The sequence below is a fragment of the Stieleria neptunia genome (assembly GCF_007754155.1).
Classification (GTDB): Bacteria; Planctomycetota; Planctomycetia; order Pirellulales; family Pirellulaceae; genus Stieleria; species Stieleria neptunia.
Genome location: NZ_CP037423.1, coordinates 8,880,123 through 8,995,465, shown reverse-complemented (window position 1 = coordinate 8,995,465; position 115,343 = coordinate 8,880,123). Strand labels below are relative to the sequence as shown.

87 protein-coding genes (1 of these 87 only partly in view) are annotated in these 115,343 nt (G+C 60.1%); 53 read left to right on the top strand and 34 right to left on the bottom strand.

Annotated features, from left to right (window positions below; translation table 11 throughout):
• Together Enr13x_RS31385 and Enr13x_RS31380 are read right to left on the bottom strand one after the other, a co-directional pair.
• On the bottom strand, window positions 1–641 hold the 5' portion of the coding sequence (locus Enr13x_RS31385; RefSeq protein WP_145390873.1) for an NAD-dependent epimerase/dehydratase family protein. It extends 274 nt beyond the left edge of the window; the window shows 641 of its 915 coding nt (coding positions 1–641); it begins with the start codon at window positions 639–641; the stop codon falls past the left edge of the window.
• 176 nt (window positions 642–817) lie between these two features.
• A complete protein-coding gene (locus Enr13x_RS31380; protein WP_095740877.1) occupies window positions 818–1,012 on the bottom strand; it encodes a Flp family type IVb pilin in 195 nt (64 codons plus the stop codon).
• 254 nt (window positions 1,013–1,266) lie between these two features.
• On the opposite strand from Enr13x_RS31380, the gene Enr13x_RS31375 reads away from it, so the two are divergent.
• From Enr13x_RS31375 to Enr13x_RS31365, 3 genes are read left to right on the top strand one after another with little or no spacing between them, the layout of a single operon-like run.
• On the top strand, window positions 1,267–3,033 hold the full coding sequence (locus Enr13x_RS31375; protein WP_145390872.1) for an ABC-2 transporter permease: 1,767 nt from the start codon (window positions 1,267–1,269) through the stop codon (window positions 3,031–3,033).
• Window positions 3,034–4,326, top strand: a complete 1,293-nt coding sequence (locus Enr13x_RS31370) for a CNNM domain-containing protein (protein WP_231743887.1) — start codon at window positions 3,034–3,036, stop codon at window positions 4,324–4,326.
• On the top strand, window positions 4,323–5,267 hold the full coding sequence (locus Enr13x_RS31365) for a CNNM domain-containing protein (protein WP_231743886.1): 945 nt from the start codon (window positions 4,323–4,325) through the stop codon (window positions 5,265–5,267). The genes Enr13x_RS31370 and Enr13x_RS31365 overlap by 4 nt, the downstream gene beginning before the upstream one ends.
• Window positions 5,268–5,324: 57 nt before the next feature.
• On the opposite strand, the gene Enr13x_RS31360 is transcribed toward Enr13x_RS31365, so the two are convergent.
• On the bottom strand, window positions 5,325–5,648 hold the full coding sequence (locus Enr13x_RS31360) for a hypothetical protein (protein WP_231743885.1): 324 nt from the start codon (window positions 5,646–5,648) through the stop codon (window positions 5,325–5,327).
• A gap of 278 nt (window positions 5,649–5,926) precedes the next feature.
• Window positions 5,927–7,045: a tetratricopeptide repeat protein gene (locus Enr13x_RS31355; RefSeq protein ID WP_145390871.1), complete on the bottom strand. Its 1,119-nt coding sequence runs from the start codon at window positions 7,043–7,045 to the stop codon at window positions 5,927–5,929.
• Between the two features lie 157 nt (window positions 7,046–7,202).
• Between Enr13x_RS31355 and Enr13x_RS31350 the strand changes: the two genes are divergently transcribed.
• Window positions 7,203–7,637 (top strand): hypothetical protein, encoded by a 435-nt coding sequence (locus Enr13x_RS31350; protein WP_145390870.1) that lies wholly within the window; start codon window positions 7,203–7,205, stop codon window positions 7,635–7,637.
• Window positions 7,638–7,791: 154 nt separating this feature from the next.
• Here the strand turns inward: Enr13x_RS31350 and Enr13x_RS31345 are convergent, their stop codons facing one another.
• Window positions 7,792–8,340, bottom strand: a complete 549-nt coding sequence (locus Enr13x_RS31345; RefSeq protein ID WP_095740872.1) for a Fur family transcriptional regulator — start codon at window positions 8,338–8,340, stop codon at window positions 7,792–7,794.
• Window positions 8,341–8,546: 206 nt separating this feature from the next.
• Window positions 8,547–8,867, bottom strand: coding sequence for a flagellar biosynthesis anti-sigma factor FlgM (locus Enr13x_RS31340; RefSeq protein ID WP_145390869.1), 321 nt, complete (start codon window positions 8,865–8,867; stop codon window positions 8,547–8,549).
• A gap of 663 nt (window positions 8,868–9,530) precedes the next feature.
• Between Enr13x_RS31340 and Enr13x_RS31335 the strand changes: the two genes are divergently transcribed.
• The 3 genes from Enr13x_RS31335 (at window position 9,531) to Enr13x_RS31325 (ending at window position 11,028) form a co-directional block, all read left to right on the top strand.
• Window positions 9,531–9,740 carry an addiction module protein gene (locus tag Enr13x_RS31335; protein WP_145390868.1) on the top strand — a complete coding sequence of 70 codons (210 nt, stop codon included), beginning with the start codon at window positions 9,531–9,533 and terminating at the stop codon, window positions 9,738–9,740.
• A gap of 191 nt (window positions 9,741–9,931) precedes the next feature.
• Window positions 9,932–10,330 (top strand): hypothetical protein, encoded by a 399-nt coding sequence (locus Enr13x_RS31330; RefSeq protein ID WP_145390867.1) that lies wholly within the window; start codon window positions 9,932–9,934, stop codon window positions 10,328–10,330.
• A gap of 191 nt (window positions 10,331–10,521) precedes the next feature.
• On the top strand, window positions 10,522–11,028 hold the full coding sequence (locus Enr13x_RS31325) for a lactoylglutathione lyase family protein (protein ID WP_145390866.1): 507 nt from the start codon (window positions 10,522–10,524) through the stop codon (window positions 11,026–11,028).
• 298 nt (window positions 11,029–11,326) lie between these two features.
• Here Enr13x_RS31325 and Enr13x_RS31320 read toward each other — a convergent pair whose 3' ends face one another.
• Window positions 11,327–13,471, bottom strand: coding sequence for a fused MFS/spermidine synthase (locus tag Enr13x_RS31320; protein ID WP_145390865.1), 2,145 nt, complete (start codon window positions 13,469–13,471; stop codon window positions 11,327–11,329).
• Window positions 13,472–13,655: 184 nt separating this feature from the next.
• Between Enr13x_RS31320 and Enr13x_RS31315 the strand changes: the two genes are divergently transcribed.
• On the top strand, window positions 13,656–14,573 hold the full coding sequence (locus Enr13x_RS31315) for a cation diffusion facilitator family transporter (RefSeq protein ID WP_197455482.1): 918 nt from the start codon (window positions 13,656–13,658) through the stop codon (window positions 14,571–14,573).
• A gap of 266 nt (window positions 14,574–14,839) precedes the next feature.
• On the opposite strand, the gene Enr13x_RS31310 is transcribed toward Enr13x_RS31315, so the two are convergent.
• Window positions 14,840–16,675, bottom strand: coding sequence for a TIGR03960 family B12-binding radical SAM protein (locus tag Enr13x_RS31310; protein ID WP_145390863.1), 1,836 nt, complete (start codon window positions 16,673–16,675; stop codon window positions 14,840–14,842).
• 118 nt (window positions 16,676–16,793) lie between these two features.
• Here Enr13x_RS31310 and Enr13x_RS31305 point away from each other — a divergent pair, with 118 nt between their 5' ends.
• Window positions 16,794–17,114, top strand: coding sequence for a Rieske (2Fe-2S) protein (locus tag Enr13x_RS31305; RefSeq protein ID WP_145390862.1), 321 nt, complete (start codon window positions 16,794–16,796; stop codon window positions 17,112–17,114).
• A 537-nt stretch (window positions 17,115–17,651) separates the two neighbouring features.
• On the opposite strand, the gene Enr13x_RS31300 is transcribed toward Enr13x_RS31305, so the two are convergent.
• From Enr13x_RS31300 to trpB, 3 genes are all read right to left on the bottom strand, one after another.
• On the bottom strand, window positions 17,652–18,353 hold the full coding sequence (locus Enr13x_RS31300; protein WP_145390861.1) for a metal-dependent hydrolase: 702 nt from the start codon (window positions 18,351–18,353) through the stop codon (window positions 17,652–17,654).
• Entirely contained in the window at window positions 18,350–18,658 is a 309-nt protein-coding gene (locus tag Enr13x_RS31295) for a hypothetical protein (protein ID WP_145390860.1), read from the bottom strand. Before Enr13x_RS31295 ends, Enr13x_RS31300 begins: the two co-directional genes overlap by 4 nt.
• A 197-nt stretch (window positions 18,659–18,855) precedes the next feature.
• Window positions 18,856–20,079, bottom strand: coding sequence for a tryptophan synthase subunit beta (gene trpB, locus Enr13x_RS31290; RefSeq protein ID WP_145390859.1), 1,224 nt, complete (start codon window positions 20,077–20,079; stop codon window positions 18,856–18,858).
• 90 nt (window positions 20,080–20,169) lie between these two features.
• On the opposite strand from trpB, the gene Enr13x_RS31285 reads away from it, so the two are divergent.
• The 3 genes from Enr13x_RS31285 to Enr13x_RS31275 all read left to right on the top strand — a co-directional run bounded on the left by Enr13x_RS31285 (window position 20,170) and on the right by Enr13x_RS31275 (window position 23,192).
• Window positions 20,170–21,081 (top strand): DUF429 domain-containing protein, encoded by a 912-nt coding sequence (locus Enr13x_RS31285; RefSeq protein ID WP_145390858.1) that lies wholly within the window; start codon window positions 20,170–20,172, stop codon window positions 21,079–21,081.
• A 107-nt stretch (window positions 21,082–21,188) separates the two neighbouring features.
• Complete coding sequence (mutM, locus tag Enr13x_RS31280; RefSeq protein ID WP_145392790.1) at window positions 21,189–22,088, top strand: bifunctional DNA-formamidopyrimidine glycosylase/DNA-(apurinic or apyrimidinic site) lyase; 900 nt, start codon at window positions 21,189–21,191, stop codon at window positions 22,086–22,088.
• Window positions 22,089–22,133: 45 nt separating this feature from the next.
• Window positions 22,134–23,192: a prenyltransferase/squalene oxidase repeat-containing protein gene (locus tag Enr13x_RS31275; RefSeq protein ID WP_145392789.1), complete on the top strand. Its 1,059-nt coding sequence runs from the start codon at window positions 22,134–22,136 to the stop codon at window positions 23,190–23,192.
• Window positions 23,193–23,328: 136 nt separating this feature from the next.
• Here the strand turns inward: Enr13x_RS31275 and Enr13x_RS31270 are convergent, their stop codons facing one another.
• From Enr13x_RS31270 to Enr13x_RS31260, 3 genes are all read right to left on the bottom strand, one after another.
• Window positions 23,329–24,375 (bottom strand): fatty acid desaturase family protein, encoded by a 1,047-nt coding sequence (locus tag Enr13x_RS31270; RefSeq protein ID WP_197455481.1) that lies wholly within the window; start codon window positions 24,373–24,375, stop codon window positions 23,329–23,331.
• 231 nt (window positions 24,376–24,606) lie between these two features.
• Entirely contained in the window at window positions 24,607–26,553 is a 1,947-nt protein-coding gene (locus Enr13x_RS31265) for an ABC transporter ATP-binding protein (RefSeq protein WP_145390856.1), read from the bottom strand.
• 339 nt (window positions 26,554–26,892) lie between these two features.
• Entirely contained in the window at window positions 26,893–29,010 is a 2,118-nt protein-coding gene (locus Enr13x_RS31260) for a hypothetical protein (RefSeq protein ID WP_145390855.1), read from the bottom strand.
• Window positions 29,011–29,288: 278 nt separating this feature from the next.
• On the opposite strand from Enr13x_RS31260, the gene Enr13x_RS31255 reads away from it, so the two are divergent.
• Window positions 29,289–30,182: a cysteine peptidase family C39 domain-containing protein gene (locus Enr13x_RS31255; protein ID WP_145390854.1), complete on the top strand. Its 894-nt coding sequence runs from the start codon at window positions 29,289–29,291 to the stop codon at window positions 30,180–30,182.
• Window positions 30,140–32,947 carry a CRTAC1 family protein gene (locus Enr13x_RS31250; RefSeq protein WP_145390853.1) on the top strand — a complete coding sequence of 936 codons (2,808 nt, stop codon included), beginning with the start codon at window positions 30,140–30,142 and terminating at the stop codon, window positions 32,945–32,947. Before Enr13x_RS31255 ends, Enr13x_RS31250 begins: the two co-directional genes overlap by 43 nt.
• A 388-nt stretch (window positions 32,948–33,335) precedes the next feature.
• On the opposite strand, the gene Enr13x_RS31245 is transcribed toward Enr13x_RS31250, so the two are convergent.
• Both Enr13x_RS31245 and Enr13x_RS31240 read right to left on the bottom strand, forming a co-directional pair.
• The gene (locus Enr13x_RS31245; RefSeq protein ID WP_145390852.1) at window positions 33,336–34,580 is read right to left on the bottom strand and encodes a lysophospholipid acyltransferase family protein; all 1,245 of its coding nucleotides are present in this window, start codon (window positions 34,578–34,580) and stop codon (window positions 33,336–33,338) included.
• 128 nt (window positions 34,581–34,708) lie between these two features.
• Complete coding sequence (locus tag Enr13x_RS31240; RefSeq protein ID WP_145390851.1) at window positions 34,709–36,277, bottom strand: serine/threonine protein kinase; 1,569 nt, start codon at window positions 36,275–36,277, stop codon at window positions 34,709–34,711.
• A gap of 555 nt (window positions 36,278–36,832) precedes the next feature.
• Between Enr13x_RS31240 and Enr13x_RS31235 the strand changes: the two genes are divergently transcribed.
• From Enr13x_RS31235 to Enr13x_RS31200, 8 genes are all read left to right on the top strand, one after another.
• A complete protein-coding gene (locus tag Enr13x_RS31235; RefSeq protein ID WP_145390850.1) occupies window positions 36,833–37,537 on the top strand; it encodes a TIGR04282 family arsenosugar biosynthesis glycosyltransferase in 705 nt (234 codons plus the stop codon).
• Window positions 37,534–38,718, top strand: coding sequence for an NAD(P)/FAD-dependent oxidoreductase (locus Enr13x_RS31230; protein WP_145390849.1), 1,185 nt, complete (start codon window positions 37,534–37,536; stop codon window positions 38,716–38,718). Before Enr13x_RS31235 ends, Enr13x_RS31230 begins: the two co-directional genes overlap by 4 nt.
• A 52-nt stretch (window positions 38,719–38,770) precedes the next feature.
• Window positions 38,771–39,448, top strand: coding sequence for a transposase (locus Enr13x_RS31225; protein WP_145390848.1), 678 nt, complete (start codon window positions 38,771–38,773; stop codon window positions 39,446–39,448).
• Between the two features lie 29 nt (window positions 39,449–39,477).
• The gene (locus Enr13x_RS31220; protein ID WP_145390847.1) at window positions 39,478–40,200 is read left to right on the top strand and encodes a hypothetical protein; all 723 of its coding nucleotides are present in this window, start codon (window positions 39,478–39,480) and stop codon (window positions 40,198–40,200) included.
• A 115-nt stretch (window positions 40,201–40,315) separates the two neighbouring features.
• Window positions 40,316–40,975 carry a FliO/MopB family protein gene (locus Enr13x_RS31215; protein ID WP_197455480.1) on the top strand — a complete coding sequence of 220 codons (660 nt, stop codon included), beginning with the start codon at window positions 40,316–40,318 and terminating at the stop codon, window positions 40,973–40,975.
• Window positions 40,972–42,399 (top strand): sodium/glutamate symporter, encoded by a 1,428-nt coding sequence (locus Enr13x_RS31210; RefSeq protein ID WP_145390845.1) that lies wholly within the window; start codon window positions 40,972–40,974, stop codon window positions 42,397–42,399. Before Enr13x_RS31215 ends, Enr13x_RS31210 begins: the two co-directional genes overlap by 4 nt.
• Before the next feature lie 304 nt (window positions 42,400–42,703).
• Window positions 42,704–43,513 carry an ABC transporter permease gene (locus Enr13x_RS31205; protein WP_145392788.1) on the top strand — a complete coding sequence of 270 codons (810 nt, stop codon included), beginning with the start codon at window positions 42,704–42,706 and terminating at the stop codon, window positions 43,511–43,513.
• A gap of 5 nt (window positions 43,514–43,518) precedes the next feature.
• The gene (locus tag Enr13x_RS31200) at window positions 43,519–44,376 is read left to right on the top strand and encodes an ABC transporter permease (RefSeq protein WP_145390844.1); all 858 of its coding nucleotides are present in this window, start codon (window positions 43,519–43,521) and stop codon (window positions 44,374–44,376) included.
• Between the two features lie 65 nt (window positions 44,377–44,441).
• Here the strand turns inward: Enr13x_RS31200 and Enr13x_RS31195 are convergent, their stop codons facing one another.
• Window positions 44,442–44,981 carry a Uma2 family endonuclease gene (locus Enr13x_RS31195; RefSeq protein WP_197455478.1) on the bottom strand — a complete coding sequence of 180 codons (540 nt, stop codon included), beginning with the start codon at window positions 44,979–44,981 and terminating at the stop codon, window positions 44,442–44,444.
• A 171-nt stretch (window positions 44,982–45,152) separates the two neighbouring features.
• On the opposite strand from Enr13x_RS31195, the gene cysC reads away from it, so the two are divergent.
• The 3 genes from cysC (at window position 45,153) to Enr13x_RS31180 (ending at window position 49,086) form a co-directional block, all read left to right on the top strand.
• Window positions 45,153–45,818 carry an adenylyl-sulfate kinase gene (gene cysC / locus Enr13x_RS31190; RefSeq protein WP_145390842.1) on the top strand — a complete coding sequence of 222 codons (666 nt, stop codon included), beginning with the start codon at window positions 45,153–45,155 and terminating at the stop codon, window positions 45,816–45,818.
• Window positions 45,819–46,148: 330 nt separating this feature from the next.
• Window positions 46,149–46,418 carry a 30S ribosomal protein S15 gene (rpsO, locus tag Enr13x_RS31185; protein WP_145390841.1) on the top strand — a complete coding sequence of 90 codons (270 nt, stop codon included), beginning with the start codon at window positions 46,149–46,151 and terminating at the stop codon, window positions 46,416–46,418.
• A 391-nt stretch (window positions 46,419–46,809) separates the two neighbouring features.
• Window positions 46,810–49,086, top strand: coding sequence for a polyribonucleotide nucleotidyltransferase (locus Enr13x_RS31180; protein WP_145390840.1), 2,277 nt, complete (start codon window positions 46,810–46,812; stop codon window positions 49,084–49,086).
• A gap of 305 nt (window positions 49,087–49,391) precedes the next feature.
• Here the strand turns inward: Enr13x_RS31180 and Enr13x_RS31175 are convergent, their stop codons facing one another.
• Together Enr13x_RS31175 and Enr13x_RS31170 are read right to left on the bottom strand one after the other, a co-directional pair.
• Entirely contained in the window at window positions 49,392–50,360 is a 969-nt protein-coding gene (locus Enr13x_RS31175; RefSeq protein ID WP_145390839.1) for an esterase/lipase family protein, read from the bottom strand.
• Window positions 50,361–50,690: 330 nt separating this feature from the next.
• On the bottom strand, window positions 50,691–54,422 hold the full coding sequence (locus tag Enr13x_RS31170; RefSeq protein ID WP_145390838.1) for a COG1361 family protein: 3,732 nt from the start codon (window positions 54,420–54,422) through the stop codon (window positions 50,691–50,693).
• Window positions 54,423–54,675: 253 nt separating this feature from the next.
• Between Enr13x_RS31170 and Enr13x_RS31165 the strand changes: the two genes are divergently transcribed.
• The 3 genes from Enr13x_RS31165 to Enr13x_RS31160 all read left to right on the top strand — a co-directional run bounded on the left by Enr13x_RS31165 (window position 54,676) and on the right by Enr13x_RS31160 (window position 56,699).
• Window positions 54,676–55,776: a lactonase family protein gene (locus Enr13x_RS31165; protein WP_231743884.1), complete on the top strand. Its 1,101-nt coding sequence runs from the start codon at window positions 54,676–54,678 to the stop codon at window positions 55,774–55,776.
• 582 nt (window positions 55,777–56,358) lie between these two features.
• Complete coding sequence (locus tag Enr13x_RS39495; protein ID WP_261344159.1) at window positions 56,359–56,484, top strand: hypothetical protein; 126 nt, start codon at window positions 56,359–56,361, stop codon at window positions 56,482–56,484.
• Window positions 56,481–56,699: a hypothetical protein gene (locus tag Enr13x_RS31160; protein WP_145390836.1), complete on the top strand. Its 219-nt coding sequence runs from the start codon at window positions 56,481–56,483 to the stop codon at window positions 56,697–56,699. The genes Enr13x_RS39495 and Enr13x_RS31160 overlap by 4 nt, the downstream gene beginning before the upstream one ends.
• 400 nt (window positions 56,700–57,099) lie before the next feature.
• Here Enr13x_RS31160 and Enr13x_RS31155 read toward each other — a convergent pair whose 3' ends face one another.
• The gene (locus Enr13x_RS31155; RefSeq protein ID WP_145390835.1) at window positions 57,100–57,942 is read right to left on the bottom strand and encodes a hypothetical protein; all 843 of its coding nucleotides are present in this window, start codon (window positions 57,940–57,942) and stop codon (window positions 57,100–57,102) included.
• Window positions 57,943–59,533: 1,591 nt separating this feature from the next.
• Between Enr13x_RS31155 and Enr13x_RS31150 the strand changes: the two genes are divergently transcribed.
• Window positions 59,534–60,493, top strand: a complete 960-nt coding sequence (locus Enr13x_RS31150; protein WP_145390834.1) for a hypothetical protein — start codon at window positions 59,534–59,536, stop codon at window positions 60,491–60,493.
• An 84-nt stretch (window positions 60,494–60,577) separates the two neighbouring features.
• On the opposite strand, the gene Enr13x_RS31145 is transcribed toward Enr13x_RS31150, so the two are convergent.
• The 3 genes from Enr13x_RS31145 to Enr13x_RS31135 all read right to left on the bottom strand — a co-directional run bounded on the left by Enr13x_RS31145 (window position 60,578) and on the right by Enr13x_RS31135 (window position 65,967).
• Window positions 60,578–61,624 carry a metallophosphoesterase family protein gene (locus Enr13x_RS31145; RefSeq protein WP_197455477.1) on the bottom strand — a complete coding sequence of 349 codons (1,047 nt, stop codon included), beginning with the start codon at window positions 61,622–61,624 and terminating at the stop codon, window positions 60,578–60,580.
• Window positions 61,625–61,809: 185 nt separating this feature from the next.
• Window positions 61,810–63,528 (bottom strand): DNA polymerase/3'-5' exonuclease PolX, encoded by a 1,719-nt coding sequence (gene polX, locus Enr13x_RS31140; RefSeq protein WP_145390832.1) that lies wholly within the window; start codon window positions 63,526–63,528, stop codon window positions 61,810–61,812.
• A 486-nt stretch (window positions 63,529–64,014) separates the two neighbouring features.
• Window positions 64,015–65,967, bottom strand: a complete 1,953-nt coding sequence (locus Enr13x_RS31135) for a hypothetical protein (RefSeq protein ID WP_145390831.1) — start codon at window positions 65,965–65,967, stop codon at window positions 64,015–64,017.
• Between the two features lie 718 nt (window positions 65,968–66,685).
• On the opposite strand from Enr13x_RS31135, the gene groL (Enr13x_RS31130) reads away from it, so the two are divergent.
• The 18 genes from groL (Enr13x_RS31130) to Enr13x_RS31045 all read left to right on the top strand — a co-directional run bounded on the left by groL (Enr13x_RS31130) (window position 66,686) and on the right by Enr13x_RS31045 (window position 92,797).
• Entirely contained in the window at window positions 66,686–68,410 is a 1,725-nt protein-coding gene (gene groL / locus Enr13x_RS31130; RefSeq protein WP_145390830.1) for a chaperonin GroEL, read from the top strand.
• 198 nt (window positions 68,411–68,608) lie between these two features.
• Entirely contained in the window at window positions 68,609–68,905 is a 297-nt protein-coding gene (gene groES / locus Enr13x_RS31125; protein WP_145219683.1) for a co-chaperone GroES, read from the top strand.
• Between the two features lie 129 nt (window positions 68,906–69,034).
• Complete coding sequence (gene groL / locus Enr13x_RS31120; RefSeq protein ID WP_145390829.1) at window positions 69,035–70,654, top strand: chaperonin GroEL; 1,620 nt, start codon at window positions 69,035–69,037, stop codon at window positions 70,652–70,654.
• A gap of 129 nt (window positions 70,655–70,783) precedes the next feature.
• Window positions 70,784–71,908, top strand: a complete 1,125-nt coding sequence (gene dnaJ / locus Enr13x_RS31115; RefSeq protein WP_145392787.1) for a molecular chaperone DnaJ — start codon at window positions 70,784–70,786, stop codon at window positions 71,906–71,908.
• Window positions 71,909–71,947: 39 nt separating this feature from the next.
• On the top strand, window positions 71,948–72,532 hold the full coding sequence (gene grpE / locus Enr13x_RS31110; RefSeq protein ID WP_145390828.1) for a nucleotide exchange factor GrpE: 585 nt from the start codon (window positions 71,948–71,950) through the stop codon (window positions 72,530–72,532).
• A 147-nt stretch (window positions 72,533–72,679) separates the two neighbouring features.
• Entirely contained in the window at window positions 72,680–72,976 is a 297-nt protein-coding gene (locus Enr13x_RS31105) for an FmdB family zinc ribbon protein (RefSeq protein ID WP_145390827.1), read from the top strand.
• 34 nt (window positions 72,977–73,010) lie between these two features.
• On the top strand, window positions 73,011–73,574 hold the full coding sequence (locus tag Enr13x_RS31100) for an isochorismatase family protein (protein ID WP_145390826.1): 564 nt from the start codon (window positions 73,011–73,013) through the stop codon (window positions 73,572–73,574).
• Window positions 73,575–74,602: 1,028 nt separating this feature from the next.
• Window positions 74,603–77,665 (top strand): tetratricopeptide repeat protein, encoded by a 3,063-nt coding sequence (locus Enr13x_RS31095; RefSeq protein WP_145390825.1) that lies wholly within the window; start codon window positions 74,603–74,605, stop codon window positions 77,663–77,665.
• The gene (locus Enr13x_RS31090; RefSeq protein ID WP_145390824.1) at window positions 77,637–79,526 is read left to right on the top strand and encodes a CRTAC1 family protein; all 1,890 of its coding nucleotides are present in this window, start codon (window positions 77,637–77,639) and stop codon (window positions 79,524–79,526) included. The genes Enr13x_RS31095 and Enr13x_RS31090 overlap by 29 nt, the downstream gene beginning before the upstream one ends.
• A gap of 317 nt (window positions 79,527–79,843) precedes the next feature.
• Window positions 79,844–81,046 carry a TIGR03032 family protein gene (locus Enr13x_RS31085; RefSeq protein WP_197455476.1) on the top strand — a complete coding sequence of 401 codons (1,203 nt, stop codon included), beginning with the start codon at window positions 79,844–79,846 and terminating at the stop codon, window positions 81,044–81,046.
• 237 nt (window positions 81,047–81,283) lie between these two features.
• Complete coding sequence (locus tag Enr13x_RS31080; protein WP_145390823.1) at window positions 81,284–85,420, top strand: ELWxxDGT repeat protein; 4,137 nt, start codon at window positions 81,284–81,286, stop codon at window positions 85,418–85,420.
• A 175-nt stretch (window positions 85,421–85,595) separates the two neighbouring features.
• On the top strand, window positions 85,596–86,081 hold the full coding sequence (locus Enr13x_RS31075; RefSeq protein WP_145390822.1) for a hypothetical protein: 486 nt from the start codon (window positions 85,596–85,598) through the stop codon (window positions 86,079–86,081).
• 348 nt (window positions 86,082–86,429) lie between these two features.
• Entirely contained in the window at window positions 86,430–87,107 is a 678-nt protein-coding gene (locus tag Enr13x_RS31070) for a hypothetical protein (protein WP_145390821.1), read from the top strand.
• A gap of 12 nt (window positions 87,108–87,119) precedes the next feature.
• Entirely contained in the window at window positions 87,120–87,965 is an 846-nt protein-coding gene (locus Enr13x_RS31065) for a sugar phosphate isomerase/epimerase family protein (protein WP_145390820.1), read from the top strand.
• Window positions 87,962–88,354, top strand: a complete 393-nt coding sequence (locus Enr13x_RS31060) for a histidine kinase (RefSeq protein WP_231743883.1) — start codon at window positions 87,962–87,964, stop codon at window positions 88,352–88,354. Before Enr13x_RS31065 ends, Enr13x_RS31060 begins: the two co-directional genes overlap by 4 nt.
• 92 nt (window positions 88,355–88,446) lie before the next feature.
• Window positions 88,447–89,220, top strand: coding sequence for a PIG-L deacetylase family protein (locus Enr13x_RS31055; protein ID WP_145390819.1), 774 nt, complete (start codon window positions 88,447–88,449; stop codon window positions 89,218–89,220).
• Window positions 89,217–90,179, top strand: coding sequence for a glycerophosphodiester phosphodiesterase (glpQ, locus tag Enr13x_RS31050; RefSeq protein WP_145390818.1), 963 nt, complete (start codon window positions 89,217–89,219; stop codon window positions 90,177–90,179). The genes Enr13x_RS31055 and glpQ overlap by 4 nt, the downstream gene beginning before the upstream one ends.
• Before the next feature lie 305 nt (window positions 90,180–90,484).
• Window positions 90,485–92,797, top strand: a complete 2,313-nt coding sequence (locus Enr13x_RS31045; protein WP_197455475.1) for an esterase-like activity of phytase family protein — start codon at window positions 90,485–90,487, stop codon at window positions 92,795–92,797.
• A 75-nt stretch (window positions 92,798–92,872) separates the two neighbouring features.
• On the opposite strand, the gene Enr13x_RS31040 is transcribed toward Enr13x_RS31045, so the two are convergent.
• Both Enr13x_RS31040 and Enr13x_RS31035 read right to left on the bottom strand, forming a co-directional pair.
• Complete coding sequence (locus tag Enr13x_RS31040; RefSeq protein WP_197455474.1) at window positions 92,873–95,119, bottom strand: HlyD family efflux transporter periplasmic adaptor subunit; 2,247 nt, start codon at window positions 95,117–95,119, stop codon at window positions 92,873–92,875.
• A 10-nt stretch (window positions 95,120–95,129) separates the two neighbouring features.
• The gene (locus Enr13x_RS31035) at window positions 95,130–97,346 is read right to left on the bottom strand and encodes an efflux RND transporter periplasmic adaptor subunit (protein ID WP_145390815.1); all 2,217 of its coding nucleotides are present in this window, start codon (window positions 97,344–97,346) and stop codon (window positions 95,130–95,132) included.
• Between the two features lie 351 nt (window positions 97,347–97,697).
• On the opposite strand from Enr13x_RS31035, the gene Enr13x_RS31030 reads away from it, so the two are divergent.
• The 3 genes from Enr13x_RS31030 to Enr13x_RS38410 all read left to right on the top strand — a co-directional run bounded on the left by Enr13x_RS31030 (window position 97,698) and on the right by Enr13x_RS38410 (window position 100,945).
• Window positions 97,698–98,306, top strand: coding sequence for an RNA polymerase sigma factor (locus Enr13x_RS31030; protein WP_145390814.1), 609 nt, complete (start codon window positions 97,698–97,700; stop codon window positions 98,304–98,306).
• Window positions 98,303–100,684 carry a WD40 repeat domain-containing serine/threonine protein kinase gene (locus tag Enr13x_RS31025; protein ID WP_145390813.1) on the top strand — a complete coding sequence of 794 codons (2,382 nt, stop codon included), beginning with the start codon at window positions 98,303–98,305 and terminating at the stop codon, window positions 100,682–100,684. The genes Enr13x_RS31030 and Enr13x_RS31025 overlap by 4 nt, the downstream gene beginning before the upstream one ends.
• Before the next feature lie 84 nt (window positions 100,685–100,768).
• Entirely contained in the window at window positions 100,769–100,945 is a 177-nt protein-coding gene (locus Enr13x_RS38410; RefSeq protein WP_197455473.1) for a hypothetical protein, read from the top strand.
• Window positions 100,946–101,077: 132 nt separating this feature from the next.
• Here the strand turns inward: Enr13x_RS38410 and Enr13x_RS31020 are convergent, their stop codons facing one another.
• Genes Enr13x_RS31020 through Enr13x_RS31010 form a run of 3 tightly spaced genes read right to left on the bottom strand, consistent with a single transcriptional unit; the run spans window position 101,078 to window position 104,119 of the window.
• The gene (locus Enr13x_RS31020) at window positions 101,078–102,784 is read right to left on the bottom strand and encodes a hypothetical protein (RefSeq protein WP_145390812.1); all 1,707 of its coding nucleotides are present in this window, start codon (window positions 102,782–102,784) and stop codon (window positions 101,078–101,080) included.
• Window positions 102,777–103,730, bottom strand: a complete 954-nt coding sequence (locus tag Enr13x_RS31015; RefSeq protein WP_145390811.1) for an ABC transporter ATP-binding protein — start codon at window positions 103,728–103,730, stop codon at window positions 102,777–102,779. The genes Enr13x_RS31020 and Enr13x_RS31015 overlap by 8 nt, the downstream gene beginning before the upstream one ends.
• On the bottom strand, window positions 103,727–104,119 hold the full coding sequence (locus tag Enr13x_RS31010) for a GntR family transcriptional regulator (RefSeq protein WP_145390810.1): 393 nt from the start codon (window positions 104,117–104,119) through the stop codon (window positions 103,727–103,729). The genes Enr13x_RS31015 and Enr13x_RS31010 overlap by 4 nt, the downstream gene beginning before the upstream one ends.
• Window positions 104,120–104,712: 593 nt before the next feature.
• Between Enr13x_RS31010 and Enr13x_RS31005 the strand changes: the two genes are divergently transcribed.
• Window positions 104,713–105,387: a DUF3467 domain-containing protein gene (locus Enr13x_RS31005; protein ID WP_145390809.1), complete on the top strand. Its 675-nt coding sequence runs from the start codon at window positions 104,713–104,715 to the stop codon at window positions 105,385–105,387.
• A 6-nt stretch (window positions 105,388–105,393) separates the two neighbouring features.
• A complete protein-coding gene (locus Enr13x_RS31000) occupies window positions 105,394–106,077 on the top strand; it encodes a Maf family protein (protein ID WP_145390808.1) in 684 nt (227 codons plus the stop codon).
• A 72-nt stretch (window positions 106,078–106,149) separates the two neighbouring features.
• On the opposite strand, the gene Enr13x_RS39195 is transcribed toward Enr13x_RS31000, so the two are convergent.
• Entirely contained in the window at window positions 106,150–106,335 is a 186-nt protein-coding gene (locus tag Enr13x_RS39195; protein WP_145390807.1) for a hypothetical protein, read from the bottom strand.
• On the opposite strand from Enr13x_RS39195, the gene Enr13x_RS30990 reads away from it, so the two are divergent.
• The gene (locus tag Enr13x_RS30990; RefSeq protein ID WP_145390806.1) at window positions 106,328–107,230 is read left to right on the top strand and encodes a DUF1573 domain-containing protein; all 903 of its coding nucleotides are present in this window, start codon (window positions 106,328–106,330) and stop codon (window positions 107,228–107,230) included. The two genes, Enr13x_RS39195 and Enr13x_RS30990, sit on opposite strands and share 8 nt — an antisense overlap.
• A gap of 21 nt (window positions 107,231–107,251) precedes the next feature.
• Here Enr13x_RS30990 and Enr13x_RS30985 read toward each other — a convergent pair whose 3' ends face one another.
• The 5 genes from Enr13x_RS30985 to Enr13x_RS30970 all read right to left on the bottom strand — a co-directional run bounded on the left by Enr13x_RS30985 (window position 107,252) and on the right by Enr13x_RS30970 (window position 114,651).
• Entirely contained in the window at window positions 107,252–108,013 is a 762-nt protein-coding gene (locus Enr13x_RS30985) for a hypothetical protein (protein ID WP_145390805.1), read from the bottom strand.
• A gap of 884 nt (window positions 108,014–108,897) precedes the next feature.
• On the bottom strand, window positions 108,898–109,965 hold the full coding sequence (gene pheA / locus Enr13x_RS30980) for a prephenate dehydratase (RefSeq protein ID WP_145390804.1): 1,068 nt from the start codon (window positions 109,963–109,965) through the stop codon (window positions 108,898–108,900).
• Between the two features lie 321 nt (window positions 109,966–110,286).
• Window positions 110,287–111,540, bottom strand: a complete 1,254-nt coding sequence (locus tag Enr13x_RS30975; RefSeq protein WP_197455472.1) for a lactate racemase domain-containing protein — start codon at window positions 111,538–111,540, stop codon at window positions 110,287–110,289.
• Window positions 111,537–113,270 (bottom strand): leucine-rich repeat domain-containing protein, encoded by a 1,734-nt coding sequence (locus tag Enr13x_RS38405; RefSeq protein ID WP_197455471.1) that lies wholly within the window; start codon window positions 113,268–113,270, stop codon window positions 111,537–111,539. The genes Enr13x_RS30975 and Enr13x_RS38405 overlap by 4 nt, the downstream gene beginning before the upstream one ends.
• A gap of 385 nt (window positions 113,271–113,655) precedes the next feature.
• On the bottom strand, window positions 113,656–114,651 hold the full coding sequence (locus tag Enr13x_RS30970) for an IS110 family RNA-guided transposase (protein WP_145385181.1): 996 nt from the start codon (window positions 114,649–114,651) through the stop codon (window positions 113,656–113,658).
• Between the last annotated feature and the right edge of the window lie 692 nt (window positions 114,652–115,343).

Below are 115,343 nucleotides of genomic sequence, written 5' to 3'. Positions count from 1 at the left end.
GCTTTGGCGATGTCGTCGGCGTGGACGGCTTTGCTGCCGCCGTTGGCCTGGACGTCGTTTCCGGCGCAGACCTGGGCAACCAGGTCGAACCAGCGTGAGTCTTGAGCGGGGTCGGCAAGGCCATAAATCGATGGCGGGCGGACGGTGGCGGCGAGCAGTTTTCCGCTGGCGCCGTAGTGGTGTACCAGGGTTTCGACCGATGCCTTGTAGGCCCCGTACAGCGTCGACGGCAGCAAGGGGTGGGTTTCATCAAGCGGGCGGTCCGGCAGCACGGTGTCGTGGACGGTGCCCGAGGACACGAAAATGAATCGTTTGACGCCGGCCCGCTCGGCGGCGTCGAGTAATTGCAGCGATCCGGTCGCGTTGCGCTGCCAGTACTCGAGCGGGTCGTCGCCGCTGTCCATGAACGAGTCTCCACCGCGAAACAGCCCGGCGTGGACGACGGCATCGACCGATTCGACCAGTTGTTCGGCGTGGTTCAGGACGCCGAGTTCCCCTTGGACCCAGCTGGTGGGGTGGGGTTCAGGTTCGGTTGCCGGTGGGGTGCGGTACCACGCCGTGATCGTGTGGCCGTCGTTGAGAAGCCGGCGGATCAGGTAGCGACCCAGAAATCCGGTGGCGCCGGTGAGAGCGATGCGCATGAGAGAGTGCCTGTGACGAAGGGGGATCGGGCGATCAATCGCTCGATCGCAACATGCTATCGCAACATGCAACCGCGCAGCAAACAACCGCCTCGAGCGCGTGCGGCGGATCCATTCCGGCCGCCGGCGGGGGCGGTTGGTCGTGGTGAAGGCTGGGAGGAGAGGGGGCGTGGAGCTTAGTTGCCCATGGCGCCGGAAATCGCGGCTCCAGAGGCGTCGAAGCTTTTTTGGGTTTCAGTGGTCAGGGTGGCGACCGAGCCGACGCAGACGGCGATGATCAGGGCGAGCATCACGGCGTATTCAACTGCCGTTGTGCCCTCCTCATCCCGCCACAGCGACTGGCGCTCGGGGAGTGGGTCTTGGTTGGTCATGGTGGGGATATATCTTTTTGGTTGGTTTTCTCGGGGAAAAGGCACAGCCAAGGAAACATAGGCCAGGAATCTGCGTAATCACTTCGAATACGCACAGTTTTTCAGTGCCTGACCGGCATGGCTGGGTTCAAGCGGTAGGGATTGGAGCGTCATTTCGGATTCCCCGGCGTCGAGGACGCTTTGGGATCGCACGTTGTCATCGGCTTGTCCGCGTTTTACCCTGGTGCCAGTTCCGTCCTCCCACTCAAGCTCAAATGATCGGTCCAGTATTCAATCGCGAGGCGACCGTGGTTCCCAAGCGTCCCAAGACGTATCTGGCCCGCGGTTTGTACCTGATCGCGCTGTTCGGGCTGCTTTGCACCGGGTACCTGGTGCTGGACGGATCGCGGTCGTTGGCGACGGTGTCCGATTCGGCACGTTTCGGCGGCTGGATGTTTTTGCTGCTCGCCCCGCTCCAGTTGTTGGTGCTCTCCAGTCTGGCGGCGGTGGGATCGGCGGCCAGCGTGGCTCAGGAAAAAGACCGTCGGACGCTGTTGTTGTTGCTGATGACGCGGCTGAGTGGATTTGAGGTCGTCGTCGGCAAGCTGGCCGCGACGTTGCTCGGGCCGCTGGCGATGTTGCTTGCCGCGTTGCCCCTGTTCCTGGTGCTGCCGCTGTTGGGCGGCGTTTCGCCCGGACAGGTGTTCTCGGTCTTTCTGGTGACCGCGGCGACCGTGGTCTTTGCCGGTTCGGTCGGCACCGTGGTCGGGCTCTGGCGTGAGAAGACGTTCCAGGCGATCGCGTTGACGGTGTTGATCTTGCTGATGTTGTTGGGGGCCGGCGAGATCGCGATCGCGTCCTTGACGCTGCCGGAGGTGCTGGTGTTGGCCCTCAGCCCCGTGCGTGCGTTGGGCGCCGCGGCGTCGCCGCTGGGAAGCCTGTCGCCGCAGACGTCGCTGGGGGTCTGGTTGTTCACGGCCGCCACGCTCGTGGCGGCCGTCGTTGTGTTGGCCGTCGGAGTCGCCCGCGTGCGTGTTTGGAACCCGTCCCGCGAAGTGCGACTGAAGGCACCCGAGCCGGAGACGAGCGAAGAGATGGAAACCCGGCAGGCGCCGAGCAGCTGGAAAGTCCGGGCGCCGCGGCAGGTTTGGAAGAACCCGATCCTCTGGCGCGAGGTCCGCACGTGGGCCTATGGTCGCAAAGTCGTTGTGATTCGGTTTGCGTTCGGATTGCTGTTTCTGCTGGGGGCGGCGGTGATTTATGGTCAGATGCAAAACGGGACCGCGTATGAGCCGGCGGCCCGGATCGGTCGCGCGTTGCCGGCGGCGACGTTGCCCGTCGCCGCGATCGGCGTGGTCAGTTTGGTGTTGATCAATGCGTTGGCCGTCAACGCGGTCACCGGAGAGCGTGACGGTTTGGCGCTGGATCTGTTGTTGGTCACGGATTTAAGTCCCCGCGAATTTGTGTTCGGCAAGTTGTTGGGGGTGCTGTATGTCGGCAAGGAGATGATTCTGTTGCCGCTGGCGTTGTTGCTGTTTCTGGCCGCCAACGGAGTGATGACGTATGAAAACATGGTCTACGCGATGTTGGGTGCGGCGATCTTGTACGTGTTCGTCAGCATGCTGGGGATTCACGCCGGGCTCAACTATGTGGCCGGTCGGACGGCGACGCTGGCGAGTTTAGGGACGGTCTTTTTTCTCTGCGTCGGGATCGCCATCTGCATGACGATCATGGTCAGTTTTCGGGGCGCGTTTCAGCTGCAACTGGCGCCGTTTTTGGTCATGATTCTCGGCGGCGGTGCCGCGTTGTTCGCGTCACTGGGCTGGCGGAATCCCTCTTCGGCGATCTTCCTGGCCTCGTTCACGCTTCCCTTGATCACGTTTTATTCGATCACTCAGTTCCTGTTGCAAACCGACCACCTGTTCGTGTTCTTTTCGATGGCGGTGGGCTACGGGTTTACGATTGCGGCGTTGATGATCCCCGCTCTCAGCGAATTTGATGTGTCGCTCGAACGCGATCGAGGGGCCGAGGGAAATGGCTGATTGAGCGAGCTGTTGCAGTACGTCGGCTGGTTGGTGCCGATGGCGGTTTTGATTCTGCTGAGTGCATTGTTCAGCGGCAGCGAAGCGGCCCTGTTCTCGTTGACCTTGCGACAGCGCCGGCAACTGCGTCGCAGTGGCGTCGGCGGCCGGATCGCCGATCGGATGCTCAGCGATTCAGACAAGTTGCTGTCGGCGATTCTGTTTTGGAATCTGCTGATCAACATGACCTACTTCGCGATCGCTTCGATCGTCGCCAGTCGACTCGATGGCTCCGAGGATGCCGGGGCAAGCGTGGCGCTGTTGTTCACGTCGGCGAGTTTGTTGGCGATCATTTTTTTCAGCGAGATGTTGCCCAAGAGTCTGGCGTTGTTGGCCCCGATGCAGACGTCGGTGTTGATCGCGCCGCCGTTGGGTTTGGCGGTCCGGCTGGTCAGTCCGTTGCTGCCGATCATCAAGACCTCGAACCTGTTGGCCAGTCGATTGCTTTGGCCGTCGTTTCAGCCCGAAAATGAAATCGACTTGGCGGACATCGAGCGCGCCGTGGAACTGGGCACCGACGACGCCGCGCTGCTGGCGCGGGAGCGTTTGGCGCTGCAGAATTTGGTCGCCATCGCGGAAACGCGGGCGAGTGAGTTGATGCGTCCCCGCAGCCGTTTGCACTTGGTCGAATCCCCGATCAAAGCAGAAACCTTGTTCGCCCAATCACCGCCGGGCGGCTACGCGATCATCACCGATGAATCCGGCGAGACGATGATCGGTGCCCTGGGAGTCCGAATGTTGCGGCCGAGCCAGATCGATCATTTCGAAGACCTGGTGGAACCGGTGATCTATGTCCCCTGGTCCGCTCGTGTGGCGCGTGTCTTGGATCTGTTGAATGAGAATGATCTGAGCGTCGCGATCGTGGTCGACGAATACGGCGATGGGATCGGAGCGCTGTCGATCGACCGGATTTTTCGGCGGATGCTCGCGCCCGAGCATGACCAATTCGAAGAAGACACGGATTCGGCCGCGATCGAGCAGTTGGAGCCCGATTTGTATCGTGTCGCCGGCGGCATCTCGCTGCGTCAGTTGGCCAAGCAACTGGCCGTCACCATCCCCGACGAATCGGTGGCCACGGTCGCCGGGTTCATCCAACGGCACAATGAACGCTTGCCGCGTCTGGGTGATCAAGCCATGCTGGAAGACTATCTGTTGACGGTCGTCGAAGACCAGGAAGGGGCGTTGCGAATCGAAGTCCGGCGGCAATCGGGATCGGGTGCAACGCCTTCACAAGACGAACGGGATTACCGATGATCTTCTTCGCCATCGTGCTGTTCTTGTTCGGTCTCGTCTTGAGCGCGTTTTTCAGCGGCAGCGAAACCGGAATGTATCGCGTCTCTCGAACCCGGTTGGTGCTCGACGGCTTGGACGGTTCACGCAGCGCCCGGGCGCTGATTTGGGTCTTGAATCGACCCGTGTTGTTCGTCGCGACGGCACTGGTCGGAAACAACTTGGCAAACTTTCTGACCAGTTTCGCCATCGTCCTGGCCGTCATCGCACTCTTCGGCGACTCCTCTGCGGCCGAACTGATCGGACCGATCCTGATGACGCCGGTCGTTTTTGTGTTCGGAGAACTGCTGCCCAAGCATTGGTTCTTTCAAGCCCCGTACCGGCTTTTGACACTGGTGCGACCGGTGTTGTTGTTGGCCACAGTGCTGTTCCTGCCGGTGTCGATTCTGTTGGGCGTGCTGGCCGCCGCGCTGGGGGCGTTGACCGGCCAGACGCCGTTTCGAATCTCCGTCGCGATGGCACGCGGCGAGCTGACGCAATTGTTCCGCGCGGGGGAAGAAGCGGGCATCCTGCACTCGGGCCAGCGTTCACTGGCCGGCCAACTGTTCGACGTGGGGAACGAACTGGCCGTCTCGTTCGCCGTCCCGCTGGAACGATTGGCCACGGTCGAGTTGCCGATCGACAAGGTCGCCACCGCCGCGGCGGCCCGTCGTCAGAACCATCCGATCGTGTTGGTCCAACAGAAAAAGAAAATCGTCGGTTACCTCCGGTACTCCGAGTTGGCGACCGGCAAAGCCCAGGTGGAAATCCGACCGGTGATCCGAGTCAGCCAGTCCGAACGTCACCTGACGACGTTGCTGAAGTTGTATGACGTCGCCAGCGAAGTCGCGCTGTTATGCGACGACAACGATGAGGTCCGCTCCGTCGTCACCCGACGTCAGCTGCTGCAACCGATGAACAAGTAACAAAGTGGGGGAAGCATCGTGCTTGCCGTGTCGAAGCACCCGTTGTCTGCTCACCCGCTAGGACTTGGTGTAACCGAGGCTGGTGATCACCAACAGCATTTCGTCACAGGTGATGTAGCGGCGATGATGCTGCAGTTTGTACTGGTCGATCGCCAGTGCCAACTCGCGTCCGGCGTCGGACAGTCCGTCGTGTGAGCTGCCGAACTGTCGTCTCTCGGATCCCGCCTGTGACGCACCTTCGCGACGTCGATCGACAAACCCACCGGACTCGTTGCCTTGTGATCGGTCCTGACCGGTGCCCTGCCCCGTCACTCCCGGTGCGATGGGTGAAGTAGCGAAATCACTCGATGGCGTTGCGTTGGCGGCATTGAATAGCGACATGAAGAGCTCTCGTTCAAAAAAGGACTGTGGACGGATTGGGGTTTTGGATTCCGTTGAATGTCCGTAACGACGGAATCGGCGACGTTGCCGTGTGGTCGAATTCACCCTGTCCCGCGCAGTTCGTCACTCAACCGTAGTTCATTCGCGGGGGTGACGCGTCCAAAGAGCCCAAAAAACGTCCCGTCCGATCCAGGGGAAAACCCGTTCCTGCGCGTTAGGTTCCAATTACGGGCGTCGCTGTGGCGCGGCGAACCGGACAACCGTCACAATCGGTCGTCTCAGCGCCGCGTCTCGTCATCGGATTGCTGCGCCGCCAGCTGTTCCGGTGACATCAGGTACGCGTTCCAGCCGCTCGTTTCGACCAGTTGCGGATCGAGTTCGAACGCACGGGCGATCGATCGGCTGGCCTGGTCGGGACGTCCCTTTTCGAGTTCGATCGCCGCGAGTTGCAGGTGTGGTTCGGCGCGTCGCGGGTCGCTTTCGGCGGCCTTGGCAAAGTGCTTGGCGGCCAGTTCGGGGCGATTCAGATTCCGCATCGCGATTCCCCGCAGCATGTGCACCCGGGTCGGCGCGGCGGACTCGTCGCCGACCGGATCGAGCTGGTCCAGCGTTGCCAGGATGCGATCGTACTGATTGCCGTTGAGATACAGCTCGGCGACATGCAACTTGGCGTCGATATAATCCGGCTGCAAGGCGAGTGCGCGATGGTAGGCCGCCAACGCCTCCTCTTCGTTCCCTTTCTGACGCAGACAATCGCCGCGGAGGGTCCAGATTTCGGCGGAGTTGCGTTCGGAGGCCAACGCGATTTCACTTTGCGTCACCGCTTTTTCGAGCTGCCCTTCCTGCAGGTACATCTCGCCGAGTCGGCCGACCAAACGCGGGTCGCCCGCACTCAACGCGACCGCCTTTTCCATGTGCTCGATCGCCGAAACCCGTTGCCCCCGATTCCAATAGGTTTCTGCCAGACCGCGATGCGCCCGATCGTCTTTGTCCGACAGGGCCAGGGCTTCGCCGAACAATTGTTCGGCGTCGGTCCACTTGCCGACCCTCATTTTCTGCAGCCCCTGGCGTGACAGCTTTCGCGCGGCGATCGATTGTCGGCTTTCGCCAATCCCATGGATCGCACGGCAGCCTGCGGTGCAACACAGCCATGACAGCAACACCACGGCGACCGGCAACGCTGTGAAGCATTTTTTTCCGGTGTTTCGTAAGTTGTTAGCGGCAGGGCGCGAGCCCTCCGGTTCCGCATCTTTGCCAAAACACCGGAGGGCTCTCGCCCTGCCGCCAAAAAATGCGTCACCGCGTTGGCCGACCCGCACACGCTGGCGGGTGCCGGTGTCGCGCGGCGGCGCCGCGAGGGTCGGGTTGGGGCGGTGGATCGAACGCACGCGTGTCACCGGACAAGGCTGGGTGGAAAAGGTCGACGTCGGGGGATACCGTGACGGCGGATGTTTTTTTGGGACTTCGACGCATTGACAGGAACCACAAATACCAGCGAAATGCGTTGCACTGCAATTGCGCCTTTTACAGCCCCCTGATTTGCCCGCCAATTTGATGCCTGCTCAATTTGATTCTTTCGGACTTCGTTTTCTCTACCCCGACAACTGGACCGTCGCGGACCGTGCCGAAGAGGAAGGGGACCAGGGGGCGACGTTGGATTTCCCGGGGGGAGGGTTTTTCTCGATCGAACGGACCAAGGCCGACGAGGTCCCGGGTTTGATCGAGCAAATCGTCGCGGCGATCGCGGCCGATTACGAAGACCTGGAACGCGAAGATGTCGCCTTGGACGTGCTGCCGGCCGAGACGCCGGTGACGGACCTGCGGTTCTACTACTTGGATCTTTTGATCATCAGCCGGATCGTGATCTTGCGGCCCGACGGGGACCCCACCGGCGAGGACGTGTTGATGGTTCAGATGCAGGCCGAGAGTCGAGATTTTGACAAGAACGAGGCCGTGTTCGCCGCGATCCTAAAACAGATCGCACCCTAGTGCTTTGTCGAGGATTAATAGTGGGGTAAGCTTCCAGCTTGCCGTCTGGTTTCACACGTGAAACGCAAGCTGGAAGCTTACGCCACCTTCTTCCTGCCCCCCCCTTTCCGTGGACAATCGGAAAAATTAGCTGCAACGCAGCACTCGTCTTCGGCTAGACGAGGTCCTGTTTGCGTTTCTTGCGTCGCCGCCGCGAGCACTCACGGCACACGCCGCTGATGATCATCCGGTGGGATTCGACGCGAAAACCGTGCAAGGCGGCCATTTGGTCACGAATTTCGACCAGTTCGTCGCTTTGAAATTCCAGCAATTTTCGGCACCGTGTGCAGTACAGGTGGTCGTGCTGGGGGTAGCCGTAATCGTGGTCGTAGACGGTGCGGCCGTCGAGTTGAAAACTGTTGAGCAGCCCGGCGTCGACACATTCACGCAAGGTGCGGTAGACGGTCGCGGTACTGACATAGTTCGCTTCCCCCCGCCGTGGCAGCCGTTCGATCAACTCTTCGGCGTCGAAATGCTCGTGCTGGCTGAACACCTGGTCGATCAAGAATTTACGCTGGCTGGTTTGCCGCAGCCCGCGCGACTGCAGGTACTCGCTGAACCGTTCTTGGGGCGAAAGCGAAACCTCCAACGGCTCGACCTTCGTCGCAACCGTTTCGGAATTCGAGTTCGCCGTTTCGGAGGTCGAGTCCGACAATTCAGCCATGGTGCGTGTCAGAGAGAACGTAGCATCAGCCCGTCAGCGCGGGGCGAGCACCCTCTCGAAACGCTGTGTCGACGAGTCCGGTCATCTAGAAGTCTACACGACCGGTCAATGGCTGTCTTCGCCGGCGCGACCCGGACCGCTGCGGAATCTCAGCCGTCGGCGACGCGGTGCGTCACGATGCGGAGCGGTATCAAGCCGTCAGGGCGTCAACCCAACAGGTCCAAAAATCGATCCAGTGCCGCGTCCATCCGTTCGGGCGAGTCATAGGAACCGTCGGCGATTTGCCGCCGCAGTTCGGCGACCCGTTCAAATCGGATGCCTTCGCCGGCGACCGACGCGTTGCCTTCGACGCGATTGGCCGAGGTGGCCGCCTGGCTAAGATCGAGCTGGTCGACCGGGCCGGCCGACGCCGGCGACGAGGCTTGGTCGAGCTTGGAGGCACCCGAGCCGCGATCGACTTGCGAGGTGGACTGGACGTTGGAAGCGGATTGCGTGGTGGAAACCCGATAGGGACCGTAAATCTGCATTTGAGCGATGCTCCGGAGACAAAATGGACTACCCAATCACTGACAACCGACCGGAGAAATCGATCAGTTGATAGCAATGAGGGGATTTGGGCGACGTAGGCCGGACCGGACCGATGGGGCAACCCCCACCGATGTTTAGTCATTTCCGCATCGACCGTCAGCGCCGCGATCCGTGTCCCAGGATGCAATCCGTACAGCTTTGAAGAGACTTTTGCTAAGCGCGAGCAGCGGAAACAGTTATAGGTTTCGGCGCGCCGATCCGCGTCAGTTGAGTCCATTCGTGAACTTTTTGGGGCCAACCCGAGACACTGGCAGCGACGTTAGCAAAGCGGCCGGGGGAATTGCAAGTCGATTCTGACCAAGCGTTGCGGGAGACCCGTTTTCGGACGCCACCCAGCTCGACTTCGCTTGGGTCTGAGAAACTGGCACCGTCTGGCAGGATCCGTTCAAATCAGGTCCTGTGACCGGCACACCCGAGGGGTGACAACGTTCTGACGCCCGATGGATCCCCGTTCCTCCGCATGCGCGGATTGATTGCAATGCGTTCGCCGGCTGAATGAATGCGGCTCATGCGGCCGGGTTGGTTTCTCCGTATTCGAATTCTGTTTTCGTATTTTCCTGGCTGAGGGTATATCAGGAATACCCTCTAAAACGGATCGTTCTATGTCGCTTCAAGAATCACTTCGTGCACTCGCGCCCGATCAAAAACTCGCGATCGTTACCCAGCTTTGGGATGACTTGGCGGCATCAGCGACCTTGACATTGCCCGAAGACGAACTGGCGGAGATGACCCGCAGGCGCGAAGAACTGCTTTTGAACCCAGAAATCGCGATGGACGCCGACGAGGTTTGGCGACGGGTTGATGGCGACTGAACGCTACCATCTGATTCAACTGAGCGGCGAAGTCGGGCGTTTTGAAGTGGATGATGAACCGTCACCGCCGGATGATCGGTTGGCGTGCTGCCAAGCTTACATCGTGATGTTCGCCCGCCGTATAATCCGTTTTGCTGTATGTGATATTCGTCGCGCATCTCTTTCCTTCGTCAACTTTGGGACGTCCCCTCATGTTCAAGTACGTATGTTTAGGCACGCTTCTGTGCGCACTAACATTTGGCGTTGCATCATCAATTGGGCAGACGCCCCAAGAGACCAAGCCTTCAGGCGATGACCGCATCGTCGCGCTTGAGAAGGAGCTTTCTGCTCTCACGGAAAGAATGAAGGAATTGGAGCGTGCGGCAGGACCTCAAGACAAGCAAAAATCGTTCGCGTATTTCTTCACCAACCACGACGTCATCGCGATCCAGCCGAAACTTGAGCGGCTACTCACACGGTCCGTTAATCTCGGGTTGTCGATCGGCGTTGACGCGCGTTCCAATCGCATCGTCGCCACGGGGACTGAGATCCAACTTTCGCAGCTTACGCTACTCGTCACTCTGATTGACGAAGGCATGATTCAGCCTTAAAAGTGACTGGCAATAGGGCATCGCCGGTGGCGTCGGTCGTTGGGCTTCATCGAATTGCTTTTCGCTTCGACGGTTGATTTGCGGTCGCGTTGGAGCGGCGTGACGTGATTCGCTCTAATGGACAGTGCGTGCCGTTGCATCTGAAGACTAACGGCTGCTTCACCAACCCGGCCCTCTTTTGAAAGCCTGTCATGACCTATCCCCGCACGTTTTCTCACATCGGCATTTCGGTCACGGATCTGGATCAAGCCGTCGAGTTCTACACCAAAACATTGGGATGGTATGTGATCATGCCCCCGACGGAAATTGTCTCCGATGACTCCGCGATTGGAGTGATGTGTGACGATGTGTTCGGGCAGGGTTGGGGGCGGTTCCGAATCGCTCACTTGGCCACCGGTGACCGGGTCGGCATCGAACTGTTCGAGTTTGAGAATGCCCAGAAGCCGGACAACAACTTTGAATACTGGAAGACCGGCGTGTTTCACTTTTGCGTCCAGGACCCTGATGTGGAGGGCCTGGCGAAGAAGATCGTCGAAAATGGCGGGAAGCAGCGGATGCCCGTCCGCGAGTACTATCCCGACGAAAAGCCTTACCGGATGGTTTACTGTGAAGACCCGTTCGGAAACATCATCGAAATCTATTCTCACAGCTATGAACTGACCTATTCGGCCGGTGCATACCAAGGCGGTTCGGACTGAAGCCGCGGGGCTGTGGCCGGGGGATTGCAATCGTGCGAACGGAGGGGCGTGATGCGATGCGCGATCCCAGTGCCGATTACTTTGGCGTGAAAGACCGGAGGGCTTGCGCGTCTGCCGCTAACAAAAACGCGTTGCTAAGTGTTTAAGCGGCATCTCGCTCGACCCTCCCCTCGCTGCGCTCGACCCTCCCTGCCAGGGAGGGTGACTTTAAAAAACGGCTCGCGCCTCGCTGCCAGGGAGGGGGAGTTTCAGAACTGCTCGACCCTCCCAGCCGGGGACGGTGACTTGGCTTGATCCGTTATTGCCAGAGTCTCAGCACGCTGACCAGGTTGTGATGTTGGTCGGTCCAGAGGGGCGCGTCACGCAGTTGGTCGGCGGTCGCTGTCGTGGCGGCGGCCAGCGCGGGGGCTTGGAAGATCGCGTGTCCCGGCTGGGCGATGATCATCCAGGTCGAGTGGGTCGTCCCGATCGAGTCGTCTCCGATGCCTTCGAGCATGCGACTTTCCAGCTCCGCGTCGCGGCTGAGGTTGTGAACCAGCGGTGAAAGTTCCAGGTGGTTGTTGGACGTGTGCACGGCCAACACCCCGCCTTTGGCCAATCGGTTTTTGTACAGCGCCATCGACTCGCGCGTCAGCAGGTGGGCGGGAATTGCGTCGCTGCTGAAGGCGTCGAGGACGAGCAGGTCAAACTTGGCGTCGGGCATCCGCTCCAGCACCAGCCGGCCGTCTCCGAGGTGGCGTGTCATCCGGGACGGACAGTCTTTCATGAAGGTGAAGTATCGATCGGCGATGTCGATGACCGCCGGGTTGATTTCGATCAGATCGAAATGGTCCGTCGGGCGCCCGTAGGTGGTCAGCACGCCGCAACCGAGTCCGACGATACCGATCCGCAGCGAAGGATGTTGTTGCTGCAGTTCTTTGATGACGTGGCCGACTCCGCTTTCGTATCCGTAATAGGTGGTCGGTTGAGATTGATTCGGAGCGTAACGTTGCATCCCATGGAGGGTGCTGCCGTGGACCAGGCAGGTGCCGAGCGGTTTTTCACGGACTTTCAGCACGCCGAAGAAGTTGCGCTGCGATGCGATGGTTCGATTGTTGGAAACAAACGCCATGGTCAAGATGGGCGCGATCATCAACACGATCGCACCGTACTTCAATCGCGCCGCGGCGGCCCAGTCGTATTCGGTGCGATTCCAGGTCTTGCAGGCGAAGAACAACAGGAACGTCAGCGCGGTAACCAGGGCGACAAAGAACGGCAGTTCGGCGTGATTGTTCAATAGCAGCGGGCAGATGATCGCAACGATCACACCACCGAGTGCGCCTCCGGCCGACAGCATCGCGTAATACTTCGTCAATTTATCGGTTCCCGGTTTCAGCCGGGCGACTTCGCCGTGGCATAGCAGGCATGCGCCGAACAGCATCAGCATGTAGCAGGAGGCTTCGGCGATCAACTGGATGCTGCCCGGCAACAGTGTCTTGCCTTGGATCAGTGCCAGCGCGGCCAGCGTGACCGCGGCGATCGGCTTGGGACGGTACCACTGTGGCGAATCAAAGCAAACGATGAAGCTGGCCAGATACAGGCTGAGTGGAAGCACCCACAGAAACGGCACGACGGCGATGTCTTGGCAAACGTGGTTGGTGACCACTAGCAGCATCACCGAGGCGAGCGCGGGCAGCGCGATCCATGCTGCTTGGATGTTGGCGGAAATCGGAGTCGAAGGGAGTGCCGGCGTGGGAGAGTCGTTCGATGGGCTTGTTTGAGATGGACGGATCGAGTCGTCGTTGATGCGGAACAAGCTGATCGCGACGTAACCTTGGACGAGCGCGAACAGGCAGAACAGCAGCGACCACATGCTGGATTGTGTCGAGACCGAAAGCACCGGTTCAAACAGGAACGGATAGCTGAGCAGCGCGAACAGCGATCCCGCGTTGGACAGGGCGTACAGCCGGTAGACGCGTTCACTGTTGTCGTGAAAGCTGAGCCAGGCTTGGACGAGCGGTCCGGTGCTGGAGAGAACAAAGTACGGCAATCCGACGTGACTGGCCAGCATCCACAACAGGTACAGCGTCGGCGTCTCGCTGCCGGTCGGCTTCCACGCATCGGAGGGTTCGATGGGCAACGCCAGTGCCGCGGCGCTCAGCAGCAGCAAGTGAATCACGGCCTGGGCGAACGGATTGCAGTACGTACGGAGCACGTGGGCATACAGATAGCCGCCGAACAACAAGAGCTGGAAAAACAGCATGCACGTCGTCCAGACCGCCGGGGTGCCGCCGAACCAGGGCAGCACGCACTTGCTGATGATCGGTTGGACTTGAAAGACCAGGAACGCGCCGAGCAGGATCGTTGCGGCGAACCAGATCATCGACCGCCCGTGCGCCGAACCGGTGCCGGCAGATTCGGTTTGTGAGGGTGATGACGGTTGGCCGCTAATGGATTTGGACATGGCTTAAAAAAATTTCCCTCATGCGTCGTTCGGATTTCAGGGATTGCGTGGCAATCGATAGAAATGGCGCGAAACCTTAGGTCGCCGATAGCCGGGTGATCGACGTGCGGACAAAAAGTCGGGTAACTTATAGGACCTTCGTTTTGACATCCTTCCCCGCCACCGTTCCTGGTTCCGCATTCGCGTGTCGCTCAGTCCCCCACGAGACGAAGCATCGATCGCGGTCCGCGATCGTGTTTACATCGACGCCAAGCGTGCTGCGATCTGGGGGCTGAGCGTCAATGTTGTGCTGGTCGTCGCCAAATTGTCCGGCGGGCTGGTTTTGCGAAGTTCCGCATTGGTCGCCGACGCGGTCAACTCGATCGGGGACGTGACCAGTTCCGTCGCCGTTCGCGCGGCGTTGCACGTCGCCGAGCAGGAAGAGGACGACGATCATCCCTACGGGCACACCAAGGCCGAGTCGATTGCGGGGTTCGGCGTTTCGTTGTTGGTGATGTTTGGGGCCGGGATCTTGACGATCGAGACGATCCGTCGATTTTCTGCGGCACCGACGATTCCGCATTGGTCGGCCGGTGTGATCGCGGCGGTTTGCTCCGTCATCAAGGAGGTCGTGTTCCGGTACACGTCACAGGTGGCCAAGCGGCTCGATTCGGCAGCGCTTCGCGCCACGGCGTTGGATCACCGCAGCGACGCGTTGGGTTCGGGGGCGATCGCGATCAGTTTGTTTGCCGCGCCGTATCTGGGCGGATTCGGACCGTTCGTGGATCCCGTCGCGGCACTTTGTGTTTGCGGCGTGTTGATCATGACCAGTGCCAAAATGTTTCTGGCGATCGCGGCCGAATTGATGGACCAGCAGGCAGACGCTGAAACGGTGGCGAAGGTGCGTGACATCGCGGCGGATGTCGATCAGGTCAAAGAGATCGAAAAGCTGCGGGTCCGCAAGAGCGGACTGGAGTATTTCATCGAGATCCACGTTCAAGTCGACGGCCAGTTAAGCGTCGATCAAGGCCACCGCATCGGGCACGAAGTCAAGAATCGATTGTTAGCAAACATGCCCCGGGTCAGGGACGTGCATCTGCATATCGAACCGTGGGACGGGTAAAGAGTTCTCTTTGCTGCTCGGGACGCGACTCTGGCAGGTGAAGTAAAACTCGTGATTCACCGTTCGACCTCCCCTCGCTACGCTCGACCCTCCTGCCAGGAGGGTTGCTGTAAAAACTGCACGACCTCCACACGGGAGGGTGACGTGAATTGAAATTCAATCCATAGAAAACGTTAGAGTCAGCACATGTCAGATTTGAAATGTCAGATTTGAAATTTGGCGTGGTGCCCCAGTTCAAAATCATCGACCTGAAACCTGGAACCTCGTTACGTGGCGCCAGCGAGAGCTTGGAGTTGGACGGTGGCCCGGCCTTGTTCTTTTTCCAGGTAGGCGCGACCGAATTTGACGTTGACGTGGTCCCAGGGCAATTTATCAAGCAGTTCGTATTTTTCGTGGACCTGTCGTTGGACGTCGATGCCGGCGTCTTCGATGGCGGACCACCACCGATCGGGATCCAGGTGTTCGGTCCAGCCGTCCATTCGCGCGCCGCGCTCCCAGGCCAGGCGGATGGCGTTGCCGGTGCGTCGATCGCCGCGGCTGAGGACGCCTTCGAGCAAGCTGGTTTCCACATTGTGGCACTTGATGTTGACGCTGCGGATTTTGCGGCGGCTCCACATGTACTTGTGCGCCCAGTGGAAGTACTCGCGGCTTTGCATGCCGTTCCATTGGTACGGCGTGTGGGCTTTGGGGACAAAGTTTGACACGCTGGCGGTGACGCGTGCGTAGCGTCCTTTGACTTCTTTGCCGACCGTGGCGATGGTTTCGGCCAGATCGACGATCCCGTCCAGGTCGACCGGTCGCTCGCCGGGCAGGCCACACATGAAGTACAGTTTGACGCTGTCGAATCCGTTCTGGAACGCGTTGCGGCAGCCCTCGATCAGGTCGCTGTTTTTGATCTTCTTGCGGATTTGTTCGCGCATGTCGTCCCGCGCGACTTCGGGGGCGAGGGTCAACGAGCTGCGTCGATCGGTGCCGATCAATTGGGGCAGCGATCTTAATTGATCGTTGACCCGCAAGCTGGGGACGCTGATGTTGACGCCGAGCGGTTTGAAGACTTCGTGCAGCCGTTTGACGAGCGGTTCGAAATGCGGGTAGTCGCTGCTGGAGAGCGAGAGGATGCTGATTTCGTTGTGGCCGGTGTTCAGATAACTTTCCCAGGCGGCATCGACGATCGTGTCGACTTCGCGGATTCGCAACGGGCGTTTGATGACGGTGCTTTGACAGAACCGGCACAGGTGTGGGCAGCCGCGCATGATTTCCAGTGCGATCCGGTCGTGAACGCATTCGATGTACGGCACGATCGGATCGGTGGGCAGCGGGATTCCGTCCAGGTCGCTGATCACACTGGGGGCAAAGGTCGTGGGGACGTCGTCACGGACGCGATCGAGTGATGCGATGCGGCCGTCCTTGTAGACCGGTTGGTAAAACCGGGGCACGTAGGCGTACTCGAGCGTGTTGGCGACTTTGGCCAGGGCGTCGCTACGTTGCTGTTTTCCTTCTTCGCCGTCGGCCCAGGTTCCATCGCTGCGGCGGTAGCTCTCTTTGATCTCCAGCCACAGGTCGCAGATCGTCGGCAGGGCGGGTTCGCCGTCGCCGGTGATCATGACGTCAAAGTAGTCCGCCATGGGCTCGGGGTTTTGGCAGCACGGTCCGCCGGCGACCAGCAGCGGATCGTTCATCGTGCGGTCGACCGATTCCAGTGGGATCCCGCCCAGGTCGATCATCGTCAAGACGTTCGGGGAGCTGATTTCGTATTGCAGGCTGAGCCCGACGACGTCAAATTCCGACAGCGCGGTGAAGGTTTCCAGGGTGTACAGGGGGATCTGGTGTTGTCGGAGCAATTGCTCCATGTCCGGCCAGGGGGTGAAAACGCGTTCGGCACACCAGTCGTCGCGGCGGTTCATCAGCGAGTAGAGCACCTGCAATCCGTGATGGCTCATCCCGATCGTGTAGGCATCGGGAAAGCCGACGGCCAGTTTTCCGCGGACGCCGCGATGGTCTTTGACAACGATATTTCGTTCGCCGCCGACATACTGGGCCGGTGTTTGAACGTGCGGCCAAACGCGGGATTCAAGTAGTTTGCGTCGCTGGTGATTGATCATTCAGAAATGCCGATTCACGTGTGCGGGTGTGGTGAGTCTTCAATGGAATGCCTAAAGTGTGGTCGGTACAAGGCTACCAACGCAAGAGAAACCGAAAAAGACAAGGTGCATCCGAGCTGTGAGCGAATTTGAATCAGTTGGCAAAGTGGACGATTTCGAGATCGGCCGCGGAAAAGCGGTCCCCGTTGACGGCCGCATGGTCGCCGTGTTTCGCCAGGAAGACGGCAGCTGGCACGCGATCGACGACCTGTGTCCCCACATGGGGGCGTCGTTGGCCGAAGGGCACGTCGAGGGGACCACGGTCACGTGCCCCTGGCACGCCTGGCGATTCTGCATCGCCGATGGCACCTGGGAAGACAATCCGCGGGTCAAAACGGATTGTTTCGAGGTCAAGGTCGAAGACGATGAGGTTTGGGTCCGCGAGATCGAGACGGAGTGAGGGGGGCGCGGGGCAGCGGTGAGGCGTCGTTTTTCAGCGACGGTCGCCCGTGCGTCCCCTCCCGGACGCTCCGCATACGCATCCAGTTAAGAAGTCACCCTCCCGTGTTTAAGAAGTCACCCTCCCGTGTGCGGGAGGGTCGAGCGCAGCGAGGGGAGGGTCGAACGGTGAATCGCGGTGTTCACTTTGCCGGACAAAGGCGAGCCCCAGGTCATGCACAGAACCCACTCCTCGGGTGCGCTCGACTCTCCCAGGTGACGTCGAAAAGTGGCGGAGTTGATCGTAGCGGAAGTCGCCAAGATTTCCGCGAGCCGCCGGCCCTCTCTTGCGTTTGCTTGCTGCGCAAACGCCGTCTCACCCAGAGGGAGAGAATCTAAATCGGTCGCCAAATCCTGCATTCAAGCAATCGACCTCCCCTCGCTGCGCTCGACCCTCCTGCCAGGAGGGTGACTTTGAAAACTGCACGCCCTCTGTGCGGGAGGGTGACTGCGATTCAGCCCCTCTGATTTGACAGGCTGGAAGCCTCTCCCACTGGTCTTACAAGCCTCGGACCAATTCGAGCGTGTGGGATTCGCCGACTTTGAGGACGACGGGTTTGGAATCCGTTTCGGCGATGACGTGGTTGGCCCAGGCCGCGGCGTCTTGTTCGATCGGCGGCCAGGTGTTGTAGTGGGTCGGCAGCACCACTTTGGGTTCGATCAATTTGATCGCTTCGATGCTGTCGTGGATGCCCATGGTGAACACGTCCCCGATCGGCAGCACGGCCACATCGGCTCCGCCGGCGTACCATTTCATGTCGCTGTAATAGGCGGTGTCGCAGGCGAAATAGATGCGGAAGGTTTCGAATTTCAGCAGGAATCCTGCCGCCGATCCGCCGTAAGAACCGTCCGGCAGGCTGCTGCTGTGCAGGGCGGGGACCATTTTGGCGGTTCCGTCACCGAGCGCGACGTTGCCGCCGACGTTCATGGCGACGACGTTTTCGAAACCGTGGTTCTTTTTGAACCATTCGGCGATCTCCCAAGTCGCGATCAGCTGGGCGCCGGAGTGTTTGAGCACCGCGGCGACGTCGCCGACGTGATCGGCGTGGCCGTGGGAAAGGAGCACATGGGTGGCGTCGGCGAACTGATCGGCCGAGACTTGAGCTTTGGGGTTATCGGTGAAAAACGGATCCAGCAGAATCCGGGCGCCTGCGGTTTCGATCAGCCAGCTTGCGTGTGAGAGCCAAGTGAGTTTGATCATCGAGTTCGATCTTCCTTTTGTTGATGTTTAATGTGTTCGAGGGAGGTGCCGTGAGCGGCCAGCAGTTGATTGACGTACAGGTGCTGAATTTGTGCTTCGCTGGCCTCGGGATTCCGGCTGCGAATGCCGGCCCGCATGACCTGTCTGACTTCTTCGGTCAATTGGAATGCTTTCGCGATCCGTTGCTCGCCGGTCATGTTGCGCCAGATGTTCCGCCAGACTCGCAGGGATTCGCGTCCGGCTTCGGTTTCCGCGGCGATGCGGTCTTCGAGTTTGGTTCCCGAGATGCGATGGGCTTTGTTCATGGATGAACCTCGGCGAGAAGTTCGGTGAGCGTTTCGCTGTGTTCTCCCACGTGTCGATGTAGGTATTCCATGTCAAGCGAATCTGCGAGCGTGCGCAGGAGATTGACGGTATCGGCTCGCTGTTGTGATGAACCGCCCAGTTGGGCGTTCCAGCGGAGTTTAGAAAGAATAACATCTTCAGCGGTTGCGATGTCGGATCAAAAATCTTCACCGCGGAGTCGTGCGATTTCCATGGCGTCCTTGTCACCGCGGCCGGACAGGCAGACGACCAGGTTTTCGGTTGTGGGCATCTCGGCGGCCAGCTTCATCGCTTTGGCCAGTGCGTGACTGGTTTCCAGGGCGGCGATGATGCCTTCGCTGCGGGCGAGTTTGTCGAAGGCGTCCATCGCATCGGCGTCACCGCACTGGATGTAGTCGACGCGGCCGGTGTCTTTCCAGTAGCTGTGTTCGGGGCCGACGCCGGGGTAGTCCAGACCGGCACTCATGCTGTGCACGTCACAGGTTTGGCCGTCTTCGTCTTGCATCACGTAGCTGTAACTGCCGTGCAGCACGCCGGGCGATCCGAAGGACATGGGGGCGGCATGGTCGCCGGGGTTGCTGCCACGGCCACCGGCTTCGACGCCGACCAATCGCACGCCCTCGTCTTCGATGAACGGATAGAACATGCCGGCCGCATTGCTGCCGCCGCCGACACAGGCGACCACGCAATCGGGCAGCTTGCCGAACACGTCCAGCGATTGGTCACGTGTTTCGCGTCCGATGACGGCTTGGAAATCGCGGACCATCATCGGAAACGGGTGCGGGCCGATCACACTGCCGATGATGTAGTGCGTGTGCTCGACCGAGGACATCCAATCGCGCATCGCTTCGTTGACGGCATCGCGAAGGGTTCGCGAGCCGGATTCGACGGGGCTGATCGTCGCACCCATCAGCCGCATGCTGAACACGTTGGGTTTTTGTCGACGAATGTCTTCGGCGCCCATGTAGACCGTGCAGGGCAATCCGAAGTGTGCACAGGCGGTCGCGCTGGCGACGCCGTGTTGGCCGGCGCCGGTTTCGGCGATCACGCGAGTTTTTCCCATCCGCAGCGTCAGCAGCGCCTGTCCGAGCGTGTTGTTGATCTTGTGCGCCCCGGTGTGATTCAGGTCCTCGCGTTTGAGCCAAATCTGGGCCCCGCCGGCGGCTTCAGAGAGGCGACGGGCGTGGTAAAACGGGCTGGGGCGACCGACGAACGTTTTCAGCAATCCGTCCAGTTCCCGCTGGAACTCCGGATCTTTCTTGGCCAGTTCGTATTCTTCGGCCAATTGATCGAGTGCGCGGGTCAGGGTTTCGGGGACGAATCGGCCGCCGAATTCGCCGAATCGGCCTTTCGCATCGGGGACCGCCGCCGTCGCGGGCTGTTGGGAAGGAGCACTGCTCATCGTAGGTTTGCCAAAAAGGTATGCTTCCATAGTCACTTCATCATCTTCACCCGGCCGTCCAAGTTGGTCAACGCGACGAAACCCAGCCTGATGCGATTCCGCCGAATTGCCGAGGCGGCGACGCGGACGGTGATCGGTGTGGATTTCAGCGGCGCCGCCGAGTCCGGAAAAACGGCTTGGATCGCCGAGCTTTCCGCCCCGGTTCCGCTACCGCTGGCCGCCCCCGCCTCGTCGCGTCTGGCCAATCGCTCGGCCCGTTTTCGACTGGTGTCCCTGCAGCCCCTGGGGCGGCTGGCCGGCGGCGACGACCGCGATCAAGTCAATCGCTACCTGGTCGACCGCATTGCATCACAACCGAAAACGTTTTGGGGCTGTGATTTTCCGTTCGGATTGCCGATCGAACTGGCGATCGGCGATTGGCGGGACCAATTGTCGCATGCCAGCGAGTTCGACGGTTCGGCCAAGCAGTTTGGGTTATCGCTGGTCGAGACGACCGAGCGTGCGCTGGGAACCAAGCATGTTCGCCGCACCACGGACCGGGAAACCCAAACGCCGTTTGATTGTTATCACTACCGGATCATCTATCAGACGTTTCACGGCATGCGCGATGTGCTGGCGGAGCTGGCCGAGAGACCAAGTGTCGTCGTGTTGCCGTTTCAATATGCCAAGGCGAACCGCGGCACGGCATCCTCGATCCTGGTCGAAGCCTGCCCGTCGTCGACGTTGAAGCGATTGGAATTGCCGCACCAACGCTACAAGCAGTCCGGCGGAAAGCCACCCGAGGCGACACACAAGCGGACGCGGCGAACAATCTTGAAAGCGGTCTCGCAGTACGTCGACATTTCGGCGCATCGGCGACGCGTGATCATGAACGATCCCGGCGGCGACGCGCTCGACGCGGTGCTGGCCGGCCTGGGGGCCTGGTTGGGGTTCGCCAGAGCCGATCATGCTGCGATCCAGACCCACCCGCGCTATGCTCGCGAAGGGTTTGTGTATTGTTAGGCGTGGGGTAAGCATCCTGCTTGCCGTTGGTAGGGGGCGGAACGCAAGCTGGAAGCTTACGCCACGGGGAACGCAAGCTGGAAGCTTACGCCACTTAGGGAGTGATGATGCCTGAATTGCCTGAAGTTGAAACGATGCGCCGTGGGATCTCGCCGATCGTGGGGCAGCGGATTCGTGCCGCCGAGCGGCCGCCTTGCGAGCGCAAGCCGATTGTGTTTGAGCCCGCGATCGGACCGTTTGATCGGCGGGTTCGCGGGCGGCGGATCACCGGCATCGATCGGCTGGGCAAACGCGTGATCATTGAATTGGAAAACGCGCAAGCGATCGTGATCGAACCGCGGATGACGGGGCTGGTGCTGTTGAGCGATCCGCCGGGGCCGGAGCATCTGCGTTTGCGGCTGATCCTCGACGGCGATGCTGCTGCGGAGATGCTGTTTTGGGATCGGCGTGGGCTGGGCACGGTGCGACTGCTGACGGCGGACCAATTGCGGCGTGACGTCCGCGATCGGTTGGGGCCTGACGCGACCCGGATCACCGCGGAGCAGCTCCGTGAAAATCTGCGTCACAGTCGCCGCGTGATCAAGGTCGCTTTACTGGACCAGGCGGCCGTGGCGGGGATCGGAAATTTGTACGCGGCCGAAATTCTGTTCGTCGCCGGGGTCGATCCACGCACCCGTTGTGACAAGCTGAGCCGGCCGCAGTGGGAGCGTCTTCATGCGGGGATCGGTTTGGTGTTGGGGGAGGCGATCGAGCATGAGGGCAGCACGCTGTCGGACGGGACGTATCGCAACGCGCTGAACAACGAAGGCAGCTATCAAAACTACCATCGGGTCTACGATCGGGCCGGATTGGGGTGCGGTCGCTGCTCGGTCGGAAAGATTCGCCGAATCGTCCAGGGCCAACGGAGTACATTTTTTTGCCCGATTTGCCAACGGAAAACGGGGCGACACGGCTCGGTGGGAGAAATCGAAGTTTCGCGATCGGTGGCTGAGGCGGTACAATCGTAGGCTGAGCGTCAAACGGGCCACCACCCTCCCCCTTTCGGAATCATGATGCCGATTTCATCCAACCGCCGCGATTGGTTTCGCAACACCGCCCTTCTCGCCGCCGGCGGTTCGCTCGGTGCGTCGCTGATCGGACCGCGGGCGTGTGACGCGGCTGCCCGAAACCCCTCTTGGGAAACGGCGACCCAAAAAGCGTTGGCCTGGCTGGCGCGGACGCAATCCTCGCGTGGGCATTGGAACACCCAGGTCTATCCGACCGCCATGGCCGCGCTGGCCGGAACGGCGATGATCGGCAGCGGATCGACGACCACCCAGGGACCGTATGCCAAAGAGATCGCCAGGACGTCGGATTACTTGATCAGCAAGAGCCGCGACAACGGGCTGATCGGCGACCCCACGACCGACCAGCGCTACACCTATGGGCATGGGTTTGCGATGCTGTTCTTGTCACAGGTGCTCGGCGAAGAGGGCTTGTTGGATCGCCGACGCGAGATCGTGGATGTGCTGACCCGAGCGGTCGAGTTCAGCGGCAATGCCCAAACGGCGGCCGGCGGTTGGGGCTACGTGTCGGCGGCCGAGGGCAACGACTTTGATGAAGGCTCCACGACGATCACTCAAGTCCAAGGGCTGCGGGGTTGCCGCAACGCCGGCATCCCCGTCAGCGGCGACGTGATCGAGCGTGCCAAGGAATACATTTACGGCTGCAAGAACAAGGACGGCGGGATCAGTTACAGCAGCCGTCAGCGCGGCAACAGCCGACCGGCGATCACCGCCGCCGCCCTGGCGGCACTCTACAACGCCGGCGATTACGACAGCGAGCATGTCCCGGAAATGCTCGAGTACACCAAGAAGGAACTGCACGGCATCAGCGACGGTGCCCGCGCGTTCGGCCACTGGCATTACACGTACCTGTATTACAGCCAAGTGGTCTACCGTCAGGGCGATGAATTGTGGCAACCGTTTCGCACCAAGTTGTACGAACGCATCACCAGCCAGCAACGTCCCGACGGGAACTGGGAAGGCCAGATCCATCCGGTCTATGTGACCGCGTGTAATCTGATCATGCTGCAGTTGGATTACGGCTACCTGCCGATCTATCAGAGGTAGTGTTCGAATCAATCGCACCGATAGCAGCGGGAACCCGCAGATCGTTGTACGACGTCCTTTCCAGGTCGTCGCGCAGAGTCCAACAGACGACGGCCCGGAAGGGCCGTCGTACTGCGGAAACGCCCGCCGTTCACTGTCAAATTGGCGACGGTTGCGGCTTTCGTGCGAGGGTCTTTCGGGCGACCGCGAACCAGCTGGACTGTTGCAAATCGCGGTAGGGCGAGTCGGCTGGCAGGGTTTGCATCAGGTACTGATCCGCCGCTCGCAAATTGTGATACGGCAGCGACGGAAACAGATGATGCAGCGCGTGAAAGCGAATCGAAAACGGATACAGCAGCCACGTGAAGAAATCGCGGCCGGTGAAATTGCAGGAATCGTGCATGTGATCCGACGGCGTCATCTTCGTTCCGTCGCTTTCGAAATGATGATCGGCGAGCAAGCGTAGTTGATTGAGCAACAGGACGCTGATGCCGAGCGAGTAGAGCATCGGAATCCGCGTCCATTGATGGATGCCCAACAACACGAGCGCCGGAATCAACGTGGCGCGGATGCACGTGAGTATCTCGACCGCCGTGATGCGGCGCCGATCGGCCTTGGAAACCCGTCGCACGTAGTAAGGATTCATCATCAGCGATGAGCAACGGGTCAATACAAACGTCCGTAGCTTGGGATGCAAGAACGTAAGCGGTGTGATGATGAACCGCACGGTCACGATGATTGGAAACACCAATACCAGCAGCGCGTAGCCGAACATGCTGGTCCAGTTGCCGCGTCGGAAACAATTGACGATGTATTCGGGGTCTTGCTTCGTTCCGTACAGGCGGTGCGTATGATGATCGCGGTGGTGTGCCGAAAAGAACGGCGAAGGGGCCAGCATCATCACGCCGGCGATCAGATTCCATGCGACCTTGTACGCACGCATTTCATGTTCGCCCAAATGGGCGACTTCATGAACCAGTGATCCGGCGCGGTACAGCCAAAACACAGCGATCGGAAACGCGACGACTTGGTAGACCGACCAGGCTTCCGCGGTCAGATAGACAGCCGCCGCGGTGTACGCCAACGCGATGCTGAACAAAAAGTCTCGCCAGTAGATCCATGATGAAACGCGAAAGAAATCGACATCGGCGTCGCGCAAGGCGACTTTCGACTCATGCACCCAGTGCTCTGAACAAGCATCCATCAACGTCTCCGGCTGGTCGGTCTGGCCGCTGCCTTCGGAAGGTCCGCGTCCAGGTGAAGCCGGTAGCGTAGGCGATCGCTGCACCGTTGTAGAGACGAACTTGGCCATGCAGCGCCGAATGTTTTTCGCGCCCTGTCAAACTGGGCGATGCCGTGTCGTCGATGTGATGATTTGTTTCGTGCGGATTGTTTCGATGTGGTTGCCTTGACCACCGGGCGTGGGTGGAAACCGCTACACGGGACGGTGGGGCGTTCGTGCGGGTTCGGTCATCTGCAGGTGAACCATGTCGCGGTAGCGGCCTCCGCCGTCGACCAATTGCTCGTGCGTGCCGACTTCGACGATGTGGCCGTCTTCCAGGACGACGATCTTGTCGGCATTGCGAATCGTGCTCAAGCGATGGGCGATCACCAGCGAGGTTCGGTTCTGCAACAGTTCTTCGAGTGATCGTTGGATCATTTGCTCACTTTCGCTGTCCAGATTGCTGGTCGCTTCGTCCAGGATCAGGATCTTGGGGTCGGCCAGGATGGCGCGGGCGATCGCCAGGCGTTGGCGTTGCCCGCCGGAGAGTTTGACGCCGCGTTCGCCGATCACGCTGTCGTAGCCGTTGGGAAGTTTTTCGATAAATTCGTGCGCCGCCGCGGCCCGGGCCGCGGCGATGATTTCGGCGTCCTGGCAATCGCGTCGGGCATAGGCGATGTTGTCGGCGATCGTGCCGTCGAACAAGAACACCTCTTGTTCGACGATCCCCAACAAGCTGCGGTAGGCGTCCAGGTTGATCTCGCGGAGGTCTCTGCCGTCCAGACGGATGCTGCCTTCGGCGGGATCGTAGAACCGGGCGATCAGATTCGTCAGCGTCGTCTTGCCCGCGCCGCTGCGGCCGACCAGGGCGACGGTTTCACCGGCTGCGATTTCCAGTGAGATGTTTTGCAGCACGTTGGTGTCGGTGCCGGGATAGCGAAAGGTCAGGTCGTTGATCGCGATGCTGCCGGCGGTCGACGTTTTGCTGACGTGGACGGCGTTCGGATTGGTGGGCAGTTCGCTGTCGACTTCCATCACGTCCAAGATGCGATCCAGACCGGCGAGGTTGTTTTGAAATCCGACGGCGCTGCCGGCGATGGTCGCCAGCGGGTCGAGCAACATGGTCAGGTAGACGAGAAACATCATCAGGTCACCGAGCGTCAGGGCGCCATGGATGATTTGGTAACCGCCATAGAGCAGCAGCCCGGTCGAGGCGAGCGGGATGATGACTTCCCAGATCGTTTCGATGATTCGGGTCCACCACCAGGTGAAGAGTTGTTGACGCACCAAAAAGCCGCCTTCGCGAACGAATTTGGCCGATTCGCGACGCGACCGCGAAAAGGTGCGGACGACACGGATTCCGCCAAACGTTTCGGTCGCATTGGCGTCGATCTTTTGGCGTTGTTTGCGGATGTCGCGGTACAGCGGCCGAATGCGATTGATCCAGGTGCGGTGCGTGACCCAGACGATCGGCAGCAACAACATTCCGCCGACCATCAGTTTCCAGTCGACGAAGACCAGGATGATCAGGCTGCCGACGAACTGGATGATCGCCCGCCAGGGGTTGTACAGCATCGAAAAAATCAGATCGGCAACGCCCCCGGCGTCCTCGCGGATCAGGCTGGCGACACCGCCGGATTTCAAGTCATAGACGCGTCCCAGGGGCAGCCGGATCGCGTGGTCGAAGACTTTGCGGCGGATCGTGATTTGCGCTTGATTGACCGCTTTGGTGGCGGTCCAACGGCTGAACAGATGGACGATCGTCGCCAGAATCGTCATCACGACGACCGCGGCGGCGATCCACAGCAGCCGCTGCATCTGGTCGGTCGGCCAATCGAATTCGGCGAGCCAGGACGGCAACGGTTTGGGCGGATCGGTCAGCACACAATCGATCGCCAGTTTGGTTCCCACCGGCGGGACCAGCCGCAACCCGATCGCGATGCTGAGGAAAAACAGGGCGACGACGATTTGTCCGCGGTGCGGCCCGATCAGTTTCCAAAATTCGCGGATCAGTTCCCAGAAACCGCGCTCACGCGTGCCCAACTTGATGGCGCTGCGGGCGGCACCATGATGGCCTGTGGGGCGAACTTTCTCGGTATTTCGCTGGCGAACGGTCTGGCGATAGTCGTCAAATCGGTGGCGGCTGGGCAGTGTAGGCATGCACTATTGGTAGCGCCGGGGGCGGCCGATGACAAGGTGGCGATCAATGTCACTTGCTTTGGCTGTAAAGGTGTTAGCGGAACGGCGCGAGCGGGCTGTCGATTGAGTCGGTTTCTGCTGAGTCAATGGTGAGCCGCTGGCCGTAAGGCCTCGGGCAGCGTCGCAGTGCCCGGCCGCTTACGCGTCGCGGCTCACAAAAACGACAGCCCGCGAGCCGTCCGGTTGCGTTTCAAAAACACCGTGAATGACCGGAGGGCTCGCGCCCTGCCGCTACCAAAAACACCCCGCTTGGCGTCAAAGGAAGTGGCTAAGTGGCTAAGTGGCTAAGTGGCTAAGTGGCTAAGTCGCATGGGGCGCAGGGTCAATCCGCCAGACCCCCGGCTCGATGCGTCGCATCGGCAGGTCGTGTTGTTTGGATAACTGGTCGAGGAATCGATCACCGCCCTCACGCAGGTCGATGATCAAGGTGATGTCTTTCTTGGCGATCCACTCAGCCAGCCCGGAGACGCTTTGGCGGTCGAGCAGATCGTAAAAGTATCGGCGATCGGTCCTGAAATCGTCACCGCGATGAAACCAGGCGAACGCTTCGACGTAGGGGTCCGACCAGAAAACGCCTTGGCGAATCAACCAGTAGTGCTGGGTGGATTCCTGAGACAACAGCAGGGCGCGGTCGGACGGTTGCAGATAATGGGGACGCAAATCGGCCAGCGAGCGGGTCCAAGGGATCGCCTGCCAGTCCGCCCGACGCCTGCTCACGCCGGCGATCTCGACATCGAGCAAGCTGTTCAATCCCCGTAGGCGCTTTAGTGGTGTCGCGGTTTCAAAGCGGAACGCCAGCGCCGAGACGACGACGAAAACCAGTGATGCCATGCCGACCACGCGTCGGACACGCCGCGGGATGCAGCTGGCCATGGCCGACGCGACCACGGCGAGCGCGATCGGGTAGGCAAACCAATGCAGTCGCTCATAGCCGGCGGCATAATGTGGAAACCGCGTCAGGAAGCTGCCCGAGACCAGCCACATGCCCCACAGCATGCCGACCGCGATCAGGCCGGAACCGAACAGGCGTCGTGTGCGACCGTTGCCTTTGCCGATCCATCCCAACACGCCGAGCACCAACACGCCGAGATGCATCATCGCCAGCAGCCCGCACCCGGTGATCAACGAGTGCTTCAAATGAAATCGCCCGCCCACCCACTCGGTCGTGTCGCACGGAAGCGGCGTCCCGGGAATCGTGTTGTAGAAACCGACCCAATAATGAATCGGCCTTCGGTCCAGCGATGCTTCGTAATCGATTTGAATGATTTGGCGAATCTGTTCGTGGTTGCTTTGCGCGTCACCGATCAGAACAACGCCAAGGCACAACAACAACGTCGCCACGGCCAACGTGGCGACGCGGCGAATGCCCGGCCGATCAACGGGGGTGACGAGGATGCTAAACGGTGCGGTGAGCAGTAGCAGATAGATCGCCGTCAGCGGATGGAAACGCACCAGGGCGGGCAGCAAGCCGAGCAGCGGAATCCAATAGCGAGACTTGCCATGGATCCAACCTCGCGCAAGCCAAAGGGTCGCGGGGATCAGAAAGAACAACGCAAAGTCTTTGTCCAGCAAGAGATTATTGGTGATGCGAAACGAATAGTTGAACGCGTTGAAGTTTCGATACCAGAGCAACACCGGTCCCAGCATCGCGAGCAACACCAGCGGATAGGAAGCACGCCGGCCTGCCAGTGATCGCAGGGCCTCCACCAGGCACAGCAGCACCGAGAACGCGACCGGGATGGTTGCATAGCGAAGCAAGACTTGATCGACCGCGATGCCGCTGGTGTGGGCGATCATGGCGGGCAGCGAATGCCAGTAGTGTGCCATCCAGCGGGGCATCGGCTGGTCGACTTCCATCGCCGCCATGCCGATCGACGAAACACGCAGCGATGCGTGCCGGAGCATGTCTTGCTGCTGCAGCAGAAACTGATGGATGTCGTTGGATCGGGGTGTGCGGTAGACGCAGACCGAGAACACGATCAAGGTGATGATCACCAGCGTGTGTCCGACCGGCCAGCGGGGACCGCCCACCACAGGACCGCCCAGGGCTGGACCGACCGGGGCTGGACCGACCGGGGCTGGACCGCGGAGGCGATCGTGACGCCAGATCCCTGCGGTCAGCAGTCCCGCCGTCCAGATCGCCAAGTACGTGTTCATGCCGAATCCGCACAGGGACGCGGTGAAAGCTAGCAATCCGTGCAGCGTGATGGCGGAGATCATCGCGGCCAAATAACGCCGCATCAGCGCGCCGTGGTTGCCGACCCAGGAGGGCGCGATCAGCCAGCCCAGCGCCACGAATCCCGTCCAGGTCAGCTGAACACGGACATCGGCCAAATTGCCTGGGCCGAGGGCGAGCGTTGCGATCAGCAGTGCCAACTGGATGGCAAACAGCGGCATCAGATCGCGAAGCAGCGGCATGGACGGCGAGTGAAGACGTGAGAGGGAAGGGCCGGGGGGGAGGTGCTATTGTGGCGAAGCGGGCTAGAAAAGGAACACCAACGTTGGACTGGCAATTTACGAATCGACCTCCCCTCGCTTCGCTCGACCCTCCTGCCAGGAGGGTGACTCTCAAGACTGCACGACTCGGAAGCGGCGGAAGATGCGGCGGAATTTTCATGGCCTTCGGGATCCAGGGGATGTTACACTAAACGGCCTCCTCGTTGGTCTCCGCATGTCTTTTCTTCCGGAGGGTGTCCATGCTGGATCTCGTCGTCGCGACTTCGGTCATGATCTGTCTGTGTCTGGTGATCGGATGGTTTGTTGCGTCACGGATGAAACGCCAGTCTCGACTGTCCAGCGTGGTGTTGTGCGTTTCGGTGTTTTCGGCGGCCGGCTACGTTTACTTTCTCAATGGCATGTTGACGTGGGCGCGTTTCGTTCCGTTGACTGCCGCGATCGTGTGGACCAATTTTGCGCCGATCTTTTTGTGCGTGGCGTCCGCGGCGGCGCTGGCGATCCCCAACCGTCCGCTCTGGCGGCGCGGCGGGTTGTCGTTGGTGCTGGGGGTATTCGCCACGGCGATGCTGTTGCAGCCGATCGTGCAGCCGGTGATTCGTCCGGTGCGGCACAGCAGGAACACGGTTTGGCTGGGGCACGACGTGTGCCAGCAGTCGGGCAGCGTGACGTGCAGCCCCGCGGCGGCGGCAACGCTGTTGAAGGCCAATGGGATCGACGCCGAAGAACACCAATTGGTGCGGTGGTGTTTGACCGACGCGCTCGGAACCACCTCGCTGGGTCTGTGGCGGGGGCTTCGCCTAGCGACGGCAAAGACGGACCTGGAGCCCGAAGTGATGGACGTCACCCTGGAGGATCTGCTCAGCCGTGAGCAGCGCGACGATCTGTTCCCCTGCTTGATCCTGGTCGGGTTTCCCCGTTTCGGAACGGTCGCATCACCAGAAATCGAATCACGCTACATTAAGGACTACGGTTGGCCGCGAGGATTTCGACACAGTGTCGTCTTGTACGGACCGGCTGAGGATGGCGGAGTCGAAGTCGGTGATCCGTCGATTGGACGTGAGCGGTGGGCGAAACAGGATCTTGAAATTTTATGGCGTGGAGAAGCAGTACGATTGGTGCGTCGCGAATCTTAGTGGTCGGCTTGGTCGGATTGGCCACGATCGGCTGCGACGCCGAAAACCGTCCGTCGGTTCCGCCACAACCGTCGGCCGCGACGCCCAAGCGCGAGCGACTCCCTGTGGCTGCCGATCAGGATTCCAATCCGCATGCCGCCGGGATTGAAACGTCGCCGAGCTTGCAGGAACTGCACGGCCAGATTCAAGTCGCCTTGCAAGCGGGCGATTGGGGCTTGGCGGAACGGATCGGTCGTCAGATGGTCGAGCGATTTCCCGAGGCGCCGGACGGTTATCGTTTTTTGGCCCAGCTGTTGTGCTCGCAAGGCCGCCGCCAAGAAGCCGCGGCCCAGGTGCAAACCTTGTTGAAAATGGGCGTGGCCGACGCCCGCGAAGTGCTGAGCCTGATCGACGTTTCGGCGCCGTTTCGAATCGTCGGGTTCGACCAATGGATCGATCCCTCCCACCGCGGGCTTTTCGCTTTGGGGCAGGCGCGTCAAACGTACATCGCCGACAAAGAGATCGACGAAGCGTTGACGATCCTGGAGACGCTCCGCCGAGAGATCCCCGGCCACACGAGTGTGGAAGCGTTTTACGGACGCGTGCTCGTCGAAGCGAATCGCGACGCGGCGTTCGTGCGATGGCTGGAAGAAGTGCCCGATGGGATTGAGGCCCAGTCGGATTATTGGGTCGCCGTGGGAATGTGGCTGCAGGGGATCGACCAAGATCGGCAAAGTATTGCGGCGCTGGCCAAGGCGGTTGAAATTGATCCCAGCGACCGCCGCGCGTTGCGTTTGATGATCGCCGCGTTGTCACGCAGCGGACAGGACGAACGCGCCGCCGCCGTGCAAGCCTCGTTGGCAAAACTGGACGCGGTGTTTCGCAAAGCCGCCCAGGCCGATGCCAGTGATGCGTTCGAAATCGGTGCGGTCCTGGAGTCCCTGGTGCGTCCGTGGGAGGCGCTGGGATGGTACAAAATCGCGACCGAGCGTGGAGCCGGCGGGGCGGCGCAGTTGGACAAGCTGCGGCAGCGCGCCGAGGCGGTTCGGCAATGGGAACGCGCATCGACCGAGGAACAAATCGTGCGGGCGCGGACAAAGAAATTGTTGGGGTTTGACCCCGGCGGCTACCCGTTGCCCCAGCCGTTGTTGGCGATCAAGGGGAACGCGTCGGAATCGGTGCAGACCGGCAAGAGCCCGCTGTTGTTTCGCGATGTTGCCCACGCCTCCGGCATCCGCACGTCATTCGTCAGCGACTACAACGTGCAAGAAGTCGATTTCTATCTGCACCAGGCCAACGGCGGAGGGTTGGCGCTGTTGGATTTCGATCGTGACGGCAAACTCGATGTCTATGTCATCCAGTCCGGTGGTGACCCGAACATCGCCAATGATTCACTGCCCAACGAGTTGTACCGGCAAACGGAGTCGGTTTCGTTCATGCGTGTGGACGGCAGTGCCCGATGTGATGGACGCGGTTATGGCCAAGGCGTGTGCGCGGCCGATGTCAATCAAGACGGGTTTGTCGATCTGTTGGTTGCCAACATCGGTCGCAATCAAGTGTTGATCAACCAGGGCGATGGAACATTCCGCGATGTCACGTCGACGCATTTGCCGGCGGAATCAAAATGGACGTCCGTCATCGGCGTCGGCGATCTGGACGGGGACCAAATTCCCGATCTGGTGGAGGTGAACTATGTCGATGACCCCGCGGTGTTCATGCGAAAGTGCAAGGGGGAACTCATCGCGTGCGTGCCACAAAGTTTTCGTCCGGCGGCGGATCGATTTTGGAAGGCGGACGCGCGGGGACGGTTCCGACAGATGGCTTCGCTGGTCGGTGATGCGGTTCGGCCCAGCTACGGTTTCGGTCTGGTCATCGCGGACTTTGACGGCCGGCCGGGAAACGAGGTCTTCGTCGGCAACGATGGCGACTTGAATCAGTATTGGCGCGGGGGCCTGTCGACGAGTGCGCCGTTGGTCGAAATGGCGGGAATCAGCGGCTTGGCCGTCGGTGCGACGGGGGTGGCGGCGGCCTGTATGGGAATCGCCTCGGGCGACTTTGATCGCGCGGGGCGATTGGATCTTGCGATCACGAATTTTTACAAGGAACCCGTGAATCTATTTTTGCAAAGTCGCTCGGGCGCGTTTGTCGATGATGCGATGCGACGCGGTTTGGACGTCCCCAGCCGCAGCGTGTTGGGGTTTGGTTGCCAGGCCGCGGATCTGGACAACGATGGTTGGTTGGATCTCGCGGTGCTGAACGGTCATTTGTACGACTATCGCCAGCAGGGCATTCCGTTTCGAATGCAGCCGCAGTTGTTTCGCGGATCGCCGAAACGCTTTGAGCCGGAACAGGTCAGCGATGACGCGTCTTATTTCGCCGTCAAGCGACTCGGGCGCACGTTGGCCCAGGGTGACCTGGATCGAGACGGACGTGTGGACATGGTGGCCAATCACCTGGATGCACCGGTCGCGCTGTTGTTGAACCAGTCAAACGCGGGGAACTGGTTGCAAGTGCAGTTGGTCGGACGAACGAGCGAGCGCGATGCCGTGGGGGCGATCGTCGAGATTCAATGCCAGGGCGAGACGTTTTCGTCGTGGATGACCGGCGGTGATGGATACATGTGCTCCAACGCGCCGCAATTGCACTTCGGGATCGCCGATCATCGGGCCATCGAGCAGTTGACGGTTCGATGGCCCAACGGTGATCGGGAAACGTTTGACGACGTGCCGATCAATCGCCACGTGTTGTTGATCGAGGGTTCGGGGGACGTTTTCTCGGAGCATTGAAAGGACGTCGGGGCGAGCCCTTTGGACGACGGCCCGGAAGGGCCGTCGTACTCGAGAAGCGGATCGTTGTACGACGTCCTTTCCAGGTCGTCGTCGGGAGTTCAGGGGACGACGGCCCGGAAGGGCCGTCGTACTTGAGAAGCGGACCGATGTACGACGTCCTTTCCAGGTCGTCGTCGGGAGTTCAGGGGACGACGGCCCGGAAGGGCCGTCGTACTTGAGAAGCGGACCGATGTACGACGTCCTTTCTAGGTCGTCGTCGGGAGTTCAGGGGACGACGGCCCGGAAGGGCCGTCGTACTTGAAAAGCGGATCGTTGTACGACGTCCTTTCCAGGTCGTCGTCGTACTCGAAAAACCGGTCGTCCCGAGCTGGACGGTCCGTTCAAGCTAAGACTGCAAGCTGCGTGCTTCGGTGGCGAGTTTCGCGAGCCGTGCGGTGAGGTCGTCTTCGATTGATTGCATCAGCGGATCACGTCGGCCTTTGGGGGGCCGTCGCGTGTCGACTTCGATGGCCGGCGCGAACTCGATGACCGCCTTCAAGGGGATCGTGTGATCTGCTTTTCCGTTGACGGTTTCTTGCATCCGCTGGATGGTTTCGACGATCCGGGTGTCGGTGACCTGGTCGGGCATCAGGTAGCTGTCGGGATAGGACGAGAGGTCTTGGGCAAAGTCGGCGGCGAGGACGTAGCGTTTCAATTCGGTCGCCGTCGACGGATCGGCACCGTTGTCGAAATAGCGGGAAGACGCGGTGGAGCGAATCAGCCGGACGCGTTCGCGGGTGTCCTCGGAGGGTTTGTCCAGCTTCATTTGGGATTCGGTGGACGAGAGGACATGTTCGATCAAGTTGTCTCGCCGTGTGGATAAATCGCCGCCGTTGCAATGGCCGAAGTACTGGACTTCTTTGAGCGCCAACAGGCCTTCGGCGAGTTGGACGGTGCGTTCTCGGATGCTGCGGCGGGGCATCAGTTTCCAACCGAGACGCTGTTCGAATTGGTCCAATTGCTGCGTCGCCCAGCGGTCGATGTTTTCCAGGCACAGGTATTTGATGGCGACCGGGTGGACCACGACGTGTCCGCTGCCCGCTGCGGCGGATTGGGCCGGGTCGGCGTGACGTTTGGCCCGTCGTTTGGCGGCGGTGCGGGCGATGAAGGCGACTCCATCGAGCAGCGGTTTCAATTGGTCATTGGTGCGGTTGGTGGTGCCTTCGGGGAAGATGATCAACGGGCGTCGGCCTTCGACCAGGATGTCGATCGCGGCTTCGAGTGATTGCCGATCGTTGCCTTCGCGAAAGATGCTGAACGCTCCCATCCGTCGCAGCGCGAAGCGGTCGAAACGGCCTTCGTTGAACAGGTGCCAGGACGCCATGGCGTGCACATGGATGCCCAGTTGTCGTGCCGGCCAACCCATCACCAGCGGATCGGCATAGCGGCAATGATTCGGCGCCAGCAGCACGCCGTGTTTGGCATCGAGGGACTGTTTGAGGTGCTCGGTGCCGCGCAGTTCGTAGTCGACCACGCCTTCTTTGCGTTTCAGGTAGCGATCGTACAACCGCAGCCGCTGGATCAGCCAGGGCCACAATGTGCCTCGGAAGGGAGGGACGAACTCATACGGACGCTCGAAAACGACGGTCATCGGCGCTTTGGAATCTGGGGCGGAGAGGCGGAGGGATGGCAGGCGCCGGTTCGAAGCGTCGACGCACGCGTTGCGGACGGTTCGATGTTTGTGACCGCAAGTTTAGAGAGCCCGGCCGCCGCTGGCCATTACGGTCCCGTGACACGTCCCAGGAAAACCCCCAGGCCGACCGCAACGATAAAAAAGGCGACCAGGAGCGCGGCGATCAGTACTTTATCGACGCCTTTTTCTTTGACCGGCTTTCGGCTGTCCACTTTATGAACGTCGGATTCGCCCCCGACGTGAACGCTGGAACGTCCGTCGGTGCGTTCGGGATAGTGCTGGCGCTTGCCGATCACCGACTTCGGTTTTTCGGCGGGGGGCTGCCGAGCGGTCGCCCCGCCGTAGCCCGATTCGACTTGCAGGTCCAAGAAGCTGTTGTCATTGAAGTCGATTTTGGAGCGTTTCACATTGATCATCTTTCCGCTGTCGTTGGCGCTTAACCCTTCGCCGCGGATCAGCCGACTGCGGCTGCTGGCCAGCGTGTCGTCGTTTTTGTTGGACAGGGTGTCGCCGCCCTGGTTGGGGCGGACGTCGTTGTCGTCCAGCGAGATCGATGACGAACCGTCTCCGTCGAGATCCGGCAGCTCGCCCAGTCCGATGGTTACTTTTTGGCCGCGCGGGACTTTGGCCACGAATCGCTCCAGGACTTCGGCCACGTCGGTCGCCGATTGGTAGCGATACTTGGGATCCTTTTGGATCATTTTGACGCAAATGCCCTCCAGTTCGCCGGGGACATTGCGGCGGATCTCGCGGATCGGTTTGGGCATCTCTTTTTGATGCATCGCGATCCGCTGGGCCAAGGTGCCTTGGTTGAACGGCGGTTGGCCGGTCAACAGAAAGTACATCGTGCATCCGAGTCCGTAGATGTCGGCACGATGATCCACGGTATGGCTGTTGAGGGCTTGTTCGGGGGCCAGGTAATCCGCGGTGCCGAGGACGTTTTCGTTGTTGGCCACCGTCAGCGATTCGTCTTCTTCGGCCCCCATCAGTGCCAGTCCCATGTCGAGTAGGCGGACGGTGTGGGAGGAATCGAGTAGCAGGTTGGCCGGTTTGACGTCGCGGTGAATCACGTTTTTGGAGTGGGCGTGGGCCAGACCGCGGGCGGCTTGCCCGATCACTTCGGCAGCCGTCGACGGATCCAGGGCGCCGTCGCGTTTGACCAACGCTTGCAGATCCAGGCCGTCGACGTATTCCATCACGATGTAGTGCACATCGCCTTCGTTATCGATGTCGTAGGCCAGGACGATGTTCGGATGATTCAGCGACGCGATCGCTTTGGCTTCGAGTTGAAACCGAGCCAGATAAGACGAATCCGAGACGCGTTTTTTGGGCAACACCTTGATCGCACGACGGTCATGCAATTTGGTGTGTTCGGCCAGATAGACGCTGCTCATCCCACCGGTGCCGATGTGGCCGAGCAGCTTGTACTTGCCTAAAAAGAAGCCTTTGTATTTTCCGTTGAGCAGCTTTTCATTGTGCCACTCGGTCAGCAATCCGTTCTTGACGAACAAGCGGGCCAACGTTTGAGCGTCTTTCGGCAACCCGCCGTCGTAGTGTTCGCGAACCTTCTCCGTCAACCGCTTCATTTTGACTGGATCGACCAGGCGGCTTTTCTCGACCAGCTCTAGAAACTTTTGGGGCGACGGTTCCGACATAAGTGACCGTGTTGGTGGTCTGGCGGCACCAGGGTTCGTGGTGCGGGGTGCCAGATTTTCCAGGTTATCAATATTGGCGAGACGAGAAGTCTACGCAACTGACGCGCCTCATTGGAGAGGAACGTGGAAAATCGGAAAACGATTTTCACAAATAAAGTTGCGGCGACGTCCGGTCACGCCCAACTCGTATGGTAACCGCATTGACGACAAGAATCACACCAATCAGAGGGAATCTGCCGCGGTAAATGTCACGCGGGGTTTGGTTTTAGCGGTTGAACCGGGCCATCGATCCGATGCCGAGTCGCCCACGGATTCCCCGGGCACGTTCCCCTGGCGGCCCGTCGAGTGGCGCCCGCACGCGTCGGCAAGGGGCCACGTGGCGTGCCTCGCATACGCGTTGGGCCGCATGCGATCGCGTTGATTTCGGAACATCGGTTCAATCGACAGGCCGCTGGGGTGCTCAAGGAAGCCTCCGGGTGGATAATGGCGGTCGTCTTTCCATCGGTTTGACCCTTGTTTGACCCTTCACCACCTTTGACGAAACCGTTGGCTTGGATGCATCGAAGTTCTAGTCGAAAACTGATTTTGGGCGTGATGGCCAAGTACTGGGCGTCGGGGCGGGTGAAAACCCGGCTGGGTGCCGCGATCGGCATGCGCCATGCCGCCGACGTGCATCGGGCGTTCTGTCAGCATCTGGCCACCCAACTGGCCGCCGTCGCGGAGGAGCGTTCGTTTGTGATCACGCCCCGAGACCGGCAAGCGGACTTTGCGGCGTTGTTGCCGTCGGGTTGGGGGATCGGGTTCCAGGCCGACGGTGATCTGGGGTGCCGGATGAAAGCCTGGTTCAAGCAAGCCACCGAGCCGGATGTCGATCGGGTTCTGATTGGTGCCGATTGCCCCCTGCTGGACGGTGCGGTGGTCGACCGGGCCGGTGAGTTGCTGGGTGAACACGACGTGGTCCTGGGGCCGGCAATCGACGGCGGCTACTATTTGATCGGTTTGCGCGGCCCGTGGCGAGACGTGTATCAGGGGTTGATGGACGAGATGCCTTGGAGCAGCGATTCGGTGTTTGATCTGACCTGTCGACGCGCGGAGCAGGCGGGGTTACGGTTGGCGACGTTGCCCCCGATGGAAGACGTCGACACGATCAAGGAGTTGGAGCGATTGCTGATTCAATTGAAGGCGTGCAGCGGCGAGACGCGGCACCCGTCGCTCTATCGGACAGTCGAACAAGCGGTCTCGCAGCGGGGATTGGCATGAAGACGGACGTGGTGGTGATTGGCGCCGGTGCCATCGGTTTGACGCTGGCCTATGAATTGGCTCGTCGCGGCCGAACCGTGACGGTCATCGATCGGGACCGTTTGGTCGTCGAGGAAACCGATGCGTGCTCGATCGGCACACCGTTTCGATCCGCCACCTCGTGGGCTGCGGCGGGCATTCTTCCGCCGGCGAATCTCGACAGTGCGACCGACCCGATGGATCGGCTGCGAGGACTCAGTCACCAACTGTTTCCCGAGTGGGTGGAGCGGTTGAAGGCGGAGTCGGGGGTGGATTCACAGTTGGCGCGTTGCGGCGGATGGTATCTGTCGGACACCGCCGGTGAGACCGCATCGATGGTGGGCATGGTTTCCTATTGGCGCGAGTTGTCGATCGAATGCCAGGAGAGGTCGCTGGGGGAGTTGAGCTCGCGCGAGCCGGCGCTGGCGAGTTGGGCCGATCGTGAGTCGCGTGCCAGGGCCTGGTGGGTGCCCGATGAGTACCAGATTTGTCCGCCGCTGTTCTTGCAGGCCTTGATCGGTGCCTGTGATCGGTCGGGGGTGACGTTTCTGGATCGGTCCCGTGTGGTCGATCTCCGCGAAGACGGTTCGGACGTGACGGTGTCGGTGGAAGGTCGGCATCAGCCGCGACGTCAGGTGCACGCCGGGCAGGTTGTGGTTTGTGGCGGCACGTGGAGCGGTTTCATGGCCGAGCGGTTGAAGCTGGCGACCAGTCTGGTGCCGGTCCGCGGCCAGGTGTTGTTACTGAAAACGGAGCGGCCGGTTTTGTCCAGCATCATCAACTTTGGTCAGCGTTATTTTGTGCCGCGACGTGACGGTGCCGTGTTGGTCGGTTCGTGCGAAGAAGAGGTGGGGTTCCAACGCGGGACGACGCCGGCGATGCTGACGGAGTTTCGCGAGTTCGCCCACCGTATTTGTCCGCCGCTGAGAAAGGCGCGCGAGCTGGGGGCCTGGTCCGGTCTGCGGCCGATGACGTTTGATGGATTCCCGATCTGTGGCAAATTGCCTGATAGCGAGTCGATCTTTGTTGCCGCGGGGCATTTCCGCAGCGGCATTCATCTCTCGCCCGGGACCGCCACGTGCCTGGCCGACGTGATGGCCGGTGACCAGCCGCCGATCGACTTGCAGTCTCTCGGAAAAGGTGTCCGACACCTTTTTGGTTGACTAGGCAATTTTGCGGCGGTAGGATTCCCGCTTTGCTGGCGAGGGAGTGGCGATGGGACGACCCAAACGGGCCGATGAGGCGGGGTGTGTTTATCACATGCTCAATCGCGCCAATCGGCGAGACGAAATCTTCCATAAGGAAGCCGACTACGTCGCGTTCGAAGAGATCTTGCGGCAAGCCGTCGAGCGTTCAAAAATTAAACTGTATAGCTACTGCGTGATGCCCAATCATTGGCATCTCGTGGTCAGTCCCGAGGTGGATGGGGAAATGGGGCGTTTTGGGCAATGGCTATGCTTGACCCACACCCAGCGCTATCATGCTCATTATGAATCCACCGGTGAAGGTCATCTCTATCAAGGGCGATTCAAGTCATTTCCCGTGCAATGCGATGAGCACTTTTTGACACTTTGTCGCTACGTCGAACGCAACGCACTGTCGGGCAATCTGTGTCAGCAGGCGGATCAATGGAGATGGAGCAGTCTTTGGCGGTGGCGGCATGGATCGTCCAATGAAAAAAAACTACTGTCCCCGTGGCCGATTCCCCGACGGCCTGGTTGGACCGAATGGGTGTCGATGGCGTTTTCGGAGAAAGAACGCGAGCAACTTCATTGGTGCATCAAGCGGGGAGTCCCGTTCGGAGACGAAACCTGGGTCGAGTCGACCGCTCGTCGACTCGACTTGGAATCAACCATGCGTCCACGCGGACGTCCTCGCAAATTCCCTATTTAGCCAAAAAGGTGTCGGACACCTTTTCTGAGATGATGACTGAAACGACTGCGACATTGGAACCGCCTGGATCGATCGCCGTGATCGGAGCCGGGCCGCTGGGCATCGAAGCGGCACTTTACGGTCGCTTTCTGGGGTATGACGTGACGCTGTTTGAGGCGGAGGCGGTTGCCCATTCGATCGCAACCATGCGTGACGAGCCGATCCCGATGATGCCCGATCGCTGTGTTTCGCCGTTGGCCAGGGGGGCATTGGATGCTCAGGCCGGTGATGCGGTTCCCCAGTCGCTGCCGTTGTCGATCGGCGAGTGGATCGACCGCGTCTGGTTGCCGCTGACAGAAACCGATTTGCTGCGCGGTCGCCTCCGCTGTCCCGTGCGGGTGACGGCGATGGACCTGGTGTCTGCCGGGGCGGAGGACACTGTGCCCGCAGAAGCAGTGGCCGAAGAAGCTGTGCCCGAGAAAGCAGTGCCCGAAGAAGCAGAGGATGACGATGACGTGCCGCCCGATTTTCAGTTGACGTTTGAGGACGGGGAATCGGCTGATTTTGAAGCCGTCATCGTGGCAACCGGCGATGGGGGGCAAGCCATCGGCCGATCGTTTTCGTTGCCCGCGGATTACCTGTTTACCGTCGGCGGGCAGCAAACGGGCGATGCCGAAGCCGACTTTTGGGGCGGGCTGAAAGCAATCGTGGCCGTCTATGCCTCGCTGGGCGGACGGGCCGATTTGGACCTCTATCAGCCACGGCGCGGATGAGACTGCACTTGATTTCTCGGGCGATTTCGGCGAGATAAAGCGGTGCCGGACCGGCGTTCCCGACCGTTCGATCGCGTCGCATCCGACCGCCGAGTTCAACCGACGAGTGGATCCAATGGTAAATCCCCTGTTTCGCATTTTGGTTTGTTTCGCCGCGTTTGCGCTCTCGCATGGCGCCGCGATCGGCCAGGCGCAAGAACGACCACGAGGTCCTTCTGTCTATCGCAGCCCTGAGGCGACGGTTTCGGATCGCTCGACTTCGGTCGGGCAGGTGCATGACGCCTCGGTCGTTCACGAGTTGGCCGATGAGTTCCCCGACTTGATGGTCTCGGACGCCGCCGCGGACGACGGGCAGACCGCCGAGGGAACGCTGGCCGGGCCGGTCGTGACCACGGTCAGTTCGTTGTTGGTGGTGCTGGCCGTTTTCGGCGGATTGGTTTGGATTTCGCGTCGCTATGGATCGTCGCGAACGCTCGGCGGCGCGTTGCCCGACGACGTGCTGCGAAATCTTGGCAGTGCGGCGATCGACGCCAAGACACGGGTGACGTTTCTGAAGGTGGGCGCTCGCATTCTGGTGATCGGGCAAACCCCGACCGGCGATCCCCATACCCTTTCCGAGATCACCGAACCGGACGAGGTCGCTCGATTGACCAATCGGTGTTTGGGGCGGCCGGAGATCGTCGGACGGCGGACCGGTTATCCGAGCGGCGTGGATCGAGGAAGCAGGGATCTGGGAAGCAGGGAGTCGTCGCGGCGCGATTTGGCGGCCGGATGAGTTTGGCGATTCTGGCCGTAGCGATTCTGTTGTTGATCGGTGTCGTCTTGCGACAATCGATCGTTGCGTTGCGGGTGTTGTTCATTCCGGGGTCGGTCGTTGCCGGGTTTGTCGGGTTATTGACCGTCACGTTGCTGGGTCGCTGGGGAGGCGAAGCCGTCGCGGCGCAGACGGCGGAGGTCAACGCGACGTTGGCCGGCTGGCCGGGACCGCTGATCGCCGTGGTGTTTGCGGCGATGATGTTGCAGCAATCCGGTGGCAGCCCACGACCACACGATGATTCCACCGCTCGACGCGTGGGCCGCCAGGGGTTGATGGTCTGGATCATCGTGCTCGGCGAAACGATGGTCGGATTGTGGGCGACCTGGTGGTTGATCCAGCCGCTGTATGACGTGCCCAATTCGTTTGGCATGTTGATCGAAACGGGATTTGCCGGCGGTCATGGCACGGCGGCAGCGATGGGGCAGGTGTTCAGCAGCCCGCAAGTCGGCTTGGAGGCCGGTTTGGATTTGGGATTGTTGATGGCGACCTGTGGGCTGGTCTATGGCGTCGTCAGCGGCATCGTTTGGATCAACGTGGCCGCCCGGCTGGGATGGCTGCACGACGATTCGGCGGGGGCTTCGTCGTCGGGCGCGGCGCAGGAAAAAAAGCCGATCGGGTTTCAGACCACTTCTTCGGACGCGATCGACCCGCTGCTGTTGCAGGTCGTCTGGGTCGCCTTGGCCGTCGGTGTCGGGATGTTGATGCAGACCGTCGTGCTGGGGGTGGCCGGGCGAATCGACATCGCGCTCGGTGCAGGGGCTGGCTCGGGAGCGGTGGGGGCGGACGCGGAGTTGTCCAAGCGGATGGCGGCGAGCAACGTGATGGATTTTCCACTGTTCATCTACACGATGTTCGGCGGCTGGCTGGTCCGACGGGTGCTGCGCGGGCTGGGGCAATCCCATCGTGTCGATTCGGCGACCATCGAACGGCTCAGTTCGACCGCGATGGAGGTCTTGGTCGTCGCCGCGATCACCTCGTTGAAGCTCAGTGCCGTCGCGGCGCTGATCGGGCCATTTTCAATTCTGTTTGTTTGTGGTGCAATTTGGACGGCGATCTGTTTGATGGTCCTCTCTCGCTGGGTATTGCCTGGGGAGCATTGGTTTCCACTGGCGTTGATCAACTACGGCATGTCGACCGGCACGACGGCGACGGGATTTGTCTTGTTGCGTGTCGTCGATCCGGAATTGAAGACCGGGGCGGCAAGCGACTATGCGCTCGCGGCGCCGTTGTCGGCACCGTTTATCGGTGGCGGGATTTTGACGATCGCGTTGCCGCTGGTGTTGTTGGAACGCGTGTCGATCGCTTGGCCGGCGCTGGTGATCGCTGCGGTCGTGTTGGTGCTGGTTTTGGTGGGGCGGCAGTTGGGACGCGTGAAGCGTTAGGGCGAACTCTCGGACAAGTCGTGGGGATCGCAAGCTGGAAGCTTACGCCACGGGGGATCGCAAGCTGGAAGCTTACGCCACGGGGGATCGCAAGCTGGAAGCTTACGCCACGGGGGATCGCAAGCTGGAAGCTTACGCCACGGGGGATCGTAAGCGGTCCTTCGCGAAGGGGCGCCGGACGGTTAGAACATGTCGATCGTTTTCCTGTTCTTTGGAGATTGCTTTGTCTGCCGCATCTGTCACCGCCGACGACTTTCCGCCGCTGCCGGCCCCTACGTTTGGGAGTCGGGTCGCGGTTTGGTGGATGATTTTAAAAACATCGTTAGGTGAACGTTTGGTGTATCGCGGCGATTTCGCGCTCGGCACGTTGATGCGTTTCCTGCCGATCATCACACAGATTTTCTTGTGGTACGCGGTGTTTGATTCGATCGGCGACCCCGAGGGGGAATCGGCGGCGGAGATCGGCGGATTTGGTTTCCGCGACATGGTGGCGTATTACCTGCTGACGATGATCGCCCGCGCGTTTTCCAGTATGCCGGGGCTGGCGTCCGGGATCGCCCAGCAGATCCGCGAGGGGGAGGTCAAACGCTTTCTGATTCAGCCGATCGATTTGATCGCGTTTCTGTTGCTCACTCGCGTGGCCCACAAGTTGGCGTATTACGCGATCGCGGTGGCCCCCTTCGCGTTGGTCTTTTTTCTGGCACGCGATTACTTCGTCGGCGGTTGGCCGAGTCTGCCGGTGTTTCTGGCGTTTTGCGGTTCGTTGGTGATGGGGTTCCTGATCGGTTTTTTCTTGGAAGCGGCGATCGGGATGATCGGGTTTTGGTTCTTGGAAGTCAGTTCGTTGCTGTTCGTGATCATGTTGTTCAGCTTCTTTTTGTCCGGCCACATGTTCCCGTTGACGATGTTGCCCGAGAGTGTTTTGACGGTGGTGAACTGGTTGCCGTTTAAGTACCTGGCCTATTTCCCCGCGGCGATCTTCCTGGAGAAGATTCCGCAGGAGGAACTCGCCAAGGAGATGTGGATCGAGGCCGGATGGTTGGTGTTCTTCATCATCTTGTGCCGCGTGGCCTATGCGCGCGGGGTCAAACGCTACAGCGGTTTTGGGGGTTGAGGTCGATGGAAGAACTACGCCGTTACGGACGCGTGTTTGTGACCTTCGCGCGGAACAGTCTGGTGCGTGACATGACGTTCCGCTTGAACTTTTTCTTGCAGTGCGTCAGCAGCCTGGGTTGGACGGCGATGAACGTCGGTTTCTACCTGATCATCTTCGAGCACACCGGTTCGATCGGAGAAGGCACGGGGTGGGACCGCGATCGATTCTTTTTGTTCATCGCGACGACCTGGTTCATCAATTCGTTGGTGCAGGCGTTTTTTATGCCCAACGCGCAAGAATTCAGCGAGATGATTCGAACCGGGGGCTTGGATTTTGCGTTGCTGAAACCGATCGACACGCAGTTTCTGATTTCGTTTCGGCGGGTCGATTGGAGTCAATTGTCGAACTTCTTTGCCGGCGGGGTGATCGCCGCGGTCTCGCTGTGGAATCTGGCCCATCGCGAGGTCGATCCGATGGTGCCGTCGCTGTTGTCCGTGCTGCTGTACGTCGTGTTTCTGCTCTGCGGGATCTCCATCATGTACAGCGTGATGATCGCGTTGAGTGCGACCAGCGTTTGGCTGGGACGCAATCAGTCGCTGTATAATTTTTGGTTTTACATCACCAACTTCAGCCGCTATCCGATGGAGATTTACAACCGCGGCTACTTGGGGAAACCCCTGTTCGGGCTGTTCACGTTCGTGATCCCGATCCTGTTGGTGGTGAACGTTCCGGCCAGGATTTTGGCCGATCCGCTGGTCGCCCGCGAAGACGGATCGGGGTGGTACATCGTCTGGGCGGCGGTGATGACCGTGTTCAGTTTGTGCGCCAGTCGCTGGATGTTTCGCAAGAGCTTGTTGAGCTACCGCAGCGCGAGTTCCTGACTCCTTTTTCGCTCGCTGCGCGAGTGACGCTGGAATGACAGGCTGGAAGCCTATCCCACCGGTTTCTAGCGTTTGAAGAAGCTTGTCGGATCGAGTTGGATCTCGCAATCGTCGCAGAGGGGCAACGTCCATTCGGGTGACGCATTCAGGGTCTGGAATCCGGTCGCAGCGTATCGGTAGGCATCGACGGATTCTGTTTCCGGGTCGAGGATCAAGTAAACGCCGACGCCGGATTCGTGGTAGAGCGTTTTCTTGTGGATTCGGTCTCGATCGGCCGTCGACGGTGAAACGATTTCTGCGACGATCGCCGGTTTGGTTTTCACGTGGCCGCTGGGGGGCGGTCCGCAGACGACGACGGCATCGGGACGCACGACGGTGTCCTCAGCAATCACCCAGTCGATCTCGCACAATGCCGTTGCATCACAATTAACCGAGCGAAGGGCAAGGCGTAGTTCCGAGACCAAGTTGACGAGCACCATTTGGTGTTTCCCGAACGGGCTGGGGCTCATTGAGATCGGGATCCCGTTCCAGAGTTCCCAATCGCCTTCCCAGTGCTGGTAGTCCTCCACGGTGTAGTGCGGAAGGTACTTGGCTGCGGCGGACATTTCGAAATCCTGGGTGCGGGGGATCCTGGGGGGATTGGGGAGCGGTTCCATTATAGCGATGCCCTCTCCACGGTTCAGGGCGAGTTGTCGTGGTGGAGGATTGCGAGGGTGTCGATTAGGTTAGGATCGGACGGGGGCCGACACATGAGCACGCGACAAGGAAAAAACGGAATGGACGTTTCGAAAGACATCGTTTGGCACCAGCACAGTGTGGACCGCCAGAGGCGTGAGCGTCAGTTGGGGCAGCAGGGTTGTGTGATTTGGTTCACGGGGCTGAGTGGTTGTGGCAAGAGCACGATTGCCAACGCGCTGGACGCGATGCTGGTGGCCGAGGGCCGGGCGACGACGCTTTTGGATGGTGACAATGTGCGTCACGGATTGTGTGCGCCGCCGGCGGTGTTGCAGCCCGAGCATGGGGCGGAGTTTGCGGAGCGGTTCGGTTTGGGGTTTGGCGCCGTCGATCGAGAGGAAAACATCCGCCGGATCGGCAACGTGGCGGCCCTGATGGCTTCGGCGGGATTGATCACGTTGACGGCGTTCGTCAGCCCCTATCGTCGGGACCGCGACCGGGTGCGGAAAATCGTCGCCGAGGCCGGGCGGGCGAGTGATTTCGTGGAGGTGTTTGTCGACACGCCGTTGGAGGTGTGTGAGGCGCGCGATCCGAAGGGGTTGTACAAGAAGGCCCGCGCGGGCGAGATCAAGCATTTCACCGGGATCAGCGATCCTTACGAATCCCCCGCGTCGCCGGAAATTCGCCTAGACGGGGGGGCGGGGAAGAGTGTGGAGGCGTTGGCCGGGGAGGTGAGGGAATGGTTAGTGGGGAACGGGGTCTTTTGAGTGGTCGGCTCCCGGTTGGGATTTGGGTGACTCCTCACGGCGAGCCAAACGCGCTCGACCCTCCCCCGCTTCGCTCGAACCTCGCTGCCAGGGAGGGTGACTGTACAAAATGCACAACCTCTGCATGGGAGGGTGAAACGGTCGGGCGTTCCATTCAGTGAGAACGTGAGACTGAAACCTGAAACCTGAAACCTGAAACCTGAAACCTGAAACCTGAATCCCGGATCCCGGAACCTGTTTTTTTGCCGTTGCGGTATTGGGCGGTGTCGGTAAACTACCGGACCGTAAATCAGACACGAAACAATAAATTGGTTTGAAAGTAAGTACGAAATGACGATTTCGAAGCAGCGAAAAGCTGAAGTCATCAAAGAACACGGTGCAACTGACGGCGATTCTGGTTCCCCCGAGGTTCAGATCGCGATTTTGACCGAGCGAATCAACGGTCTGACCGAGCACATGCGGACGCACAACAAGGATTACGCGTCGCGTCGCGGATTGCTCGGTTTGGTCAGCCGTCGACGTCGCTTGCTTGACTACGTCCGCGGGGAAGACCCGCAGAGGTATCTTGATATCATCGGAAAGCTGGGCATCCGTAAGTAGCCCGGGTTCGGCCGCTCTGGCGTGACGAAGGCTTCGGCCAAGAGTCGCCATCGCGGCGACCTGAGATTGATTTCTCGCTTTCTTCTTCACGCCCGGAAGGCCTTGTTGCCAATCGCCGGGCGGGGTCCGGCAAGCGCTGTGCTTGCCGCTGTCGTGGGTGATTGGAACCTACTCCCCACCAGGACCTTTTCTCTATCACGCCTGATCGTGCTCGCTGGCGTCGGACCGTGCCGGCGGGTGTCAATCGCATCGGGGTCGTTCTCTTTTCGATCGATCGATCGGTCGAAAACGGTTCATTTATCGTTCATGACTTCGGGCACCCGCGGGCAATCGGGCCGGTCGGTCACCGGAGTAATTTTGTTGTAGTTGTTGTTGCAGGAAGGAAAGTAAAGTGACTGTGAATAAAGTTCGCGTCGAAAAGAAAATCGGACGCCATGTGTTGTCGTTCGAGACCGGCCAATTGGCGAAACAAGCCGCCGGTGCCGTGTTGGTTCAGTACGGTGAGACCGTCGTTCTGGTCGCTGCGGCCAGCGGTACCCCGCGACAGGGAATCGATTTTTTCCCATTGATGTGTGATTACCGCGAACGATTCGCGGCGGCCGGCAAGTTCCCCGGCGGGTTTTTGAAGCGTGAAGGCCGCCCGTCGACGAAAGAGATTTTGAGTTCGCGATTGATGGACCGACCGATTCGTCCGCTGTGGCCGGAAGGTTTCATGGACGAGGTTCAGGTCCAAGCGTTTGTCGTCGCCAGTGACCAGGAAAACGACGGCGACGTGTTGGCGATGAATGGAGCCGGTGCGGCGCTGCACATCAGCCCCTTGCCCTTCTTGGGGCCGATCGCTTCGGTCCGTGTCGGCAAGGTCGACGGCGAATTGGTCGCTTTCCCGAGCAACTCGGACCTGGAAGAAAGCGAACTGGACATGATCGTTAGCGGTTCGCGCGAACAGGTGGCGATGATCGAAGGTTTCGCCAACGAGATGCCGGAAGAAGAGATGATGGAGGCGATTCAGTTCGCCCACGCCGCGATCCGCGACGTGATTGATCTTCAAGACGAGCTGTACCAGAAGGTCAACCCGCAAAAGGTCGAATACACCCCGCCGGAAGATGACGGGTTGATGGACCAGATTTCGTCGCGTTATTACGACGAATTCAAAGCCGCGATGCAAACCTCCGGCAAGCAAGATCGCGCCGCCGCCGTCAGTGCACTGCGTGACAAGGCGATGGCCGAGATGATTCCCGATCCGAACGCCGAAGGCGCGATTTGCACCAAGCGATTCAAGTCGGTTTGGCATGATCTGGAAGGCAAGGTGGCGCGTGATTTGATCGTCGCCGGAACCCGACCGGACGGCCGCGACAACACCAGCTTGCGTCAGATCCACTGCGAAACCGATGTCCTGCCCCGTGTCCATGGCTCGGCCGTGTTCCAGCGTGGTGAAACGCAAGCCTTGATCACGGTGGCGCTGGGGACGGCGCGTGACGAACAGCGAGTGGACGGATTGCATGACGAGTTCAGCAAGAAGTTCATGCTCGACTACAATTTCCCCTCCTTTTCCGTCGGCGAATGTCGACCGATCCGTGGACCGGGCCGTCGTGAGATCGGGCACGGTTGTCTGGCCGAACGCAGCGTCGCGCCGGTGCTTCCGGCCGCCGATGAATTCCCCTACACCGTCCGCGTGATCAGCGACATCACCGAGTCCAACGGCAGTAGCTCGATGGCGTCGGTTTGCGGTGCCACCTTGGCCCTGATGGCTTCAGGTGTCCCGATCAGCAACCCGGTCGCCGGTATCTCGGTCGGTCTGGTGCGTAACGCCGATGACGAGTATGTCTTGCTGACCGACATCCTGGGCAGCGAAGACCACTTCGGCGACATGGACTTCAAGATCGCCGGAACGCAAAACGGCATCACCGGGATCCAGTTGGACCTGAAGGTCACCGGGATTAGCGAAGAGATCATTCGCGCGACGTTGAAACAGTCGCGTGAAGCTCGCATCGAAATCCTGCGAAAGATGCTGACGACGATTCCGCGTCCCCGCCGCGAAACGGCTCCGACCGCTCCGCGACTGTTGCGTACCCGTATCGCGTCGGACAAGATCGGTGCCTTGATCGGTCCGGGCGGAAAGAACATTCGTGGCATCCAAGAGACGACCGGATGTGTGATCGAAGTGGATGATGACGGTACGGTGTTGGTCGCCGGCAACGACAAAGAGTCGGCCGCCGAAGCGATGCGTCAGGTCGAAGCCTGCACCGCGACGGTCCAGATCGGAAAGATCTATGACGGCATCGTCAGCAGCATCAAAGACTTCGGCGCGTTCGTCGAGATCTTGCCAGGACGCGATGGGCTGTGTCACATCAGCGAGTTGAGCAGCGGCTACATCAGCAGCATCGACAAGGTCGTTCGCGTCGGTGACGCGATGAAGGTCTTGGTCATCGATGTGGATGAACACGACCGCGTCAAGCTGAGTCGTCGTCAGGCGCTCGAAGAGTTGGGCGAAGAAGACGAAATCGCCGCCATGGTGGCCGAGCAAGGCGACGACCGCGGTGGCGATCGTGATCGCGGCGACCGTGGCGATGGCGACAACGGTGATCGTCCGCGACGTCGTGGCGGCAGCGGACGCCGTCGTGGCGGAAGCGGTGGCGGTGGCGGCGGCAGCCGTCGGCCTCGCGACTGAGTCGCCGGTCGCGTCGTTTGATCGACGCCGTGCCTGAAAGATTTTCAACGCAGCCCCGACTGTCTCAGTCGGGGCTCGTTTTTTAGGGTGCGTTGCCACCAAACGGCGCGATGTTGGTTCGCGCCGTTCCGCTAACACATATCGTTGATTGTTAGCGGCAGGGCGCGAGCGGGCTGTCGATTGAGTCGGGATCTGCTGAGTCTATGGTGAGCCGCTGGCCGTAAGGCCTCGGGCAGCGTCGCAGTGCCCGGCCGCTTACGCGCCCGCGGCTCACAAAAACGACAGCCCGCGAGCCCTCCGGTCTGTCAATCGATCGACGGCGAGGCTTCCTGCTTGAGCAGTTGGATCGTCTTTTCCATCACGTCGGCATTGTCCATCAGGAAGCTGTGCAGCACGGGGACGGTCGTAAAGCTCTTGGCGCCGTCGAGTTTGGCTTCTTCGATCCCGACCACAAAGTCTCCTTCGCCATCGACCAACGGATTGGCCACGGGCGTCGTGACGTCGCCGGCGATGATGTGGAATGGGAACGGCGGGACGGCCAGTTTGGGGGCAAGCTGTTTCCAGTTTGCGCCCAGTTCCATCCCGCCTCGACCGGTCACCCAGCCAAAGACTTTGGTCGGCGCCAGCCGCTGGGCGATCATGGCGCCCTGGTTGGGAGGCCCCAGCATGATCATCGATTCACAACGCGGCAGAATCTGGTGCGGGTCCCCGTCGGTTTGCAGGTCGCCGATGAGGTGACGGACCACAATGTTTCCCATGCTGTGACCGACGAAACTGAACGTGTCTTCGCTGGGCAGGTCTTCGAGCAGCTCACGCAGTGCGGCGGCGTGGTCTCCGATCGAACCGCGGGTGCTGGCGTAGGAAAATCGGATCGCGTGCGGATACCCGTTGTCGGCGAGTTGTGTTTCCAACGCTTTCATGCTGCCGCTGGTCCGCATCAATCCGTGCAGCAGGATCACGTGGTGTTTGCCAGCCGTCTGGGCGGTTTTGGGGCATTTTTGATTGAGCGAATCGACGCATTGTTGTTTGCTGCCCCAGGCACGGCGATAGCTGTCAGCGTCGATCAATCGCCAGTGCCCCGTCAACGCGTTTTGTTGCACGCGGTAGCCGTCACGCCACAGATGGTCCGTCCACGTTTGGTTGAAATGGGTGGTTTTCAGCGGCACGTTGAAATTGGAGGCGTCCGTCACGGTCGGGTCCTCGGAATGGCCCACAGGATGATGAAATTCAAAGCATAGCGAAGCGGCCAGGGCGATGGTGAGCAGGGTTCGCATGTGACGGCTCGGGGCGTTGGGGGCGGCGTGTTGGGGTGCTAGACAAGGAAGAGCCCCTGTCTGGAGAGATCTTCGCAGAAATTCACCCGCTGGTGGAAAAGCATTGCCGTTGGTTCCCATTCGCCCGGGGGGCAATCGCAATCGGGAAGCCAGCGACTTTGGCTCCGAACGGTTAGCGGAACGGCGCGAGCCGTCCGGTCGCGTTTGAAAAACACCGTGAAAGACCGGAGGGCTCGCGCCCTGCCGCTAACAAAAAACACCCCGCTCGGCGTCAATGTTGATGGCATTGCACGCAAGCTGGAAGCTTACGCCACTTCGGCTGACCGGTCGCTAGCGGCTGCTGCTGGAGCTTCGTCGGCTGACGCGTTCGCCGCGTTTGCTGAGGAATTGCGTCGCTTCCTCGGCCACCAGGACGGTTTCACCCGAGCGGATTTCGGTTCGGAAACGGTGGTGGCCTTCGCTTTCGGCTTCGGCGATCACGCGGATGTGAATCTCTTCGCCGGGACGGATCGTTTCGATCGGGTCCAGCAGCACTTGGCCGGTCAGGACTTGGCCCGAGTGGCCTTCGATGCGACGCGGTTCGATGCCGTTGCTGAACTGTGCGATCGCACGGACGCCGTTGGCTTGGCGGCTGCCGCGGTTCCTGATCACGATTTCGTAGACGACTTCTGAACCGACCGGTGCCGGAGCGGCGGGGTCTTGCAGGGTCATCACGAGATCGGCGATCGATTCGACTTGCGTGTCCAAGGCGACGGCCGTCTTGCCCGCGGCACTGCCGGCGGCGGTGAAATCAAAGGTCTGTTTTCCCGGCGAAACCATGCTGCACGAGAATTCATAATCGCGTGACGCACCCGGCGGCAGCGATTCGATTTCCCAGGTCAGCTGGGTGCCTTGTTTTCGCGCGATGTCGATTCCGCCTTGATAGTGGATTCCCGGCGGCAGCCCCAGGCTGGCGGTGACGTTCTTGCACGTCGCCTTGCCCTTGTTGCTGATCTGCAGGTGGTAGATCGCGTCGGTGTTCTGGTACTTCGCTTCGGGGCCGGCCAGGACGGCTTCCAATTCGGCGGCCGAAACCTGAATGGTCTTTTCGGCTTGCGCCTTCAGGCCCAGGTCCCCGGCGGCGAGGCCGTGGATTTTCAAGTCGCCCAGGTCTTGGGCCGTCAGTTCGACTTCGAACTGGGCTTCTTTGCCGCTGGGGATGTCACCGATTCGCTGTGTTTGTGGCGTCGATGAATTGGGCGACAAGGTGAACACGACGTTGGGCGCCAGGCCGTCGCCGGGGTTCAGCACGCGTACCTTGTAGGTTTGCGATTCGCCGTAGACGACCTCCTCGGGGCCTTCGATCAACAGGTCCAGCAGGGGCTCGCGGACGTGGACCTTTGCGACGCTGGTCTGTGGCGTCAGCGTCCAGTCGACATCCAATCGATGGGTGCCGCTCTGGCGGGCTTGCAGCCGCAGGAACAGTTTTTCAGTCTTGCCGGCGGGCAATGTGTCGAGGGTCCAGACCAAGCGGTCGCCCGCTTTCAAACCTTGGCTGTCAATGTCGCCACGGGTTGTGCTTTGTCCTTTGATGTCTGCCCAATCGGGGACGACGGCGCGGACCATCAATCCTTCCGCGTCGATCGCACCGCGGTTCTCCACACGGATTTCAAACTCGTGCGTCTGCCGAATGATCACGCTGGACGGGCCGTGGGTGACCACGCGCAGTCCCGGCAGTTCCGAGGCGACCGCGGTATGGCCGGCAAGCAACTGATTGGCTGCCGATTCGCTGACGGACGATTCGCTGACGGACGGGCGCGGTTGCGAGGGGGCTTGGAACGGTTGGTCGATCGCCACGGTGGATGCGGCCGGCGGCGCGGATTGCGGCGCGGATTGCGGCGGCGCGGAGTACTGCGGCGCGGGGTGCTGCGGCGCGGGGTGCTGCGGCGCGGCCGAAACAGGCTTCGTCGGCGGTGCGGGCATGGATGCCATGGGGGCACCCAGCTGGCTGCCGCTGGGGCGAGTCGGCGCCGGGGCAGTCGTTGGGGCGTACCGCCGATCGGGTCCGACGGAGATGGTCGGTTGCTGAGCCAGCTGCGGTGCCGCGCCAGGCAAAGTGCCCTGCGGTGCGGTGCGAGACTGCGGAGGCGTCGGGTTGGGATAGTGACCGTAGATGTAAGGGTTTTGTGAGATCGGTTGCGTCGGGGCATACGGCTGCACCGTCATCGGCGCGGTCGGGATCGTCCTCGGCGCGGCCGGCGCGGTGGCCGCCTGGGCGCTGTTGGCCACGCCTGAACCGATCGGGGCGGCCGCGGGGCCGAACGGCAGGTGTGCCGGGTTCAAGGCCGCGCGGGGTTGGGGCCGCGGTTGGAACGAGGAGGCCGGAGGGCCGATGCGATGTCCGGCAACCGATCCGGTCGGCCCGAATTGGGGTGCGGCCGGAGCGGGCATGGGGGGCGCGGCCCGTTGCGGCGTCGCCAGGTCGGTCGGCGACAGGGGCACGGACTGTGGCTGGGGCGTCGCCGCCAGTTCCGCAGGCGGTGCTGCAGCCGGTGTCGTCAGATTGGGCGTCGCCGGTTGCGGGGGCGCCGGTTGCGGGGGCGCCGGTTGCGGGGGCGCCGGTTTTGGCGTTGCCGGTTTCGGATTCGGGGCGTTCAACGCGATGGCGGCTTCCGCTGTCGGTGCAGACGCGGTGTCGGCCGGTTCGGGCTGCATCGGCATCGGTGCGTCGGCAAACTGGGGTGAAACGCTGGTCTCGCGTCGCGTCTCGGGCGGCGTTGCGGCCGCGATTTCCGCCGGGGCAGCAATCGCATTCTTGGCAGCCACGTCAGCCTGGGCCGTCGGCGCCGGTTGGGGGACGGATCGTTGCGGGGCCGCAGCAATCATCGATTCGCCGCTTTGCGACGCTGCGATGGCGTCCACGCTCGTGCCGGATTCGGGCTCGGCGGCGGATTCAGGCAACGTCGCGACGGACGCCGGCTGGGATGCTGGCTGCGGTTTAGGCTGCGGATTGATCGCGATGTCGGCAGCCGGAGTTCTGTTGGGCGGCGTGGGCTGACGGGCGGGCTTGGCGGCCACCGGTTTAGGCGTTGCCGGTTTGGGTTCGGTTTTGGCCAGCGCGGGCTTGGGCGTGGGGGGATTCAGCTTGGGCTGGGGGACAGGCTTGGATTGCGTTTCCGGTTGGGGCTCTGGTGAGACATCGCGTTTGGCCACCTTCGGCACCAAGGTTTTGCTTGCGACGCTCGCTTTTTGGGCGGCGGCGATTTCGGAGGCATCCAGGGTGGGGACGTCGCGGCGGCCGGACCGTCGGCTGCTCGACAGGATCGACAGCGCGGCGTTGTCGTCGCGTTGAACTCGGCTGGGGGCGGTCTGGGGCGGAGCGGTTCGACGGCTGGACGGAGCGGCTGCCAGGGCCGGGGGCTGGGGAATCGCCGGACTCATCCGCGGGCTGGCATGGGTCGGCGATGGCGTTGACGGGCGCGTCGCGAGTTGCGATGGGCCGTTGAAACGTGTTTCATTGGGACGTGGATCGCGAATCGGCGTGGGCCCTTTGGCGGGTGATTTGGATCGCGCTTGGTGGTACGGAATGCCCTGCCAGTCGACCGTCGGGGGCGGGGTTTCGGCCGGTCGCGCGGCAGTTTCGGTGCGGCCGGGGCGTGATCCAAAAATGTCGCCCAGGATGCCCCTGGACTGAACCGCTTGATTGGCCGGTTGAGGGGTCGAGGTTCGCGGTGCGGTCCTGGCTTGGGTGGTCGTCTTGCTCGCGGTTGCTCGATGGCTGCCCCCGAACAGGCTGGGAATCAGCGACAGGCTGCGATTCGGGTCGACTTTCGGAGCCGTCGGCTGCTTGCCGACGACTTGCCGGATCGGTTCTTTTTCGCCCATGGGTCGCAAGCCCAGCGCGTTGCGGACCGACGCGGTCACGTTTTGCGACGTGGTTGTCGAATCCGACTCCCGCGCCGATGTGGCTCGCGCGGCCGCTCGGCGGGACGCGTCACCGGGGGTTGCCGCCGTGACGGGACTGGCAACCAGTAGCGTGGCGAGCGAGTAGAGAGCGAATGATTTGATGTGTCCGCGCAGCATGCGTCCATCTCGTGAAGTGCGTAAAGAGAGCTTGTCATTCACGGTATCGGAATCGCCGCTGAAACAATTGAGTAGAATTTGACGGTTGTGCGGAATGTCTGGCGGCCGCTGCGGTTTCACGCCGCCGCTGTTTCACGCCTCGACCGCACTTTGCACCCACCACGACCCGTCACCCCACGTCAAACACACTCCCATGAAACTCCGCCCTTGGTCTCTCTCAATTCGATCCCTCACGCTCTGTACAGGTTTCTTCATGACGTCTGTTGTTTCGGTCCCCGCCGCCGCCGAGACGGTCGATGTTTGGTTCGGAACCTCGACGTCGCGACGGGGACCCAGCAAGGGGATCTATCACGGGAAGTTCGACACCGACAGCGGCAAGCTGACCGACGTGGAACTCGCGGCCGAAGTCGGCAGCCCGGGGTTCTTGGCGAAACACCCCAGCGGCAAGATGCTTTACGCCGCCGCCAGCGATGACGGGACGCCAGCGATCGTCGCCTACGCAATCGAAGGCGGTGGCGGAGAGGCGACGCTGGTCAAAGACAGCAGTGTGCCGATCGGCGACGGCGGCGCGGCTCATGTTTCGGTCAGCCGCGATGGCAAAGTCGTCTTGTCGGCGCAGTACGGGGCGGGATCGACCGCCTGCTTTTCGCTGGACGATTCAGGCAGCCTGGTCAAACGAACCGATCTGCAAAAACACCCGGTCGGATCCGGCGTGATCCCGAACCGCCAGGACACCGCTCACGCCCACTGGACGGGAACCTCACCGGATGATCGTTTCGCCTTCGTTCCCGACCTGGGGTTGGACAAGGTCGTCATCTACAAACTGGATACCAGCAACGCCAGCTTGCAGCCGCACGGTTACGGCATCTGCCCTCCCGGCAGTGGGCCACGGCACATGAAGTTCCATCCGAACGAAAAGACGATCTACGTGCTCAACGAGTTGGCACTCTCGGTCACGGTGTTCGATTACGACGCCCAGGCCGGGACGATGACGCCCATCCAAACGATCGAAACGCTGAGCGAAGCGGTCAAGGCGAAGGAGGTCTTCAACAGTTCCTCCGAGATTCGCGTTCATCCCAATGGCAAGTTTGTCTACGCGGCCAATCGCGGCAACGACACGATCACGGTTTATTCCGTTGACGCATCGACGGGCAAGTTAAGCCTGGTCGAAGTCGAACCGATTCGCGGCGCGTGGCCGAGGAATTTTAACTTGGATCCGTCGGGCAAGTGGTTGCTGGCCGCCGGTCAAGCTTCCAACACGGTCGCGATTTTTAAGATCAACCAAGACACCGGCGAGTTGCAGTTCACCCGAGACGCGGTCTATGTCCCCAGTTCGATTTGCGTGCTGTTTTAGGGGGCATGGGGCCGTCGGTAACGGCGTGGCAAGACGATGGGGGCAAGACGATGGGGGCGGGATGATGGGCGACTGGGGCGTCGGCGACTGGGCTTGCGCGGTTCGGATTGATTGGGCCGCCCACTCGCGGTGGCATTGAGTTCGTCGCGACCGCGCGCCGAATGCATCATTCCATTACAATTGGCATCTCGGTTGATGACGGTTGTGTCTCTTGAAATCTGTTTGCTTGCGTAAAGGCCGTGCCACCAAGTGCTTGAAACGGGGGGTGATTTTTGTTTTCTAAACCGTCCTTCGTCGTTTCGTTTGCCTTATTCTTGATCGCTGTTCCTGTGGCATCGCAGGCAGGGATGCCGAGTGTGCTGCCGTCGGACCTGGAAACGCGTTGGGTCCAGTCGTACGAAACGAAATTGCGGCTCGAATCGATCTCTTTTTTTTGGCGTGGGACTGCTCGCGTCTATTTTTGCGGTCAAATTTCTTTGGAATTCGCTAGCGTCCAGCGTTCCCAGCTTGCCACGTCTCGATTTTGTCCGAGCGTTTGCGGTCGTCGCTTTATGGGGATTGGTCTTTACCCTTGTGCTGACCATGATCTCTGGAGCCCGCGAGTTGTTGACGCCGGGCGCTTGGAAGCAGAACGGATTCACCTATGAATTGGACAGCGGACCGGACCCCTCCGGATCCCCGGCCTCGCCCGATCAAGGTTCACCATGAACGAAGCCGATCCGTCGCCGTCTGACAAGTCCGATGACCTGCCGAAGCCGAGATTTCCGGTTCGACGGATCGGCAGTTTGGTGGCGGCGTTGTTGTTGCTTCTGCGGTGTGGATTCCAAATGGGCCAGACATTGCTGTTCGGGTGGATCGGCTTCGCCCGACGCGTCTTGCCGGCCATGGAAGTGAACTGGCCTGAGTCATTTCGAGGCCAATGAAAACATGCGTGGGTTCAGCTATCAAGAGTATGAGGGGAACACGTCCAGCATCATCATGATCGGCGAGGTCCGCAGTCAGTTTGAACCGTGGGGAAAGCCCAATACCTATCGAAGCGTGGAATTGGGATTGAACCGGCACCCGCGCGGATTTGGCGGGCCGTCGTCACGTGACAGCGTGATGTTCTTAATGACGGACGGATCCGTGCGGACGATCCGTGCGGACGATCAGCGACACGGTCGACCCCGAGGTGCTTCGATCACTGAGCGGTGCCAAGCGGTAGCATCGAGCGATGCTGCATTCCGTTTCTCATAGGGCTGTTCCGAGATGGGGTGCCGTCGGCGTTCTCGCTGCGGCCAAGTGTACGTCATTTAAGTCGAGACACGTGTGGGAGAACGGGTGTCAAGCGAAATCGAATCCTGGTCGAGAGTCGTCATCTTCCAGTCTGTTGTTTCGCGTTAAGTAGTCTCGCAACACGTCCTCGGTGTAGCGTGGGTCGTTGTTGAGATCACGTTGCGAGTGGACCTGGTAAGCGGTGAAGTTGGGCATTTGTGACTGAAGATGCAAGAAAAAGTCACGGCAAACCGGATCTGTGCAACTATGGGCCAAATGCAGTTTTTGATCCAGCAGGTAAACGTGGTCACCGGTAACTGAAAAATTCACAAATGGCACGGCGTCTACCGGGGAGAGCTTGTCTAAATAGTGGTAGCGATACCGCAACGACTTGTACCAGCACGTGCGAAACGATTTGTATTTCGTAACAGGGCGGTGAACCTCTTGATAGTGTGATCGAACGTGTCTCAACCAATGTTGTCCATAGTCCTGTTCCAGGTAACGAGAGATCTGACTTTGAAGCACGATCAGCAGATCTTGCCCGCTACGGAGGTATTGTTCCGCAAGTTTCTCGATCTGTCGACTGACCGATCGAAGCTCGTGTCCGCTCTTCAGTCGCGTATCGTCGATAATCGATTGTCGGACAATTTTTTGCGGCACTGCCATGTCGGCCTGCAACGTTCTGTACAAGGTGTTTCCCTGGCTCCACTCATTGATACGATTCGGTTCCGTGAGGTCTGTCGGGTCAACAACCACGCTTTGTTGGTTGCGATTGTTCCATGCGTGTCGGGAGCGATACTCCGTGTAAGATTTGAACAGTTGCCGACGTCGAATGCTTGCTTGCTCGTCTGCTAGCGCGATCAACGCATTTCGATAACCCGCATCCTCGCGATCGTCTATCTGATCGGCCAAGTACCGGAAGTAAATTTCTTGCTCTAGGCTTCGTTGCTGGGCGCAAAAGCTGCGAATTCCGTGTTCACTCGCGGGCACCGTTATTACGGGATAATTCCTGCAGTAGGGCGAACAAGGTGGCAACAGGGATCGGGCGATCTGCGCAATGACATTCATTAATTGTGGATCTTCCATCGTGCAGGATCCTGAATGGTTGGGGAGGAGGGCAACGCAATTGCCGTGCACGCAACAAGCCAAGGAGTCTCGGCTCGGACGGATCGCTCAGGAGGTGGGACAAGGGTGGGAGGGCAATCAGAGAGATCATTTCACCGGATGGGGGAAAGTCAAGGAATTCAGCAATCGCCTGAAACGCGAAGATTCGGCGGACAGATTTTGAAACGAGCCGCGTGGATTTCCCGCGGATTTCACAGTTTTTTGGGGAATAGGCTGAAAAACAAAGATTTTTCACGCCATTTCTCAACCGCAGCGGTCTCACGTTGCAACAGGGTCATAGCGAACGAAACATGTTCGTTCATGAACAAATTCCACATCTCAGAAAAGGTGAATCCGATGAGGCCTCCATTTCACGCCCGTACAGCACCAGGCACGACGGTCATATTTGTTTTCCTCTCAATAGATTCATCGCCGTTTCTTTCAGATGAAATTGTTAGGTAAACTTCCCGACGGAGCACCCGTCACAACCGGCAGCCCTACTCGAGAAGGCTGTTCTGTCAGTTGGCGAGAGCAGTAGCGATCTATTTTTCTCAGAACGAGTGATGTGAAGAGGGAGCTGATCGTTGATGCGACTTCGCGTTCGTCTGACATAGGACCGTACGTAATGAAACCCAAAGTAGTCGACACCGCACGTGGGACGGCCAAAGAGAGATTCAATACTTCACAAATCCATTTGAAAAAGGTCTATGTAGATTGTCAGCCTGTTTTCTTTAACGTGCTCGCCAAATTATCGCGTGATGGTTTTGCGACACCGCCTTCGGACGCGTTCGATCACATCAATGAATTCTTGGTTTCAGAGTGGCCTGGAATCGCTGAGCGATTTGATGCGACGAAGGGGACGATCAAGGCGTATGTCTACGGTGCTTTCCTGCGCTTTGCCCGGCGACGAATCGCGAGACAAAAGCGATGGTCTCATAGTTTGGTGAGCGTTAACGACCTGGTTCGAATGCAAGGACCGTCGCAAGAAGCCATTGAGTCGGCGATTGAACAAGAAGACGAAGTCTTGACCAGTGACTTCTTGAAGCAGTTGCCGAAACTGCACCAAGCGATCTTTACCGAGTATGTGCAGTCAGCGAACGCGGACGAACGGACCCTCGCGAAGGCGTACGGATTGACGCGTTATCGACTACGTGAACTTTTGGTCGAATCCATTGGCCGTATTTCCGTCGCATTCGGACAGCAAGATCAATTTCCCGCAGATCACTGGGCCGTTTTGCATTCCCTCTGGTCGGACTTGCTCACTCCCGCCGAAACGGCCGCAAAGTTTGGTTTGTCGACGGACGTTGTCCGGGAAATACGCGATCGTCATGGTACGCGTTTATTGGCGAATCTACGAAAGTTGCGCACAAGAAAAAGATCAACAAATTGGAATCATACGATGGACACTTCAACGGCCGGTTTTCTCAAACACGTCTTTCTCTCTCCAGGTGAAGAAGTCTTGTTGGATCAACTCCATGATCGTTACCGAGAAGTCTCGCAGCTTCTTTCGCTCGAGGAGGTCACCTTCACCGATCAGGAGCTGAAGGTGTTACAAGACAATCCGCAGTGGGTCGCCAAGGTGTACGGCGCGATCAGCGGTGATTCTCCATTGTCGCCAGAAGAACAGGAGGTGGACGATGCCATTGGGATCGCATCGGCAGAAGACGATTCTGCCATCGTGGATGCGATCCTGAATTACCTGCTGCCGAATTTGCCTGATTCGTTGACCAATTGGAGTACTCGATTTGTCGATGGTGCCGATACCGATCGAGCAAAGGATGAGTGGGATGACTTTGTCGGTGAGGCGTCGTTAAGCGAATCGAAAACGAACGCATGGCCCTTTGTCGGCGACTTGCTTGCCAACGGATTGAATCCATTCATGTTATTTGAAAGCATCCATTCCATCGCGCAACTTGCCGAGCGTCTAATCAAAGTTCCCATCGATTTTAAGGGAAGTTCCGACGTTGAGATTTCATTCGCGACACTCGTCGATTCTTTACTTGAACAGAGAGAGCATGGAGGGTTGCGCGAAGTGCAGATCCAAGTTAAGGGTGAATCGATTCCCGGAGTCACATCTCCAGTGATACCCACGGACTTGCTCGTTCGTGAAATATCACAGTACGTCGGATGTTCGGCAGGATTCGCTCACAGCCTATTGAATTGGGTCATCGATTGCGCGCAACTCACACCGAGGTTGTTTCTCGGTTTCGAGACCGAAATCGCGGGGCAGAATGGGGTCAGGTTGCGACTGGAGGAGGGAGGGAAAAACGATTCGGTGCAAGATTTGTACGTTCGCCTGACACCGCAACCACGGGGAGTCGAGCCTGCGGGCGAGCCTGCGGTTGTCTTTACGGATTGACGCATCGGTTGAATTGACGGGCATGTTGCTACGAGTTGCCCGACGCTATTCGGAGCAGCATTCCCAATGCTCGGCCCCGTCAATTCAGCCATAGGGATAGACTTTGATCTCTTTGGGCTTCAATCCTTTTACAGGCTTGAACTCCACGCGAGTTCGTTCAATTACCTCCACCGACCAGAACACCTGACCACGGCTGTCTGCGAATAGCCGGTGTAGTAACAGCGTGTTCTTCGGAAACGCTCTTTTCGGAAACTTGCCACGGATTGATTTCCATTCAAGTGGCACTCGGTCGGCTTGGGTCGTCGTACCGCATCGTGTTTCCAGGACACGGTTTGATTCTGGCACGGGCGGCACAAATCGGTGTACCAGCGGCACGTGTAGGTGCCCGGTCATGACCACGGAGATGCGATGATCCGCCAAGAAATGACTGAGTGCCTGGTGTGACGCAGATTTCATGCTCAGCGTCTTGCCCCGGCATTGATACGAATGATGGATTAACATCACCCGGATTTCGTCTGCGCAGCGACCCAGACCGTCTAGCATCTTATCAGCGACCATCAATTGACTCTGAAACGCGCCTCGAGCCATGGCCCGGTTTAAGCTATGAGGGGAAATGTCTGCATCAGAGTCGATGCGGACAAAGCGAATGAGTCGCCCGTCAGGAAGCGGACGCGTTTGACTGACATCAGGCAGCCCGGAAAAGTAAATGTTGACGGCTCCGTTTGGATTCCCCAACATCCAACCATTACCCGGCCATTGGTCGTGATTTCCTGCGATGCCTAAGTCGCGCCATGTCGACGCATGCAAGCCGATGTGGTTCCCAATCGGTGGCAGCAGCTGCGTCGCCAAATAGTCATCGGCGAGGTCGAATTGGTCGGGCCTGCCGCAACTGGTCACGTCACCGGTAAAGATCACTTCGGCGTTCTCGCGGCGGCGCATCGACGCGACATAGCGGGAAAGCTGTACGAGTGACTTGTGACTGTGACCAAGTAGGCCATCAAAGATTGACACGTTGGCCCACATCTTGTTCAACCACGCCGGGACGACCTGTGCACCGGTTCGTGGATCGATTGACGCGAAGTGAAGGTCAGAAATCTGTACAAATGTTGCTAGTCGCTTGCGCTGATCCACTTGAACTTGCCCCAAAACTAACCACGTTGTAAGCAAAGTTCCCTATTGTAACAAATTTCCCTGCCGGGTGGTGTGAGTGTAGCCTGTGGTATTCTGGGTATAACGCACGCGGTCTAGATTCCGTTCGGTCGACGTCGATCCATCGATCGGTTTGTTCGCCGTAGCCCATCTCGGGTCTCGGAAAACTACAGCAGTTTGGCGAACTGCTTGAAGGTTTTCGTGTTGGCGACGTCGGCTTTGGTCAGGCCTCCGCGGCGGGCTTGTTTGATGCCGTATTGCATCACGTCCAGGCCGTCGAGGGTGTGCGCGTCGGTGCTGATGACGATCGGGATGCCCAGCTTTTTCGCGGCCGCCAAGTGCACGTCGTTGAGGTCCAGGCGGGCCGGGTTGGCGTTGAGTTCCATCAGGGTGCCACCCGCCGCGGCGGCTTTCATCACCGCATCCATGTCGACGTCATAGGGCGGGCGTCGATTGATCAGTCGGCCGGTCGGGTGGGCGATGCAGTCGACGTGTTCGTTTTCGATCGCGCCGAGAATCCGTTCGGTGATTTTCTCGCGCGGTTGACGTTGTCCATAGTGGACGCTGGCCAACACCCAATCGGCTTCGGCCAGGACATCGTCGGGTAAATCCATGCCGCCGGATTCCAGGATGTCGCATTCGATGCCTTTCAGGATCACCAGTTTCCCTTCGTACTCCGGCCGGATTTCATCGATCATCGCCCACTGGTCGCGCAAGCGATCGGCGTCCAGCCCCATCGCCATCGTCACACGTTTGCTGTGGTCGGTGATCGCGATGTACTTCAGCCCCCGCGCGATCGCGGCGTCGGCCATTTCGCGGATCGTGTTCTGGCCGTCCGTTGCCGTGGTGTGCATGTGCAAGTCGCCGCGAATGTCGTCTTGCGTGATCAGTTCGGGAAGCTCTCCGGCGGCGGCCAGTTTGAATTCGTTGCGGTCTTCGCGCAGTTCCGGAGCGATCCACGGCAGACCGATCGCAGCGTAGACATCCTCTTCGGTGGCGCCGGCGATTTGCGTTTCATCTTCGACGCGGAACACGCCGTACTCGTTGATTTTCAGTCCCTTGTCTTTGGCGATCCGCCGCGTGTGCACGTTGTGGGCTTGCGATCCGGTGAAGTACTGCAGCGCCGCGCCGAACTGGTTGGCATCGACGCATCGCATGTCGACTTGGAACGCTTTGCCGACGCGGATCGAAATCTTGGTGTCGCCGCGGGCGATCGTTTGTGATCGGTCGCCGTAGGCTTCCAGGTGATCCATTGCGGCGTCGCGATCGGAGGCGACAGCCAACAGGTCCAGGTCGCCGATGGTTTCGCGTCCGCGTCGGTAGGATCCGGCCCACTGCATGGTCTCGATCGCCGGGCACGATTCCATGTGTCGGCCGATCGATTGCGCCAACGCGTCGCCTTCGGCCCAGCGGATTCGCTCGGCGGCTTGTTCGGCAATCGACAAACCGTCCAAGATTGCTTGGGCCGTTTTTTCGCCAAAACCCTTGATCTTGGCGACGGAGCCGGATTCGCACGCGGCGCGAAGGTCGGCGAGTGAATCGATGTCGAGTTCCTTCTGCAGCTTGGCCGCTTTCTTGGCACCCAGACCTGGCACCCGCGCCATTTGGATCAGAACCTCGGGGACCTCTTCTCGAAGCTTTTCCAGTTGGGGCAGCGAGCCGGTTTGCAGCAGCGTTTCGGTTTTCTCGGCAAGTGTTTTTCCGATGCCGGCCAGGTCGCTTAACTTTCGATTCGGATCGGCGACGATGTCGGCCACCGATTCGTCCAGGTCGCGGATGGCTTTGGCGCCCTGCGTGTACGCCCGGATGCGAAACGGGTTTTCGCCCTTGAATTCAAGCAGTTCCGCGAGTTCGTCGAAAACGTTTGCGATGGTGGCATTGTCCATCGTTGCGTGACCTTCCGCTTCAGGGGAGATGGTTTGGAATCGTGCGACCGCAGCACGTCGGGGCTTCCAATCAGAACGTTAGCGGATGTCCTCGGCCGGATCGACCGGGTGCGCGCGACGAACTTCTGTCGGGGAGAGCCCGTGGGATCCGCGTCCAGGGATTCAGCAACCGTTGGTGTTTAGCCTTTAGGCGATTCCCGGTCGCTGCATCGCAGCGACGGGGCATCGCCCCAAGAGACCGTAGGGCTAGCGCGAAACGCGACAAATCTGAATGACCTGACCGAATGGGTGAGAGGTGGTCGGCGGAGGGGGGTACGACGTCCTTTCTAGGTCGTCGCGCAGAGCCCCACGGGCGACGGCCCGGAAGGGCCATCGTACATCAGAAAAGCGATCGCCTTAAGCTGGACGGTCTCTAAAGAATGCACACCAACACTCTTGCTGGTGCCATTCGGGTCACGCACCCAAAACTCAAAAGTTGACGCACCGCTAGCGTGCCGGCAGCCAACCGCCGCTGTCGCGTTGGACGGGGGCCGGGCGTCGCGGCGTCGCGGGCGTCGTTGTGATCGCCGGAGTGGTCTCTTCCCAAGCCGTGTCATCCCAAGCAGCGACTTGCCGTACGTTTTGGTGTCGCGTGGTCGCTTCGCGGACGGGGACGCTGACTCGCGGCCGTGTCGTGCTGCGAGAGGAGGCCGATGATTCGGTGTTGCGAAACAGTGCCGAGGGGTCGGCACCACGAGCCGACGGAGCCGGCAGCGGTGGGGCTTGGAAGGGTTGCGTGCTAGGCGGCTGGACCACACGCCGTGTCGGGGCTGGTTCGCGACTTGGAGCCGTCCCGGCCTGTGGGTTCGTCAGACTCATCGGGCCCGTCATCGTTGGCGGCCCGGAGGGAACACCGATCGGTCGCAGGGTGCTCAGTTGAGACTCGCCGGATTCCGAGTCGGATGCCGGGGGCGAGAGTGGTTTGGCCATCGAGGGCGGCGTTCGCGTCGTGAACTGTTCGCTGTGGCTGAACCGGCCGCTCGGATCCGGGGTTCGCATCTGCCGCGTCACCGGCGGGTCCAACTGGATCGCGGGACGATTCGGGTCGTCCGCCGCATCGCCGTCGCTTTGGCCGGGATCGGATGGAGTGTTTCCGTAGGGGTACAGGTCGTCTCCGTAGCCATCCGTGTCATAGGAATCGTCCAGGTATCCGTTGTCCGACGGCGCTGCATTGGACGAACCGTTCAGCGGCGGACGGCCGGATTCCAGTTCCGGTCGTCCCACCGGATCGTCGTCTGCATTTCCGGTGGCATTGCCGGACGCGCCACCGGTCAGCGGTGCCGCATTGGGGTAGCCGGCATCGGGCATCGTCGAGGGGATCGTCGTGATGCCCGGAGCGCCGGGGGCGAATTGTCCGCCCACTTGACCGATGCCGCTCGATGGCGGAGCGAAGCTGCCGGGGGTTCCGGCCAGGGGGAACGAGGATGACGGTGACGTGTTGCCCAGCATCGGGGTCGAGCAGGCGCCGGGGCTGGTTTGCAGCGTCGTGGTTCCGGGTTGAAGCGGCAGCGACGAGTTGTAGGGCACGCGTTGCAGTTGCTGGACATAGGAGCTGCACGGTTGTTGAACCGTGACGGTCGTTCCGGTGGTCGGGTCGACCATCGTTGCAGGTCGGTAATAGGTGATCGGCGCCCGGTAGTACGACGTGGTGTAGTTGGTGTTCCGACCCAGCAATGAGTTGAAGAACCTTGCCAGACCCGATCCGAAGCGGCGTGGCGGCTGCGGTCCCACCGGCACGAGCGGCGCGTAGGTCGCGGGCGCGGCGTTGTAGGTGACCGGCGCGACGCCGGTGGGATAATTGGACGTGTAGACCGGCGTCGGCGTGATCGGGTTGACGCCGGCGGTGCCGCGCAACGTACTGCTGATCGGGACGCGGTTGGCCGTCGTGTAGGGTTGCGTGTAGGTCTGGCCCGACACGATCGGCAAGCGGTACGCGTTGGTCGTTTGTGGCGCGATGGTCGTCGTCGGTGCGTAACGGGTGATCGGCAGTCGCTGGGCGGAATACTGTGGCGAGCCGTATTGCGGCGTCGAGTTGACCGGCATGCCCGTGTAGACCGACGGGTTGTCAAACGATTGGACGGTCGTCATTGCCGAGACGGCGGTCAGGGGCGCGTTGTAGGCCGGGCGTTGGGCCTGGACGACGCCGGAGCGGAACGGCGCGGGTGTGATCGGCGCCGTGCTCACCTGGGTTCCGACGACCGGGGTTCCGGCGACCGGGGTTCCGGCGACCGGGGTTCCGGCGACCGGGTAGGCATAGGGGTAGTTGGCGGTGTAGGTCGCCGATCGGCCGAACAGCCAATCCAAGCAGCCGGCTTGGCAGGCGTCGGCTCCGCAGAGCGACGCGAGCGAGACGGCGATGGTGGTGGTCAGGGTGCGAAGGGGCAGTCGGCCAGTCGACATGCGACGATATCCGTGAACGGCGTTTGGGGGCGAGTCAATCGTTTGGGGGGATCTCGGTTGCGGAAAGTCCACAGCGTTCCCGGAGAAGTGGACGCCGCAGATGGTCTTGGGTCAATGTTTGGATGACCCCAGTTGGCGAGTTGGAAAGCGATTCGGGCGGGCGTTTGACGGTCGTAACGGGATTGGGGGATCTCGGGCGCGAACGTGCGACAGTTGCGGCCGCCGGGGCTCTGCGGGGGGGCTCTGTCCGAGCGACATTCTCGGCGGCTTTTCGGTTTGGGGCCTTCTGCCAACGTGGCACGAGCGTTAATCTCTCCGGCCCCGCTGCGAATTTCGTGGCCCGCCCCATTTTTTGCTCCCCAACGGCGTTTCTTCGCAGTTGCGATGGGAGAGAACGGAGGAGTCGGGCATTTTTTGCAGGGCAAAGGCCGGCTTGGCACGCCGGTTGCTATCCGTGGCGGTCATTCAGCGGAACTGTCATTCCGTCGCCGAATTTGATTTGCGTCGCCTGCCACCGGGGGCGCGAGAGCAGTCCAGCCGCACCACGGTTGGATCTGGGCGACGGAGCGAATCCGCCTGCACGAAACACTTCCGGCGCAAACGGTCGCCGGTCCAATCCATTTCCCCCTTATTGATCACCTCGGCAGACGTGCCGGCTCGGTTGAGCCGCACCGCGTCCGGTCCGGGGTGCGTTGTAAACCACAGGAGAAACAACGTCGTGGCAAAGCAAATCGTTTTCGACGACGACGCCCGCGGGCCACTGTTGGCCGGCGTCAGTAAACTGGCGCGAGCCGTCAAGAGCACGCTCGGTCCACGCGGCCGGAACGCGGTGCTCGACAAAGGCTGGGGATCGCCCAAAGTGACCAAAGACGGTGTGACCGTCGCCGAAGATATCGAGTTGGATGACCCCTTCGAAAACTTGGGGGCGCAGCTGGTCAAAGAGGCTGCCAGCAAGACCAACGATGTCGCCGGTGACGGGACCACGACTGCGACCGTGTTGGCCGAAGCGATCTTTCGCGAAGGGCTGAAGATGGTCGCCACCGGCGCCGATCCGATGGCTCTCTCGCGTGGGATCAGCAAGGGTGTGGAGGCTGCGGCGGCGCAAATCAAAAAGCTCGCCAAGCCCGTCAATGAAAAGAGCAAGAGTGAGATCAAGCAGATCGCCACGATCGCCGGGAACAACGACCCGACCATCGGTGACGTCCTCGCCAACGCCTTCACCAAGGTCGGCAAGAACGGTGTCATCACCGTCGAAGAAGGCCGCTCGAACGAAACCTATGTCGACATCGTCGAGGGCATGCAGTTCGATCGCGGCTTCCTGTCGCCGCACTTCGTCACCAACCAGGACGAAGTGTCGGTCGAGTTGGAAGACTGCTACGTGTTGTTGTTTGAAGAGAAGATCAGCAACAACAAAAAAATGATTCCGCTGTTGGAAGCGATCAGCAAGGAAAAGAAACCCTTGCTGGTGATCGCCGAAGACGTCGAAGGCGAAGCGTTGGCGACGTTGGTCGTCAACAAGATGCGCGGTATCATCTCGGCCGCTGCCGTCAAGGCACCCGGTTACGGCGACCGTCGCAAAGCCATCTTGGGCGACATCGCGGCGTTGACCGGCGGCAAAGCGATCTTCAAGGATCTCGGAATCGACCTGGAAAGCGTCAAACTGTCCGATCTGGGGCGTGCCAAAAAGATCCGCATCACCAGCGACGCGACCACCATGGTCGGTGGCGCCGGCAAGAAGTCGGACATCGATGGACGCGTCGAGCAAATCCGACGTGAGATCGAGCAAACCGACAGCGACTACGATCGCGAGAAACTGCAAGAGCGTTTGGCCAAGCTGGCCGGCGGTGTGGCCCAGATCAACGTCGGTGCCGCAACCGAAACGGAAATGAAAGAACGCAAGGCGCTGATCGACGACGCCCGCGCGGCAACCCAAGCGGCTCTCGAAGAAGGCATCGTTCCCGGCGGCGGCACGACCCTGCTGCGGTGCCGAGCCGCGGTGGAAAAGCTCGAGAAATCGATCGAAGGCGACGAGTCGCTCGGCGTTCGGATCATCCGCAACGTGCTCGACCAACCGCTGCGTGCGATCGCCAACAACGCCGGACTCGACGGAGCCGTCGTGGTCAATCGCGTCTTGCAACTCAAGGGCAAGACCGAAGGCTATGACGCCAACGCGGAAAAGTATTGCGACCTGTTGGACGCCGGGATCGTCGATCCGGCCAAGGTGGTACGGACGTCACTGGCCAATGCGGCCAGCGTCGCCGCACTGTTGCTGACGACCGAGTCGCTGGTCACCGAAATCCCCGTCGAAGAAGAAGAAGGCGGTGGCGACCATCACCATGATCACGGCATGGGCGGCGGAATGCCGGGCATGGGCGGCATGGGTGGCGGAATGCCGGGTATGGGTGGCATGGGCGGTATGGGTGGCATGCCGGGCATGATGTAACCCGGCGGCCGGTCGCAGGTTCAGCGGGCGGTGGTGTCGCGATCGACACACTGCCCTGCCCTTCCCTGCTCTGCCCCACTTGAACGACGCCGCATAGCGGAAACCCGCACAACCGAAATTCTCAGCGGAAACTCTCGGCGGCGTCGCGATCGCAAGCGAAACAATTCAATCACACACCTTTCGAAATCACAACTAATCATGGCAAAACCAAAACTGCGTCCGCTCGATGACCGAGTCGTTGTTCAACCCGTCGAAGCTGAAACGACCACCGCCGGTGGAATCGTGCTTCCCGATTCGGCCAAGGAAAAGCCGCAACGCGGCACGATCGTCGCCGTCGGCCCCGGCAAGCTGCTCGAAAGCGGCAGCCGCGGCACGCTCAGCGTCGACGTCGGCGACACGGTGATCTACGGAAAGTACGGCGGAAGCGACATCGAGGTCGATGGACAAGAGATGAAGATCCTTCGCGAGAGCGACATCCTGGCAAAGGTCCTGTAGTGACACCCGCGACTGCCTGCCCTGCCCTGCCCCGCGCCGACGCGGCGGCAGGACGTTCGGCGGGCCGAGTCCAGGTGTTTTTGGATGCGTTCATTCAGCACTCGTTTACATTGATTGAGGAATCCTCTCGTGGCTAAACAACTCCTATTCGAAGACCACGCACGCGCACGCATGCTGGCCGGCATTGACAAACTGGCCGACGCCGTCGCGGTGACGATGGGCCCGACCGGCCGCAACGTCATCATCGACAAATCGTTCGGCGGACCGACCGTGACCAAAGATGGTGTCACGGTGGCAAAAGAAATCGAACTCGAAGACCGTTTCGAGAACATGGGTGCGAAGCTGGTCATCGAAGTCGCTCAGAAAACGAGTGACTTGGCCGGTGACGGCACGACCACCGCGACCGTGCTCGCCCGGGCCATCTTCAAAGAAGGCCTTCGCAACATCGTCGCGGGAAGCAATCCCGCCGCGATCCGTCGTGGGATCGATAAAGCCGTCCAAGCGGCTTGCGACCAGTTGCACGAAATCGGCCGTCCGGTTCAGGACAAGGCGGAAGTCGCCAACGTCGGCGCGATCAGTGCCAACAACGACAACGAGATCGGCAGTCTGTTGGCCGACGCGCTCGAACGCGTCGGGAAAGACGGTGTGATCACGGTCGAAGAAGGCAAATCGCGAACGACCGAAGTCAACTATGTCGACGGGATGCAGTTCGACAAGGGATACATTTCCCCGTACTTCATCACCGATCCCGGCACGATGGAAGCGAACCTGGAAAACGCGTTGGTGCTGCTGTATGAAAAGAAAATCAGCAACATCCGCGACCTGGTTCCGTTGCTGGAGAAAACGGCTCAAACCGGCCAGCCGTTGTTGATCATTTCCGAAGACGTCGACGCCGAAGCATTGACGTTGCTGGTGGTCAACAAGCTGCGTGGCACGTTGAACGTCTGTGCCGTCAAGGCACCCGGGTTTGGCGATCGCCGCAAGGCGATGCTGGGTGACATCGCGACGCTGACCGGCGGAACGTTGATCAGCGAAGACCTCGGGATTCAGCTGGAAAACGTCACGCTGGAACAACTCGGTCGCGCCAAGAACGTGACGGTCGACAAGGGCAGCACCACGATCATCGAAGGCGGCGGAAAACGCAGCGACATCGATCAGCGTGTGGCCCAAATTCGGGCTCAAATCGAGCAGACCGACAGCGATTACGACAAAGAAAAGTACCAAGAGCGATTGGCCAAGCTGGCCGGTGGCGTTGCGGTTGTCAGCGTCGGTGCCGAGACCGAAGCCGAGATGAAGCAAACCAAGGCGCGTTTGGAAGACGCCTTGCACGCGACTCGTGCGGCCGTCGAAGAAGGCATTCTGCCCGGCGGCGGCGTCGCCTTGGTGCGTTGTGCCGAAGCGGTCCAGGCGGCCAAGTCGAAGGCCAAGGGCGACGAGAAGATCGGCGTCGAAATCGTGCTCCATGCACTCAGCGCCCCGATGAAGCAAATCGCCGACAACGGCGGGATCGACGGAAGCGTGGTGGTCGATGAGGTGAGCCAAAAGGACATCAACATCGGGTACAACGCCCACACCGGTCAGTACGGCGACATGTACAAAGCCGGCGTCATCGACCCGGTCAAAGTGGTGCGAACGGCGTTGACCAACGCCGGCAGCATCGCCGGTTTGTTGCTGACGACCGAAGCACTGGTCACGAACTTTGAACAGGAAGACAAAGACCGACTTCCTGTCGAAGGCGTGGTCGCGTAGCCGACCCCGGAGACTTGCATTTACAACAGCGGGTCGCTGCCTAACCATCGGCATGCGGCCCGCTTTTTTGTCCGATCCTCATGCGACGTGGCGGCGTCGCCACCCCAACGGCATGTGCCGTGGTTGATGATGAGCGAAAAGCAATGTTATTACGAAATCCTTGGTGTCGACCGGGGTGCTGGCAAAACCGAGATCGATCGCGCCTATCGAAAGCTGGCGATCAGGTACCATCCCGATAGCAGTAAAGCCGAAGACGCCGTCGAGCGTTTTAAAGAGGCATCGGAGGCTTACGAGGTCTTGAGTGATGCCGACAAACGCGCTCGCTATGACCGTTTCGGGCACGCCGGCGTGGATGGGGCGCAGAGCCAGTTTAACGACGTCGAGGACATCTTCGAAGCCTTCGGAGAGATGTTCGGTGGCGGCGGCATGTTCGGCGATTTGTTCGGCGGACGCGGCGGCGGCGGTGGCCGGCGGCGGCGAGCACGGCGCGGTGCCGACATCCGCTGCAACGTCACGTTGACCTTGGATGAAGCCGCCAAGGGCGTCAGCAAAGATCTCTCGTTTCGTCGCAACGTCGGTTGCAAGACCTGTGCCGGCAGCGGTGCAGCCCCCGGCAGTCAGCCAGAGACCTGTGCGACCTGCGGTGGACGCGGGCAAGTGGTGCAGTCGGCCGGGATTCTGCGGGTGCAAACCGCCTGTCCCCATTGCGGCGGTGCCGGGCAACAGATCAGCCAACCCTGTAGCGATTGTCACGGCAGCGGATTGCAGTCCGAGAAGGCCGAACTGACGGTCGAGATTCCCGCCGGTGTCGACGACGGGATGCGGGTGCGTGTGCAAGGTGAAGGCGAAGCGAGTCCCGACGGCGGCCCGCCCGGGGATTGCTATTGTTTTATCACCGTCAAAGAGCACGAGCTGTTCAAACGCGACGGCAGCAGTTTGATCCTGCAGCTGCCGATCTCCTACAGCCAGGCCGCCCTGGGCGCCGAGATCGAGATCCCGACGCTCGATGGCCCTGAGAAATTGCGGATCGAGCCGGGCACGCAGAACGGCGAAGTGTTCACCGTTCGCGGCAAGGGCGTGGTCGATCCCCGCGGCGGCCGAGTCGGCGATTTGTTGGTGCAGGTCTTCATCGAGGTCCCCAAGCACCTGTCCGCAGAGCAGGAAGAGCTGTTGCGGAAACTGGCCGATCTGGATTCCGAATCCGTGTTGCCGCATCGGAAAACATTTCTCGAAAAGGTAGCGGACCTGTTTTAGGTCATTTTGTAACGTTCATTTAATCTGCGATTGCAAATCATGAATACTGACGGAAAGACAGAACTGGAAAACGACATCCCGTCCAGTGAAGACGTCTCGGCAGCCGAGCAGCAAACGACCGACGAAGCGTTTCTCGATGAGTCGGTCGCCGATGCGCCGCCGACGCGCGATGAGGAAATGGAGCAGTTGCGAACGGCCGCCGCCGAAGCCGACAAGCGTGTCTTGCAGGCTCAAGCCGAAGCCGAAAATTTCCGCAAGCGGATGCGGCGGGATTTCGAAGATCAGGTCAAATTCGCCTCCACCGATTTGATCGTCGACCTGTTGCAGGTCCGCGATAACTTGAGCCGTGCGATCGACGCGGCACAGTCGGGCGAGCAAGGCAGCGGCTTGTTGGAGGGCGTTGCCATGGTGATCAAGCAGATGGATGACGTGCTCGGCAAGCACGGCGTCGTCCAAATCCCGGCCGAAGGCGAAGTCTTTGACCCGAATGTACACGAAGCGATTTCGCAGATCCCCAGCGACGTCGAAAGCGGCAAAGTGGCACACGTGGCCGTTTGTGGATTCAAACTGCACGATCGCGTGATCCGGCCCAGCCAAGTCGTCGTCAGCACCGGCCCCGCCTAACGCTTCGTCAGCAGCGTTGGTGTGAAGGCTTTAGCCGCCCCGCTGTCGCTGCATCGCAGCGACCAGGAATCGCTTCAAGGTTAGACACACTCAAAACACTAACCAAAAGTTTGGTTTTGCAATTCATCTATCATTGGAATCACATCGATGCCGACCTATGACTACGAATGCGGTGCCTGCGGACACGAAATGGAACTGTTCCAAGGCATCAACGATCCGGTCAAGAAGAAGTGCCCGGAGTGCGGTAAATTGAAACTGAAGCGGTTGTTCGGCAGCGGTGCCGCGATCGTGTTCAAGGGCAGCGGTTTTTATCAAACCGATTATCGCAGCGAGGGCTACAAGAAGGCTGCCAAGGCGGACAAGAAGTCGACCGAGTCGAAGTCCGAGTCCAAGTCCGGCGATTCGAAATCCAAGCCGAGTGGCAAGTCGAAATCGGGCGACTGAGCCCGATCGTCGAACGCTCTCCCCGAGGTTTAGCATGCCGCACCAGTTGTCCACGCGCCGATTGTTTGCCGAACGTTCGGCCGTGTTGGTGATCGATTTTCAAGAGAAACTGGTTCCGGTCGTCCCCTCCGGTGAGGACGCGGTGCAGTTCACCGAGTCGTTGCTGGCAGCGGCGGAGTTGTTGGAGATTCCCTCGGCGGCGACCGTGCAATACCCAAAAGGGCTTGGCGGATTGGTCGAGCCGCTCGATGGCCGGTTTCCCAACGCCGAAGAGAAGCTGGATTTCTCGTCCGCGGTTTGCCGCCGCGAGCTGGACGCGTGGATTGCCGCCGGACGCGACCAGATTCTGATCTGCGGGATCGAAACCCACGTCTGCGTCTTGCAGACGGTGCTGGATCTGGTCGAAGAAGGGCTGCATCCGGTCGTTGTCGCCGAGGCGGTTGCGGCGCGCGGGGGATGGGAACATGAACTGGCGATCGAGCAGATGCGTTCGCTGGGCGTGACGATCACCAGTTTAGAATCGGTCCTGTTCCAGTGGCTCGGCACCGCCGATCATCCCCAATTCAAAGCGATCAGCCGGATCGTGAAAGGGTTGTAGTCGGAGGTCAGCGCAGTGCCACTTCTGGGAAACATTGGCTAGCGGCACGGCGCGAGCCCTCCGAGGCTGACACGCTGAAACCGGACGGCTCGCGGTCTGTCGTTTTTGTGAGCCGCGACGCGTAAGCGGCCGGGCACTCAGACGCAGCCCGAGGCCTCACGGCCAGCGGCTCACCGTTGACTCAGCAGATCCCGACTAAATCGACAGCCCGCTCGCGCCGTTCCGCTACAACGGTGCTTCACATCGCGGCCCTTTCTGGGGGGGGCAGTGATCATCGTTCCGGCGAACATTTCGTTGACATCGGGATGGCCACGCGATAGCCTTAAGGGGTCGATCGTCTACACTGAACCGGGCCTAATGTTGCGTCATCTCTGTCTACTCCTTCTTGTCCTCTTCACGGCGAGCGTGCTGACGTCGCGCCGTGCCGATGCAAGTTGTGGCGATTGGTTGGCCCATCCGGATGATGTTTCGATGTCACCGCACGCGATGTCACAGCAGGGTGGCGACGTTGTCGACGAACCCTCGGCTCCGCGATCGTGTGACGGTCCGTTGTGTCGGCAGTCACCTTCTGGGCCGAGTGTGCCCCCGTTACCGCCGGCGACCCAGGTCCAACGTGACCATCACGACGCGGTTTGCCCGTCGGATCACCGCCCCCAGCCGGAATTGTTCCCGGTGCGGTTTGGTCGCGACGATTCTTTGATCCTTCCTAGCGGTCACGCGCACCCGATCGAGCGACCTCCCCAGGCCTAGTTCGTTCGTCGTCGCTAACGTCAAACCGCCGGCATCTTGTTTTGCCGACGGTCGGTCTGTTGGAGAGTGGGATAGGATTCCAGCCTGTCGCTGCTGAACAGATAGGCTGGAAGTCTATCCCAAGTTCTCCCGCCCGCGCAGCGCGATCCATTGCGACGATCGATGGTGTGACGTTGGACCGAAGCCTGTGAACGGTTTCGGTCAGGTCGCGATGATTCCCGCGCGGCGGGGATCGACGCCCTGTGTTGTAGTCAATCAATCTCGCTAGGAAATATTCGATGTCATCCGTTGCTTCGGGCACCGCCTCCGCGGTGCCGCGCAAGAAGTACGTCCGCGCCGTCGGCCCACGTCTTCGGAAGTTGCTTTATTTTATTTTTGTTCTTGTTGCTCTGCTGTTCGCCAACTCCGGTTATCTGGCCATCGTCACGTTGATGGAGTGGTTGCGCGACGAAACCTACCAGGATTTCTATTACCAATACATGTTCCTGGCCCATTTGGTGCTGGGGCTGATCTTGATTTTGCCGCTGGTGATTTTTGGGTTCGTGCACCTGTGGAACACCAAGAACCGCCGCAACCGACGGGCGGTGCGGATCGGCTATGCCTTGTTTGCCGCCAGCTTATTGATTCTCGCGACGGGACTGTTGCTGGTGCGGATCGGCGGGTTCGATCTCAAGCAACCCGTCGCCCGCAACACCGTGTATTGGTTGCACGTGGCATGCCCGTTGGCGGCCGTTTGGCTGTACTGGTTGCATCGGCTGGCCGGGCCACGGATCAAATGGCGGATCGGAATGACGTTTGCCGGTGTCGCCGGTGTCGCGATCGCGGCGATGGTGGTGTTGCAAATGCAGGACCCGCGACAGTGGAATGCCGTCGGACCGGAATCGGGAACGCAGTACTTTGAACCTTCGTTGGCGCGGACGGCCAGCGGCAACTTCATTCCCGCCGACGCGTTGATGAATGATGAGTATTGTTTGAAGTGTCATGCCGATATTCACAAGGACTGGAGCGACAGCGTTCACCGTTTCAGTTCCTTCAATAACCCGCCCTATTTCGCCAGTGTCAGTGAGACGCGGGAGGTGTCGCTGGAACGCGACGGATCGGTCCAGGCGTCCAGGTGGTGCGCCGGATGTCACGACCCGGTGCCGTTTTTCTCGGGCGCGTTTGACGACCCGAAGTTCGACATGTTGGAACACAAGACCGCCAGCGCCGGGATCACCTGCACGTCCTGTCACGCGATCACGAATGTCAACAGCGTGCGTGGCAATGCGGACTACACGATCGAGGAACCGCTGCATTATCCCTTTGCCAATAGCGACAATGCAGCGTTGCAGTGGATCAACAACCAGCTGGTCAAAGCCAAGCCGTCGTTTCACAAGAAGACGTTTCTAAAACCGTTCCACAAGACGGCTGAGTTCTGTTCGACGTGCCACAAGGTGCACTTGCCCGAGGCGCTCAATCACTACAAGGAATTTTTGCGCGGCCAAAACCACTACGATCCCTATCTCTTCAGCGGCGTCTCCGGCCACGGGGCGCGAAGTTTTTATTACCCGCCCAAAGCCGTGGACAATTGCAGCAAGTGTCACATGCCGTTGGTCGCCTCGGACGATTTTGGTGCCAAGATGTTTGATGACGCGACGGAGCTGAGTGTCCACGATCACCTGTTCCCATCGGCCAATACGGGGATCGCGTGGTTGCGCGATCGCGACGACATCATCGTCGCGCACCAAGAGTACTTGAAGGACGTGATGCGGGTCGACATTTTCGGGATCCGCGAGGAAGGGGAAATCGACGGAAAACTGACGGCGCCGTTGCGTCCCGAAGTGCCTGCGTTGAAGCCGGGCGAAACCTATTTGCTGGAAACGGTGATCCGAACCTTAAAACTGGGACACCTCTTCTCGCAGGGCACGGTGGATTCCAATGAGATCTGGCTGGACGTGACGGTGACCAGCGGCGATCGAGTGATCGGGCGTAGTGGAGCGATCAATCCACAGAATTACAACGAAGTGGATCCCTGGTCGCACTTTGTCAACGTGTTCATGTTGGACAAAGACGGCAACCGCATCGATCGGCGAAATCCGCAGAACATTTTCACGCCCTTGTACAACCATCAAATTCCGCCGGGTGCGGGACAGACGGTGCACTATGGGCTGACGATTCCAGATGACGTCACCGCGCCGATCAACGTCGAGTTGAAACTGCAGTACCGAAAGTTTGATCAACGGTACATGGACTTTGTGGCGAAGAAGAATGAGCAGTTCGGTCGGATCATTCGTGGCCACCAGCCGGGCCAGGAGTACACCAACGAGCTGCCGATCACCACGCTGGCGGTGGATTCGATCGTCTTTCCGGTCGACGGGATCGACCAGGACGTGGAAAACGCACCGCGTGACATCCCCGATTGGCAACGCTGGAACGACTATGGCATCGGTCTGTTATTGAAAGGCAAAGCGGAATTGCGTCAGGCCGAAGAGGCGTTCACCGAAGTCGAAAAGCTGGACCGTTATGACGGCCCGATGAACCTGGCCCGCGTGCTGAACTTGGAAGGGCGTTTGGACGAAGCCGTCGAAGCGCTCAACCGGGCCGAGAGCTACAGTGACACCGAGGGATTCCCACGTTGGACGTGGGCCTGGTTGTCCGGTGTGGTCAACTCGCAGCAAGGCCGACTCGTCGAAGCCGAGCAGAACTTGCGGAGCGTATTGGAAGACAACACCGAGGACATGCGACGTCGCGGATTTGATTTCAGTTTGGACATTGAAGTCATCAACACGTTGGGACAAACATTGTTCGATCAGGGGCGTACTTTTGATCGCCAGGAGGGTGTCCGTGCGTCCCTGGGGGAAGGCGAAGCAGTCGAGGAAAGCGAACGCATCTATAGGGAAGGGATTGCAAAGTTCGAGAAGATACTGGAAGTCGATCCCGAAAACGTGACGGCACTCTACAATTTGCAGCAGTTGTATGAGGCGTTGGGGGACACGAAAATGACAGCTCTATATCACTACAAGGAAGCGATTGAAAGGTTCAAAACGACCTTGCAAATCGATCCCGAAAACGTGACGGCACACCACAATTTGCAGCTGTTGTATGAGACGGTGGGGGGCACGGAGAACGCGACCTTACACCGCGAACTGCATCTTCGGTACAAGCCGGATGACAATGCCCAGGGCCGTGCCATCCGGCTGGCCCGCGAAAAGTATCCCGCGGCGAATCACGCGGCCGAGAAGGTCGTGATCTACTCGCTCGATCGCCATCTAAACCAACCCGAATCCGATGAAACGAAAGCGATTACCCGTCAAGAAGAAAAGGAGGCCACCGATGTCACATCCGCAGGCGGTAGAGATTGATCCCAAAGCAGTCGATGGTGAGGAAGAGGAGGTTCTCCGCGACGACGCCGAAATCGGCCGAGCGCTGCGGTGGTCGTTGCTGGCCCTCGTCGCACTGGTCGCCGTCGGCGGGGCACTCGTGTTTTATTTGTCACGGCCGGAGGCCGCACCACCGGTACGCGAATCCGAGCTGGCGACAGTCAGTATCCGCGAAATGCCCGACGTCCAGGTGCCGACGGTGCCCTTCACCGACATCACCGTACAGGTCGGAATCGAGTTTGTTCACAACAACGGCGCCGTCGGTGACAAACTATTGCCCGAGACGATGGGCGGGGGCACGGCGATCTTTGATTACGACAACGACGGCGATCAAGACATCTTGTTCATCAACAGCAAAGACTGGCCCTGGGATCCGCCGAGCGGGCGGACCGAGACCTCGATGCTGTATCGCAACGACGGCGATCAATTCGTTGATGTCAGCGAAGCATCGGGGTTAAACCTGTCTGACTATGCAATGGGTGTCGCGGTCGGGGACTATGACAACGATGATCATGTCGATGTGTTCATCACCGGCATCGGTCGGAACCATCTGTTTCGCAATCTCGGCGACGGGCGGTTTGACGACGTCACCGAAGCGGCTGGCGTGGGTGGCCAGGCGGATCGGTGGAGCACCAGCGCCGGTTGGTTCGATTACGACAACGACGGTGATCTGGATCTGTTCGTCTGTAACTACGTCGGCTGGAGCCGGGAGTACGATCAGTCCCAGAATTTTCAACTGGTCGGAGGCGGCAGAGCCTACGGGCGTCCGCAGAATTTTGAAGGCACCTATCCCTATCTGTACCGCAATGACGGTGACGGCACATTCACCGATGTGTCCGAGCAGGCCGGGGTTCAGATCCAGAATCAGTCGACCGGGGTGCCGTTGTCCAAATCGCTGGGACTGGCGTTTTGTGACTTTGACACCAACGGAACGTTGGACGTGATCGTCGCCAACGATACCGTGCAAAACCTGTTGCTCAGCAACGACGGTGAAGGCCATTTCAGCGAAGTCGGGGCGCTCACCGGAATCGCATTTGATTCCAGCGGCAACGCCCGCGGTGCAATGGGAATTGATGTCGCTTCGTTTCGTGGACGCAAAGCTCTCGCCGTCGCCATCGGAAACTTTTCCAACGAGATGACGGCGCTGTACGTGACCAAGTTGGGGCGGATGCAGTTTTACGACGAAGCCGTCTCGACCGGATTGGGCCCGAGCACGCGTTTATTGTTGACGTTCGGTTTGGTGTATCTGGATTGTGATCTAGATGGTCGATCGGACCTGTTCTGTGCCAACGGTCACTTGGAAGAGGACATCAACCGCGTGCAGCCGAGCCAGCATTACGAACAGCCGCCCCAGTTGTTCTGGAACGCCGGGCCGCAGCACGGGACGGAGTTTCTGGCGATGAACGAGATGCAGGTCGGTGCGGATTTGTTGCGACCGATGCCTGGCCGTGGCGCTGCGTATGCCGACATCGATCAGGACGGCGACTTGGATCTGTTGATCACAGCAACCGGCCGCGGTCCGCGTTTGTTGCGCAATGATCAACAGCTCGGCCATCATTGGCTGCGTTTGCGATTGAAAGGCGACGGGCGGCACTGCAATCGCGACGCGATCGGTTCGTGGGTCGAACTGACGGTGGGCGATCAGGTCATCCGTCAACAAGTGATGCCGACGCGAAGCTATCTTTCGCAAGTCGAGCTGCCGCTCACGTTCGGCCTGGGTACCGCCGATCGAGTCGATCGCATCGTCGTCCAGTGGGCCGACGGACTGCGCCAGGAACTGCAGCCGTTGGCGGTCGATCAAAGCCACGTGATCGAGCGACCGGCATCGGCGGTGACCCCGTAGGCTGCGGTCGATGGTTGTGAACGGATGCTTGTGATCTAGGCGGGGGACGCGTATTCTGCGTTTCCCGCCACGGTGAAGGTCGGACGACGCTGAACCGATGAGATGCATTTGTTAGCGGTAGGGCGCGAGCCCTCCGGTGTTTTGGCACCGAGGAGGAACCGGAGGGCTTGCGCCCTACCGCTAAAACATCATGAAACACAGGGAAGATACGTTTCACAGCGTTACCTGGCAGCGAGGGAGGGTGGCTTTGAATCCCAAACGACCTCGCGGCTCGGGGGCGTTGCCGCACCGATCGAAGCTCCCGTTCAACCCCAACGATGTCGATGGACAACCAGCAGCAACCAGCAGCGGCCTCGGACGATGCCGCGGTGGGCGGACCCGAGCGGCCCACCGCGATGCGCGAGATCAACTTTCGGCACAGTTCGAAATTTGTTCCGTTGCTTGAGCACCTCGGTTGTTCGTTATTGGTTTCGACCTATGCGGCGGGGAAAGTGGTCAGCGTCGGTGCCTGCGACGGTCAACTTCATTTGGGGTTTTCGAATTTTCAACAGGCGATGGGGATTGCACCGCCACGGCAGGCGTCGGATGCGATCGGGGTGAAGACGTCGTCGATCGCAGTCGGGGGGCCGAACGTGATTTGGTTTCTTCGCGATGGTGGATCGCTGGCACGCCAAGTCGACCCCGCGGGGACCTATGACCGAGCTTACCTGGCCCGAGAGTCGTTTGTGACGGGCAACATCCATGTGCATGAAATGCAGTGGGGGGCCGATGGCCAATTGTGGATCGTGAACACGTTGTTTTCGTGTCTGTCGACGTTGCACGAGGACTTTAATTTTGTTCCACGCTGGCAGCCCCCGTTCATCACGGAATTGGCGCCACAAGACCGTTGTCATCTCAACGGGATGGCGATGGAAGCGGGACGGCCCAAGTATGTCAGCGCGTTGGGAACAAGTGATGCGGCGCGAGGCTGGCGCGAACACAAGTCCGACGGCGGGGTGCTGATCGATGTGCCCAGTGGGCAGGTGGTCGCGGGCGGTTTCTGCATGCCCCATTCTCCGCGGTTGCATGACGGAAAGGTTTTCATGCTGGATAGTGGTCGGGGAAAACTGGTCACGGTCGATCCGCAAAGCGGCCAGGCCGAGGAGGTGGCGTCCTATCCGGGCTACGGACGGGGGTTGGCGTTCCATGGCCGGTACGCCTTTGTGGGGATGAGCCGGGCGAGAGAAACGTCGGTTTTCGGAGGGGTGCCGATTTGTCAGGATCGGGCCGCGATGCGCTGTGGCATTGTCGTGATCGACTGGGTGTCGGGGCAGAGTCTGGCGTTTCTGGAGTTCGAGAGCGGCGTCGAGGAACTGTTTGATGTGCAAGTGATTCAAAGCAGCAGGCGAACGGTGGTATGCGGTCCCTATCCACGAGAGGATCAGCAGTTGCCCGTATGGGTGGTGCCGCGTGGCGATCAAGTTGATGCGATCGTCGGTGGAGCGAGTGGCGATTGCGTTCAAAGAAAACGGACCTGCTGAGAAAACGGACCTGCTGAATCGTCCGATTTTGCGGCTTGGAACGTTCGGTTTGTTTATACTGCCACCCTTATCCTTCGGTGAAGTCAGATCAAATCGCCTTGGAGGCCGCGTCGGCCGCTACCGACGTCGCCTTCCATGGGGCCGTTTCCGGCTCAGCGTCAGCGCCGCAGCACGTCGGTGTGAACCCCTGCGGTTTGCTTCATCCTCCTCACGCTAAACCTCGATTGAGAAGCCCCTATGGATGGATTGCGATCGCGACGATCGGCAGAATCGCGGTTCCCGTTGCGGACACGATTGTCTGGACCAGGCAATGCGAAACGGCATCGAACGCGTGTTCGTCGTTCGCGTCGTCGGCGCTTGGGGGCGTCGATCGAAACGCTGGAAAGCCGTCGTCTGTTGACGTTCGCGATTGACCTGTTCCAGGACATCAACATGCTCGGCGTGTCGTCGGGGATCGATGACGTGGTTCGGTTCGGCGATGAATCGTTCTTCGTCGCCGATGACGGTATGCATGGAACCGAGCTTTGGAAAACCGATGGGACGGTCGACGGCACGGAGATGGTGAAAGACCTGTTGCCGGGGCCGGACACGTCATCGCCCGCGGAATTGACCGTGCTCGGAAACGAGTTGTTTTTCACCGCATTGGACGAGACCGGCGAAACCGATTTGTGGAAAAGCGACGGAACCGAAGCGGGGACGGTCAAGGTCTTTGATGCCGATGCGGTGGGCGTGTATTACTTGACCGACCTGACCGCTTCGGGATCGAAACTGTTTTTCACCGCGTATCAAGCGGAGTTCGGGGGGCAACCGTCGAAAGGCTACGAGCTCTGGGCTCACGACGGCACGTCGGGGGGCACCGCGATGGTCAAAGACATCAATGCCGACCAACAGGTGATCGATCGTCCGCAAGAGTTGACCGACGTCAACGGCACGCTGTTCTTCACCAGCTACGATTACGGTTACTACAACCGTGAACTTTGGAAGAGCAATGGGACCGCCGAAGGGACGGTGATGGTGAAGGATCTGGGGATTGATCCGGGCACGGATCCCGGCACCGCCGACGACGATCCGACGTTCAGTTCCTATCCCACCTACTTGACCAGCCACAACGGGCTGCTGTTCTTTGTCGCCGAAGACTACACCGACGGGGTGGAGTTATACAAAAGTGATGGAACCGAAGCGGGGACGGTGCGGGTGTTTGATTTGAACCCGAGCGGTTCGTCGTACCCTGAGGAGCTGACTCCGTTCGGGGCAGAGCTGTTTTTTTCGGCCACCGATGGAACCAGCGGACGTCACTTGTACAAGTCCGACGGTTCCGCGATCACGTTGGTCGCCGACACGACACGTGGACTCGGTTCATCCACGCCGATCGATTTTGAAGTCGTCGGCGAGACCTTGTTCTTTGCCGCCAACGGGGTGGTGCCCGCCACGACGATTTCGGTGAGTTCGCCGACGATGACGGCGGACAATTCACGCGTGGCCAATGGCAACTATGCGGGGATCGTCGCCGAGCAGACGACGCCCTACGGCGGAACGTTGTCGGGGTTCGATGATTCGATCCGGTTCAATAGCACGACACAAGGGGGATCCGACAACAATTTGGGTTGGGTCTCGTCGGGCGCCCGCATCGGTGACGCGGGCGTCGGGCTGCAATCGATCGAAGTCGGCGACTTGTACGTCGAAGATATCGACAACAATGGTGAGCTGGCGGTCAACGCATGGGAATGGACGATTGCTGATTCTGACGGTTTGACGAATCTCCGTTTTTCAGGCTTCGCGTCGGGGAACGAATTGACGGATGCGACCGCGTTAAGTGAAGAGGGGCTGTTGTTTGAGTTGTTTCTCAACGGCAACGCGACGCCGACAAGTTCCACGACCGTCTCGGGCCCCGAGCTCGATAATTGGTACCTCGGTCGCGACGCCAACAATGTCAATCTGACCGACCCCGGCGGTGCGTCGGTGACCACCGCAACGGTTCGATTGTCGCTCGGCAATTCGACGTTCCCGGGTTTCCCCGACGGGCCCACCCAAGCGTTTGTCGTCGGTGCGACGTTGTCGGCCGATTTGAGTGCCGGCACGACACAGTTTGCTGACGCCGGTCGCGAATTGCACAAAACCGATGGGACGACCGCCGGCACCGAGATCGTCAAGGACATCGCCCCGACGGGCAGTTCCAACCCGTTTCAATTGACCCAGGTCGGCGACAAGTTGTTCTTTGCGGCCGATGACGTCTTCGGTGATGGATTGGAGCTTTGGTTGTCCGATGGGACCGAAGAGGGCACGATGCAGGTCCTCGACTCGTTGCCGGGCAATGACTTGTATGGCGCCCCGCTGGATGGTGCACCGGTGTTGTTCGGTGAACTGGGCGGCAGTTTGCTGTTTACGACGACCGATTTGGCACGTGACCGTGAGTTGTGGATCACCGACGGGGATCCGTTGAACACCGAAACGTTGGTCAATCTGAATCCATCGACCGATGACGCCAACGTCAGGGATCTGGTTCAATTCGGCACCGACATCTATTTCGTCGCCGATGATGGGCTCAACGGCGAGGCGATTTGGAAAGCGGATACCGTGGCCGGGACGGTAGAATTGTTCGAAGACATTTCTCCCTCAAGCACCGACAGGATCTCGACCCTGACGGTGTACAGCGCCCTGACCGAACAAGTCGTTTTCTACAACAACTCGCTCGGCACCGAGGGAGGCGTTTATCTGACCGACCCGAACGGCCCGACACGCCAGCTGTCCGATCGACGGCCCGTGCCGCTGGATGAAGACGGGACGGTGTTTGTGATCTCCAATGGGCTGATCTACTTCGTGGCCGATGATGGGGTCAACGGAAACGAGCTCTGGAAAAGCGACGGCAGCGGTCCGGCCGAAATGGTCTGGGACTTGATCCCGGGCTCGGCGGGAAGCAATCCGATGGAATTGACGGCGCTTGATAGCTATCTCTACTTCTCTGCCGATACCTCCGCGGAGACCTTGACCGACGGCGTCGACAGAAAGGATATCGGCCGCGAGTTGTTCCGAACCGATGGGACGTCGGTCAGTTTGGTTCGGGACATCAATGCCGTGGTCGATCCGGGCAATCTGAATCGGACGTTTGATTCATCACCGGAGGAGTTGACGGTGGTGGGCAACGCGTTGTACTTCACCGCGGACAACGGCATCAACGGGCGAGAGTTGTGGCGGAGGGACAGCTTGGGAATCACCGAAATCGTTTCGGACATTCGCGGCGGAGGCAACGGCTCGGATCCGGTCGGGTTGACCGATGTCAACGGCACGCTTTACTTCGCGGCCAACAACGGATCAGACGGATTCGAGCCCTACCGGTCCGACGGCACCGGCGGTGGCACCAGCCAGATCGCCAACATCAATCCGGGCGGCGGGTCGAGTAACGCCGGCGGGTTCTTTCCTGCACTCGGGGAGATTTACTTTGCCGCCGAGGATGGAACCGTCGGTGCAGAGCTGTGGAAGACCAGCGGGGTGGCCGGCAACGCGATGCTTGTGTCCGACATTCAATCCAGCGGCGGCAGCGAGCCGGTGCCGCTCTACGACACCGGCAAACGATTGCTTTTTAGTGCAGCCGGTACCACCAACAACGACCGCGAGCTGTGGGCAACCGATGGTAGCGACGCACTCACTTTGTTGGTGGAAGATTTGTATCCGCCCGAGTTCTTCGGCAGCCATCCCGACGAGATCCTGCAGATCGGCGGCAAGTTGTATTTCGCCGCCGAGAATGGTCCTTTCGGACGCGAATTGTTTGTGCTCGAGGAAGTCTCGCCGTCGGTGGTCGACGTGCTGATCGGCGGCGATTCCGCCGCGCCGGTTGAGGAGTTACAACGTTCGACGCTTGATCAGCTGACGGTGGTGTTTGACGGTAACGTCGAGGTGCCGGCCTCGGCGGTTCAACTGATCAATCGTGACACGCAGACGCAGCTGACATCGTTGATCGTCGACAGCCGTTTCGAATTGGGACAGACATTTGTCGAAGTCACGTTCGGCAGCGGGCCATCGGTGGTCGATCGAGACGCGGGCGGGACGACGGGGCTACGGAATTCGTTGGCCGACGGCAATTATCAACTGACCTTGCTCGCCGCCCAGGTCGCGTCGCCGGTCAGCGGATCCGTGATGGCCGGCGACTACGTTCACGGGGCGGTCGAGGCGGATCGTTTCTTCCGACTCTTTGGCGATACCGATGGCGACCGCGATGTGGACGGCCAAGACTACGGACGGTTCGGGCTCTCGTTCCTGCAGCCGATGGGCGTGTCGGCGTTTGAGGAATCGCTCGATGTTGACGGCGACGGTGATGTTGACGGCCAGGACTACGGCCGCTTCGGTCAACGGTTTTTGAAGACGTTGAGTTTCGAGTGAGGGCGGCCCGTCGGTTGGGGAACACTTCGACACCCTTCCAGTACACAGTGGGGAAATGTTGCACCGTGTGACCCTTCGAAGATGGAACGAGCGCGAATTAAACGCGAACACGGCGATTTCGGCGAGCTAGAGTTGGTCACGCCACGCATCCCCTTCTCACCTCTCGCCGGCCACGATGATGTTCGCCCGCTCGATCACGAACCCCCAGCAACGACCGGACCTGATCCGCCGCTGGCGGTGTGGACGGATCGTCATGCAGGCGGGCAAGCTGGTGCGGATCGAACGACGCTGGCTGTGCGGCAGCGTTTCGATGGCGCAGGTCTGGTGGCAGAGTCGTTACGGGCGACCCGACGACGATCTGTGTTGGTTGGATTATCACCAGCCGTTGGGGATGCCGGGATTTTTGACACTGGACTATGTCCGCAGTGGCCGCCGTGCCGGATACCGGTCCTTCGTCGGTGCCTGCCACGTGTTGCATGAAATCGCACGATTGCGGGGCGCGTCGGCGATCGTCGCCCACGTCTCCAACGGATCGATCTCGGACCGGTTCTTGGAGCGAATGGGATGGGAGCAACATCTGCAGCACTGGTCGGGGCGGCACTGGATCCGACGGTTCTATGACGGGTATCCGCAGGCGGGGGTCGAGCGGTATCTTGCTTAGCAACGCACGGAAAATAAGTGGGATAGGCTTCCAGCCTGTCGACGCTGGAATGACAGGCTGGAAGCCTATCCCGCTCGCAGGATCCGCACTTTTTTTCCGTTCGATCCTTCGCTGAACAGCGCCACTTTGACGTGAAATCAAGCTGGTTTGCCAGCTGTTACTGATCGTACTCGTACTCAGGCGTTTCGCGGGTACTCGTACTCGATCCCAGAGCTTCGTCAACGAGGTCAAGTAGCAGTACGAGTACCACTATGTTGAGTCCGAGTACGATGACAGCGATACTCGAACTCAGTAGCGTGTTTTTCCTACCCATTGACCCCGAGTCGTCCCCGCTCCACCCTGCCCCGCATGAATTTTCTCTCCCACGCGATACCGTATCTGGACCACCCGCTGGTGGCGGTCTGCACGGGCGTGCCGGATTTTTTGAGCGTGGTGGACCGCAAAATTCGCGCCCGCGAGCGGATGGCGACGGCGGCACTTGATTCCGACGACGGTGCGGTGCGGGACGTCGCGACCGGGATTTTGCATCACATTCGTGACGATCGTTGGTTTCACAACACGTCGGCGTTCGTCGAGTCCAATTTGCAACTGGCCGTGGGGCTGCGCGATTTGTTGCCCGGTGATCGCGGATTTCGCCCGATGTTCGTCGGGCACATTCTGATCGAGATCTTGTTGGATGCCTTGTGGATTCGGGATCGACCCGAGCTGATCGAGCGGTACTATCGATTGGTCGATGACACGTCGCCCGAATTGATCCAGCGGTGCGTCAATCAGATCACCGGGAAACCGACCGACCGATTGGCCGACGCGATTCGTCGCTACGCCGAAGCCCGGTTTTTGTACGACTACGTGGATCACACCCAGTTGTTGATGCGGCTCAATCAGGTGATGCGCCGTGTCGGTTTGGCCGAATTGCCGGATTCGGTTTTGCCCTGGCTCCAAGAAGCCAGCGAGTTGGTAGAATTCCGGCGTGTTCGATTCCTGACTCCGCCCGACGGATCGACTCTTTTTCCACCCCTTCCCTAGGATGAACGATCAATGAAGTACGGCATGAACCTGCTGCTGTGGAGCGGCGAAGTCACCGAAGCGATGTACCCGGTGTGTGAAAAACTGAAGGCAGCCGGTTTCGACGGCGTGGAATTGCCAATTTTTAATTTGGATCTGGATTACGCCGCGATCGGCAAGCAGCTCGATTCACTGGGGCTGGGGCGCACCGGCGTGACGATTCGCGGCGAGGAAGACAATCCGATTTCTCCCGACGCCGCGGTGCGTCAAAAGGGGATCGAGTTAACGAAGCGGACGCTGGATCTGTGTGCCGCCGCTGGCGTCGAGACGCTTGTCGGCCCCTATCATTCGGCGATCGGGCTGTTCAGCGGTGCCGGCCCGACCGACGACGAATGGAAATGGGGCGTCGACAGCATGCGGCAAGTCGCCGAACACGCCGGCCAAGTCGGCGTGCGTCTGGGCGTCGAAGCGTTGAACCGATTCGAGTGCTATCTGCTCAATTGCCACGCCGATTCGGCGCGGTTTGTGCGTGAGGTCGATCATCCGGCTTGCGGCATGATGTACGACACCTTCCACAGCAACATCGAAGAAAAAAGCGTGACCGACGCGGTCCTGGCCGGCGGCGACAAACTGTATCACATCCACATCAGCGAAAACGATCGCAGCACCCCCGGCAAGGGTGGCGTCAATTGGCAGGAGAACTTCGACGCCATCGCCAAGAGCGGCTACGACGGTTGGCTGGTGATCGAAGCGTTCGGATTGGCGCTTCCCGAAATCGCGGCGGCCACGAAGATCTGGCGGAAGATGTTTTCTGATGAAATGACACTGGCCACCGAGGGGCTGGCGTTCATGAAATCGGAAATGGAAAAACGCCAGTGAGCGAAACGCGCGAGGACCAAGCATCCGTGAACCCGACCGGCGATCCAGCCGGCGCGCCCGCCGTCGTCTTTCTCTCCGGTGACCTGATGTTTGCGTCGCGGGTCCGCGCCGCCGCCGAGGCCGAGGGGTTGGAGTTTCAACTGGCCGCGTCGCTGCCCGACCGCGGTGACATCGGCTACGTGATCGTCGACCTGGCGACGCGAAGTGGTGTCGTCGAGGGATTGATGGATCGGTGTCGTCAGGTCTGTCCGGGCGCGAAGGTGTTGGCGTATGGGCCGCATGTTCAAGTTGCCCGGTTGGACAAGGCCAAGCAGGCGGGGATTCCCGTTGTCGTGACCCGAGGGCAATTTGATCGATCCCTCGGCAATTTATTCGGCGGCGATGATTGACAGCGACGATTGACAACGATGAACATGGGTGACTGCCTGGAACGGGGCTGTGGTTTGGTTCCCGAGTCCGGCGACCTTGAAAGGAGATTTTGATGCCTTCGGTTCTTGCGATTGCCGCCCACCCAGACGATATCGAATATCTGATGGTCGGCACGATGTTACAGCTCGCGCGGCGCGGCTGGGATCTACACTACGTCAACCTCTGTGACGGTTCGCGTGGCAGCACGACGATGGACCGTGAAGCGTGTGCGAAGACGCGGTTGGCGGAGGCCAAGCATGCGTGCGAGAAGATGGGGGCGACGTTTTATGATCCGATCTATCCCGACATGGCTGCGTCCTACAGCTTTGAGAATCTGGCCAAAGTCACGGCGATCGTGCGGACAGCCAAGCCCTCGGTGGTGCTGACCCATTCGCCCTCGGACTACATGGAGGATCACGAGATCGCTTGTCGTCTGGCCGTCAGTGCCGCGTTTTCGCATGGCATGCCCAATCTGGTCAGCGACCCGCCGGTCCCGTCGTTTTATGAACCGGTCACGGTGTATCACTGCCAGCCGGTCGGGAATCGGACCCCGCTTGGCGAATTGGTGATCCCGCATTTTTATGTCGACCATTCCGATTTGATCGACAAGAAAGTCGAGTTGCTCGGTTGCCATGCCAGCCAGAAGGAATGGTTGGATGAAAGCCAGGGGATGGACAGTTACCTGCAGACGATGCGTGACATCAACGCCGAAACAGGAAAGATGAGCGGTAAATTCGAGTACGCCGAGGGTTGGCGGAAACACCTTCACTGGGGATTCTGCGGACCCGATGATGATCCGTTGCGAAGCAGTTTGGCCGACATCATCGTCGAGGCGGATGCGCCGTGACCGCCCCCGTATCAGGGCCGATCGTGATCGCGCACCGCGGCGCAAGCGGCTATGTGCCTGAGCATACGCTGGTGGCAAAGGGAATCGCCCATGCGATGGGCGCGGATTATTTGGAACAGGACGTGGTTGCGACCAAGGACCATCATCCGGTCGTGCTGCATGACATTCATCTGGACACGGTGACCAACGTCGCGCGACGATTTCATGGGCGCAGTCGTCCGGACGGTCGCTATTACGCGATCGATTTCACCCTCGCCGAACTGAAAACGTTGGAGGTCCTGGAGCGGTTTGATCACCGCAACGGGCGGAATGTTTTTTCGGGACGCTATTCCGGCGGCGCCGGCGGGTTTCGGATCTGCACGTTGGATGAAGAGATTCGTTTTATCCAAAACCTGAACCGAACGACCGGCCGCCAGGTGGGCATCTATCCCGAGATCAAGCAACCGGCCTGGCACCGCGAGGAAGGCTGTGATTTGACCAGCATCGTGCTCCAATCGTTGGACCGATTCGGTTATCGAAAGAAGAGCGATCTGTGTTTCTTGCAGTGCTTCGATGAATTCGAAGTCCGTCGGATCCGCGAGGAGTTGTCTTATCAGGGACGATTGATTCAGCTGGTCGGTGACGGTCACGACGCCCGATCGGGCACCGATTACAGCCGGATGAAGACGCCTGAGGGGCTGGCCGATTTGGCGAAGGTCGTCGATGGCATCGGTCCCAACCTAAACTCGGTCGTTCGCTGGGATGATTCCCGGGCGGCGAACGTGACCGATCTGGTGGCCGAGGCGCACCGGTTCGGTTTGGCGGTCCATCCGTGGACGGTGCGGGCGGACGACTTGCCGGCCGGTTGTGCGACGCTGCAGCAATTGATCGACACGCTCCGACAAGCAGAGGTCGACGGTCTGTTCTGCGACCATCCCGATCAAGTCCTTCAGCTGTTGTCGGATTCGGCCAAGCGGTAGGCGGCCTTTCAAAACAGCGACAGGTGAAAAAGGGTCAGGAGCCGATTTGGTAAAATGGGTGGATGCTGTTTGCCTATTCTTCCAAATTGGCTCCTGACCCTTTTTCCGCAGGCCCGAGAAGCCTTGGACAATCGGGCTCGGTCGCCGCGCGAAGCTACTGAGAGAATTCACGCGAGCCCCATTTGATCTTAACGTCGGCGTGGCAGACTTCCGCCTCTTTCTTTTTGGTGCCCGCCGGTTCGCTCCATCTGGTGGATGGCGTGCATCTATTCCCCATGGAATCTCATGTTGACGGAGCTCACTTGATGAAGACTGATTCCCTTGTGTTTTCTTTGCGATCGTCCCGCAGTGCGGTCGCCGGCTTGATGCTGACAGCGGGTTTGGCGGCGGCCGGTGCCGGACAGGTTGCCGCTGATGATGACGAGCGTCGTGATTCATCGCGGCGTGGTCGATCGACGCCACACCACCATCAACCCGAACGCTTCTTTCAGCGTGTGGCAACGTTCCCCGTGTTCTTGAACACCGACGTGGAGTCGGAAACGGTTGCGGAGATCGTGACCAGCACACCGAACGGCAAGACGTTGGTTTACACCGACAGCCAAACCGAAAACATCGGATTTGTTGACATCGCCGATCCGGCCGATCCGATCGCCGATGGCATTGTCGCCGTCGGCGGTGAACCGACCTCGGTCGCGGTCACGAAGCGTTACGCCTTGGCCGCGGTCAACACGAGCGTCGACTACGTCAATCCCTCGGGGTTGTTGCAAGTCATCGATGTTCGCACGCGAACCATCGTCGCAACGCTCGATTTGGGCGGACAACCCGACGCGGTCTCGGTCAGCCCCGACGGCAAGTACGCAGCCATCGCCATCGAAAACGAACGCGACGAAGACTTGGGTGACGGTCGCCCGCCCCAAGCACCGCCGGGATTTGTTGTCATCGTCGATTTAAAAGGTCCGCCAAGAAAATGGACCACCCGCACCGTCGACTTGGTCGGTATTCCAGATCAGTTCCCAGATGATCCGGAACCGGAATTCGTCGACATCAACCGCAAGAACCAAGCCGTCGTCACGCTTCAGGAAAACAATCACATTGTGATCATCGATCTGAAACGCGGCAGAATTGTCGATGATTTTTCAGCCGGAACGGTCGACCATCTGGATCAGATCGACACGCTGGAAAACGATCTGATCGAACCGAACGCATCGCTGAGTGACGTTCCCCGCGAACCCGATGGAGTGGTCTGGATCGACGACGATGTTTTTGCGACTGCCGATGAAGGTGACTTGGATGGCGGCAGCCGAGGCTTCACGTTGTTTCTGGAAAACGGCGTCGACCTCTACAACGCCGGCAATACCATCGAACACATGGTGACCCGGTTGGGACACTACCCCGAAAGTCGCTCGGAAAACAAAGGCAACGAGCCGGAGAATGTCGAATTCGGTCGCTACAGCGGTCGCGACCTGCTGTTCGTCGGTTCGGAACGCTCCAGTGTCGTTTTGGTGTACGATCTCCGCGGCGGACTGAAACAAGTCCTGCCGACCGGCGTCGCACCGGAAGGCCTGCACGCGATCCCGCAGCGAGGGTTGTTTGTGGCGGCCGCCGAAGACGATTCTCGCGGTGACAAATTCCGATCAAGCATTTCGATCTATCGTTTGGGCAAGGACGCGCCGACCTATCCGACGATCGTGTCGGAAAACCGAAACGACGGTTCACCGATTCCATGGGGGGCACTGTCCGCGCTGGCAGCGGATCCGACCGACGCATCGCAGTTGTTTACCGCACACGACAGCTACTACACCAACAGCCGATTGTTCCGTGTCGATCTGAGTCAGACGCTGCCCACGATCACCGACGAAATCGTCTTGACCCTCGATGGATCGCCCGTCGATCTCGATCTCGAAGGTCTCGCGGTTCGCGAGGGTGGTGGATTCTGGGTCGCGTCGGAAGGCGCCGGAACGGTCGGCGATCCCGGTAACCCGTTCGCGACACCCAATCTGTTGCTCAAGGTCGCCGCCGATGGAACGATCCTGGACACCATCACCCTGCCCTTGGAAACGACCTCCAAGCAAGTTCGATTCGGGTTGGAAGGTGTCACGACGACCGGATCGGCGATCGACGGCGACGAATTGGTCTACGTCGCGTTTCAACGCGAATGGGCCGGTGACCCGGACGACAGGGTGCGAATCGGCCAATACGACCCCGCCACAGACTCGTGGGCGTTCTTCTACTATCCGATCGATTTGCCGACCTCGCCCCTGGGCGGCTGGGTCGGTCTTTCGGAAATCGTCAGCCTGGACGACGAGACCTTCGCCGTGGTCGAACGCGACAATCAAGCCGGCAGCGACGCGCGGATCAAACGCATCTATCAGTTCTCGATCCGCGGTCTGCAACCGCTTCCCGAAGCCGACGCACCCGCGTTCCCCGTCGTCCATAAGCGGCTTGTCCGTGACCTGATCCCCGATCTGCTGGCACCCGGCGGAGCGATCATCGAAAAAGTCGAGGGGCTGACGGTCTTGCCGACCGGCAACGCTCTGATCGTCACCGACAACGATGGCGTGGAGGATTCCAACGGCGAAACCCAGTTGATCAACCTCGGTCCGATCTTCACGGACTGAGCCGAGTCAATGCCAACGGGACGCGTCACGGCCTGCCCCCTTCGAATCGGGTCACTCCTTTCCCAAGCCGGCGTCTTACCGGAACCGCAGCAACCGATTCAGAAATCGAACGGTTCTGCCAAGGACGGAAATCGGTTCGGCGGTGATCCTGGCCGAGACATCGGATCCGGTTCGCAATGCGTCTTTGGCGATGGCGTCGGTCGTGTCGAGTTCCACGCGGACGACGTAAGACGTTTCAGTCGGCGTCTCCATCCGCGTCGCCTGTTCATCGTCGCGTCGTTGTCGGTTGTCGTCGACGGTCCATTGTTTCGATGAGATCTCGGCGACAGTACCGGTCAGCGGGTGCGCGGGATCGGATTCCAAGACTAATTTGACCTCGTTTGAGACCTTGATGCGTTGGACCTGGGATGCGGAGACGACCAGTTCGGCATCCCAGTGGTCATCGCCGATCACGGTGAACAATTCGGTGCCGGGTTCGACAAAACAACCGCGGTTTCGGGGCTCCGTCGGATCGCCGCTCCATCGGGTCAGCGTCAGATCGGTCGCTTGGCCCGCGGTGGGTTCCGTCGTCGGTGAACGCCGTGGCGGTGCGATCAAACGTCCCGTCGACGGCGAGCGGATCTTCAACGCCTCACGCCGTCGTCGATGTGTTTCGAGTTGCTGTTCCAATTCGACGAGCACGGATTCGGCGACCGGCAATTCATTGGCGGCATCGGCAAGTTGTAAGCGGCTGGATTTCAACGTCTGGACCAATTCGCGTTGGGACTTCACCCTCGCTTCGGTTTTTGAAAATTGATGGACAACTTCGGCGTTGGACAGCGTCGCGATCAGATCACCTTCGTCCACAGACATGCCGGCCGAGACGGCCAGGTCATCCAGATGACCTCCGGTGGCAATGTAGATCGGTGTCTCGTCGCGGGGCACGACGCGGCCGTCGGCCGATTCGCCGGACGGAAACGGAATGCTTGCGATGACCAGCAGTGTCGCGATCACCAAACCGGAACGGATCAATCGGTTCATGCGAATCTGTCTCCTTTTGCCAGGATGGCGGAGAAACGAAAAGGGCCCACGGAAGCTGGAAACGAGCAACCCGCCGGCGGCGACGATGCACAACACGATGCCGAGCGATTCCAACCGGTAGGGACGCAGCATCAACATCAGAAACCACAAGATCAGCAGCGTGAGTGCCCAGCGATACACGGTCGCCATCACGGCGTAGACGACCAACCAAAACCGTTCTCGGCGGCCGATCGGTTCTTCATCGGTCGCCGCGACGCCGAACGCCAGGCTTGCAGCCAGTCGCGACGTCAATTCACGCGACTTCTGGCCCAGGTTGGGCACATCGCACAGGTCGGACAAGACATAATAACCGTCGTAACGCAGCAGCGGATTGGCGTTGAACAAGACCGTGCTGACGCTGCAAACGACCATCACATTCATGGCCAGCGAATGAATCAGCGTCGGCCCCGTGGATGCCCACAGGAGTGTCGCGATCGATGCCAGTAGAACTTCGGTGCCGATGCCGGCCAGTCCGACCGCGGCGCGGGCGAAACGGTTCGGCAACATCCATGAATCCGACGTGTCGCAATAGAGCGCCGGGGTGAACACCAGCAGCATCGGGCCGATCTGATGGCACTCCCCGCCGAAATGTTTACAGACCAACGCGTGCCCGAGTTCGTGCAGCACCTTGGTGACACCCAGGACGGCGGCCAGGGTGAAAACGCAGCGCAGTTGAAACCACTGTTGCATCGCCGGGAACTCGGCCGCGAAACGATCCCAGTTGGAAGCCAACGTCACGATCGCCGCGACCGCCAGGAGCGACATCGCCGCCACGCCCGCGGCGCCCAGCAGCGGCCGGACCAGTGGATACAAACGCCTGAGCAGCGGTTCGGGGTCGACCCCCGGGAACCGCAAGAACAGAATGCTCGAGAATTGTTGGGTGATGCGTCGTCGTCGATCGGACTGTCGTTTCTCCAACAACCGATCGCCCTGCCCTGCCCTGTCCGAGAGGGTCAACCCCAGTCGGTGAAAACGAAACAGCAGATCGTTTAATTGTGACAGCGAGAGTTTGGCCGGGCGGTAGCGTGCCTCGTACTGGTCACGCAGGGATTCGAGCGAGACGTCTGGACGCAGACGATCCAGCACGAACCACTCGTCGTCGCGCATGCGGTGATACTTCATCGCGATCGGGTCTTTGACGACGACCGCGGAATCGTGTTTGTGATTGGTTTGAACGAACACCAGATCCGGGCGTTTGCGCAAACCGATCGGTGAATTCGCGGAGCTTTGCGATCGGCGGTCACGAAGCGGCGTCAGCGTCATCGTTTCGGTGTCATCGCACGTAAAAGAGAAGGTTGCGATGGACGAAATCACTGACGTCGCCGAACCAGCTGCCCAGCAGCGAGCGTCGCCCGCAATGGATCTTGGCCGTCGCTTCGACGCCGTTGTGCGCATCGGCCGATGCAAACGTTTGCGTGCCGAATCGGTGATCGGCGTCGTCTGGTTGATGGTCTGGTGGATCCACCGTTGCGACGGCATCGATGACGGTCAGGCCCTGTGCGTTTCGCCTCGCCACGCCGGCGACGGACTGAAGTGTGGCGACGAAGGTTGATTCGGGGTGGGACGCTGCGGCGAATTCGACTTTCGGAGCTTCTACCGCGGTCGATGCGCGACGGATTTCGGCCGCGTCTTTGTCGGGGATTTCAAGCCGCAGCTGCCAGGGGCCGTCGGTGCGAACGATGCTCAGCAAATGATTGCCGCGCGCGACCGGCCGGTCGGACAGTTTGCGTTTCAGTTGCCACGCCGAAACGACGCCATCGATCGGAGCGGTGATTTCCAGCTCGGAGAGTTGGCGGCGGACAAGGTCCAGCTGGCTTTGCAGGTTGTTCAGCTCGCTTTGCAGTTGGCGTTGTTCGATCGCCATCCGACCGGATTGTTTGGCATCCGTGGCGGGATCCAGCAGCATCGATCGGATCGATGTCAGGCGTTGCGCGGTCGTCTGGATTTCACCCGAGAGAGATTCGGCGGTGGATTCCAAGTCGGCGTTTTCCAGACGCATCAACACGTCACCGGCGGAAACCCGCTGGCCGTCGCGAACAAGGATTGCTTTGACGACTCCATCGGTACGCGCGAAGACGTTTTGTTGACTCGACGGCTCGGCAAATCCCGTCGCAATGATTTTGTGATCGACCTGGATCACCGTTGCCGCGATCAGCAACAGTGCCGTCGCCACCAATCCGAGCGTGGTGTAAGGCAGTCGACGCCCGCCGATCCAGTCGCCCAGGGTTTTCAGGACGCGTAGGCCGAAGATGCGATGGTGCTCGCGAGCATTCGCCAGCGCCACCGCGGCTTCGGCAGCGACGTCGCGCATCGCCGCGGTCGGTTCGACTTCGGCGTCTTCGGCAAACGATTCCAGCAGCAGCACCCCGATCGGTTCGGCGTCGCTGGTCTGGTCGTCGGTGTAATCGCCGCGTGAAGGTTCGGTAACGTCGATCGCGGATGAGCGATGTCGATTGCCGTGGGACGCGTTGGACGCGCGGGGCTGATACAGCGGCATGACCCACACCGAGGCGACGTCGGTTTCTTCCAGATAGTCATCAAGCGGATCGGCCAGCTGTGGCGGCAGGGGGGCAGAAGAAGGCAGCTTGATGGGACGGCCCAAAACGAGGGCCCGCTGGGCAAGCGTCTCCGCGGCGGCGATCGCGTTGGCCCGTCGATCGACAACGGCAACGCCGCTGACCGATTCCACGCGCAGCCGCGACCTTTTGGCCACCAAAACCGTGACGCGATCGAGCGACAGCACGCGCCGAGATTCATTGGCGATGCGATAGGCGGTCCCGGTGACGTCCAAATCACGGTGGAAATGACGCAACGCGCGCTCGTCACCGGCCGCGCCCCCGTTCCTCGGCAGCTTTCTCGCGGCGTGATCGTCGCGGAAGCCATGAAGTGCGATCCGGCAGCAGCGGGCCGATTCGGCCAAACGTTTCAGCTGACGGATTTGAACGGCGACGTCGGGGAGCTGGCGATCGGCGTAAATCAGCAAGACGGCGCAGGGGACGTGTCCGTCGGTCAAGCGAACGTGCAACCCGCGGGCTCGATTGCCCGTACCAGGCTCGGTCGATTCGAACGCTCGAGCGGGAGTATCGGAAAGCGGCGAGTCGGGTGGTGGCTGCAACGGCAGATCGCAAGCGGTCGCGGCCGAAGTGGACGACGCCAGCAGGTTGCCGATCTGTGTGGCGTCAAGCCGCCGGGTCAGCTCCGCATCGGAGCCCAGCAACATCGGCGCGGGCCAGTTGGGGTGCGTGACCGCGACGGCATCTGCCGAAAACGTTGCCAGCCATCGGCCAGCCATCTGTTCCAGGAATTCGGTCGGGCAGGAGGATCGAGCGGCGATCGAGAGCATGGTGGCGGAAATCGAATCCGCGGGATCGCGCGGCTGCAGCCGCCGATCGACGAGGTCGTCGGGAAATGTCGCGGTCCGGGGGGATGGATCTGCGGGGGGAGAATCGGAATCCGCGGCGCCGTCGGGTGATTTCGTTGAACTCGGCACGGGGGGGCAACAATCGCAGTGCGGGAAAAGGACGTCGAAACGCTATGAAACTAATCGGATGACCCCGCAAGACGCGAATTGCCGCGGGAGCTTCCGCAACGAATTCTAAACGGGGGGGCTGGTGACGTGGGATGTTCGGGTCGGGAGGAAGGCGAAGAATCGCAAAAGCAGGGAATTCCGATTTCGACGTTGTAAGAGAGCGATCCCCGTCAGGTAGTCCCAGCGGAGGAACGTGCCGACTGTCAGTCTCGGTTCGGTCGCTATACTGTCTTGCACGATCGCACGCTTGGTTTTTTGCGCCGTCACTGCCGGTGGCCGAGTGGACCGAACTTCAAAATTGAGACAGACAGGGTGAGCGAATCTCCTGTGACGCGAGCGACGCTCCTTTTGAGGCTTCGCGACGCCAACGATCACGAGGCATGGAGCGATTTTTTGCGTGACTATGGCCCGATGCTCTACCGATTCGTTCGCAGCCGGGGGCTGCAAGACGCCGATGCCGCAGACATCGTGCAAGACGTCTTTCGACGGGTCGGTTCGGCGATCGGGCGATTGGAGTATGACAAGGAAAAAGGCGGCTTCCGTTCGTGGTTGTTCACAATCACCCGGAATCGGCTGTACACCTATTTTGAAAAGCGAAAGAAAGCCGGACCCTCGGGAAATGATACGGCTCAATTGGAATTGTTGTCCCAAGCTGCTGACGACCGAAACGAACTCAGCGAGCAGTGGGAATTGGAACACCTTCGTTCACTTGCTGCGATCGCAATGAAAATCGTCGAAGAAAACTCGGATCCCAAAACTTGGTCTGCCTTTCGGATCACGGCGGTCGAAGGCCGTACGGCTGCCGAGGCGGCGAAGGAATTGTCGATGAGCACCGGCGCGATCTACGTCGCCAAAAGTCGAGTGACCGCGCGGCTGCGTGCCGAGATCCAGCGGCTGGAACAAGAAGAGGAAGCGCAATGACAGTCTCAGCTTGCCCGACCAAGACGCAATTGAAAGCGTTGGTGGGCGGTTCGTTGCCGGAGGCAGAAGCGAGTGGTGCGACCGAGCACATCGGGGGCTGTACGCATTGCCAAACGGTTCTCGAGTCGGTCGAGATATCTGGCCGTTCGATCATGCAAGGTGACGCGGCGAAGGACGTGCCGATCGAGGATCTCGTCGGCCGAGCGGTCGGGGCGCTGCCGCCGAGTGATTCGGCGTATTGGAAGGCCGTCGCCGCGGTCTCGGGCAGCTTTCCGAGCCGGGATACCCCGAACGCCGATGCCAACATCACACAGGTGCCGCCGGGTGTGGATGTCGGATCGGATCAGGCCCCGACGCCATCGGATCAGACCCCGACGCCATCGGATAGAGACATGACGCCGACGATCGAAGCGGCCAGTCCGGTCACGTTGCCGTTTCTCAAAAAGTCCGACGACCCCGCCTACATCGGTCGCCTGCATCACTTCGAAGTTTCACGGGTGATCGGCCGAGGCGGCATGGGGATCGTGCTGGAAGCCTTCGACACGCACTTGCAACGCAACGTCGCGATCAAGGTGCTCAATCCCGAGTACGCCAAGAACGACGTGGCCCGTCAGCGTTTTTGTCGCGAAGGCCGCGCCGCCGCAGCGATTTCCCACGAACACGTCGTCGCGATGCATCAAGTCGCCCGCGAGGATCAAGGGGAAGTCGCATTCCTGGTGATGCAGTACATCGAAGGCGTGACGCTGGAGAAACGACTGCAAGAGGAGAAGCCGTTGCCGCCGGCGGAGGCCGCTCGCATCGCGATGCAGATCGCTGCGGGATTGTCCGCCGCCCACGGACGCGACATGGTGCATCGTGACATCAAGCCGGCGAACATCTTGATCGAATCGGGAACCGATCGCGTCAAGTTGACGGATTTCGGTTTGGCACGTGCGACCGATGATGTCCGCTTGACCAAGACCGGGATGGTCACCGGAACGCCGCTGTACATGTCACCCGAACAGGCCACCGGGGCGACCGCGGACGAGAAGAGCGACCTGTTCTCGCTCGGTGCGGTGCTTTACGAAATGCTGACTGGCGTGTCGCCCTTTGAAGCCCCATCGATCGTCGGTGTGATGAAACGCATCATGGACGAAACGCCAAAGCCGCCGGTCAAGCTGAATTCAAAAATCCCCTTGCCGTTGTCCGAACTGACGATGGCGTTGATGGACAAAAACCCCGCGCGGCGCCCCGAGTCGGCCGCCTTTGTCGCCGAGACCCTGGCCGAAATCGTGACCAGTTATGGCCCAATTTCACCGTTGCAAGTCCCGGCGGTTGCCAGCACGTCGAAGAAACTGCGACGCAGCGGTTCGCATCGACTGGTTTCCCGCAACGCGCTCCGCGCCGCTTGGGCGGCCGGACTGATCGGGATCACCAGTCTGTGTGCCGCGATGATTTTTCTGGCAACGCGAGACGAACCGGCCGCGGTCGCACCAGTTGATACCGGTCCGGTGTTTCCGTCCGTCGTCCTGGGCGGAAACCCGGGAACGGTTTGGGCGGTGGACTTCGATCCGACGGGCCAAAAAGTGGTCGCCGCGATCGAAGACGGCAGCGTGCGGTTGTGGGATATCCAACAGCAAAAGGTGTTGCGAAGCTTTGACGCCCATCGCGGCATCGTTTGGATGATCCAGTATCACCCGAGCAAGGACATCGTCGCGACCAGCGGCAACGACGGCATGGTTAAAATCTGGGATTCCGAGTCGTTGGAATTGCTGCAGGAATGGGATGCCCACAGTGCCGTCCGCAAGATCGCCTTTTCACCCGACGGCAGACGGATCGTCGCCGGCGATCACGATGGCGTGATCCACACCTGGGACATCGATTCCGGGCGACCGCTCGCCAGCGTGACCCAGCCGGGGTCGATCTACAGTGTCGATTGGTCACCCGACGGACGCTTGATCGCGTCGGTCGGCAGCGACAAGATCGTGCGGATTTGGGACGCCGAAACACTGGAGACGCGGCAGACGATGCTCGGTCACGAAGGCCCGATCTACAATGTCAAGTTTGCACCCTCGGGAAGCCAAGTGGCGACCGTCGGTTGGGGCAAGTCGATTCGTATTTGGGACACGGCGACGGGGCTGGAAACACGTCAGCTGGAAGGCAGCTGCGGTGACAACTGGAGCGTCGCGTTTTGCGGCGATGGAACGCATGCCGTCGTCGCCAGCCAAGACGGAAAGTGCCGGATTTGGGACCTGGCCAGCGGCGAGCTGGTGACGTCACTGTCCGGCCACGAATCCGCCGTGCACAACGTTTCCCTGGATCCGGTCGCCCACCAAATCGCCACCAGCGGCCGCGACGGCACCATCCGCGTCTGGGACCTGAGCGGGTTGCAGGAATAGGATTGCGTGTCCGGAACGTCGAGGGGGCACGTTTCTCCAGCACGCGGATCGGCAGCAATTCGTTCGTCAATCGATGGAGTCCAAATGTGTTTTTATCTTCCTCTTGAAAAGCGATGGGATGTCGATCTGCCGATGGATTGGACGGCTCGACGGTTTGATCTATTGGACGAGATCGAGACTCTGATGGTTGAATCGGAAGATTTTTGCGATTCATCGATCGGTGGAGACGACGCCGCAATCGGAGCGACCGTTGGTGTCTAGCCTTGAGAGACCGTCCAGCTTAAGACGATCGGCTTTTCGAGTACGATGGCCCTTCCGGGCCGTCGTCCGCTGGACTCCCGACGACGACCTAGAAAGGACGTCGTACTGGCATGCACAGCATGCCCGACGCGGTTAGGCGTGCCGGTTATGCGCCAAACAGAGAGGCGCCAACACGATCCGGCTATACGGCATCAACACCGCAGTCGCCGTCACGCAGTGCCACAGAGCGACGTGATCACTGGGCATCCATCGCCAGGCGATTCCTGCGACAAAGAACGTGCAGGCGAGATAGCCGACGAGCAGTCCGACGACGGTTCGCCGTTCGGCCAGACCGGAGCGATTGAGCAGCACGGTCGCGAAGACGACCAGGAGCGTTTTGGTCGCTGCCAACCAGGGTAGCAACCTTGGCAGTTGGGCGATGCACTGCCACGCCCACCGCGTCCAGGCTTCCCAATCGGGAAACTGCAAGAACTGGAACAAGAACCAGCTGAACGCGGCGAAGGCGACGGTAAATTTCGCGGCGATCATCCAGTACACGAATCGTTTCTCATCCGTTGAACTCGCTGCAACGTTCCACGTCGTTTGGCGGATGACCAGCAACGTCGCGACAAGGACGGAAATCCCGGCGAGTCGCGCGAAGGCGTCGGGAGCGTCGAATTGCGATCCGATCACGCGCTGCCAAGCGTCAATCATCGGTGCACTGGCGCCGCTGGTGTGCCAGATCAGCATCACGATCGGAACCCCCAGCAGCGATGCAAACCAGATCGCCGTGGTGATCATCTGGTGCGTCCAGACAATCGTCGTCGTCCGGATCGGCGCCATCGCGAGCGTGTGCGGCAGAAAGTTCGCGTGCAGCCCCGACAGTTTCCATTCGTTCAAGAAGATCCCTGGAAACAGAAACACGACCACCAGGAAGACAAAGGTGTCGGTTCCGGTCTGGCTGAAAAGGGAGAAGAACAGCACGATCAGCAACCAACTGGCGGCGACGATCTTTGCCCCGAACTCGGCGAGTTTGACCGCTTCAAATCGCAGCAGTGCGGCGATCGGTGAGATCTTGGCGGGGTGCTTCGGTGGTGTCGCCGATGATGCGGCCGCGGCCACGGCAGGCGATGCGGTTTCCGCAGACGCCATCCACCCGCGCGACTCACTGATTCGTCCGGCGACTTGGCAACGTGCCAATCGCACGGCGCGCAGCGCGAGCAATGTCAGCGCCGCGTAGGTCGAGAGTCCGATGATCCAAGCGGCGGTGATCGAGGTTGGATCCGACGGCATGTCGGAGCGTTCGTTGGCGAACGCGAGTGAAACCGATGCGATCAGCCACGCGTAGGCGGGGATGAACAGGATTCCGATCAGCGAAAGACGTGTGTAGGTCCAGCGAAACGGTTGCCAAGTGACCAGACAGGCCAGAACATACAGCGTCGCAATCCCCACCGCAGGAATGAACCAACGTTCCAGCGGGATTCCGACGACTCGGGCCGTCAATGCAATCGCGCCGCAAACAGCGAGCGTCCACAGTGTTTTCAGACCCAGCGGGACGGCGGCGAGTTTCCAGGTCCGGACCGGCATCCGTAATAACCAAGGCAGGTATCCCGTCGCGCCGCCACCGATGTCGCCTTGGTCGCTGAAGTCGAACAAGGCGAAGGTGATCCCGAGCAGCGGAAGCGAGAACATCACGACGATCGAAACGGCGGCGCGCTGGCCGGTCGCCGTGCCCCCGGCCTCGCTGAGGCTGTAGAGGACAGTGCCGAGGTGGATCACAAGCATGTAGACGATCGCGATAGTCAGCACCGTCCTGCAGCGCGCGATCGACAACCTGGTCAGTGCCATGATTTCAGACATGTTGAATGCCCTCCGCTTGCGTCGACGCTGCTGCCGCCGAGGGCCGGCGCACGCGACCGGCGAACCAACGGTGAACCGTCGCCGGTTCTTGACGCACCAATTCCCAACGCGATCCGTGAGATTCGATCGAGGTGGTCGTCGATGCCGACGCTTCATTTTCGGAGTCCATCAACACGGACCATTCCGACGCGTCGCCCGTGCCGCCGAACGAGCCCGGGATCTCGGGCGGACGCGACGATGGTGTCTCCGTGCGATAGAAACACTCGGTGTACCGTTCGGGCAAGGTCGCCGCCGGAATCGATTCCAACAGGACGCCATCATGGATCAACGCGATGTGATCGCAGACCCGATCGATCTCTTCGAGCAGGTGGCTGGAAAACAACACCGTGCGGCCTTCGTCGGCCACGGTGCGAATGATCGCTTCCAGAATGTCGGCCCGCGCGATCGGATCCAAACCGCTGCTGGGTTCGTCCAAGATCAGCAGTTCCGGTCGGTGCGCGATCGCCGCCAACAGCGCCACGCGGGCACGGCCACCTTTGGAAAGCGACTTGAGTTTGGCGGTGGTCGATAGACCGAACATGTCGCACAATTCGCGCGCATACGAGTCCGACCAAGTCGGATAGACCGTTCGGCAGAAACTGGTCAGGTCGCTGATTCGCATCCATTTCGGCAGCGAGTCCTCTTCGGTCATGTAGCCGATCCGAGCGAGCAGCTTTTCCGGGTGGACCGTCGGATCCTGGCCGAGCACGTTGACGCTTCCGTGCAACGCTTTCAAGGAACCGATCACATGTTGGATCAGTGTCGTCTTGCCTGCCCCGTTGAGACCGACGAGCCCGAAGACGGACCCGCGCGGGATCTGCAAGCTGACATCGATCAGTGCCTGCGTTCCGCGAAAGGCCCGCGAGAGTGACTCGATGCGTACGGCAAAATCGTCGGCGGAAGTCATGGGCGTTGTTCCTTTCGTTGAAGGGCTTGCTGGCGGGATGCGATCAATTCATCCAGTTCGGCCGGGGCGGCACCCAGATGGCTGGCGAGCACGAGCAGTTTGTCGATTTCGGGGGTGAGGATTTGCCGACGGCGTGTGCGGCTGAGTGTTCCCGAGGTTTCTGCGACGAAGGTCCCGGTCGTGCGTCGCTTTTCGACCAGCCCTTCATGTTCCAGCTCGCGGTAGGCGCGGGCGATGGTGTTCGGGTTGACCTTCAGTGATTCGGCAAGCCCACGGATCGTCGGCAGTTCGTCACCGGCCTTGAGCTGCGAAGAGAGGATCCGAAAGCGAATCTGTTCGACGATCTGCTGGTAGATCGGCTGGCTGCCGGATTGGATTTGGATCAGCATGATTGCACCTTTGTATTAATGCAATGATACAAGGGGCGGCGTCGGTGTCAAGGGTTGGTGTGGCGCTTCGGAGGCGAGCAGGAGAGGGATGGCAGAATGATTCGGGGCAGGATGATGGGGGCAAGACGATGGGGGCAAGACGATGGGGGCAAGACGATGGGGGCAAGACTGGCGCCCAATGCCATCGACGTTGACGTCACGTGCGGTGTTTTTTGTTAGCGGTAGGGCGCGAGCCCTCCGGTCATTGACGGTGATTTTTAAAACGCGACCGGACGGCTCGCGGGCTGTCGATTCAGTCGGGATCTGCTGAGTCAATAGTGAGCCGCTGGCCGTAAGGCCTCGGGCTTTCGTCGCAGTGCCCGGCCGCTTACGCGTCGCGGCTCACAAAACCGACAGCCCGCTCGCGCCGTTCCGCTAACACCTTTCGAGCCGAGGTAGATGGCATTGGGCTGACGCCACATGCTGGATCGCGAGGAATCGCGGACGAACCGTCCCGGGTTTCGGACGGTGGCGGTGAGATTTAGACTGGTGGCGGTATTCCGTTCGGAATGCGCGGCTGAATCCTCCCCCATCAACGCACCAGCGTCCCACGCATGTCCTCTGACGACCAAACGCCTGATCCACCCGAATCCGGCCAGCCCGGCCAGCCCGGCCAGCAGCCCAACCCGCCGCTGCGGGCGCGGGTGCCCGATCACGTCGCCGGGGGGACGTTCAGCACCGGTGCGATCGTGATGACGGGACCGAGCGAGTACATCGTCGATTTTTTGCAGACGATCGGACGTCCGCACAAGGTGGCCGCGCGGGTGGTGATCCCCCATCCCGTGATGCCGCAATTCATCGAGGCGTTGACGACCAACTTGGAATTGTATCGGGGGCGGTTCGGCGATCCGCATACGCCACCGCCGCAACCGCCCAATCCGGACGCACGTCGGCCGAGTCCACAAGAGATCTATGACGATTTAAAGATGCCCGACGAGGTGCTCAGTGGCACCTACGCCAACGGCGTGATGATCGGGCACGGCGCGACCGAGTTCGGACTGGATTTCCTGACGAGTTTCTTTCCGCAATCGGCGGTCAGCGCGCGGGTCTTTGTCGCCGCCGGCCAGGTGCCGCGTCTGCTGGAATCGCTCAAGGGGGCCGTTCGTCAGCTGGAGCAGCGCCGGCAGGGGTTGCCGCCGACCGATCCGCCGCCTGCCGCTCCGCCGGCATCCGATCCGCCACCGTCTGGCCCGCCACCGGCTGGCCCATCGGATTCAAACGGTAGTTAGGACGCGATGGCAATTTCAGATGATCTGCCGCTGATGCGCGGTTTAAGTGGAGCCCCGATCCCAGACTCAATGCCGTTGGTGTTGGCCAGTGGTTCGCCCCGGCGGGCACAATTGTTACGGGCGGCCGGGTACGAGTTCACGATCGATCCGGCCAGCGACGATGCCGAGTGCGGGGTGTGCAGTCGCGAAACGGCGCCCGAGTTGGTCGCGCGCTACGCGTACCGCAAGGCGGAAAGCGTGGTGCGGCGACACGCTCGGGCGATGATTTTGGCCGCCGACACCGTCGCCTCGTGCGGGGGACAGATTCTGGGAAAACCGCACAACGAGGAGCACGCCGCGGAGATGCTGCGCACGCTCAGCGGCCGTCGGCACGACGTGTTCACCGGCGTTTGCCTTTGGTCCTCCGGCGAGTCTCGCTGCATCGTCGACGTCGTTCGCACCGAGTTGCAGATGGAATCGCTGTCCGAAACCATGATTCGAGAGTACCTCGACACGCTGTTGTGGGAAGGAAAAGCGGGGGCGTTCGGATTTCAGGACGGAAATGACTGGATTGAGATCGTCGGTGGGGGCAGTGAAAGCAACGTTGTCGGGCTTCCAATGGAGCGGCTGAAAGAATTACTGGAAAATTTCCACTCAGTTGCCGAAACCATAGATGCCAGACAATCGGAAACGCCTACTTCAAACGAGTGAGATTTGGTAAAGTTTGACGGTGGTATGCCGATGGCCCACATCGACTCTCACCGAATGGTCCGAATTGATGATTCATAATTTTCCCGCCGTGTCGTCACGACGCAACGCCATGCGTTTCATTGCGTGGTGCTTGCTCGTTTGTTTTGCCGTCCATTGCGATTTCGCGATCGGGCAGATTGAATCCCGCACGGTTTCGTCACGACAGACTTCCGCCGCGCCGTCATCTTCGGGTGAAAACTGGGCGGAGAAAATGTTCAAGACGACGAGCCACGATTTCCGCACCGTCGGCCGGGGGGCGAAGTGTGAGTACTTGTTCGATTTCACGAACCTGTATCAGGAAGACGTTCACATCGCAGCGGTCCGTTCCAGTTGTGGATGCACGACGCCGACGGTCACGCAAAACACGCTCAAGACGCATGAAACGGCTTCGGTGGTGGCCCGTTTCAACACCAGCACGTTCATCGGCCAGAAATCGGCGATCGTGACGGTCGTGATCGATCGGCCCTATTACGCCGAAGTTCAACTGAAAGTCAGCGGATTCATCCGCACCGATGTCACGTTTGATCCGCCCGAAGTCGCGTTCGGGGAAATTGCCTCGGGCGCCGAGACTCAGCAGGACATCGTGATCACGCACACCGGCAATCGCGATTGGCAGATCACCGATGTGCGCAGTTTTTGCGACGACTTGGAAGTCCAACTGAGTGCACCGCAGAAATCACCGGGGATGGTGCGTTACCGGATGCGGGTGAAGGTCTTGGGATCGATGCCCGAGGGCGATGTGCACGAACGATTGACGTTGATCAGCAACGACGTCGATTTTCCGACGACGGAAATGTCGATCAACGGACGGATCCGACCGTCGTTGAGTGTTTCGCCGTCGGCGGTCAGTTTCGGGACCGCGGAACCCGGGGCGACGGTTGAAAAGCGATTGGTGATTCGGGGAGACGAACCTTTTGCCATCAAAGACATCGTTTGCGCCGATCAACGGTTTGAGTTCACGACCCCCAGCGGCAGCAAAAAATTGCACTTCGTGACCTTGCGATTCAACGCGGGGGCGAACGAGGACCGCGTCGGCCAAGAGATTCAGATCAACACCGATCTGGATGGCGGCAAATCGGTCAAGTGCATCGTCACCGGCGTCGTCAGCGGTTGATCCGGTTCACAGCGGCGACGGTCAGGCGGCTTTGCGGGAAACAGGTTGGGGCTGATGCGTCGGGAATTCGATGCACGTCGCTTCATTCGACGCCGCTTCCACGGAGCCGGTTTCGACGCTCCCATTCGCGAATGCCATCGCCAGGGATTCGACGCCGGAGAACGCCAGCAACAGATAGCCGAACAGCTCGGCAAATTCTTCCACCGCTGCCTTGGTCGTTTCAGGCGATGGACTTACTCCGCCGGCGGTCCACAGGTGGGGAACATCGAACGCTTGGCAGAGGGTGCAAATGTAAATGCCGGCGATCGCGAAGATCGTCATCGAAGGCGTCCGCAGCAGCGCCGCCGACTCGCCGACGAGCTGTTTTCGGCCGCGCACCAAGGCCGCAATCGCCACGCCCAGCAGCGGTGCTCCGGCCAGGTACTTGTAGGCATCGTCAAAGAACACCGATTCGAACCAGGAATCGCATTCACGCGCCGCGGCGTAGCCGACCAGGCAGCCACAGAGGACCAGCAGCGTACGTCCGACCGGCATCTGCACGGCAGCGATGAACAGGCAACCGGAGGTGAACAGGGCCATGACGACCTGGGCCAGTTCGACGGGACCGTTTTCACGTCCGACGAACTCCACGCCGTTGCCACGGACCGCCAGCAGGATCAATTGACAGACGGCAGTGGCCACCAGGGCGTAGACGAGCAAGCGGACGGGATAGTCGAGTTTTGCCTCGCGTCGGCGGGCCGGTTCGTCGCTCCGCCCGCCGTTGTTTTTTCGCGAATTTTTCATGGAACCTTCCTTGGTTGACCGGTCAACGACCCACTCTTAGGGATTCCTCGGTCTGGTGGAAAGGTCAGATGGGCGACGATCGCTGTGAAACCCCGACAAACTCAAGGACGGAAGCGACGCTCGTGCGTTCGGGTCGCCCGACGTGAGGTCAAGCTCCCTTTGGGACGTCGATTCTTTTGCTACAGGATTTGGCAACCGATTGAGTCTCTCTCCCTCTGGGAGGGCTTCGCGGATTTTAGTGGGTGCTCTCGAATACTCGGGGAAGGTTTTTTGAGGGATGACTGCGATGTCCGATGGTTCTGTTCGGTAGGATGGCGAAGCCAGGTGAAGCGGAGGCAGGCTCTGCGGAGGAGCAACCCGCCAAGGAATCACCTGGTCTGCGATGCGTCGAAGGTGCTTCGTGCCCTCCGCCGGCCCCCGTGTCGGCGGAGGGTCGTTTGAACCGAGCGTTTGTCCTCGCTCTCCCCATTCGGACATCGCAGCAATGCCTCGAAAAACCTGGGGCCTGAGCGATTAGCCACTAAAATCCACGAAGAATCCCCTCTGGGAGAGACGGCGTTTGCGCAGCAAGCAAACGCCAGAGAGGGTCGGCCGCTCGCGAAAGTCTTGGCGACGTCCACTACGCTCAACTCCGCCACTTCTGCAATCGACGTCCCCTGGGAGGGTCGCGGAGGCGTTTGCGCTCGGAGCGGGGAGGGTGCTTTGTTGGCATCGGTGGCTGCGGGGCCGCGGAAACCCTCCCCTCGCTTCGCTCGACCCTCCCTGCCAGGGAGGGTGACTTCAGTTATCGAGACCCCTGCCAGTAAGGAGCGTGGCTCCGGACATACAACGACACCGCCTGTACCGACACCGCCTGTACCGACACCGACCCTTGATCGGTTCGGTTACAGCACGGCGACCGGGTACGACCCCAAAATTTCCAGCCGGCGTGTGATCGTGCCCAATTGATCGATCGCGGTGGCCACTCGGTTCTCGCCACGATGCCCGCTGAATTCGACGAAGAACAGGTATTCGTTCCGCGATCCGGGCAAGGGGAAGGATTCGATCCAGGTCAGGTTCAATTGCGACTGACTGAACACGCTCATGGCGCCGGCCAGGGCGCCGGGTTGATGTTCGACTTGGAACAGCAGGGACGTTTTGTCTTTGCCCGTGGGATGGGTTTCGTCGCGGCCGAGGACGGCGAAACGGGTGACGTTCTCGCGATTGTCTTCGATGTTTTGATTCAGCACATCGAGTCCGTATTCACGGCCCGCCGGCAGACTGGCGACCGCGGCGATGTGGGCATGTTGGGCGGCGGATTCGGCGGCCGTCGTGGTGCTGCCGACTTCGATCAGTGCGGCGGCCGGGAAATTCGCCGCCAGCCAAACGCGGCACTGGGACAGGGCTTGGGGTTTACTGTGGATCTCGGTGATTTGATCTCGCCGGCCGCTGGCCAGCAGGTTGTGGTGGATCGGCAACAGGACTTCGCCACAGATCTGCATGTGGCGACGGGCGAACATCCCTAGCGTGTCGACGACGCGGCCGTCGGTGCTGTTTTCGATCGGGACCAGACCGCCGGCGGCGTCGCCGCGGTGGACGGCGTCAAAGACCGCGGGGATCGTTGCCACCGGAGCAAACGGCGTTGCGTCTCCGAAATACTTGATCGCGGCCAAATGGCTGTAGCTGTACTTCGGTCCGAGAAAGCTGACGGCGCCGGGGCCCACCCCGAGGCGACAATAACTGTCGATGTGTTGGAGGGTTTGACGCAGCGACTGGACGCTCTTTTTTTCACTCGCCTCCGTGGAATCGCGGCAGAAGACGTCCAATAGCTGGTCGAGCCGTGCATTCGATTGGCCGACCGAGGGAAGGGATTGGGCGTCGGCCAAGGTCTTGACGTGCTTGCGACGCTGTTGAATCAGCCGCAGCAATTGAAGATCGAGTTGGTCAAGCGTGTCGGGTTGCGAAGAAGGCATGAAGGGGTCGGGTGGCAATGTAAAACGGGATTGTCTCGTCGCCGTTTATCAAGGATTCTTGGTTGTCTTGCAATGGCGGCGCCCATCAGAGTACACGATCTGACCGTGTCGTCCCGTGCCCTGTCAAGTTGGTGAGCACGAGGGGAAGGATGGCAGAACGATTCGGGGCAGAACGATGGGGGCAGAACGATTCGGGGCAGAACGATTCGGGGCAGAACGATGGGGGCAGAACGATGGGGGCAGAACGATGGGGGCAGAACGATGGGGGCAGAACGATGGGGGCAGAACGATGGGGCAGAACGATGGGGTGGCGGTCGCGGGTCAAACGAAGTCACCGTGGTCATCGAACTGGAATGAACGTGGATCGTTGACGATTTCAAGCTGGTCGCTGCGTCGTGCCTCTTCCAAATAGGCTTCGCTGCAGCGGATGGTTTCCAAGTCCAGCGTGTCGGGGATCCACAGCCACCGCCGTCGATCAGCCTCCATCGGGGTTTGGGCGCAGACGGCATCGAGCACGTCGCGATCGCTGTCGAACCAGACCGGCAGCGCGGCCGCGGTCGCGTGGCCTGCGGTGATGCAATTGATCCGTGTCTTGACCGGATCGATGCCCTCGGCGACACGTCGATGCGTGTATTCGGCGATGCCGATCCCCGACGCGTTGCCGGCGGTTTTTTCGGTCAGCGCACGAACGTAGATCTCATCGATCTTGGGCCATTCCTCGTCGCCGGCCATCTTGTCGTGCCACTTGCGGCCGACGACATTGGTGTCCAATCCGGTGCCGCTGATCTCTTTGCCGATCGCATCGATGATCAGCAACTCGGCGGTCCGAAACGGCAGCTTGGGCATCCACTCGATCGCCCGGCGCAAGAGTGTCGGTTCCAGGTCCAGTAATTGATCAGCGGTGGCGACGGTGATCTGGCCGATCGAGTCATGGGCGTCTTCGACCAGTGCGATTCCCAACAAGAACGGCGTCGCCGCCAAGATCGTCGGGATTACGTCGGCGGTGATTCGGTCCAGCCGATAATCGAAGGACTTGAACGCGGGATGAAAGGCGAGCGCACCGCGATGTTTGCCGAGTCCGATCATCAACATCTTGCAAACACCGCTTTGGATCGAACCGTCCAGTTTGGTGTGGGGCTTGATGCGATTGATCACGATCAGATGATCGGCGGCTGCGGCGTTGCGGTCAAAAGACAGCGGGATCCCGCCGGGGCCTTTACCGATCGGAACGGTTTCCATCGACGACTTGATCGGACAACCAACCGATTCGGGCGTGATCCCGAGTGCCGCGAGCGTGGCGGTTTGCCCCTGGCCGGTTGCACCGCCGTGGCTGCCCATCGCGGGGACGACAAACGGCTGGGCCTTGCGATCGACCAGCAGACGCACCACGGTTTGCGTGACTTCGGCGATTCGGTCGATGCCACGGCTGCCGACGGCGATCGCCACCGATTGTCCCGGGCGGATCTGTTCGATCGCCGTTTCCGCCTGGAACAACTCGGTCAGTTCGGCCGTGACGTCGTCGATTCGATGCGAGGGGAGGGACTGCTTCGCGGTGAAAAAACGGGGAAAGGTCATGGGGCGCGAAGCTGCAAAGGGTTGATGTTGCAATCGGGACGAAGTGTTTTCAGTTTGGCCAGCCCGGCGCTGGTGATGGCAGTGCGTTGGACATCGATCGATTGCAGCGTGCCGATGGCCGCGAGCGTGGGGATCGATGCGTCGGTGATTTGAGTTCCCGTCAACCATAACGTTTGTAGCGCGTTGTGATTGGCGATGGCCGCGACGGTTCGGTCGCCGCACGATGTCCAGCTGAGATCGAGTTCGCGCAGGTTCGTCGCCTGCCGCAGCCAAGCGTGGACGGAATCATCGACCCGCGTGGCTTCGAGTGACAACTGATCCAGCTGATTCGGTGTGGGGCAAAGTCGTGTGACATCGGCGGTGGCAACCGGTTGTCGCGACAGATCCATCCATTGGCAATCGTCCGACGCTGTCAGTGAAGCGAGTCCGGTTGGGGTGGTTTCACAATTTGACAAACACAGTTGCGTCAATGGACGGGTGGTAGGATTCTCACGGAGCACGGTGTCGTCGACACGAAGGAAATCGATCAGCGCTCGCTCGGGCGACTCGGGAGCGGTGGCGGCGGGCACGTCGATCGAGATTTGGTAAAGCGTGGCGAGTTGCTGGTAGACCCAGCGTCGATCGGTAACGGAGTCGCCGTCGAGCAACAGATGGGTGTAGGCGATCGCGTTGGCGTACCAACGGGCCAGGTCGGACTGTTGTTGAGCGGCCGCGTGTCCGGCGGTTCGTAATTCCTGTAGCGGAATGAAATCGCGACCACCCAGAACCCGGTATCGGGCGAACTGCAGCCGCGGGCTATCCCAGCCGCCGACCGCCGCCCGGTCGTGGTCCATGTGCAAGGATTCAAAGTAACCCGCGATGCCTTCGATCAGCCAGAAATCGGATCGCGAGCCGGGCAGTTCGCCCATCAGTCGGGATCGGGTGGCTTCGCGGAACAGCTGGTGGATCAATTCATGTCGGCGTGATGCGACGGCGTCGGCCGATGTCGACGGATAAAAGAACGAAGTCTGTCGTTGGTCGCTGTAAAACCCGGTCGACTGGTCGATGCCGGGCGTCGAGCTGCCGAGGGTTCGGGCATAGTCGTCGGCGTCTTGGAGCAACACGATGCGTAGCTTTCGCCGCGAAGAGAGTCTGGCGGGGTTTTTTGCCAACGAGGAAGCGACGCTCTGGTCGGGATCGATGTCGCGCAGATGAAGCGCGACTTGATGGTTGCCTTCCCAGAGCGGAAAGAACAGTTGTGTCCAAATCCAGAACACGCGTTCCATGTCCGTCGCGACTTCGCGCGTGGTGGCTTCGTCGGCGTGGGAAAAAATTTGCAGGTGGGGCGTTTCGGTTTGCCGATACGAACCACTTCTCCAGCCCAACCATTTCGGGGCGCTGCGGCCGCGCGCCGACTTGATCACAAACGTGTCGTTGTCGGCGGCCGATCCGATCGGAAGCCCGAGGTACTTTCGCAGCACCGGGTCGTCGGGGTTGGCGGCCAATTCGTTCCAGAGGCGTTGGTAGGCGAGCCAGCCGGCGACGTTCCAGGCGGGGATGTTTTTGTCAGGTTCGGCTCGGCAAAGACGCCGGACGCTGTTGCTCACGAACGACTGCTGATCCGCTTGGGATGCTGAAATGGTGACCGCGACCATGCGGTCGGCGTCGTTATCGGACGGCTGCTGGGCGACCGCGACGGTCGCGGTGAACTGCAACGCGACGCAGAGCAAGACGGCTTTGGCAATCAGCATCCAGGCGGACGCTCTCCGCTTCCAGAAGGCATTGGTATTTACACAGCTCAGCATGGCACCCTTCTCCCCCGGTTTTGCGGGGGAGAAGGGCTGGGGATGAGCGACGGTCTTAAATTGTGGCAAGAGGTCAGATCGAAAATCTTGGATTTTTCGATTCCGAGATCCAGTGTGGTCAGGGGCCAGCCCCCGAACCCCCGAGATTTTCTTAGGCATTGCGCCGGTGTTCAATGATTTTTGGAAATTTGGGTGACGCGATTGTTGCGCAGCAGTAAACTTGAGCCGCTGGGTGAAACGCAACAGGGCTCTGCAGAGATGCAACCGTGCCAGGGATAACTCAGTCGCCGGTGTGTCAATGACGCATCGAGCACGTATGGCGACTACGGTCCTAGTTTAGCGACGGTGCCGTAGTCGCCTTTTGCTCCTTTTTCGCATTGACCTGAGGGTTCTTCCATGATTCGCCGCAGTGAATCATGTTGTTGAGAATCGTCAGGAGTTTGCGCATGCTCGCTACCAAAGCTAACTTTTTGATTTTACCTTTGGCGATAAGCCGATCGTAGAAACGTTTGATGACTGGGTTGTGTTTCGTTGCAACCAGTGTCGCCATGTAGAGCACGCTTCGGACTTGTGAACGTCCACCTCGGACCTTTCGTTTCTTGTCGCTCTTGCCTGTTTGGTTGGCCAACGGAGCAACACCGACAAGTTTGGCAATTTGACCTCGGTTGAGTTGTCCCAGTTCTGGCAGCTCGGCCAGGAGTGTCGCAGCGGTGACTGGACCAACTCCACTGACGCTGAACAAGATTTCTACTTTGGGATCGACTTTACTGAGGTCCTTGAGCATCTTTTCGATGCGTTTGTCGAGGCTTTTTAGCTGCTTTTTCAGGTGCGAAATCGTTTCCTTGATTTGTTGAGCGGCAAACTTGTCACGGGTTTGACTGAGTCGGTTTTGCTCCTGGGAGAGCAAATCTTTCACTTGGGTTCGACGCCGCACTGTTGAAAGAAATTCTTTCTCTTGCGCCGTGCGAGGAGGTGTCAGATGGATTTCCACATCTTCGCCAAAACGGCGGATCATGAATGCATCGATCACATCGGTCTTCTCCAAATAGCCATGCCCTTTGGCAAAGTCACGGACCTGCCTCGGGTTGGCCACGCAAATCGGTACACCAGCGTCGTGAGCAGCCTCCACAATCAGATATTCGTAGCCGCCAGTTGCTTCACAGACAACCAATGTATTTTCAGTGTCTTGGATTCTCTTGAACAGCTTTTTGCTGATCGCTGAAATCGTGTTGGGCAATTGTTTGGCAATCTTTCCTGCGGAGTCATTGACATCAATTTTGTCTGACGCGACGTCAATACCAATGACACGGTTGTACTTCTGTTTCATAGTTAAGTCCCATCCTAGTGAATACGATCTGACCACATGCGATAACGCGATTGGGTCGATCGAGCGACGGTTCGGGTTCAAAACGAACTGCTGTGCGACTCAAGCTCATCCACGGCGTTGAATACCACCTAGGGGAAATTACGATCTACACAGCAGTGTTGGGAAACCGCTGCAGGCAGCCACCCAACATCGACAGCCCAAACGATGATCAAATCGCCTGGAATTGCCAGTCAGGCGAGATACTAGGGGGCCGGCGACCAAATAGAATCCCGTGAAAGAGGTCTGCAACATGTTGGCTGTGTAGCCCCTCACCCCCAACCCCTCTCCCCGAAGCGGGGCGAGGGGAGCCAGTGTAGATCAACGCGATTTGCGTAGACACCCAAGCCCAGGTGGAGCGTGACGCCAATCCTTCACGATTGAGGGGGTGAATATTGCCAGACGTTCTAGTGAGCGCCGCTCCGTTTGATCGGCAAGCGTCAGCAAGATGACTCGGCCAATCGCGTGGCCGACGATGTTCAAATGGAATCTTCATGCGTTCCATTTTAAACAGACGCTCGTCCCGGCTGGGTCAGTAAGCTCGCAACCTGCCTGCGGTGGTTGCGAGCTTACTCCGGGACGAGCGTAGCTGTGTCAGGCGTAGCGGTGTGGGGCGTGCGGCAGGCCACCCCGGGCCAATCACCCGAGACATTACC

What these genes read in the sequence shown, in the direction of transcription:
- Enr13x_RS31380 (WP_095740877.1), bottom strand. Translation starts at nt 1,012, where the DNA reads ATGACCAACCAAGACCCACTCCCCGAGCGCCAGTCGCTGTGGCGGGAT.
- Enr13x_RS31375 (WP_145390872.1), top strand. Translation starts at nt 1,267, where the DNA reads ATGATCGGTCCAGTATTCAATCGCGAGGCGACCGTGGTTCCCAAGCGT.
- Enr13x_RS31365 (WP_231743886.1), top strand. Translation starts at nt 4,323, where the DNA reads ATGATCTTCTTCGCCATCGTGCTGTTCTTGTTCGGTCTCGTCTTGAGC.
- Enr13x_RS31360 (WP_231743885.1), bottom strand. Translation starts at nt 5,648, where the DNA reads ATGTCGCTATTCAATGCCGCCAACGCAACGCCATCGAGTGATTTCGCT.
- Enr13x_RS31350 (WP_145390870.1), top strand. Translation starts at nt 7,203, where the DNA reads ATGCCTGCTCAATTTGATTCTTTCGGACTTCGTTTTCTCTACCCCGAC.
- Enr13x_RS31345 (WP_095740872.1), bottom strand. Translation starts at nt 8,340, where the DNA reads ATGGCTGAATTGTCGGACTCGACCTCCGAAACGGCGAACTCGAATTCC.
- Enr13x_RS31340 (WP_145390869.1), bottom strand. Translation starts at nt 8,867, where the DNA reads ATGCAGATTTACGGTCCCTATCGGGTTTCCACCACGCAATCCGCTTCC.
- Enr13x_RS31335 (WP_145390868.1), top strand. Translation starts at nt 9,531, where the DNA reads ATGTCGCTTCAAGAATCACTTCGTGCACTCGCGCCCGATCAAAAACTC.
- Enr13x_RS31330 (WP_145390867.1), top strand. Translation starts at nt 9,932, where the DNA reads ATGTTCAAGTACGTATGTTTAGGCACGCTTCTGTGCGCACTAACATTT.
- Enr13x_RS31325 (WP_145390866.1), top strand. Translation starts at nt 10,522, where the DNA reads ATGACCTATCCCCGCACGTTTTCTCACATCGGCATTTCGGTCACGGAT.
- Enr13x_RS31320 (WP_145390865.1), bottom strand. Translation starts at nt 13,471, where the DNA reads ATGTCCAAATCCATTAGCGGCCAACCGTCATCACCCTCACAAACCGAA.
- Enr13x_RS31310 (WP_145390863.1), bottom strand. Translation starts at nt 16,675, where the DNA reads ATGATCAATCACCAGCGACGCAAACTACTTGAATCCCGCGTTTGGCCG.
- Enr13x_RS31300 (WP_145390861.1), bottom strand. Translation starts at nt 18,353, where the DNA reads ATGATCAAACTCACTTGGCTCTCACACGCAAGCTGGCTGATCGAAACC.
- Enr13x_RS31295 (WP_145390860.1), bottom strand. Translation starts at nt 18,658, where the DNA reads ATGAACAAAGCCCATCGCATCTCGGGAACCAAACTCGAAGACCGCATC.
- trpB (WP_145390859.1), bottom strand. Translation starts at nt 20,079, where the DNA reads ATGAGCAGTGCTCCTTCCCAACAGCCCGCGACGGCGGCGGTCCCCGAT.
- Enr13x_RS31285 (WP_145390858.1), top strand. Translation starts at nt 20,170, where the DNA reads ATGCGATTCCGCCGAATTGCCGAGGCGGCGACGCGGACGGTGATCGGT.
- mutM (WP_145392790.1), top strand. Translation starts at nt 21,189, where the DNA reads ATGCCTGAATTGCCTGAAGTTGAAACGATGCGCCGTGGGATCTCGCCG.
- Enr13x_RS31275 (WP_145392789.1), top strand. Translation starts at nt 22,134, where the DNA reads ATGCCGATTTCATCCAACCGCCGCGATTGGTTTCGCAACACCGCCCTT.
- Enr13x_RS31270 (WP_197455481.1), bottom strand. Translation starts at nt 24,375, where the DNA reads ATGGATGCTTGTTCAGAGCACTGGGTGCATGAGTCGAAAGTCGCCTTG.
- Enr13x_RS31265 (WP_145390856.1), bottom strand. Translation starts at nt 26,553, where the DNA reads ATGCCTACACTGCCCAGCCGCCACCGATTTGACGACTATCGCCAGACC.
- Enr13x_RS31260 (WP_145390855.1), bottom strand. Translation starts at nt 29,010, where the DNA reads ATGCCGCTGCTTCGCGATCTGATGCCGCTGTTTGCCATCCAGTTGGCA.
- Enr13x_RS31255 (WP_145390854.1), top strand. Translation starts at nt 29,289, where the DNA reads ATGCTGGATCTCGTCGTCGCGACTTCGGTCATGATCTGTCTGTGTCTG.
- Enr13x_RS31250 (WP_145390853.1), top strand. Translation starts at nt 30,140, where the DNA reads ATGGCGTGGAGAAGCAGTACGATTGGTGCGTCGCGAATCTTAGTGGTC.
- Enr13x_RS31245 (WP_145390852.1), bottom strand. Translation starts at nt 34,580, where the DNA reads ATGACCGTCGTTTTCGAGCGTCCGTATGAGTTCGTCCCTCCCTTCCGA.
- Enr13x_RS31240 (WP_145390851.1), bottom strand. Translation starts at nt 36,277, where the DNA reads ATGTCGGAACCGTCGCCCCAAAAGTTTCTAGAGCTGGTCGAGAAAAGC.
- Enr13x_RS31235 (WP_145390850.1), top strand. Translation starts at nt 36,833, where the DNA reads ATGCATCGAAGTTCTAGTCGAAAACTGATTTTGGGCGTGATGGCCAAG.
- Enr13x_RS31230 (WP_145390849.1), top strand. Translation starts at nt 37,534, where the DNA reads ATGAAGACGGACGTGGTGGTGATTGGCGCCGGTGCCATCGGTTTGACG.
- Enr13x_RS31225 (WP_145390848.1), top strand. Translation starts at nt 38,771, where the DNA reads ATGGGACGACCCAAACGGGCCGATGAGGCGGGGTGTGTTTATCACATG.
- Enr13x_RS31220 (WP_145390847.1), top strand. Translation starts at nt 39,478, where the DNA reads ATGATGACTGAAACGACTGCGACATTGGAACCGCCTGGATCGATCGCC.
- Enr13x_RS31215 (WP_197455480.1), top strand. Translation starts at nt 40,316, where the DNA reads ATGGTAAATCCCCTGTTTCGCATTTTGGTTTGTTTCGCCGCGTTTGCG.
- Enr13x_RS31210 (WP_145390845.1), top strand. Translation starts at nt 40,972, where the DNA reads ATGAGTTTGGCGATTCTGGCCGTAGCGATTCTGTTGTTGATCGGTGTC.
- Enr13x_RS31205 (WP_145392788.1), top strand. Translation starts at nt 42,704, where the DNA reads ATGATTTTAAAAACATCGTTAGGTGAACGTTTGGTGTATCGCGGCGAT.
- Enr13x_RS31200 (WP_145390844.1), top strand. Translation starts at nt 43,519, where the DNA reads ATGGAAGAACTACGCCGTTACGGACGCGTGTTTGTGACCTTCGCGCGG.
- Enr13x_RS31195 (WP_197455478.1), bottom strand. Translation starts at nt 44,981, where the DNA reads ATGTCCGCCGCAGCCAAGTACCTTCCGCACTACACCGTGGAGGACTAC.
- cysC (WP_145390842.1), top strand. Translation starts at nt 45,153, where the DNA reads ATGGACGTTTCGAAAGACATCGTTTGGCACCAGCACAGTGTGGACCGC.
- rpsO (WP_145390841.1), top strand. Translation starts at nt 46,149, where the DNA reads ATGACGATTTCGAAGCAGCGAAAAGCTGAAGTCATCAAAGAACACGGT.
- Enr13x_RS31175 (WP_145390839.1), bottom strand. Translation starts at nt 50,360, where the DNA reads ATGCGAACCCTGCTCACCATCGCCCTGGCCGCTTCGCTATGCTTTGAA.
- Enr13x_RS31170 (WP_145390838.1), bottom strand. Translation starts at nt 54,422, where the DNA reads ATGCTGCGCGGACACATCAAATCATTCGCTCTCTACTCGCTCGCCACG.
- Enr13x_RS31165 (WP_231743884.1), top strand. Translation starts at nt 54,676, where the DNA reads ATGACGTCTGTTGTTTCGGTCCCCGCCGCCGCCGAGACGGTCGATGTT.
- Enr13x_RS39495 (WP_261344159.1), top strand. Translation starts at nt 56,359, where the DNA reads ATGATCTCTGGAGCCCGCGAGTTGTTGACGCCGGGCGCTTGGAAGCAG.
- Enr13x_RS31160 (WP_145390836.1), top strand. Translation starts at nt 56,481, where the DNA reads ATGAACGAAGCCGATCCGTCGCCGTCTGACAAGTCCGATGACCTGCCG.
- Enr13x_RS31150 (WP_145390834.1), top strand. Translation starts at nt 59,534, where the DNA reads ATGGACACTTCAACGGCCGGTTTTCTCAAACACGTCTTTCTCTCTCCA.
- polX (WP_145390832.1), bottom strand. Translation starts at nt 63,528, where the DNA reads ATGGACAATGCCACCATCGCAAACGTTTTCGACGAACTCGCGGAACTG.
- Enr13x_RS31135 (WP_145390831.1), bottom strand. Translation starts at nt 65,967, where the DNA reads ATGTCGACTGGCCGACTGCCCCTTCGCACCCTGACCACCACCATCGCC.
- groES (WP_145219683.1), top strand. Translation starts at nt 68,609, where the DNA reads ATGGCAAAACCAAAACTGCGTCCGCTCGATGACCGAGTCGTTGTTCAA.
- dnaJ (WP_145392787.1), top strand. Translation starts at nt 70,784, where the DNA reads ATGAGCGAAAAGCAATGTTATTACGAAATCCTTGGTGTCGACCGGGGT.
- grpE (WP_145390828.1), top strand. Translation starts at nt 71,948, where the DNA reads ATGAATACTGACGGAAAGACAGAACTGGAAAACGACATCCCGTCCAGT.
- Enr13x_RS31105 (WP_145390827.1), top strand. Translation starts at nt 72,680, where the DNA reads ATGCCGACCTATGACTACGAATGCGGTGCCTGCGGACACGAAATGGAA.
- Enr13x_RS31100 (WP_145390826.1), top strand. Translation starts at nt 73,011, where the DNA reads ATGCCGCACCAGTTGTCCACGCGCCGATTGTTTGCCGAACGTTCGGCC.
- Enr13x_RS31095 (WP_145390825.1), top strand. Translation starts at nt 74,603, where the DNA reads ATGTCATCCGTTGCTTCGGGCACCGCCTCCGCGGTGCCGCGCAAGAAG.
- Enr13x_RS31090 (WP_145390824.1), top strand. Translation starts at nt 77,637, where the DNA reads ATGTCACATCCGCAGGCGGTAGAGATTGATCCCAAAGCAGTCGATGGT.
- Enr13x_RS31085 (WP_197455476.1), top strand. Translation starts at nt 79,844, where the DNA reads ATGTCGATGGACAACCAGCAGCAACCAGCAGCGGCCTCGGACGATGCC.
- Enr13x_RS31080 (WP_145390823.1), top strand. Translation starts at nt 81,284, where the DNA reads ATGGATGGATTGCGATCGCGACGATCGGCAGAATCGCGGTTCCCGTTG.
- Enr13x_RS31075 (WP_145390822.1), top strand. Translation starts at nt 85,596, where the DNA reads ATGATGTTCGCCCGCTCGATCACGAACCCCCAGCAACGACCGGACCTG.
- Enr13x_RS31070 (WP_145390821.1), top strand. Translation starts at nt 86,430, where the DNA reads ATGAATTTTCTCTCCCACGCGATACCGTATCTGGACCACCCGCTGGTG.
- Enr13x_RS31065 (WP_145390820.1), top strand. Translation starts at nt 87,120, where the DNA reads ATGAAGTACGGCATGAACCTGCTGCTGTGGAGCGGCGAAGTCACCGAA.
- Enr13x_RS31055 (WP_145390819.1), top strand. Translation starts at nt 88,447, where the DNA reads ATGCCTTCGGTTCTTGCGATTGCCGCCCACCCAGACGATATCGAATAT.
- Enr13x_RS31045 (WP_197455475.1), top strand. Translation starts at nt 90,485, where the DNA reads ATGAAGACTGATTCCCTTGTGTTTTCTTTGCGATCGTCCCGCAGTGCG.
- Enr13x_RS31040 (WP_197455474.1), bottom strand. Translation starts at nt 95,119, where the DNA reads ATGACGCTGACGCCGCTTCGTGACCGCCGATCGCAAAGCTCCGCGAAT.
- Enr13x_RS31025 (WP_145390813.1), top strand. Translation starts at nt 98,303, where the DNA reads ATGACAGTCTCAGCTTGCCCGACCAAGACGCAATTGAAAGCGTTGGTG.
- Enr13x_RS38410 (WP_197455473.1), top strand. Translation starts at nt 100,769, where the DNA reads ATGTGTTTTTATCTTCCTCTTGAAAAGCGATGGGATGTCGATCTGCCG.
- Enr13x_RS31020 (WP_145390812.1), bottom strand. Translation starts at nt 102,784, where the DNA reads ATGTCTGAAATCATGGCACTGACCAGGTTGTCGATCGCGCGCTGCAGG.
- Enr13x_RS31015 (WP_145390811.1), bottom strand. Translation starts at nt 103,730, where the DNA reads ATGACTTCCGCCGACGATTTTGCCGTACGCATCGAGTCACTCTCGCGG.
- Enr13x_RS31010 (WP_145390810.1), bottom strand. Translation starts at nt 104,119, where the DNA reads ATGCTGATCCAAATCCAATCCGGCAGCCAGCCGATCTACCAGCAGATC.
- Enr13x_RS31005 (WP_145390809.1), top strand. Translation starts at nt 104,713, where the DNA reads ATGTCCTCTGACGACCAAACGCCTGATCCACCCGAATCCGGCCAGCCC.
- Enr13x_RS31000 (WP_145390808.1), top strand. Translation starts at nt 105,394, where the DNA reads ATGGCAATTTCAGATGATCTGCCGCTGATGCGCGGTTTAAGTGGAGCC.
- Enr13x_RS30990 (WP_145390806.1), top strand. Translation starts at nt 106,328, where the DNA reads ATGTTCAAGACGACGAGCCACGATTTCCGCACCGTCGGCCGGGGGGCG.
- Enr13x_RS30985 (WP_145390805.1), bottom strand. Translation starts at nt 108,013, where the DNA reads ATGAAAAATTCGCGAAAAAACAACGGCGGGCGGAGCGACGAACCGGCC.
- pheA (WP_145390804.1), bottom strand. Translation starts at nt 109,965, where the DNA reads ATGCCTTCTTCGCAACCCGACACGCTTGACCAACTCGATCTTCAATTG.
- Enr13x_RS30975 (WP_197455472.1), bottom strand. Translation starts at nt 111,540, where the DNA reads ATGACCTTTCCCCGTTTTTTCACCGCGAAGCAGTCCCTCCCCTCGCAT.
- Enr13x_RS38405 (WP_197455471.1), bottom strand. Translation starts at nt 113,270, where the DNA reads ATGCTGATTGCCAAAGCCGTCTTGCTCTGCGTCGCGTTGCAGTTCACC.
- Enr13x_RS30970 (WP_145385181.1), bottom strand. Translation starts at nt 114,651, where the DNA reads ATGAAACAGAAGTACAACCGTGTCATTGGTATTGACGTCGCGTCAGAC.